Genomic DNA, 111,069 nt, shown 5'->3' with positions numbered 1-111,069 from the left:
GGACGCCCCGGAGCGCTGCAACCAGGCGTTCACGGTGGCCGCGGCGGCCCTGGCGAGCGGGGTGCCCGTCTCCCTCTGGCTGACGGGCGAGGCGTCGTGGTTCGCCCTCCCCGGGCGGGCCGAGGAGTTCACCCTGCCCCACGCGGCCCGGCTCGGCGACCTGCTCGACGCGGTGCTCGCCGCCGGCCGGGTGACGCTGTGCACGCAGTGCGCGGCCCGGCGGGACATCACGGTGGACGACGTGATCGAGGGGGTCCGCATCGCGGGCGCCCCCACCTTCGTCGAGGAGGCCCTCGGCGACGGCGTCCAGGCGCTCGTCTACTGACGCCCACCGGCGGGCCGGCGACCACCGCTCCGGGCCGCCGGCAAGCCCCGCCTGCCCGGCCGATCGACCGGGCAGGCCGGACCCCGGTGAGCCGGATCAGGCGGGCCGGACCGCGGTGAGCCGCTCCTGGCGGAGCCGTTCGAACCAGGTGTCGTCGGTCGGCGGGAGCTGCGCGCCGACCGCCCAGGTCAGCAGCAGGTCGGCCAGGCCGGGGTTGCGCGCCAGCGCCGGACCGTGCAGGTAGGTCCCGACGATCCTCCCGGCATAGCAGCCCTCGGTCCCGTCGCCGTTCCCGGTGCCGACCACCGTGCGGGAGAGCGGGCGCACGCCCGGTCCCAGCCTGGTGACGCCCATGTGGTTCTCGAACCCCGTCAGGGTCGGGACTCCGAGCGCCGGGTCGGCCTCGGCGACGAGCTCGCCGACCGCGCGGGCGGCGCCCCGGCCGCTGGCGATGTCGAGCAGCCCGATGCCGTCCACCGGCTGCCCCTCCTCACCGCCGAACGTGCTGCCCATGATCTGGTAGCCCGCGCAGACCGCCAGCAGGGCGGCGCCCCGGGCGACGGCCCGGTGCAGCCCGCCGTCCCGGCGCAGCCGCTCGGCCGCCAGGATCTGCGGCCGGTCCTCGCCGCCGCCGATCAGGTAGACGTCCCCCTGCTCGGGCACCGGGTCGGCCGAGCGTACGTGGACGGTCTCGACCGCGATCCCGCGGCGCCGGGCCCGCTGCTCCAGGACCAGGACGTTTCCCTGGTCCCCGTAGGTGCTGAGCAGGTCCGGGTAGATCCAGACAAGGCGCAGGACACTGTCAGACGGCACGACCGAACTCCGATCGGATCTGCTGGAAGGCGGTGTAGTTGGCGATCACGTCGACCTTGCCCTGCGGCTGGACCGCGAGCGCGTGCCCGAAGGACTCCGTCAGCTGGAACGGCACCTCGGCCACGTCGAGCCGGAGGGCGAGGTCGAGTCGGCGCTCCCCGGTCACGTAGACCGGCCTGCCGCGCAGCACCCGGTAGTCGACGTCCCACAACCAGGAGGTGTCGCGGCCGTCGGGGCCCTGCGCGTTCACCGAGAGGATCACAGGCAGCGCGGGGTCGAGCACGTCGAACGCCTCCAGCCAGCCCGCCGGGTTCTTGGCCAGCAGCAACCGGGCCTGACGCCCCTCGCGCTCCACCGTGGTGTAGCGGCCGGCCACCGAGGTGACCTCGGCCAGCCGGGGCAGCGCCCGCTGGACGGGGAGGCCGAACGCCTCCGCGGTGGCCAGCGCGACCACCGCGTTGGCCCGGTTGGCCCGGCCGGGCAGCCGGATGTCCAGCGGCCAGCGCTGCCCGCGGGGGTCGACCACCGTGTCGCCGTCGAGGAACCAGCTCGGCGCGGGCCGCCGGAAGGAGCACTCGCGGCACGCCCAGTCGTTCTCCGCCAGCCCGCCGCCCGGCCCCCCCGGGCCCGCCGGGGACCCCGGGGCCGCGGGGACGCTCCCGTCCGCCTGCCGTACTGCCACGCCGGGCGCGTGACCGCCGGGCGGGACGTAGTCCATCCCGCCCCGGTCGAGCGGGCCGCCGCACTCGGGGCAGCACCAGGAGTCCTCCTTCCACGGCTGCCCGACCGAGACCCAGGTCACCCGGGCGGCGGTGGACGCGCCCCAGGCCACCAGCGGGTCGTCCGCGTTGGCGATCACGTGGGTGTTCCTGGCCACCAGCGCGCGGCGCCACTTCTGGGCCAGCAGCCAGATCTCGGCCGCCCGGTCCATCTGGTCGCGGCTGAGGTTCATCAGGACGACCACGCCCGCGCCGGTGGTCTCGATCACCTCGGGAAGGTACTTCTCGTCGACCTCCAGCACGCCGTACGGCGCGTCCTTCGCCGACGAGAGCGCGGACACGTGCCCGGCGGGCATGTTGGCGCCGAAGGCGTTGGTGGCGACGTCGCCGAGCTCCTGCAGGGCGGAGGTGATCAGCCGCGTCGTGGTGGTCTTGCCGTTGGTCGCGCTCACCAGCGCGAGCCTGCGGTCGCGGGCGAGCTTGCGCAGCAGGTCCGGCTCCAGGGCCAGGCCGACCCGGCCGCCGATCACCGATCCGTCGCCGCGTCCGGTCGCCCGGGACAGCGTCGCGGCCGTCCGGCCGAGAGCACTCGCGAGCTGCGCCCGCAGCGGAAGCTGAGTCATGCCGCCGATCCTAGCCGGGGATGGGCGGGGCGGCCGCCTGCGGGAACGCCGCGGAATCCGCGCCCGTCACTCGGTGAAGGCGAGCTCCACCGAGTCGGAGGACTCGGCGTCGAACGGGAGCACGAACCGGTTCGGCCAGGACAGCACGGTCTCCAGCCAGCCCGCCCCCATCGTCTGCGCGACGTGCCGCAGCCGCTCGGCCGGGTCGATCCCGATCGTGACGGTCAGCACGTCCCGCTCCACGCCCTCGTGCTCGTCGTCGCCCAGCAGGACCCGCCAGGCGAGCGCCCGGTTCCGGTCCGCCTCCATGGAGAGGGGGTGGTGCCGGAGCGCCCGCGCGCGGTGGCCGAGCAGCTCCTCGCCTCCCGCGGGGCGGTCGAACAGGGGGTACTCCATGGCCGGCGCGGGACCGCGCGGGTTGGGGGCGGCCTGTCCGTAGGGGAAGAGGCGCTCCACCTCGTGCAGCCAGCGGACCTGCGGGATCACCCAGGTGGGCCCGGGCCGCTCGCCGGGTTTGCGGTCGGCTCCCAGCAGCCGGGCGGCGGTCTCGGCGACCTGCTCGGTGAGCAGGGCCGGGTCGGCGACCGTGCGCAGCGCCCACGCCCGGCGGGCGACGGCGCGCTCCACGGCCGTGGCCAGCAGGCACTCGCGCCGGCGCGCGGGCAGCTCCGCCCAGAGCTCGGCCAGCGCCCGGGGCACGCCCGGAACGGGCCGGTTGACGCAGAAGGCCAGCACCAGCGTGTCGGCCCAGATCCGCAGCCAGGCCCATTCGGGGGCCTCGGCGAGCAGGTCGGCCTCGCGGATCTCGACCAGCGTGCACGCCCGGCCGCTCCTGCACTCCTGCCCGCAGGCCACCGAGCGGCGCCCGCAGATCGGCGGGGTCTGCCCGGGCGCCGGGTGCTCGCGGTCCTCGCCCAGCGGCACCCGGATGCGGAGCGGGCGGTCCATCCCGTCGGCGAAGACCGCCGCCGTACCGGGCTGGAGCGAGACGACCTGCCGGGACTGCTCCTCGCTCAGGTTCATCGCGGCGCCGACCAGCCGGCGGTCGTCCTCGGCGGGGAGCCGGTGGACGACCTTCAGCGCGGTGTTCTTCACCACGTCGGGGACCAGCTTGGTGGGGATCTGCTCGGCGACCACGATGCCCTCGCCGTACGCGCGGATCTCGGCGAGCATGCCGGCCAGCAGTTCGACCGCGTGCGTGCTGGCCCGGCCCGCGCCCCGGTCGCGGAGCAGCCGGTGCGCCTCCTCGATCACGATCACGTGCTGCAGCCCGGAGGTCTTCGACGACCTGGCCCGCATCCGCAGGTGCTCCACGATCCGGATGATCAGCGTGCCCATCAGGAACGCCTTGTCCTCGTCGTTGGCCACGTCCTCGATGGCGAGCACGACGTTGCGCCGGAGCAGGTCGCCGATGTCGGCGGGGTGGCCGCCCTCGAAGAAGCGCCCGGCCGAGCCGACCCGGAGCGAGCGCAGCCGCAGCGCGATGAAGCCCTCGACGTCGGCCTGGACCTCCCGGCCGTAGCCGATCTCCTTGATCACGTCCATCGCGTGCCGCTGCAGCTGCTCCAGGGTCGGCACGGCGGGCTGCACGGCCGCCCCCGGGGCCGCCGCGCCGGTGACCACGTCCCAGCCGTTGGCCTCGTAGACCCGCTGCAGCGCCAGCGACATGATCTGCGGGAACGGCTCCTCGGCGTCGAAGGCGGCCATGAACAGCGCCCGGACCATGTCGATGTGGGCCTGGACCGGGTAGCCGGGCTCCGGCGCGAGCGGGTTCACGCTGAACGGCACGGTGTCGGGGTCCGAGGGGTTGATCACGGTCACCGGGGCGAGGTGCTCGATCCGGCCGCCCATCGCGGCGTACTCGGACTTGGCCGGTTCGATCGCCAGCCAGGGGATGCCCGCGCCGGTGAGCTCCTCCAGCAGGTGGCGGACCGTCTGGGACTTGCCGGAGCCGGTGGCCCCGGTGACGAACGCGTGCCGGTTCAGGGTGGCGAGCGGCACCCGGAACGTGCCCACCGCGCGGTCCTGGCCGTCCACGATCGTGCCGAGGTCGACCGAGGGCTCCCCGGCGGGCGTGTCGGCCTCGCTGGTCACGTCGAAGAAGCCCGCCTCCACCACCCGGACGCCGGGCACCTCCCGGCGGGGCAGCCCGGCCAGCGCGGCGAGCGTCCCGGCGGTGGCGGCGAAGGGCGCGGCGGCGCCGTCGGCGGGGTCCTGCACGGTCGCCGTGAGCGCGTCCGTGAAGCCGCAGGGCGGGGCGGACAGCGCGCTGCGCAGGCGGTAGGGGTGGTGGCCCAGCTCCGCGGAGCCGACCAGCACCGGGGCGATCTGCCGCAGTTCCTCCGGCCCGGCCGCTCCGGCCAGCACCCGCACGTTCCAGAGCCCGGCCTCGCGGAAGGTGTCGAGCTCCTGCATGCGCCGCTCGGCCCGCTCGGCGTCGTAGCGCGAGCGCTCGGAGGCGTCGCCGTACTGCCGCAGCACGTTGAGCTGGGTCCGCAGGTGCGCCACCTCGGCGTCCAGCAGGTCGGTGGGCTCGGCCACCACCAGCCAGGCGAACGGCCGGGACATGAGCGTGACCAGCGTGGACTCGAACAGGGTGGGCCGCTTGACCTCGTCGGCGTCCGCCTCGCGGCGGCCGCCCAGCGGCGGCGCCTGCCGTCCCGGGCAGGTCGTCCAGACGAGGTCGGTCAGGTCGCGCAGCCACTCGTCGCCGATCCGCACGCCGCGGGCGCCGCCGGGGAACAGCAGCGGCTCGGCCTCGGCCGTCCGCCGGTGCTCGGCGGTGACGGCCCGGCGGGGGGCGCGCGGCGGGGTCAGCGGCCCGGCGTTGGTGAGCAGCTCCAGGGGGGCGCCCGCGCCCCGGGAGAGCCAGCCGATCACGAAGGGCCGCCCGCGCTGGGCCGCGGAGAGCGCGGCGGGCAGGACGGTGACGAAGTCCCACTCGGCCGACGAACTGCGCGAAGGCGCCGCGATCGCCTGGATCCGGTACCACGGACCGGCCAGGGTGTGCGGAAGACGGGATACGCTCTGCTGCTGCATGTGGTCTCCACCCGGGGCCCCCGGCTCCGGGCCGGGGGGTCGACGCTTCACCGATCGCTCCGCCGTGCTGGGCGAGGCCTCGCGACAGCACTACGGTCGAACCTCACTCTGACCGGCACCCCGGCATTGACCACTCCATTACCCTGTCCGCACCCTTCGTTGACGCGCCCGCGCGTTTCACTGCCGCCGGCGCCAGTCGAGGCGGGGCGGCGGCGGGCCGAGGTTGGGCGGGGCGTCCTCGAAGGGGTTCGGCTCGCGGTCCGGCTCGCGCGGCCGGTCGTCCCGCGCCGCGAAGGGCTCCAGCAGCCTCTCCCGGATCTCCTCGAACTCCCCCAGCGTCGTCTTGGGGAAGGTGAGGATCGCGGGGTTGGCGTCGGCCAGCCGTACCCGGCGGCCCTGCGCGGTGGCGTCGGTGACGATCACTGACGTGGTGGGGAGCTGCTGGAGCTGGTGGGGCTCGACGAGGAACTCCCGGGAGCGGTGCAGCACCCGCTCGGTGTCGCCCAGCGCCTTGGTCGCCCGCCGCCCCCACTCGGTGGACTCGGTGATGTCCTCCTTCAGGTCCGCGTGGCCGGCGGCGTGCGCGTCCTCCTCCTCGTCGGTCTGGCCGACCGTGGAGGTGTAGCCGCCGTCGAGCCCCGCGCCCGCGGCGCTGATGGTCTCGGTGAGCTGGGCGAGCTCCAGCCGGTGCTCGGTGCCGACGTGCTCGCTGGCCACCCGGGCGTCCTCGGCGTTGCCCAGCCGCATGAACGCCACGGCCGCGTGCCCCCGGCCCAGCCGCTCCCGCACGGTCGGCGTCAGCGACCGGTAGGTCAGCACCAGCCCCGTCCTGGAGGTCTCGCAGGCGTCCATCAGCCGGTCGAGCACGTCGCCGCGGAGCTTGTCCGCCCCCGCGACGATGATCGTGTGGTACCAGGGCCGCTCCGATCCGGGCGACTGGCGCAGGATGTGGGTGAGCGCGGTGGCCACGTAGGTGCCGAGGACCCGGTTGCCGAACACCCCGGCCTGCCGGTCCATGGAGACCACCCGCAGACGCGCGGGCGGGAGCCGTACGGCCTCCGAGCCGAGCGTCTCCAGCTTGCGCAGCTGCGACTCCAGCGCCCAGGCCCGCTCGATCACCACCCGGTCGCTGACCCCGCGGCCGAACAGCGTGCCGATCCGCTCCAGCTGGGTGGCGGTGATCAGGCCCAGGCGCAGGTCCTCGCGGGGGTCGCCAACCTGGGCCAGCGCCCGGAGCGCGGCGGTCACCTGGTTGATCGTGGCCTTGGCGCCGAGGACCTCCAGGACCCGCTCCAGGATCGCGTTGTCGAAGGACAGGTCCCGGGTGGTGCGGTGCTCCTCGCTGACGCTCACCACGTGGGCGAGGACGTCGGCGAAGGCCTCGGGCGCGAGCGTCGCCCCCAGGTCCAGCCGGGGCAGGTCCACCGGGAGCACCCAGACCAGCGGGTCGTCGCCGCCCCGGCGGGCCAGCTCGATCAGGTCCTTGGCGATCGCGCCCTCGGACAGGTCGAGCACGGTCAGGTGGCCGCCGCTGTAGAGGCGGGTCGCGCCGAGCAGGGTGATCAGCGCCGACCAGCCGGGCAGCGTGCCGCCGGCCACGTCGATGCGGTCGATCTCGTCGGGGACGGTCACCGCGTACCAGGTGAGCTGGCGGTCGTAGCGCTCCTTCTTCTCCGCCCACTCGCGGTAGCGGGCGGCGTGCTCCTCCTGGGCGAGGTAGAGCTCCCGGTCGCGCTCCTGCCGCCGCCGGTCCACGGCGGTCCTGCGCTCCTCGATCCGGTAGCGGACCGCCCGGTCGCCCTGGTAGACCGCGTAGGTGCAGAACCCGGCGACGCCCAGGGAGGCCGCCAGCCCGACCGCGGCGAACGACCAGTCCAGCAGCCCGGTGGCGGAGATGGCGACGACGAGGAGGCCGAGCGCGACCATGAACCCACGGACGATCTTCACCGGCCGGTTGAGCAGGTCCTCGTTGAGCCGCTCGCGGCGCATCCATTCGGGGTCGATCTCGAAGGCGGGATCCTCGGCGGGGGACGGGCGCCTGGGGGCCGGACCGGGGTCCGGGTGGAGCAGGGCGTACTGCCAGCCCAGGTAGATCCGGTCCGCCTGGAGCTGCGCATGCTCAGGATGCACGTCCGCCACGGAACCTCCGCCGTCGGGCTCTCGTCCGCCTCCGTGACAGCGTATGAGCTGGACCCGCCGCAGGGGCGGCGTTCAGGTCAATCCGCTGTATTTTCCGCTCGTTCATCGTGACATGTGGGATGAATGAGTCGGACGGTACTGAGATCAGCGATTACCATCCATTGTCATGACGTCTCCCCCCGGCGGCGGTACCCGACGGCGACGCCCCATCGCAGTGCCCGTCACCGCCCTGGTCCTCTCCGCCGGCCTGGGGGTCACCGCCGCCCTCGGCGGCTTCGCCGACGCTCCCAAAGAACCTCCCAAGCAGCTCGGCCCCGGCGCCGTCGTGGATCAGAAACAGTTTCTCACCAAGTTCGTGACGTCGCGGACCGTTTACCAGCCGGACGAGTACGGCCCCGGCGGCAGGCGGTTCCTGGAGGTCGAACTCGAGGTCACGAACAAGGGCGACGAGACCACCGGCACGGGGGCGCCGGGCAAGGACGGCTATTTCTTCGCCAAGGGCCTGCTCGCGATGAGCCCGGCGATCACGCCCGAGGGCGGCCCCATCGTGAACATCGCCGACGAGGGGGTGCCGAGCCGGCAGCTGCACCCTGGCGTGGCCTCCACCGTCGTGCTCCGCTACGAGCTGCCCGAGGGGCAGGAGCCTCCGGAGAAGGTGCGCTTCGACGTGGGGACGTTCGAGTTCCTGGAGCAGTTCACGATCGTCACGGGCAGCTGGATCCTGGAACAGGACGGGGCGGCGGACGACTCCCCGCCGAAGGTCGTGGCACAGGTCACCCTGCCCGTCGAGCGCGGGGAGGAGGGCTGATGAGCTCCGCGCCTCCCACGAGCCAGACGGGCCCTAACCCGGTGGGCCCGAACCCGGTGGGTCCGGCCGACGCGCCCGGCCCGGCCGACGGCCGTCGCCGCCGGCCCCGGCGGCCGGGCCGGATGCGCCGCGCGGGCGCCCTGCTCGCCGGTCTGGCCCTGGCAGCCGCCGCGGTGGCCCTGCAGTCCACCGCCCTGGGCCGCGAGGAGAGCAGTGCCGCGCTGACCTGGACCGGCGGCCTCGGCGAGGAGGTCGTCGCCTCGCGCTTCTCCGCCCGGGTGAAGGGGGTGTACGGCGCGCGCTCGGTGCAGACCACGGACGCCGCCGAGAAGGTGGAGAAGGCCACCACCTCGGGGATCTTCGTCGTCGTAACGCTGGAGGCGACCGCCCACCGGGAGCCGCAGCAGTTCGCGGCCCCGGTGCTGCTGACCGACGACGACAAGCGCTACCAGGCCACCGACAAGGTCGACTCCTCGCTGACCATCGTCAACCCCTACATCCAGCCGGGCTGGTGGACGGAGGGCGTGGCGGTCTTCGAGGTCCCGGTGAACGCGCTGACCGGCGCCCGGTTCGTGCTCCCGCTGAAGAACGGGTTCATCGGGGAGACCTACCAGCCGGAGGTGGAGGTCGACCTGGGCCTGGACGAGGCGGGCACGCAACGCCTGATCGCCGATGCGAAGGACGTCTACCCCTTGACGAGTAAGCAGTGACCGGCACCCCGGCCCCGGAGAACGCGGGCCTCCCGGACTGGTCCGCTCCCGGGCGGGAGGAACCGCCCGCCGAGGCCCCCCGGCGGTCTCACGGCCGCCCCTACGGCGGGTCCCACGGTGCGCCCTACGAGGGCGAGCCCTACCGCGGCGCCCCCTGGCCCGCCTCCGGCGCCTGGCCGGCCCCGCCGGAGACCCACCCCGGGCACCCGGATCCCGCCTTCGGACATCCGGCCCCGCCGGAGACCCACCCCGGGCACCCGACCGCCCCGGATCCCGCCTTCGGACGCTCGGCCCCGCCGGAGACCCATCCCGGGCACCCGGATCCCGCCTTCGGACATCCGGCCGTCCAAGCCCCGCCCGTGACCCCGGCGGCGCCCGTCGGCCCGGCACTGCAGTCGGCCGCCTCGGAACCGCCGCCCGCGGGTCTGCCCTGGATGGCCGCCCCCCGGCAGGTCTTCCCCGACGAGCAGGTCTGGCCGCCCGTGCCCCGGCCCGTGCGCGAGTCACCGGGGTCGTCGACCCAGCCCTTCCCCGCGGTCCCGACGCCACCGCTCCCGCGGCCCGCCTCCGCTCCCGCGCGGGGTGTCCCCGCTCCCGTGACCGCCGCGTCCCCGGTGGCGGCCCCCAACCCGGCCCCCGCGGTCCCTCCGCCCGCCTCCCCGCCGGACGCCTCGAGAACGTCCGGGGAAACCCCCCCGACGGCCGGGGCCGCCGCCCCCGCACCGCGGCGCCGTACGGCGCCGCGGATCGGCGGGCTGCTCGTCGCGGTCGCCCTGGCCGTCGGGATCCCCACCTGGGACGGCTACCACTACTACCGGACCAGGCTTTATCCGGCCCTGCACTTCCACAGCGTGGAACCGGGCGGCAGCAAGACGCTCATGCACGTGGCCTGGCGGGCCCAGGTCGAGTCGGCGGACAGCCTGCCGGGAGGGGGGAAGGCCAAGCCCGGCCGGAAATGGCTCAAGATCACGGTGTTCAGGACCTCCCTGGACACCGAGGGGGTGATCCGGCGCGGTGATCCCACGATCAAGGCCGTGCATCCCGACGGCCGCAGCTGGCAGGTCCTGGTCTCCGACAAAGACCTCCCGCTGGAGGTCAAGGAGCACAAGATCGGCACCGCCTACCGCTACAACGCGGTCAGCGTGGTGCCGCAGGAGGTCGCCGACGAGGTCGAGCTCCACGTCCTTCCCCACCCCGCGCGCCTCCCACTGGAGGAGCAGCCCGTGGAGGATCTCTTCAAACCCGACGAGACGGAGACCGAACCCCAGGACCAGGTCCTGGTGTTCAGGCGGTGAGCGCCTGCCCGGCCTCTCTGCTGCGGGTGGCCGCGACGTCGAACGCGGCCGCCAGCAGGCAGACCGTCAGCACACCGGCGATCAGATCCACGACGAACTCTACCGGGCTGCTGAACAGCAGCCAGAAGAAGGGGAAGTCATTGCCGATCAACGCCCGCACGCCGCGGCCCGCGTAGTCGGCGCCCACCTGGAGGGCGACGTAGCACAGGCAGAACACGCCGAACAGCGGAGCGCCCCCGCGGGCGGCGAGCCTGAAGGCGTTGACCGGCGGGACCCAGCGGTCACGGAACCCGGTCGTCGCACCGCTCATGGTCGTGCGGGTCAGGGCGTGCGTCCGCTCCACCCGGTCGGCGACCGTCTCCAGCCGGGTCCCCCGGACGACCGCGCGCGTGTCCTCGGCGAAGGCGCCGTAGACGAGCGCCGCCACGGCCAGCCAGGCGAGCGGCTCGATCAGCGCGTCCACGAGGAGCGGCCAGAGATCGCCGGCGCCCTCCCAGAACCCCTTCCACCATGGCAGGGTCTTCTCCAGGTCCTCGAACCAGCCCTTTACCGCGGCCACGGCGGCCCGCTCGTCCAACCAGTCCGCCCGTGACGCGGCGAGGGCGAACAGCGCGTTGAGGCCGTAGAAGGCGAGGCCCAGCTCGAAGAAGGCCGTGAGCATGCCGCCGCCCCGCACCCTGCCGTTCATGTGCAGCCAGGCGAACAGCGTCTTGAGGATGTAGGCCGCCACCGCGATCCCGACGGAGATCCGCAGGTCCAGCCCGAGGAGGATGGTGCCCGCCTCGCCCTCGCCTCCGGCGGCCACCCGCCCGAAATCTTCGCTGATCTGCTTCATGCTGTCCAGGGAGATGAACTCCTGGGCGTCCTCCCGGTGGAAGCTCCACGCCAGGTAGATCGTGGCGAAGAGCAGCGTGGTCCGGTTGAGCGCGCCGAACAGGCTCTCGTCCGCGCCCTCGTCCTCCGCCCTGCGCACCCGGATCTCGCGGAGCGCGCCGCGTACCGAGTGCAGCATGCCGACCATGACGACGAGCTCGTTCAGTACGATCAACGTGAAGATCAGCGTCGTGACGACGAGCCGCACCTGCCGGTAGTCGCCGTGCGCCAGCTCGGTGCCCGCCCACATCAGCGCCGCGCGGACCGCCCGCCCGGCGGAGAACCAGAGCACCAGCGAGAGCGCGCAGGCGCCGAAGACCCTGAAGGTGTGCAGGGGCAGCGAGTACGCCGTGAGCCGGGCGGGCGCCCGTCTAGCGGCCTGCGGCGGTGAGGCCGGCGGGGCGGACGGGGACGATGAGGACGCAGCAGACGTTCCGGGCACCCGACGAATCGTAGCGATCCACCGCCCCACGTCACAGCCGAACACCGTTCCCACCCGGCCCCGCTCGAGGAGGCGGGGCGGCGGGGCAGGCGACCGCCGGAAAGGCGAAGGACCGGCGTCCCTGACCGAGGAGGGACGCCGATCCTTCTCACGCGGAGCGGCCTGGACGGCCGCGCGGCTCAGCTCACTGTGCGGCCAGATCTGTGCGGCCAGGTCCGGCCGCACAGGTCTGACCGTGCAGATCTGCGCGGCCGGATCGCTGTGCGGCTCAGACGGCCACGGCCAGCTGGGTGACCTCGCCCAGACGGGCCTGGGCGGGGACGTCCTTGGTGACGCCGCCGCCCGCGATGATGCGGACGGTCCAGTCACCGGGAGCGGCGAAGAAGCGGAAGACGCCCTCCTCCGAGACGACGACCTCGCCGGTGAACTCGCCGGAGTGGTCCAGCAGGCGGGCGTAGGCGGTGCCCGCACCCGTCACGACGCCCTGGATGACGGCCTGGGTCGACAGGTCGATCCCGGCGGGAAGAGCGGCGGTCTGCTCCGGTGCTGCGCAACCCTGGGTGCTCATCGGGCCTCTCCCAACTCGACCGGCACGCCCACAAGCGAGCCGTACTCGGTCCACGATCCGTCGTAGTTCTTGACGTTGGCCTGCTCGAGCAGCTCGTGCAGCACGAACCAGGTGTGCGCCGAGCGCTCGCCGATGCGGCAGTAGGCGATGGTGTCCTTGCTGAAGTCGACGCCGGCGCCCTCGTAGAGGGCCTTGAGCTCCTCGTCGGACTTGAAGGTGCCGTCGTCGTTCGCGGCCTTGGACCACGGGATGCTGCGGGCGGTCGGCACGTGGCCGGCGCGCTGCGCCTGCTCCTGCGGGAGGTGGGCCGGGGCGAGCAGCTTGCCGGTGAACTCGTCGGGCGAGCGCACGTCGACCAGGTTGAGCTTGCCGATCGCGGCGAGCACGTCGTCGCGGAAGGCGCGCAGGTTCTTGTCCTGCTCCTTGGCCTTGTACTGGGTGGCCGCGCGCTGCGGCACCTCGGTGACCAGCTCGCGGGAGTCGAGCTCCCACTTCTTGCGGCCGCCGTCGAGGAGCTTGACGTTCTCGTGGCCGTAGAGCTTGAAGTACCAGTAGGCGTAGGCGGCGAACCAGTTGTTGTTGCCGCCGTAGAGCACCACGGTGTCGTCGTTGGCGATGCCGCGGGCCGACAGCAGCGCCTCGAAGCCCTCGCGGTCCACGAAGTCGCGGCGGACCGGGTCCTGGAGGTCGTCCCTCCAGTCGATCTTCACGGCGCCACGGATGTGGCCCTTGTCGTAGGCGCTGGTGTCCTCGTCGACCTCGACGAGAACGACACCAGGGGTGTCGAGGTTGGCCTCGACCCAGTCGGCGTCCACCAGGGCGGCGGAACGGCTCATTGGGATTCCTCCGGGATTATCTTGCGGCGGGCAGTAGGCGGCGGATGATCAAATACGTCTCGCAGCCGAGGCAGAAGCCGAATGCGGCGTTGAGAAAGGCGGCGAACAGGGCCGCGGCGGTGGCGCCGAGGGCCAGTGGCGCGATCTGCGTTGCGTGTCCGACCAGGGCCGCCAGGGCGAAGGCGAGTCCGACCCGCTGCGCGAAGCGCGGCGGCCGGGCGTCCTCCAGGTCCCTGGGAGGGCTCTTCACAATCCCCTTGAAAACCATCCCGTACGGCGAGGCGCCGACGGCGCCCAGCGCGAACACCGCGGTCTGGGCCGCCAGCAGCCACACGCTGTCCGTGACGAGGACGAGCGCGAGGACGACGGCGGTTGCGGTCGCGGCGAAGCGAAGGGCTCTGGGATCAGCCTGCATCGTGCGATGCTCCTGAAGGGTCGTGCAGATCGGGTGCGGCCGGGGCCGCTTGGGATCGCCCTCAGGAAACGCGACAGAGCGCGGTGGCGACGCGGCAGAAGTCGACCGCGCGCCGCTTCGTCAGCAGCTCTGTCATGGGGTGCATGGCGATGACATTACCCCGGCGTCCCGCTATCTGTCACATCCCTGTCCAGTTTCTGAGACAGGGTGATCCGGAAGGCGATAAGGTGCCCCGCTCACTCACCGATGGCGAGGCCCAGCGCCCCGATGACGTCGGCCTTCCGTGGCTGGCCCGAGGCACGCTTCACCACATACCCCGACCGGTCGAGGATAAGCACGGTGGGGGTGCGCAGGATGTCCAGGGAGCGGACCAGCTCCAGCCGGGACTCGGCGTCGATCTCCACGTGCGCCGTACCGGGCACCATCTCCGCCACCTCGGCGAGGATCCGGCGGGTGGCCCGGCACGGCTGGCAGAAGGCGCTGGAGAACTGCACCAGCGTGGCCCGCTCACCCAGCTCCGCACCGAGGTCGTCCGGAGTCATCCGCTGCACGTCGCCCCTCACCTCGCGCGGCACGCCGCCGCGCCGCCGCAGCGCCACGCCCGCGAGCGCGGCCGCGGCGAGCGTCACCAGCAGCACCGTCAGACCGGTCATCGGGCACGACAACGCCCGCCCGCCGCGGGCCATTCCCGGTCCGGTCCGGCCCGGACCGGGTCGGGTCCGATTCCGGACCGGGCCAGCCTCCGGTCCGGGGCGCGGGAGCCGGTCCGGGGCGCGGGAGCGCGGGTCAGCGGGCCGGGACGACGAGCAGCACCCTGCCGCCGACGGTGGCCAGCTCGAACCTGTCGACGCCGCCCGGCGGGATGGTGACCGAGCCGCGGAAGGGGCCCGACTCCTCGTAGGCGGCCTGGTCGACGGTCCAGCTCCCGGCCGTCTCGCGGTTCCCGGCGGCGTCGACCGCGTCCAGCCGGAACCGGGTGCCCTCGGCGACCCCGGAGACCACCACCTCGACGGCGGTCGCCCCCGCCCCGGGCACGGCGGTCACCCGGGCCCGGACGGCTCCCTTCTTCTCCTCCCTGACCAGCGGCTCCTGCGGAGCGTCCAGCATGATCTGCGGGCCGGCCGACTCGCTGGGCGCGGCCTGCGCGGCCGACTCACTGGGCGCGGCCTGGACGGCCGCGTCCGGGGAGGGTTCGCGCTCCTTGCGGGAGACGTCGCCGTCGCGCGGGGCACTCGCCGCGTCCTCGGATGCGTCCTCCCCGAAGGCTCCGTACTGCGAAGCGCCGGGAGCGGCCGACGGAGCGGAGGCCCCGGAGTCGGGGGCCGAGGCAGCCGACATCTCCGGCGCGGACCGCTCCGCCGCCATCCAGACGGTCCCCCCGACGCCGGCCAGCACGACCGAGGCCGCCACCGCGAGCAGCGTCCGGGCCGTCCGGCGGCGCCGCCTGGTCCGGGCGTCGAGCAGCCGGTCGAGCACCGCACGCGGCGGGCTGGCGACCTGGACCACGTCCTCCTGGGAGACCCTGCCGAGGAACCCGGCGACCCCGGCCAGCTCCTCCGCCTCCGCCCGGCACTCCCCGCACCCGGCGAGATGCGCCTCCACGGCGGCGTGCTCCTCGGGGTCCAGCGCGCCCAGGGCGTACACCCCGAGGGACATCCGCACCTCGTCACAGTTCATCGTCATGGCGCGAGCCCCCGCTCCTCCAGCGCCAGCTTGAGCGCGCGCAGCGCGTAGTACGTGCGCGACTTCACCGTCCCGGCGGGGATGCCGAGCGCCTCGGCCGCCTCCTTGACCGACTTCCCCTGGTAGTAGACCTCGGTGAGCACCTCGCGGTGCTCGGGCCGGAGCGCGGCCAGCGCCTCGGCGACCGCCCAGGACTCCACGGCCCGCTCCAGCTCGTCCTCGGCGGGCACCACGGCCAGCGCCTCGTCGCCCGTCTCCGGCGGGCGGGCCCGGCGCGCCCGGTGCTGGTCGAAGACGAGGTTGCGGGCCACCGTGAACAGCCACGCGCGGATCGAGCGCCCGCCGAGCGCGTCGGGATGGCGCCAGGCCCGCAGCAGGGTCTCCTGCACGACGTCCTCCGCTCTCCCCGGGTCGCCCGTCAGTCTCAGCACGTAGCCGTACAGCGGCCCGCCGTGCTCGTCGAAGAGCGCTCTGACGAGCTGCTCGTCGGCGGTTCCGGCGTGGCTCACACCCTCACGACGTACGGCGGGCCGGATCGGTTCAGCCACGGTCACCCGCCCCGGTCGGCGGCGGCCCGGCACAATCATCCGCCCCGGTCACCGGCGACAGCCCGGCCCAGCCGTCCGACCGGGTCGGCGGCGGCCCGGCCGTCACCGGACACCCGCGACGGCCACGGCCACCGCGACGGCGGTGCCGCCACGGGCGGGGACGGGGGCCGCGGCCCGGCACGGGCCGCTCAGTCTTGCAGCGGGACGTCCGACGCCTCCGCCGTGATCCGCAGCCCTCCGGCCACGGGCGTCACCTCGGTGAACTTCAGGCCGAAGGGCAGGTTGCCGATCGGGACCTCGTAGCGGAGGAACCGCTCGGGGTCGGGCACCGTGATGCCGCCGCCCAGGGTGACCTTCTCCGGGATGAGCCGCAGGCCCTTCTCGGTCAGCTCGATCTTCATCCTGGCCTTCGCGGGCACCTTCCGCCCGAGGAAGGTGATCTCTCCGCCGACGTCGAGGCCGGAGGGGGAGACGTCGACCTGCATCCCCTTGGGCGCCCGCTGGTTCAGCGTCGCCTCCGGGACCACCACGGTGCCCACCACGCGCTCGGCGCGCACCTCCACCTGGTCCGCGCGGAGCACCAGGTCGGACAGGGGGGCGGTCACGCCGTACAGGACGGCGTCCACGCCGGACAGCCGGACGCCCGCGGCGTTCAGCGCGCCGACCTTCACCTCGACCTCGTCGTAGCGTCCGGCCACGGCCTGGGTCAGGAACGGCACGCCGTGGACGGTCACCTCCGGCGGGGCCGCCAGGTCGTAGCGCGCGGTGGCCCGCGTGGCGATCTCCTTCTCCACCCCGGCGACCGCGACCCTGTCCAGGATCGCGAGGAGAACGAGCAGCAGGATCAGAAAAGCGAGCAGCTTGCGCATCCGACTTCCCGTCGTTCGTTTCCGTGTCCGTTCCCGGATCCGGCCAGATTGCCACCGCGGCGCGTTCCCCGGCAATCTCACCCGAAACGTGAGCCCGGCTCTGTCACGTTTCCGCGGCAGGGCCGTGTCCCCGGCACCCCGGGACCATGCCGGCCGTGCGCCCGGAACCCGCCGGGCCGCACCCCGGGACCGCGCCGGCCGTACGCCCGGAACGCATCGGACCGTGCCCGGGGACCGTGTGCCGCCCGGGCCTCGCGTCAGCCGCCGGCAAAGGGCGGCAGCACCTCGACCGTCGCGTCGTCCGGGAGCACGATCGTCTCGTGCGCCCGGGCGCCCACCGGGTTCCCGTCCACCAGGAAGGACGACCGGCGCACCACGACGGCCAGCGCCTCCCTCCCCGCTGTGACCTTCACCACCAGCTCCGCCAGGTCCGCGGCCTCGAAGGACTCCTCCGCGACGCCCGCCGCGTCCTTCGCCGCCGCCCAGTAGCGGATCCTGCCCCTGGCCATCCGACGACCACCCCTTCCGGCATACGCTCGGTCAACATCTGATTACGGCGAATCCACCGGGGAAACACGTGTTCATCAGGTGGACGTCCGCTGGACGCCCGACCCTTCTCGGATATCCTCGCCTACTACGGGACCTGGGCGACGTAGCCCCCGGGTCCCTACGTGTTTTCGTACGGCTACCGCCGGCAAGACGCGGGAAGGAGGCGATCGTGGACGAGCCGGCCGAGCGCGCCCCGCACGAGAGCCTGCCAATGAGCCCGGCGAAGGAGTGCACGTGAGCAACCTCCTGCTTCTTACCAATGCCCTGCAGCCGTCGGCCGAGGTGCTTCCGGCCCTGGGTCTGCTGCTGCACTCGGTCCGGGTCGCGCCCGCCGAGGCGTCCGCGCTGCTCGACGCGGCGCCCGCCGACGCCGTGCTGGTGGACGCGCGCCGCGAGCTGGTCCAGGCCAAGAGCCTGTGCCGGCTGCTGCGCACCACCGGCCTCGACTGCCCCCTCCTGGTGATCGTCACCGAGGGCGGCCTGGCCGCGATGACCGCCGAGTGGGGAGCCGACGACGTCATCCTCGACAGCGCCGGGCCCGCCGAGGTCGAGGCCCGCCTCCGGATGGCCGTGGGCCGGATGAACCTGTCCGCCGCCGAGGAGGTCCCGGACGAGATCCGCAGCGGCGACCTCTCGATCGACGAGGCCACCTACACCGCCCGGCTCCGCGGCCGGGCGCTGGACCTGACCTTCAAGGAGTTCGAGCTCCTGAAGTACCTCGCGCAGCATCCCGGCCGGGTCTTCACCCGGGCCCAGCTGCTCCAGGAGGTCTGGGGCTACGACTACTTCGGCGGCACCCGGACCGTGGACGTCCACGTCCGGCGGCTGCGCGCCAAGCTCGGCGCCGAGTACGAATCGCTGATCGGAACGGTCCGCAACGTCGGCTACCGGTTCGTCCCCGAGCGCGGCGGCGAGGCCGCCGAGGAGCGCGAGCCGGCCCACCACTGAGCCGGCGGTCCCCGCCGCGGCCCCTGCCGCCGAGCCGGTCCCTGCCGCGGACCTCAACCGTCGAGCCGGTCCCCGCTACGGACCTCCGCCGCGGAGTCCGCGAGGCCCGCCGTACCACCCCGCCCGCCGTACCACCCGTCCCGTACGACCCGGCCGCCGGAGGCGGACGCGGGAAGGGGCCCGCCGGACGGTCCGGCGGGCCCCTTCTCTCGTTCGGGCCGTCGCGCTCCCCTACGGCAGGACCGTGATGTGGTTCGGGGTCGGCGGCGCGATCACCGGGTTCGCCGCGAAGTAGGCGGCGAACGCGTCGATGTCGAGCGGGCCGCTCCACACGTCGGTGCCCTGCGTGAAGGCGGCGAAGGCGTCACCGCCGCCGACGAGGAAGTTGTTGGCGGCGACCCGGATCGTCTGGGTGTCCGTCACGGCGACCCCGTCGATCTTGATGTCGGAGACCTTCGAGCCCCACGCCGCGCTCGCGCTGTAGGAGTAGGTCAGGTTCGACGACGGCTGCAGGATCTTGGTGAAGGCCTGGTTGTTGGGGCCGCCGGGGAACTGCTGCTCCAGGAGCGTCTTGAGCTGGGCGCCGGTGAGGGTGACCACCTGCAGGAGGTTGTTGAACGGCTGGACCGTGAAGGCCTCGCCGTAGGTCACGACGCCGTCGCCCTCGCCCGCGGGGGAGCTCGGGTAGGTGAGGCTCGCCCGGACGCCGCCCGGGTTCATCAGCGCGATCTGGGCGTTGCCGCCGGTCCTCGCGGCGGCCAGCTGGCCGTCGGCGATGAGGTTGCCCAGCGGGGACTCGCCGGAGGGCGCGGCCGTGTTCGTGATGTCCGCGGTGATCTTCCCGATCGGCTTGTTCGCGACCGTGGCGACGCGGTCCTTCCAGGTCTGGACGAACGCGGAGATCTCCGGGTCGGGGGTGACCGTCCGGGTCACGACCTGGTTGTCGGCGGCCACGGAGGAGCGGACCACGTCACGGGTGCGGACGTCGACCCGGAAGTCGACCTTGGTGATCACCCGGCCGAACGAGCCGCCCTGGCTGTAGAGGCGCTGGTTGCCCTTCGGGTCGGCGACCGTGCACAGGTACGCCTGGTGCGAGTGGCCGCTGAGGATCATGTCGATCTCGGCGTCCACCTGGGTGGCGATGCGGTTGCCCGCGCCGGGCTGGGCGCTGCACGCGTCGGGCGACTGGCCCGCGGTGACCTGGTCGCCCTCGTGCACCAGCACGACCTGCGCCTTGACGCCGACCAGCTTGAGCAGCCTGGAGGCGACGTTCGCGGCCTTGACCTCGTCGACGAACTCCAGGTCCTTGATGCCCTCGGCGGTGACGATGTTCGGGGTGGTCTTGGTGACCAGGCCGATGAAGCCGATCGGCACGCCGTTCATCCAGCGGATGGAGACGGGGGGCAGCGCCGGGACGCCGTACTGCCGCAGCAGGCTGCGGAGCGAGGAGCCGTTCCCGCCGAGCGCGGCGAGCGCGTCCTTCTCGGCGCCGGTGCCGCCCCGCTTGAGGATCACGTTGGCGCCGATGTAGTCGTACTCGGCGCCCTTCCAGGTGCCGGCGGGCGAGCAGCCGTCCACCGGGTGGCAGCCGCCCTTCATGATGCGCCGGAGCTCGGCGTAGCCCTCGTCGAACTCGTGGTTGCCCACCGCCGAGGTGGTGACGCCCACCTTGCCGAGGAACTCGACCGACGGCTCGTCGTGGAAGGCCGCGGAGATCAGCGGGGTGGCGCCGATCAGGTCGCCCTGGGCGACCTTCAGCGTGTTCTTGTCGGTGAGCTGCTTGAGGTGGGTGGCCGCGTAGGCCGCGCCGCCGGCGTCGACCGTGGCGCCGGTCTCGTCGACCATCCGGCCCGAGGACCCGGTCGGGGGCTCCAGGTGGCCGTGGAAGTCGTTGAGGGACAGGAGGCGGACCGGCACCGTCTTGGCGGGCTTGTTGCCCGCCTCGGCCGGTCCCGTCACGAGCACGAGGCCGGCGGAGGCGAGGACGCCGGCCATGGCCAACCGCTGGAAGGAACGGGACATCATGAAACACGACACTAGAGCCGTTATCTATGCATCGAATGTCCGCAAGGTAACGATTCATCTGGCCGGGAGATGGCGTCTTTTGCCAGTCCCCGGCGATCTCGGTGGCCCGGAGGGGTTCTAGAGTCCAGGACATGGACGTGCGTGTGGAACACCGGGAACGACTCGACGAGCGGGAGGTGGCCGCCGTGCTCGCGCTGGTCGCGGCCGCCACGGAGGCCGACGGGGTCCGCCCCCTCAACGAGCACGCGATGCTGCAACTGCGCCGCGGCGGCGGCGAGCACGCGGAGGCCGCGCTCCTGTACGCCGGAGGCGACCTCGCGGGCTACGCGCACGTGGACCTGTCGGACCCCGCCGAGGGCCCGAGCGCCGAGCTGGTGATCCATCCGGCCTTCCGGCGGCGGGGCCACGGCAGCCTCCTGTTCCGGTGCGTCCAGGACCGGGACCGGAACAGGAAGGCGGTCCGGGTCTGGGCGCACGGCGGCCACCCGGGGGCGGAGGCGCTGGCGAGGTCGCTGGGCCTGGTGAAGGTCCGGTCGCTGTGGCAGATGCGGCGCCCGCTCTCCGGCCCGCACGCGGCCCCCCTCCCCGGTTTCACGCTCCCCGACGGCGTAAGGCTGCGCACCTTCGACCCGGCGGCCGACGGCGAGGCCTGGGTGGCGCTGAACGCCCTGGCGTTCGCCCACCACCCGGAGCAGGGTTCCTGGACGCTGGACGACCTGAGGCTGCGTGAGCAGGAGCCGTGGTTCGACCCGGCGGGCTTCTTCCTCGCGGTGCGCGGCGAGCGGCTGGCGGGCTTCCACTGGACGAAGGTGCACGACACCGGCGGCGGACGGGGCGACGAGCCGATCGGCGAGGTCTACGTGGTCGGGGTGGACCCGGCCGAGCAGGGCGCCGGGCTGGGCCGGTCGCTGACCCTGGCGGGCCTGGAGCACCTGCGCTCGCGCGGCCTGGCCGAGGTGCTGCTCTACGTCGACGAGGACAACGCCTGGGCGGTCCGCCTCTACCAGGGGCTGGGCTTCACCCGCTGGGACACCGACGTGATGTACCGGAGGTGACCGGCCTCGGAGGGGGCCCGGAAAGCGGAGGGGTCGCGGGAAGCGGAGCGGGCCCGGGAAACGGAGCGGGCCCGGCATGAGAAGGCGCCGGCCGCCCGGGGTCTCCCCCGGGCGGCCGGCGCCCCGCTCACCGGACGGCTACTCGACCATCCAGTGCAGCGCGTAGTACGACAGCGCGGCCACCAGCGCGGCGGCCGGGATCGTGAGGATCCAGGCGGTCACGATGTTGCCCGCCACGCCCCAGCGCACGGCCGACAGGCGCTTGGTCGCGCCCACGCCCATGATGGCGCTGGTGATGGTGTGGGTGGTGGAGATCGGCGCGCCGAAGCCGATCGCCGCGCCGTACAGGACGGTCGAGGCGGCCGCCTCGGCCGCGAACCCCTGCGGGGGGTCCAGGGCGATGATCCGGCGGCCGAGGGTGCGCATGATCCGCCAGCCCCCCGCGTAGGTGCCCAGCGAGATCGCCGTGGCGGCGGCCAGGATGACCCACTGCGGGATCGGGTCGTTCTCCTGGACGTGGCCGCCGACCACGAGCGCCAGGAAGATCACACCCATGGTCTTCTGCGCGTCCTGCAGGCCGTGGCCGAGGGCCATGGCCGCCGCCGAGAGCGTCTGGGCGTGCCGGAAGCCGCGGTTGGCCCTGCCCGGGTGGGCCCGCCGGAAGGCCCACAGGATCCCGATCATGATGGCGCCGGCCAGCGTGAAGCCGACCAGCGGGGAGAGGATCATCGGGATGACGACCTTGTCCACCACCCCGTCCCAGTGGATGACGCTGGTCGAGGCGAGCGCCGAACCGATCAGTCCGCCGATCAGCGCGTGGCTGCTGGAGGAGGGCAACCCGAAGTACCAGGTGACCATGTTCCAGGTGATCGCGCCGATCAGCCCGGCGCACACGATCACCAGGCCGTGTGACCCCTGGGGGGCGTCGATGATGCCCTTGCCGACGGTCGACGCCACCTGGGTGCCGAGGTGGGCGCCCAGGAAGTTCATCGCCGCGGCCATGAACAGTGCGGCCCTCGGAGTCAGCGCGCGGGTCGAGACCGAGGTCGCGATCGCGTTCGCGGCGTCGTGGAAGCCGTTGGTGTAGTCGAAGATCAGCGCCACGACCACCACCCCGATGACCAGGGCGAGCGAGAGGTCCACTTAGCTTTCCTTGACCGCGATCGACTCGATCGTGTTCGCCACGTGCTCGAAGGCGTCGGCGGCGCCCTCCAGCTGGTCGATGACTTCCTTCATCTTCATGACGGTGAGCGCGTCGTACTCACCGCTGAAGAGCTTGGCCAGCAGGCGGCGGTAGACCTGGTCGGCCTGGTTCTCCAGGCGGTTGACCTCGATCCAGTACTCGTTCAGGTTGCGCATCGAGCGCAGCCGCGGCATGGCCTCGGCGGTCAGCTCGGCGGCGCGCTCCAGGACCTCGACCTGCCCGACGACCTCCTTGGGAAGGTGGTCGATCTGGTAGAGGACGATGAGGTCCGCGGCGGCCTCCATGAAGTCCATCACGTCGTCCAGGTTGGCCGCGAGACGGTAGATGTCCTCGCGGTCGAAGGGCGTGATGAAGCTCTCGTTGAGGCGGTTCATGATCGCGTGGGTGCGCTCGTCACCCGCGTGCTCACACGCGCGCATCTTCTCGGCCAGGGCCTCCCTGTCCGATCCTTCACTAATGATCTCTACCAGCAGCCGGGACGCTGTGACGAGGTTGTTCGCCGAGTCGGCGAACAAGTCGTAGTAGCTGTCCTCACTAGGTGTGAGACGCAGGCGCACGTCGATCTCCAGATGTGCGGGGATGGTCCGCAGAGAAGAGTAAGGGTTACCAGCGGAAATGCGAACTTCACCCGCTAGAGGCCCACTCTTCTCCCTGTCGCTACCCCCTGTATGCGCAGCGACACGCGGATCGGTGAGCTTTGGCGGCATCTTTCCGCCGACCGTTTTGCTGGTCTTTGACCATCTTATGGCGAATACTGATAGCACATGGGGGCCCGCGACGTATGGCGAGAGCGCCCGTTTCGTCTGCTCTGGTGGAGTCTGACCGCTTCGGTGGCCTCGGACCACGTCTTCCCCATCGCCGTGGTGACCGCACTCCTCGCCGGCGACCCGGACGGCTCGGCCGTCGGAGTGGTGCTCGCCGGGCGCCTGGTGGCCCTGGTGGCCTTCGCCGTCTTCGGCGGCGTCTGGGCCGACCGGCTGCCCCGCAAGTCCGTGATGGCGGTCTCCCAGTGCGTCCTGCTGCTGATCGTCGCCGCCGTGGCCCTCTGGCCCTCCCCCGCGCCCGCCGTGCTCGGCACCGCCGTCTTCCTCGCCGGCGGCACCGAGGCCTTCTTCCGGCCCGCCTTCCAGGCCTGCCTCGCCTCCGTGCTCCCGACGGGCCTGCACCGCACCGGCGTCGGCCTGACCAGCGCGTCCTGGCGGATCGGCGCCGTCACCGGTTCCGTCGTCGGCGCCCTGACGGTCACCGTCCTGGGCCCGCGGGCGGCGCTCTGGTTCGCGGTGGCGGGCTTCGCGGCCAGCGCCCTGCTGCTCCGCCGGGTCCACGAACCCCCCGCCGCCCACGAGCTCCGGCTCCCGGTCTCCGTCGAGATCCGCGAAGGCGTCGCCGAGGTCTCCCGCCGCCCCTGGATGGCCGTTGTGATCTCCGTCACGGCACTGCACCAGACCTTCATCGTGGCCCCCGCCCAGGTGCTGCTCCCGGTCACCACCGCGTCGCCGTACCGGTCCCCGCTGGACGGGATGTACGGCCTCACCCTGGCGGCGCTCTCGCTCGGCGGCCTGATCGGCGCGGTCGCCGCCATGCGCCTGTCGCCCCGGCGCCCCGGCCTCGTCGCCATGGCCGGGCTCCTGCCGTACGGCCTCGTGCCCCTGGCCCTGATGGAGCCGATCGTGCCGGGCTGGGTGTTCGCCTGCTACCTGCTGGCCGGGATCGGCCTGGAGATCTCCGCCATCGAGTGGATCATCGGCATGCTGCGCACCGTCCGGTCCGACCGGCAGGCCCGCGTGGCCTCCCTGGAGTGGATGGCGGCACTGAGCATGAGCCCGTTCGGCCTGGCGCTGGCGGTGCCGCTCTCGGAGTCGCTGGGCCCCGACCTCTTCCTGACCGTCAGCGCCGCCACCGCCCTCCTGCCGCTCCTCGCCCTGCTCGTCCCGGGGCTGCCCCTCTTCGACGGCGAGCGCGGCTCCGGCGGAGGCCGGCGCGGCCCTGGCGGCGAACCCGCCCCCGGCGGCGGGCCCGATCCGGACGGCGAGGCCGGCGTCAGATCCGGGTCCGGTGGAAGTTCAGGTGGGAGCGGCTCGGAGTCGGGCCCCGCTGGCCCTGGTAGCGGGAACCGTACTTCTCGGAACCGTAGGGATGCATCGCCGGCGAGCTGAGCCGGAACATGCACAACTGGCCGATCTTCATCCCCGGCCAGAGCTTGATCGGCAGCGTCGCGACATTGGACAGCTCCAGCGTCACGTGCCCGCTGAACCCCGGGTCGATGAAACCGGCCGTGGAGTGCGTGAGCAGGCCGAGCCTGCCCAGGGAGCTCTTGCCCTCCAGACGGGAGGCGATGTCGTCCGGCAGGGTGATGACCTCGTAGGTGCTGGCCAGGACGAACTCCCCCGGGTGCAGGATGAACGGTTCGTCCCCCTCGGGCTCGACCATGCGGGTCAGGTCGGACTGCTCCGCCGCGGGGTCGATGTGCGGGTAGCGGTGGTTCTCGAAGACCCTGAAGTAACGGTCCAGCCGCACGTCGACGCTGGACGGCTGGACCATCTCCGGCTGGAAGGGATCGAGTCCGACCCGTCCGGACTCGATCTCGGCGAGGATGTCACGATCGGAAAGCAGCACGTGAGGCAACCTACCAACGCTCGCCCGGTCCGGATAAGCCGAGAAACTCGGGCCCGTGGAGGGTCCAGAGTGGCCGGAGTTTCCGCTACAGTGGTTGGCGCGGCACGCCGCTGCGGGTGTAGTTCAATGGCAGAACATCAGCTTCCCAAGCTGACAGCGCGGGTTCGATTCCCGTCACCCGCTCCAAGAGTGAAGGCCCAGGTCAGGAAACAATTCCAGACCCGGGCCTTGATCGTTCCTGAGCCGCTTCGGCACCGTGCGAGGCCGAACGCCGCTCCGGTGAAATCAGCTCGCCTCCTGCAGCGGCTGGAACTGGACGCTCAGCCGCATTTCCAGAGCCTCCGCCAGCCGCTCCAGCATCGGGATGGTGGGCATCGTCCCGCCCGCCTCGAACCGCGCCACCGCCGGCTGCTTCAGCCCTGTACGCTCGGCCAGATCGGCCTGGGTCAGCCCGAGCTGCTCACGCCGCAACCGCACCGCCTCACCCAGCTCGAACCGGATCCTGGCCGCCTCGTATGCCGCTCCCGCACCAGGGCGGCTCATGATCTCGGCCTTCTTGTCCGCCCAGGCCCTGCGCTCTCCCATGCCGCTCACTCCTCATCCGCGGTGTGGGCCTCGGCGATGCACCGCCGCATGGCCCGCCACGCACGCTCGATCTCGGCGGACTCCCTCATCCGCTGCTTACGGAACACCGTCAGCATGATGATCCGCCTCCCCGGAGCGATCCAGTAGGTGATCCGTACCGCCTCCCGGTGCAGATGGAACCGCAGTTCTCGCAGCTTGCCGCGAAGTTGCCGGGTGTAGGGCTCGTCGAGCAGGACACCACGCTCGGCCAGCAGATCGACGTAGAACGCCGCAGTCTCCTGGTCCTCCTGATCAAGCGTGTCGAACCACTCATCGACCTCCGGCTCCAGCTCCACCTCTCCCCAGTTCATAACACGGACGTTATAGCGAGAGCAAGAACCTCGTCCCGAGAACGTGAAACCGGGCTTCTCCAGCGATCAGCCCTATCCCTGGAAGCATCTGTGATCACGAATGTGATCGCCGTGCCATTAGCGTGCCATTAGACAGGGTGACGAGAGGTCAACCACGGTCACTCACGACCGGCCGAACGCCCAGCCCAGGCCTCCTCCGAGGCATGATCGACGCACTTCCCAAGCTGACAGCGCGGGTTCGATTCCCGTCACCCGCTCCAAAATCTCTCAAGCGAGTACGGCTGGCAGCAGCCTGAACGCCGGAATGTGCCGGGGCCGGATCAGAGCGAAGTCTCGGCGATCGAGCGTCGCGATCTGCGTGACATCCAACCGCTCAGCGATGGCGACGACAGACACATCCGCCGGATCAAGACGCGCGTCCCTGTAGAACCGGACGAGTTCGGCCATACGCCGCACGTCAGCAGGGCAGAGATCGACCAACTCGAACTCTTCCGTCACTAGGTCAAGGAACTGGGCGTGTACGGCCGCCCCATGTGCTTGTTGATCGTCCAACCGGCTTCGATGAGAACCGTCGAGGGCAGCAGCAGCGGCCCCTCCAGTTCCTCCAAGAGACGTACACATGAGGCGTGGTGCTTGTCATCTCGGTCGACGACGGCGATCAGAGGGCCGGTGTCCAGAAGCGTGGCGGTCACACCGACCGATTGAACCGCTCTGTCAGAAGATCTTCGACCCGTTCCGACAGATCGCCTTCGCCAGACGCACCGATCCCAGCGATCGACAGTCTGCGATGCCGGACCGGTTCAGATGTCGCTTCGGCAGCCTCCGCCAGCTCGGGATCAGCACTCACCAACCGCAGAAGACGACGCGCCTGGGTCGGCGATAGCCGATCCACCAGGTGATGAAGCTCCTCATGCGCATGTCCGGCGCTCATGGGTACGAGTCTACGACGGTGGTCCCGCCATCCGCAGTAGACGCCTAGGCAGGGCCCTCATCACACGCCAGATCCGTGCCAGAACCGGCGGGGAACCATGATCACTCACGAGGGCTCGCGATCAACCGGCCCACGCCGACCTGCACCCCTTTTTTCGCAGTTCAGCAGGGGGTCGGTAACCGGTCCCCAAGCTGACAGCGCGGGTTCGATTCCCGTCACCCGCTCCACGCACCGAGGCCCGGGTCAGGAAGAGATTCCCGACCCGGGCATTGATCGTTCCTGGAGCCTGCGAGCCGCCTCCCCGGAAGTTCACCGCCGGCATGGTGAAGCCGGGGATCTCTCCGCCTCTCCTCTGTAAGCTCATGGCCAGCGGGAGGAGCCGCCACATGACCACGCAGCCACAGGACTTCCCCGCTTCCATCCCACCGGCGCCGGAGAAGAACCTGCGTGCCATCCGCGCCGCTCTGGTCACGTCTCAAGACCGCGAAGCATTCGACGCCGGGCTCGGAGCCGTACTCGACGAAGTCCGGGTCAGCCTGGATCTCAGCATGCTGAACGCCTTCGTCCACCGCTGGTGGATCTCCGCGTGCGACTCGGCGAAGGACCCCGAAGGACGCCGCCGGATGCACGCCAGGGCCGAGCAGATCATCGCCGGCGAGCCATCCCGCCGGGGCAGACCGTGGCGTGAGGTTCTGACGGAGCGCGGAATCGAGTTGTAGGTGTACCAGGTCCTGCTCGGCCCGATCGCCGAGGAACGGACCACCGAACTCCCCGAGGAAGCCCTGCGTCCGCTCGCGGAACCGCTCGTCCTCCTGGAGATCGCGCCGTGGAGCGGACGACCGTACAATCCCGCCGACCCCAAGGCGAACATGCTCACCCACGCCTTCGGCGAACGGGGTCTCGCGACGTACATCGCGCTGGGCGAACAACGCGAGGTCTACCTCATCCGAATCGAATGGCCGTAACGGCTTCACATCCGGGCTCGACCACCCCGCTCCCACCTCACAGGGTGAGCTTGCTCCGAACATCCTCTGCGGGAAACCCGGCGCCTCCGGCGGGGCGCTGGGGCGCCGAGGAGGTCGGCGGGCGAGTGCGTCACCGGACCGTCACGAACGGGGAAGTGACGCCCGCATCCTGTTCACGGCCCGCAACACCTCGTCACGGTTCTTGGCCGACTTCAACCATTTCGGAAGTCGAGCCAGCATGCTCATCGAACCCGGCACCGCGCGTCGTTCCCTCAACCGGGCCGCGACGTAGGACTCCAGCAGATCAAGGTGCCGAACGTTGTAGGCCCACAGGACATGGCCGCGACAGTCGGCCTGCAGCCACAGCGGAAGCCGGAAGAAGGGGTCGACCGGCCCGCCCGTCAGGGACACCGAGGTGAACTCGTCCTTGGACGATCCGCATGCCCCGCACCGGAGCCGCCGGCGGACCCCCAGCGCCCCGGAGCCGGTCTTCGGCGCATGTTCAGGGCCACCGAGATTCCCCAGCACAACCGCACAACCATCGCAAGCGGGACAACGCACCAGGACGTCGTCCGCGAACCGGTCCACCCGAACGAGCGGATCCCGGAACCGGTCGCCGATCCTCACACTGCCGGCACTCACCCGATCATCATGCCGGAACACCGGATCGCCGTGCCATCAGCGTGCCGGCACACAGGGTGACGAGGACCGGCCGAGTGGTCGGAAATCTCGCTTCCACCGGTGTCACCGAGGAGGCGAGCCTGGCCGTGGTCGGCGCCGAGGGCGACGGCCATGGTTTCCGTGGCGCCATGGGAATGCGTCACGGACCGCGAACAGGGACTTCCCCGGCCGGCGGATCAGTCGGCCGTTCTCCCCCGGCCCGTGCCGGTCACGACACGTCAGGACGGACCGGGAAAACGAAATCCACGCCCGGCGTGTAGCCCAGTGCGCTGCTCAGCTTCTCGACCGCACCGGGATCATCACTTCTGACATAGAGGCTCTCCTGGTCAGCCGGGTCGGGATCGAACCCGCACAGCCGATCAGGGCAGTAGGAGGCCCGGACCTTCGCCGCGAAGGCACCGTCCTCGTAATAGATCTTCTCGGCGTCCACCGCCTGGAGGATCTTCTCGACGACGGCCTCCCTGTCCTTCGCCGTCGCCACACGTGCTCCCTCCTTCTCCACTTCGAGAAGAGTGGAACCCTGGACGGTCAGCACGATCTGCACGTCCGCCTTGCCCGCCCAGAAGTTGACGGGCGCGCGCACCAGCTCACGTGCGATTCCGGCGGCCCGGACGCCGGTTCCGCCGTGGGCGCGGCTCGACCGCCGGCCGTTCGGCGGTGATCGTCCTCGCCATGACGCCGGCGTGCTCGCGGGCCGGGCGGACGGCTCGGCGGAGCCTAGACTTGGGCCATGCCGATCGCCCTGAGCCTGCTCGACGGTGTGCGGTGGCGGGGGCGGCCGGTGGTCGGCGACAGGGCTCAGGCGCTGCTCGCCGCCCTCGCGCTCACCTGCCGGACCGTGAACGCGGACCGGCTCGTGGCGGAGGTGTGGGGGGACGACGAACCGGCCAATCCGGCGAAGGCGCTGCAGGTCCTGGTCTCCCGGACCAGGTCGGTCGTGGGACCGGAGGCGCTGGTCACGGAAGGTGGCGGCTACCGGCTCGGAGTTCCGCCCGACCGGGTCGACGCCGCCCTGCTGCACGGTCTGGCGGACCGGGCGCGGGCGCTGCTCGCCGAGGATCCGGCCGCGGCGGCCGCGGCGGCGGAGGAGGCGCTCGCGCTGGGCGCCGGAACGCTGCCCCCCGAGGGGGACGGCCCGCTGGCCGAGGTGCGCCGCCGCGCGGAGCGCGACCTGGCGTCCGCGCGGATCGTGCTCGCCCGGGCCCGGAGCCGGGGCGGCGATCACGGCTCCGCCCTGCCCGGACTCGAGGAGGCCGTGCGCGTCCGTCCCGAGGACGAGGGGCTGCTCGCCGACCTCCTGCGCAGCGAGGCGGCGGTGCGCGGGACGGGCGCCGCGCTGGACCGCTTCGAGCGCTACCGGTCGGATCTGCGCGACCGGATCGGTGCCGACGCCGGACCGGAGCTGCGGCGGATCCACCGCGAGCTGCTGGCGCTCGACAGCCCCGTGCGCGCCGGCGTGCGGTTCGACACGACCCCGCTGCTCGGCCGCGACGACGACCTCCGGCGGGTGCGGGCGCTGCTCGGCGCGTCCCGGGTGGTCTCGATCCTCGGCCCGGGCGGGCTCGGCAAGACCCGCCTCGCGCATGCCGTCGCCCGCGAGGCACCGCAGCCCGTGGTGCACTTCGTCGAGCTGGTCGGCGTGACCGCGCCCGAGGACCTGGTCGGCGAGGTCGGGTCGGCGCTCGGCGTCCGCGACTCGGTGACCGGACGCCGCGCGCTCACCCCGCGGCAGCTCTCCGACGTCCGCGCCCGGATCGCCCGGCAGCTCGACCTGGCCCCCGCCCTGCTGGTGCTCGACAACTGCGAGCATCTGGTGGAGGCGGTCGCCGACCTGGTCGCCTATCTGGCCGCGACCACGCGGGAGCTGCGCGTCCTCACCACGACCCGCGCGCCGCTGGCGATCGCCGCCGAGCGCGTCTATCCGCTCCCCCAGCTGGGGACCGGTGACGCCGTCGAGCTGTTCCGCGACCGCGCGACCGCGGCCCGGCCCGGCGTGCGCCTCGGCGAGGACGACGTGCGTGCCGTCGTGACCCGCCTGGACGGCCTGCCGCTCGCGATCGAACTGGCCGCCGCGAAGGTGCGGGTGATGTCGCCGGCGGAGATCGCCCGCCGGCTGGAGGACAGGTTCGCGCTGCTGCGCGGCGGTGACCGGAGCGCCCCCTCGCGGCACCAGACGCTGCTTGCGGTGATCGACTGGTCCTGGAACCTGCTCGGCGGGCCCGAGCGCCGAGCCCTGCGCCGCCTCTCGGCCTTCCCGGACGGCTTCGCCCTCGACGCGGCGGAGGAGGTGCTCGGCGACGGCGCCCTCGGCGGCGTCACCGAGCTCGTGGAGCAGTCCCTGCTCACCGTCGTGGAGACGGCCGACGGCGTCCGGTACCGCATGCTGGAGACGGTGCGCGAGTTCGGCCGGATGCGGCTGGAGGAGGCCGGCGAGGCCGACGGGGCGCGGGCCGCCGTGCGCGCGTGGGCCGTCGGCTACGCCGACCGGCACGGCGTCCGGCTGTACTCGCCGGAGCAGATCGACGCGATGGACCGGCTGCGGGCGGAGGAGACGAACCTCGGCGACATCCTGCGCGAGGTCCTCGCCGATTCCGATCCGGAAGCGGTGGTGGTGCTGTTCGCCGCGCTGGGCGGCTACTGGACGATCCGCGGGGACCATCCGCGCAGCATCGTCCTCACCCCGGCCGTCGTCGCCGCCCTGACCGGCTGGACGCCGCCGCCCCGGCTCCTCGACCGGACCCGGGTGGTCCTGAGCATCGCGCTGTTCAACACCGTCGTCTTCTCCTTCGAGGAGGCCGAGACGCTCGCGCGGATGCTGTCAGGGCTGGGCTCCGACTCGGCGAATCCGGCCGTCCGGGCGCTGGTGACGGTGATGCTCACCATGATGGCGGACCCCGGTGCGGGTATCGAAGGGCTGACCTGCGATCCCGACCCTCTGGTCCGCGGGATCGCGCTGCATTTCCTGAGCCACGGCCGGGAGAACGCCGGTGACCCGGCCGGTGCGATCGAGGCGACCCTGACCGCCCTCGAGCTCACCGACGAGGACGGCGGTCCCTGGAGCCGGGCGGCCCTGCACACCCAGCTGGCCGGCCTGTACGCGAACTCCGGCGACTTCGCCCCCGCCGCCGGGCACGCCGCCGAGGCGCTCCCGGTGCTCGAACGCCTCGGCGCGGTGGAGGACGCCGTCCAGATCCGCGCCGCCCTCGCCATGGCGGCGCTCGCCGAGGGCCGCCGCGACGAGGCCGCGCGGATGATCGACGACCTGGAGGCGCTCGCCTCCCGGAGCACCCACGGCGAGGTCCTGTCGGTCGCCGTGGCCAGAGCCCAGCTGGCCCTCGTCGACGGCGACATCGCCGAAGGGCTGCGACGGCACCGCGAGGCCGCCGAGCTGCTCCGGGACCTGCGCGTCCCGCACGCTCCGAACGGTTTCACACCCTGGGCCGTCGTGGGCGAGGTCTTCGCGCTCTCGGCGTTCGCGCAGTACGGCGAGGGCGACGACGGCGCGGACCTGTTCGAGTCGCTGCGGACCAAGGCCCTGATCGTGCTCGGCCCGGACCACGCGTTCAGGGACTACCCGGTGGTGGGGATGGTGCTCGCCGGACTGGGCGTCTGGGGCCTGCTGAAGGAGGCGGTGCCCGCCGGGGACGCGGTCCGGCTGCTGGTGCTCGCCGACCGGTTCGCCTACAACCGGTTCACCCCGACGATGCAGTGGCCGGTGCTGTCCGCGCACGCCGAGCGCCTCGCCCCCGGCGTCATGTCCCGGATCGGGGCCGAGTACGGCGAGCGGCGCGGCCCCGACCTGCTGACCGAGGCCCGCGCCGTACTGGAGCGGGTGCTCTGACGCCGGCCGCGGCCTGCGGTCACATCTTGCGGGAGTACGAGCGGACCGCCAGCGGGGCGAAGACCGCGATGACGACCACGCAGCCGATGACCGCCCAGCCGACCTCGGCCGTCACGGCCCCGTCGTTGAACAGGTCGCGCACCGCGGAGACGACGTGCGAGACCGGGTTGACCTTCACGAACGCCTGCAGCCAGCCGGGCAGCGTCTCGGCGGGGACGAAGGCGTTGGACAGGAACGTGAGCGGGAACATGATCATCATTGAGATGCCCTGGACGCTCTGCGCCGAGCGCGCCACCGTGCCCAGCCAGGTGAAGATCCATGCCAGCGACCAGCCCGCGAACACGGTGAGGGCGACGCCGCCGACGCAGCCGAGCACGCCGCCGCCGGGGCGGTAGCCGATGGCCAGGCCGGTGACGAGCGTCAGCACCGACGCGATGCCGTACCGGATCAGGTCGGCGACCATCGGGCCGGCCAGGGGGGCGATCCGGGCGATCGGCAGGGACTTGAACCTGTCGAAGACCCCCTTGTCCATGTCCTCGCGCAACTGCACGCCCGTCGCCATGCAGACGGTGAGGGCCGTCTGGGCGAGGATGCCGGGGATCAGCACCGGGAGGTAGTCCGCCACGCTGCCGGAGATCGCGCCGCCGAAGATGAACGCGAACATCGCGGTGAACAGCAGGGGCTGGATGAGGACGTCGAAGAACTGCTCGGGCTTGCGGCGCATCTTCTTCAGGGCGCGCCACGCCATCGCCATGGTCTGGACCCAGGTCTCCCGGAACGAGTTGCGGGGCGTGGTGCCGGTGACCGCGGCGGACGGGTCGATGCGCCGGGGGGCGGGGGCGGTCGGGGTCAACGGGCTCGCCGGGGTCGTCGGGGTCGTCGGGGTCGTCGGGGTCGTCGGGGTCGTCGGGGTCACAGTGCTCGGGGTGGTCATCGGGCCGCCTCCATCCGGGATTCGTCGTCCGTCCGGGATTCGTCGTCCGTCCGGGATTCGTCGTCCGTCCCGGGTTCGTCGTCGGCGCCGTGGCCGGTCAGCGCCAGGAAGACCTCGTCCAGCGTCGGCTTGGCCACGCTGACCGAGGAGATGCCGAGGCCCGCCTCCCGCAGGCCGATCAGGACGTCCGCGGCCCGGTCCGGGTCGGGGAGGGGGACGTTCATGCGTCCTGACTCCGGGGTCAGGACCGGGTCCTCGCCCAGCAGCCGCCGGACGACGTCCGCGGCCAGGGCTGTGTCGGAGCCGTCCGCGAGGCGGAGTTGCAGGGTCGAGTCGCCGACCTGGGTCTTCAGGGCGTCGGGGGTGTCCTCGGCGACCTTTCGGCCCCGGTCGATCACGGCCACGCGGTCGGCCAGCTGGTCGGCCTCGTCCAGGTACTGGGTGGTGAGGAGGATGGTGGAGCCGTCGGTGACCAGCTCGCGGATGGTGTCCCACATCTGGCCCCGGGTCCTCGGGTCGAGACCTGTCGTGGGCTCGTCCAGGAAGATCAGGGGCGGGCGGGTGATCAGGCTCGACGCGAGGTCCAGGCGGCGGCGCATGCCGCCGCTGAACTGGGACAGGGGACGGTCGGCCGCCTCCTGCAGGCCGAAGCGTTCGAGCAGGTCACCGGCGACCGTCCTGGCCCGGGCACCGGCCAGGCCCTGCAGGCGGGCGAACAGCCAGAGGTTCTCCCGGGCGGTCAGGTCCTCGTCCACCGAGGCGTACTGGCCGGTGACGCCCACCAGCTGCCGGATGCGGTGGGGGTCCCGGCGGACGTCGACGCCGAAGATCTCCGCGCGGCCGCCGTCGATCGGGAGCAGGGTGGCGAGCATCCGGAGCGTGGTGGTCTTGCCCGCTCCGTTGGGGCCCAGGACCCCGAAGATCTCGCCCTGCCGTACGTGGAGGTCGACTCCGTCCACGGCCCGGACGTCTCCGAAGACCTTGACCAGGCCGTCGGCCCGGACGGCGCTGAGGCCCTTGACCAGGTCGTCGGCCCGGACGGCGCTGGGGTCCGCCATGACGCGTCTCCTCTCTCCGCCGGGTATCTCCCGGCGTCCGAGGAGAGCCTCCACGCCATCGGCTTCGTCACGGCTTCACACCGGTTTCGCCCCCGGGCCCGCCGGTTTCACCGGCTCCGGTGCCCCTCTCCGCCGCGGCGCCCCGTCCGGATCCGGGACGGGCCGGGGGCCGTTCCCGCTATCGCGGGGTCAGCACGCAGAACTCGTTGCCGTCGGGATCGGCCATGACCACCCGGTCGGTCCCGCCCCGACCGGCGCCGACGCGCGTCGCCCCCAGGGCGACGAGACGGTCGACCTCCGTTTCCCGGTCGCCACCGGCGGGTGGAGCGAGGTCGAAGTGCAGCCGGTTCTTACCGGTCTTCGGCATCAGCGGCGGACCGCCCCAAGTGATCTTCGGACCGCCGTACGGCGAGCGGATCGCGGTCTCCTGGTCCTGGTCCCAGACCAACGGCCAGCCCAGCGCCTCGCTCCAGAAGTATCCGACCTCCTGCGAACCGTCGCACGCGAGCGCTCCGACGAATCCGCAGTCGGCGAGGAAGGCGTTGCCCGGCCCGATGACGCAGAACTCGTTGCCTTCGGGGTCCGCGAGCACGACATGCCCCTCCTCCGGACGCTGGCCGATGTCGATGTGCCGGGCGCCGAGCCCGAGCGACCTCGCCACCGTCCGCCGCTGGTCCTCCGGGGACGTGCTCGTCAGGTCGAAGTGCATCCGGTTCTGGCCGGCCTTCCGCTCCCGGGTCGGCAGGAACCGGATCCGGAACCCGGTGTCGTCGACCGGCAGGAGCGCGACGCCGTCCCGGAGGCCGCCCGCCGTCTCCCAGCCCAGAACACCGGCCCAGAACCGCGCGAGACGGAGTGGATCGTACGCGTCGACACAGAGTGCGACGAGGTGGCAGGTCAATTCCGCTCCGATCTCCGATCCATCGGTCCAGGGTCACGCGGGGCCCGCCCTCCCCGCCCGCGGAGGAACGGCAGGCGCCCGGCATCCGTCACGCGAGGAGGGGCTGCACCCGGTCATGTCGACCCGCGTCATCCGTACCGCGCACGGAGGCCCGGTTCAGGCACCACCCGCGACGGCCCGGTTTCAGACACCATCGGCGATGGCCCGGGCCAGTGCGCCGCTCCCCTCCGGGGACACCGGCTCGGCCAGGAAGACGGGCGCCTGGGCCATGAACCTCGGCTCGTCGCCGCGGTGCTCGTCGGCGGCGTGGACGGTGAAGGGATGCACCAGGTACATGTCGCCCGGCCGGCCCGTCGCGTAGGCCAGCGGGCGGTGGGAACTGGCCGCGTCCACCAGCGGCCCGGCCTCGAACGGGTCGAGCACGCGGCCCGCCAGCACCGCGGCCGCGTCCCGGTGCGACCCGACGCGGATGCGGGTCGGCGCGTCGTCGGGACCGACGTCCGACAGCAGGGTCAGCAGCAGCATCGTCTCCGGGCTCCCGCTGCACAGGTAGGTGCCGTCCGGCTGGGCGGCGTTGGCGTCGATGTGCCATCCCCGGTCGTCGGCGGGATCCAGACGCGGGAACCGCACCGGCACCATGCCGAGCGCGCCGCGAGGCCCCCAGCCGCCCGGCCCGCAGATCTCGTCCAGTGCCCCGGCGAGCCGCGCACTGCCCATGATCTCCCCGAAAGGCCCTTCGCCGGTGAGGTCCGAGGCCCACACCACCGGCTCTTTCCAGCCGGCGGGGTCCTGCGGTGACAGGCCGATCTGCTGCCACAGCAGTGCCCTGGCGGCGTCGGCGACCTCGCGGGGAGCGGCGGCCTCCAGCTTGACGAACCCGTCGGCGACGAACCGATCGATATCGACGATAGCCATACCCGACACGCTAACGACCGCGTCCACCCGTTTTTCCGCGAAGGCGCCACCCGGACCGGCCGGCCCGAGTCCCCCCGATCGGGCGGTCGGGGTCACCCGATGTCACCCGGGCCGGGCAGCCGATGCCACCCGATCGGCCGGCCGGCGCCGCCCGGACCGGGCAGCCGGGTCACCGATCCCGGCCACCCGCCCGGCGCCGGCGGGCGTTCACCCCAGGAACCTCGCGACCGTCGCCACGAACCGGTCGGCGTCGTCGAGCCACGGGAAGTGGCCCGCCTCCGGTTGCACGACGAACTCGGCGTCCGGGAACAGCCCGGCGAACTCGGCCGCGACTCCTGGAGGCGTGTTCAGGTCGACCTCTCCGGCGAGCAGCAGCACCGGCGCGCCGAACGCGGCGAGCGCCGTGCGCGTGGCGTCCGGGTCGTACGCGCCCTCGGCGCCGAAGACCGCCGCCGCCTCCCTGTTCCGGCGGCCGTCCTGGGCCGCCTGGTGGGCCTGCGCCGCCGCGTCCCACCGCCCGTGGAAGAAGGGATCGATCGCCTTGCGGTCCGCTTCGGTGGCGTCCCCGGCCATGACGGCCTCGAGGGCCGCGAAGGCGGGCCCGAACCAGGGCTCGTCCCCGCGGAGCCGCGCGACCTCGAGCCGTGACTCCCCGGTGGCGGCGATGCCGACGGCGAAGGTGCTCGGAGTGATCAGAGCGAGCCTGCCGACGCGTTCAGGATGCCGGGCGGCGTACAGCACCGCGAGGTTCGCGCCGGCGGAGTGCGCGAGCAGGTCCAGCCGGTCGAGGCCGAGGTGTGCGCGCAGGGCCTCGACGTCGCCGACCAGCCGGTCGCAGCGGTAGGAGGCGGCGTCCTCCGGCGTCGCGGACCGGCCGGTGCCCCGGGGGTCCATCATGATCAGCCGGCGGTGCGCGGACAGGCCGCCGAGCTCGCCGAGGTAGGCGGAGTCCTGCATCGGGCCGCCCGGCAGGCAGATCACCGGGGCGCCCTCTCCGAACACGTGGTAGGCGAGATCGGTTCCGTCATATGCGGAGAAGACAGGCATGGCGAAGATCCTCTCAGCGCCGCGGTTCCACCACAACGAGGCCGACGACGCCCGGGAGGCGGCGGCCGGCCGCAGTGGATTCTGTACCGCTACAGAAAAATCTCTTGACCGGTACAGAAGAAGCGTTTACTTTACCGGTATAGAGAAATCGGGAGAAGAGGGGAACCACCGTGGAGATGCCCGCCGCCTTCGTCCTCGCCGTCAACGGCGTCACCCACGAGTACGCCAGCGCCCTTCCCGGTGCGCCGGTCGTCCCGCACGTCGAGCGCCCGCGGCGCGTCCGGAGGGTCCGCAAGGCCCTGGCCGACGGCCTGGTCCACGCCGCCCGGGTGATCGCGCCGACCTGACCCGCCTCCCCGCCTGTTAGCCTGGCGATGTCAATGGCCACCGGCGCCCCGCACCGCGGCCGGCGCCGGTCCCGGCCGGCGGTCGCACTCGCGGCCGCCGGTGGCGAACGGCAACCGATCGGGCTGAATCGGCGGTGACATGGCGCCACGGGTGACGTTGCAGACGATCGCCGACCACCTCGGCGTGAGCCGGATGACGGTGTCGAACGCGTTCTCCAAGCCGGACCAGCTCTCCGCCGCACTGCGCGAGCGGATCCTCTCCGCCGCGCGGGAACTCGGTTACGTCGGTCCGGACCCGGCGGCGCGGGCCCTGGCCAAGGGCACCACCGGCGCCGTCGGGGTCCTGCTGACCTCGTCGCTGCGCTTCGCCTTCACCGACCTGGTCGCCACCGGCTTCCTCGGCGCGATCGCCGAGGAGCTCGGGCCGACCGGCCTGGCCATCACCCTGCTGACCTCGTCCGACCGCGGCGACGTCATCCCGGCGCGGGACGTCGCGATGGACGGCGCGCTGGTCTACTCCTGCGATCCGACGTCGACGGCGGTCGAATACCTCTTCCGCCGCCGGCTGCCCCTGGTCTACGTCGACCAGGATCCCGTCGACGGCGTCTCCAGCGTCAACGTGGACGACCGGTCCGGCGCCCGTGCCGCCGCCCGGCACCTCGTCGACCTGGGCCACCGGGAGATCGGGCTGCTGATGTCCGGCCTGCACGGCCCGCACGGGATCGTCACCCCCGAGGACGTCGCGATCGACGGGCACGCGTCGAAGCAGCGGCTGCTCGGCTGGCTCGACGCGCTCGGCGCCGCGGGCGTCAGACCGCTGATCGCCCGGCAGACCGGGATCACCCTGGAGCAGGCGAAGACGGGCGCCCGGCTGCTGCTGGACCGCCCGGACCGTCCCACCGCGATCCTCTGCTTCTCCGACGCGGTCGCCTACGGCGTCCTCCAGGTCGCCGCCGACCTGGGCATCCGCGTCCCGGAGGAGCTGTCGGTGGCCGGTTTCGACGACAACCCGCTGGCCGTACAGGTCCGGCCGACGCTGACCACCGTGCGCCAGGACGTCGAGGCGAAGGGCCGGGCCGCGGCCGCCGCGCTCACCGCGGCGATCGCGGCGGCCCGGACCGGCGAACCCGCCACGCCGCAGCGCGTCCTGCTCCCCACCGAACTGGTCGTGCGGGACAGCACCGCCCCTCCCCCGGCCTGACCACCGCTCGCTCGCGGCCGGTCCGCCGCCCGAAAGGCCGTCACGCGACCGGTCAGGATCGGAGAAGCCTCCGGCCGCACCGGTTGAGTAGCGTTGCGGGCATGGATCTCAAGCTCTCCCACACCTTCGTCCAGGTCCACGACCAGGACCAGGCCCTGGCCTTCTACCGCGACGTCCTCGGCTTCGAGGTGCGCGCCGACATGCCGTTCGACGAGTACCGCTGGCTGGCCGTCGGCCCGGCCTCCCAGCCCGGCCTCGAGATCGTGCTGGAGGTGCCGGAGATGGGACGGGGGCCCGCGGACGGGGAGGCGCTCCGGGCGTTGCTGGCCAAGGGCTCGCTGTCCACCCTCATCTTCCTCACCGACGACTGCGACACCACGTTCGAGAAGATCCGGGCATCGGGCGCCGAGGTGCTGCAGGAACCGATCGACCAGCCCTACGGCGTCCGCGACTGCGCCTTCCGCGACCCCTCCGGAAACGCGGTGCGCTTCTCCCAGCGGCTCGGCGGCTGACCCCGCCTCCCGCGCCCGGCGCCGGACGGCCTGCGCCGGACGGGAGAACGGGCTGACGGCGCCGGGCACGGGAGACGGTGCCGGGTCACGGGCTGACGGCGAGGAACAGGTAGCAGGCGAGCAAGGCGAGGTGGACCCCGCCCTGCAGCAGGGTCGCCCGTCCGGGGACCACGGTGAGGGTCCCCACCGCGACCGTGAGGCCCAGCAGGACCATGTGCGTGGCGTCGAGACCGAGCAGCAGCGGCCCGTCGAGCCAGAACGACGCGACGGCGATGGTCGGGATGGTCAGCCCGATGCTGGCCATCGCCGAGCCCAGCGCGAGGTTGAGGCTGATCTGGACCCGGTCCCTGCGGGCGGCCCGCACCGCGGCGATGGTCTCGGGCAGCAGCACCAGCAGCGCGATCACGACGCCCACCACCGCCTGCGGCAGCCGCGCGGCCGTGACCGCCGACTCGATCACCGGGGACTCCACCTTCGCCAGCCCGACGACGGCGACGAGGGCGACCATCAGCAGGCCGAGACTCGCCACGGCCTGCCGGGTCGTGGGCGGGGCGGCGTGCTGGTGGTCGGCGATGAGCGAGCCGTCGGCCGCGACCGGCAGGAAGTAGTCGCGGTGCCGGATCGTCTGCGTGACCACGAACAATCCGTACAGCCCGAGCGAGGCCACCGCGGCGAAGCCCAGCTGGGGCGCCGAGAAGACCGGTCCCGGCGTGCTCGTGGTGAACCTCGGCAGCACCAGGCTCAGCGCGGCGAGCGTCGCCACGGTGGCGAGCGCGCCGCCCGTGCCCTCGGCGTTGAACACCGCCACCTTCCGGCGCACCGCCGCGACCAGCAGCGAGAGGCCGACGATGCCGTTGCAGGTGATCATCACCGCGGCGAAGACGGTGTCCCGGGCCAGGGAGGACGTCTCCGGGCCGCCGGACGCCATCAGGCTGACGATCAGCGCCACCTCGATCACCGTCACCGCCACCGCCAGGATGAGCGAGCCGAACGGCTCCCCCACCCGGTGCGCGATCACTTCGGCGTGGTGCACGGCCGCCAGCACCCCGCCCGCCAGGAAGACCCCGGTGACCACCGCCCCGAGAACCGACAGGCCCCGGCCCCAGGTGAAGGCCAGGGTCACGACGGCGAACAGCGGGACGACGACGGTCCAGTCGACGGCGGGCAGGCGGATCATGCGCCTTATCCTTCCCGGCCGGATGCGGTCCATGACGGATGCGCCCGCCCGGAAGGCCCCGGCCAGACCGGTTCTCCATAATTCCCGCCGCAAGCCGGTGACCTTGGCAAAGTTATTGGAGATAAATAGGGAAAAGGCGCGCACCCAGCTGACAAGTGCGTCAAAATTTCCTTACCGGGTCTGTTCACTGCGCTTGAAGCCGAGGTCCCGATGCGCAAGATGCTGCCGCGCATGAGCGCGGAATCCCTGCCCCAGAGCCTCGACGAGCTGCCCGTGGACGCCAAGGACTTCCTCCAGCTCGTCTCGGTGGATTTCACCGGGACTTATCACGTCTACCTGGCGGCGAAAGACGAACGCATCAAGATGACCCGGCTCTCCATGAGCCTGCTCTCCGCGCCCTTCGCCGCGGCGGTGGCGCTCGCGAGCGCGAAGGTCGTCAACCCGCTCGCGCTCACCTCCTGGGCCACCGTGCCGTGGTACCTGTTCGCGACCGTCACCGCCTTCGGGCTGCTGAGCGTGGTGCCCTTCCTCCGGCTGATCGAGGCGGTGAACGCCCACATGCGCACCGCGCGGGCGATCAACAACTTCCGGCTGCTGTACGTCGTGCAGCTGAAGGACCACTTCTCCGGCCTCGGCTGGTCCCCCAACCTGCCGGTCGACCCGCGCTACCCGGAGACCTACGCCCCCCTGGCCTGGCCGGGCATCAACGTGATGATGCTGGCCCTGGTCAACTCCGCCTACATCGCGGTCGGCGCACTCGGCCTGGCCGGGGCCGAACCCACCCCGACCCTGCTGGTGCTGATCATCATGCTGCTCGCGCTGGTCCACTACCTCGTCTACTACGTGCGCTCCAACGTCTCCCGCCAGCGCCGGCTCCCGCAGAACCCCTTCCATTTCCCCAACGTGGAGACCTGATGGCAGACCTCCTCCGATTCGCGTCTTGTGGGGAGACCTGGCTGTGGCTGATGCGCCACGTATGGAACGAGGGCGGGCCCGCCGAGGACGACCGGGGCCCGATCATCGAAGCGCCGGCCGTGCTGTTCGAGATCGCCGAGCTCGGCTGGGACGACCCGGTCCTGAGGTCGCACGGCGACCCCGGGAAGATCACCCTGTACTCCAGCAAGTTCAGCGAGGTCACGGTGGTGCCGCCGTTCAAGTACAGCTACGGCGGCAGGATCCGCGGCCTGCAGGGCGTGGACCAGCTCGGCTGGGTCACCGGGCTGCTGCGCGCGCGGCCGTACAGCAAGAGCGGGTGGATCTCGCTGACCGTGCCGGGCGAGCGGCCGGACGCCGTGCCCTGCCTGACCAGCCTGGCCTTCCGGATCCGGGAGGGGCGGCTGGCGATGACCGCGACGTTCCGGTCGCAGAACGCGCTCACCTGCTACCTGAACTACGTGCCCCTGCGTAGTATCCAGAACGAGGTCGCCGACGACCTCGGGGTGGGTCGTGGGTCAATGAGGGTCTTCGTCGACGTTCCTCACATCTATGTCGCCGACGCGGCGGCGGTCGAGGAGATCCTCGGGCGTTCGGAGCGCGATGGGCTCGGCGAGGGAGAGGCGTTACCAGGTCCTGCTGGTCGATCTGGACGGGACCGTGGTCGACTACGCCCGGACGGAGGACTGCGCACTCCGTGAGGTCCACCGCCGCTTCTTCCGCGGCGGCCCGGCCGGTCCGAGCGGCCTGCCGGACCTGCGGGACCTGCCGGCGTTCCTGCGTGCCTTCCACGCGGCCAACCAACCCCTCTGGGCCGCCTACCGCGAGCGCCGGATGGACCTGTCCGAGCTGCGCCTGGAGCGCTGGGCCCGGCTGGGCGCCGGTCCCGGGGTGGCCGCCGCGTTCGAGGAGGCCCTCGGCCGCGGGACCGTGCTGTTCCCGGAGGCGTACGGTGCCCTGCGGCGGCTGTCGCGGCGCTTCCGGCTGGCGCTGGTGACCGACGGCATCGCCCGCGTCCAGCGGGTCAAGCTCCGCCGTACCCGGATCCACCGGTTCTTCGAGCACGTGGTGATCGCGCCCGAGGTGGGTCTGCGCAAACCCGACGGCGCGCTGCTGCACCACGCGCTCTCCCTGCTGGAGGCCAAGCCCGACGAGGCTCTGATGGTCGGCGACTCCCCGGTGAGCGACGGCGGCTGCGCGCGGGAGGCGGGGGTGGACTTCTGCTGGGTCGACCGGACCGGCGCCGCACCCGTCCCGGGCGTCCCGGTGCGCCTGACCGTCCCGCACCTCGCCGCCTTGTGAATCTCGCCCCCTCCCGTGCCTCGCCATCCTGCGGACCCCGGCGCCCCCCGGACCCCGCCATCCTGCGGACCCCGGCGCCTTCCGGACCTCGCTGCCCTGCGGACCCCGGCGCCTTCCGGACCGTGATACCCGCTGAAACCACGGGGCCCGTGACATCGCCGGGCCCTCCCGTACGTCCGCCATGCGGATGCCGGGTGTCCGGTCACGCGAGACAAGGCATTTGATGCCCTTTCCGTCCGATAAGCCCACTACCTACCAGTATGGTGTGCGGGTGAACGGGACGAAGACCTACCGGATCGTGCTGGTCGCCGCGGGTCTGGCGGGGCTGCTCTGCACCTGGCTGGCGGCGGCCGATCCGCTCAATCCGCCGGTCTACTTCACCGTGCAGAGCAACATCATGCTGGTGGCCTACCACGTCTGGCAGCTGTCGGGCCGGGGCCTGCCGTCGGCGTTCCTCAAGGGCGCGGCGACCCTGTTCATCTCCATCACCGGCCTGGTCGCCCACTTCATCCTGACCCACGGCGCGAGCCCCCTGGGGCTGCTCCCCGACGGCCGGGGGAACGACGTCCAGGACATGGGCAACCTGCTGCTGCACTACGTGACACCGATCATGGCCTTCGCCGACTGGCTGCTCTTCGACCGCGCCCTGCGCCCCAGGTGGACCAAGCCGCTCGTGTGGCTGGCCTACCCGGCCGCCTACCTCGTCTTCGCGCTGACCCGCGGCGCCCTACTCGCGCCGGGCACCGAGCGGCGCTACCCGTACCCCTTCCTCGACGTGGACCGGCTCGGCTACGACGGCGTCGCGCTCCAGGCGGTCTTCCTCACGGCCGGCTTCGCCGTCCTGGGCTACGTCCTCGTCGCCCTGCACCGCCTGGCCTCCCGCACGGCGGCGCCCCGACTCCCCGAGGAGACCGGCGCACTGCCGTGACGCCGCTGCCCGGCCGCCTCAGATCCCCACGACGCGCAGGCGCTCCTGCCCGATGACCGTGATGTCCTCGACGTCGGAGGTCAGCACGGTCACCGGCCCGGGCGACCGGAGCGCGGTGGCGCACACCATCGCGTCAATGGCGTGCTTGTGCCCGTGCAGGCCGGCGGAGGCGAGCAGACGGGACGCCTCACGTGCGATCTCCCCGGTGACAGGCTCGACGATCAACCTGGAGACGGTCCATTCGTAGCGGGCACGGTTCAGCCGGGGGTGCGACACCTCAACGAGGCTGGCGGCGCTGACGATGACACGGACGTCCTTCGTCTTGGCCGCCGCCAGCCACTCGGTCATCTCCACGTCCTGAATGATCGCCTTGGACAGGCCCTCACAGTCGAGGACGAGCGATCCCGGCATCACGCGGCCGAGGTGCGGTCGTCATCCCGCGCACCGGGATCCGTCTGCAGGAGAGCGCCCTTGACCTCGACTCTGGCGGGATCCACGGGACCGTGCTGGGTTTCGGCCGCGGCGATGAGCTCACTCAGGTCGTCCCGCTCGACCTGCCGCATGAGCGCCTCGGAGACGTAAGCCGAGAAACTGCCCTTGCCGATCCGTTCCTGCACAGTCTCGGCGAGGTGCTCGGGGATTGTGACGCTGAATTTCTTGGTTCCACCACTCATGCTACCGACGGTAGCATTAGTCCTACCCATAAGGCGATAAAGTCATCTCGATCATCTGGTGACCCGCCTTCGGACCACGGCCTCGTCGCCCCACCCCGCCTGGCCTCCCGTACGGCGACGCCCCGGATCCCGTGAAAGACCCGGGGCGCCGGAGCGGGCTCAGCGGAAGCGGCGCAGGCGGAGGCTGTTGCTGACCACGAAGACCGAGGAGAACGCCATCGCGGCGCCGGCGATCATCGGGGTGAGCAGGCCGAGCGCGGCCAGCGGCAGTGCGGCCACGTTGTAGGCGAAGGCCCAGAACAGGTTTCCCTTGATCGTGGCCAGGGTCCGGCGCGACAGGCGGATCGCGTCCGCGGCCACCCGCAGGTCGCCCCGGACCAGGGTCAGGTCGGAGGCCTCGATCGCCACGTCGGTGCCGGTGCCCATCGCCATGCCGAGGTCGGCCTGGGCCAGCGCCGCGGCGTCGTTGACACCGTCGCCGACCATGGCGACCGTGCGGCCCTCGGCCTGGAGCCGCTTGACCACGTCCACCTTGTCGGCGGGGAGCACCTCGGCGATCACCTCGTCGATGCCGACCTCGGCGGCGACCCGGCGGGCCGCCGTCCCGTGGTCGCCGGTGAGCAGGACCGGGCGCAGGCCCAGCTCGCGCAGGACGGCGACCGCCTCGGCCGAGGTGGGCTTGACCGCGTCGGCGACGGTGAGCACCGCGCGGGCCCGCCCGTCCCAGCCGACCGCGACCGCGGTCTCGCCCCGCTCCTGCGCCTCCTCCATCCGCCGTGCCAGGTCGGCGGGCAGGTGCTGGGACCACTCGGCCAGCAGCTGCGGGCGGCCGACGAGCACGGCGTGGCCGTCCACGACGCCCTGCACGCCCAGGCCCTCCACGTTGGCGAAGTCCTCGACCTTCGCGGTGGACTCCGCGGCGCGGGCGATCGCCTGGGCGATCGGGTGCTCGGAGGCGGACTCCAGGGCGCCGGCCAGCCGCAGGACCTCCTCGCGGCTCTCCCCCTCCGCGGTGAGGACGCCGGACAGGGTCATCTTCCCCGTGGTCACGGTGCCGGTCTTGTCCAGGACGACGGTGTCGATCCGCCGGGTGGACTCCAGCACCTCGGGGCCCTTGATCAGGATGCCGAGCTGGGCGCCCCGGCCGGTGCCGACCATCAGCGCGGTCGGGGTGGCCAGGCCCAGCGCGCACGGGCAGGCGATGATGAGCACCGCGACCGCAGCGGTGAAGGCGGCGGCCGTGCCGGTGCCGGTGCCCAGCCAGAAACCCAGGGTGGCCAGCGAGAGGGCGATCACGATCGGCACGAAGACCCCGGAGATCCGGTCGGCCAGCCGCTGCACCTGCGCCTTGCCGTTCTGCGCATCCTCCACCAGCCGCGCCATCCGGGCGAGCTGGGTCTCGGAGCCGACCCGGGTGGCCCGGACCACGAGCCGTCCGCCGGCGTTCACGGTCGCGCCGACCACGGCGTCGCCGGGGCGGACCTCCACCGGCACCGGCTCGCCGGTCAGCATCGAGGCGTCCACCGCCGAGGAGCCCTCCTCGACCACGCCGTCGGTGGCGATCTTCTCGCCGGGCCGTACCAGGAAGAGGTCGCCGACCGCCAGCCGCTCGGCCGGGACTCGCTCGCCCGAGGCGAGCGTGACCTCCTTGGCGCCCATCTCCAGCAGCGCGTGGAGCGCGGCGCCCGCCCGCCGCTTGGAGCGGGCCTCGAAGTAGCGGCCGGCCAGGATGAAGGCGATCACTCCGGCGGCGGCCTCGAAGTAGATGTTGCCCGACCCGTCGCCCCTGGCCAGGGTGAACTCGAAGCCGTGCCGCATGCCCGGCATGCCGGCCGTGCCGAAGAACAGGGCCCAGAGCGACCAGCCGAAGGCGGCGAGCGTGCCGAGGGAGACGAGGGTGTCCATGGTCGCCGCGCCGTGGCGCAGGTTGGTCCAGGCCGCCCGGTGGAACGGCCAGCCGCCGTAGAGCACGACGGGTCCGGCCAGCGCCAGCGAGAGCCACTGCCAGTTGTCGAACTGCAGCGCCGGGACCATCGCCATCGCGACGACCGGGACGGAGAGCACGGCCGAGGTGACCAGCCGCTGGCGGAGCGGCGCGAGCTCGTCGCGCTCCCCCTCCCCCGGCTCCTCCCGTACGGCGGGCAGCTCGGCGGTGTAGCCGGCCTTCTCCACCTCGGCGACCAGGTCCTCGGGGCTGACGCTCCCGGCGTAGACGACCTTCGCCTTCTCGGTGGCGTAGTTGACCGTGGCGCTCACGCCGTCCAGCTTGTTGAGCTTGCGCTCGATCCGGTTCGCGCAGGAGGCGCACGTCATACCGCCGATGGCGAGCTCGATCTCGCCGCCGCCGGCGGGCGGCCTGGTGGTGGTCGTGGACATGGCCTCTCCTCTTGCTCGTCGATCCATCGTGCGCGGCTCGGAGCCGCAGGCGGTAATCGGGGTGTCCGCCGCCCCTCCCATCCGGAGAACACTTAACCCCCGGGGGGTGTTCCTCGGTCAGTGGCCGTGTCCGTCGGCGCCGTGAGACGCCTCGGGCGACGGGGTGGCGTCCCCGTCTTCGTCCCCGTCCCGGCCCTTGCCGCCGTCCTTCGCACCGCCGTCCTTCGCACCGCCGCCGTCCCCACCCTCGGGCCCGTCACCGGACCGGTCCGCCTCGGGCCCGTCACCGGACCGGTCCGCCCCGGGTCCGCCACCGGACCGGTCGCCGTCGTCTCCGGCCGGCGGCGGCGTGCCCGCGGTGACCGCGGTGAACTCTGCGGTCCGGACCTCGCCGCCGTGCTTGAAGTCGAGGAACAGGCGGTAGGCCCCCGCGCTGGGCACCTCGGCGTGGAAGGTGATGCCGGGCCCGGCCGCGGTCCTCCCGTCGCCGGGCTCGCCTCCCGGGTGGACGTGCAGGTAGGCCAGGTCTCCGTCGCGCAGCGCGACGAGGTGGCCGTAGGCGCCCAGGTAGGGCTCCAGGTCCATGACCGGCTCGCCGTCCCTGCTCACCGAGAGCGTCAGCCCGCTCGACCGGCCGGGGACCAGGTCGCCGGCGAGGGTGACCGTGTAGCCGTCCACGGTCGCGGTGCGCACGGGCTCGCCGAGGAGCTCGGGCCGGTAGTCGCCGGGGGCCGACAGGTCGGTGCCGAGCGTCATGCCCTCCGCGCCCTCGGGGGCGAAGTCGGCGAACGCACGGTATTCCCCCGGTTCGGGGAGGGTCAGCGGGACCGACCAGGTGCCGTCGGCCTCCCGGACGGGGTGGAGGTGCTGGAAGCCGGTCAGGTCCCGGCGGACCACGATGAAGTGCAGTTCCTTCTCATGCTGCGGGGTGAACCGGGTCACCGGGCGGCCGTCGGGGCCGGTCACCGAGAAGCGGAAGTCCGTCTTCTCGCCCGGCTCGACCACGTCGGTCCTCGGCACCAGCGTGTATCCGCCCGCCGACACCTGGAGCCCGCCGGGCAGCCCGGGCGCCCCTGCGGTCCCGGTGGATCCGACCTGCTTCTCCGCTCCCGCGTGCGCGTCGCCCGCGTGGCCCGCGCCGCCGGAGGCTCCGGCCGCCACGTGCCCGGCCGGCGCACCGCCGGTCTCCCCGACCGGCCCGGCGAGCCTTCCGGCGCCGAACGCGCCGCCGAAGACGGCGGCCAGCCCGAGCACGTACGCCCCCACCTTGGTCGCGCCGTTCATCTCTCCCCCTCTCCGAATACCCCTATGGGGTATCTCTGCAGCCTCAGGATGCCACAAGGGATCACGAAAGACAACCCAGGGGGGGTATATTCGACTTCGGCGATGTCAGCGGACGAACGGCGCCAGCAGACCGGGGACCGACTCCTCCGCGAAGGCCAGGCCCTCCGCGACGGAGACGTCCACGACCTCGTACGACCCTCCGCCCGCCGCCGTCGTCGCCGCCAGGGTGATCAGGCCTGCCCGGCGCTGGAAGGGCGACCGGCCGACCGTCCAGCCGATGATCGAGGTACGGCGCAGCGCCACGGTCCTGCGCCGGGCGGTGCCGTACCGCGTGACGAGGTAGGGGCCGTGGAGACCGTGGCCCAGGTTGCGGTAGGCGTCGAGGGCCAGGAGCAGGGCGGCGGGGAGCAGGGCGGGACCGGCCAGCCAGAGGAGGCCGGGGACCCAGCTCAGCCAGGCGGCGAGCCCGCCCAGGACCGCGGAGACGACCATCGGCGGCCAGAGCGCCCGGACGACCCTGCGGCGGAGCGCGGCACGGGGGTGGGCGGCCAGCGGCGCCAGGGTGGGCGACGCCTTCCCGGACACCTCTCCGACCGCCTCCACGGGCGGCTCCACGGGCGTCGGTGCAGGCGCCTCCACGGGCGGCTCCGTGGACGCCTTCTCCACAGGTGCCGCTGCGGGCGTCGCAGCGGCGAGCACGGCCCCGGCGACCCGGTGCGCCTCGGCGCGCGGGGCGGGCGGCAGCAGGACGACCGACTCGTCCTCGCCGAGGCCGGTGGCCACGGCCTTCAGCCTGGCTCCGCCACCCCAGCGCAGCGGCAGCGGCTCGGCCAGCTCGACCCCGTACAGCCGGCGCTCCTCCAGCGTCACGGACCGGGTGGTCAGCAGGCCGCGCCGGATCGAGAACGCGCGGTCGGGCTCGCGGGTCAGCCGGAAGTTCCACCACGACTCCACGTACAGCAGCAGGGCGCCGGACAGGCCGATGGAGAGCACGATCGCGACTGCGACGGCCGTGACCACGAACGGGTCCGTCGCGGTGACGCGGCTCCAGAGGTAGCCGAGGAAGCCGACCTCGGCCGGATCGACTCCGAAGGCGTCCAGCACCCGGAAGAACACCCCGAACGGGGCCAGGCCGATCAGCAGCGACCAGCTGCTCAGCAGGGCGTAGCGGATCCAGGCGGGACGCAGCTCCGCGATGACGGAGTCCGCCGGATCCGTACGGCCCAGCAGCTCCACCCGGAGCAGGCGGGCGGCGGCGCGGGACACCCCGTCGATGACGAGCCCCTTCCCGTCGTCCGTCCGGCCCGTGCCGATCGTGACCGTGGCCAGGCCGAAGAACCTCCGCAGCGGGTCGGCCTCGAGGTCGACGCTGCGCACCCGGTCGCGCGGGACCGAGCGACGCCTCCGGAAGACGAGTCCGGAGCGGAACTCCACCCGCTCGGCGGTGACCCGGTACCGGGTGGTCGCGTAGCGGACGAGACCGGCCACCGCGATCGCGGCGAAGACCACGAGGATCACGCCGAGCGTGACGGCCGCCTGGAGGCCGAGCCCGTCACGGGCGAACGGCAGCGTCGTCGCGACGGGCGCCGCCGGCCCGAGCGACCTGGCCAGGGTGAACCGGAGCAGCCGCGGGTCGAGCCGCGACCACCGCGCCCTGGACCCCTCGTCCCCGGCGTCGGTGCCCCCGCTGTTCTCCGCGCTCTCCGCGGCTACGGCGTGCTCGGCGTGTCCGGCGTTCTCCGCGGCTACGGCGTGCTCGGTGTTCCGGGCGTTCCCGGTGCCGTCGGCGGCCTCGGCGACCCCGGCGGCCGCGGTGGTTCCGGCACCGGCGGCGTACTCGTCCCGGCTCATGCGGCGTCCTCCGGAACGGCCTGGGTGCGGGCGGTGAGGCGCTCGGCGAGCTCGGCGGCGAGGACCCGGTCGATCCCGTTGATCTTGATCGCCCCAGCGGCCGAGGCCGTGGTCACGATCACCCCGGCCAGACCGAAGATCTGCTGGATCGGGCCCCTGACCGTGTCCACGGTCTGGATCCGGGACATCGGGGCGACCCGCCACTTGTGCCAGATCCATCCGGAGGCGGTGTAGACCGCGTCATCCGTGATCTCCCAGCGGTGCACGCGATGGCGCACCCGGGGCATCACCAGCGTGTAGACCAGGCCGGGCACGGCGAGGACCAGGGCCGGGAGCAGCAGCCAGAACCGGGCAGGCGGGATCAGCAGGCCGAGGAGGAGCAGGACCAGCACGGGCGGGGCGACCAGCACCAGCGCCTGGCCGGTCCACCAGCCGATCGCGCGGCCGTCCACCGGGTGGCGCGGAGGACGGAGACCGGACGGCGGCTCCCCGCCCGCGGGCGGGCCGGGCGGGGAGCCGGGCCCGGAAGCCGCCGACCAGGAGGCGGGCCCGGGGGCGGGCGAGGAGACGGGCGAGGAGATGGGCCGGGGACCGGGCTCGGGGGGCGTCATCGTTCCTTCCTGGTCGCGATGTCGAAGGTCGTGACGAGTTCGCGCGCGTAGGCGTCGAAGTCGAGATCGGGATGAGCCGCCAGCTGGATGAACACGCCGTCGACCGCCTGCTTGACCGTGACGGCCATCACCCGGGTGGAGAACTCACGGAACTCCCCCGCGAGCTGCCCGAACCGCAGGATCTCCTCGACGGACGACACCTCCGGCTCGTTGGCGCTCATGTCGAGCCTCGGCCTGCCGTCGGTATGGCGGAAGGCCGACCAGATGTCCGACAGAGCGATCATGTGAGCCCGGTGGGTCCGGTAGAACTCGACGGTCGACTCGATGTAGGCGCCGAGCATGGCCGCGGCGGTGGTCTGGGCCTCGACCCGCGGGCGGGTGAAGGCGTCGCCGAGGGTGAACGCCTCGTCGACCACCTGCTGGATCAGCTCGTCTTTGCCCTTGAAGTGGTAGGAGATCACGCCCTTGCTGATCCCGGCCCGCTTGGCGATCAGCGCCAGCGACGCCTGCGCGTAACCCACCTCGGCGATCACCTCGATCGCACAGGCGACGATCTGCGCCCGCCGGGCCGTCTCGATGAAGGAACGCCCTTCCTGGCCGACTGGCTCATTTTCTGACCGCATGGTCAAAAAATAGCACATGCGGTCATATCATCGGCTCGCCCGCGGGCCGGTCAGTCCGGCAGCCGCCTGACCCGCTCGGACGCGGGGTCGTAGAGCGGCTCGGCGGCCACGGACGCGTCCGCCCAGGTCCCGGTGACGCCCACCTGGACCCGGTCCCCCGGGACCAGGTGGGTGGGCAGGTAGGCGTAGGCGATCGAGCGGTCCACCCGGTGGCCGTACCCGCCGCTCGTCACGCGGGAGGCCGGCTCGCCGCCGATCCGGACCGGCTCCCCGCCCAGGCAGACCTGCCGGGGGTCGTCGAGGACCAGGCAGCGCAGCCGCCGCGCGGGTCCGGCGTCCCGCAGCAGGGCCTCGCGGCCGAGGAAGTCCTTGTCCCGCGCGACCGCGAAGCCCAGGCCCGCCTCCAGCGGGGTGGTCTCCGGGGTGATGTCCAGGCCCCAGACCCGGTAGCCCTTCTCCAGGCGCATCGAGTCGATCGCCCGGTACCCGCCGGGACGCAGGCCGTACGGCGCGCCGGCCCGCATCAGCGCGTCCCAGAGCGTGAGGCCGTACTCCGACGGGCAGTACAGCTCCCAGCCGAACTCGCCCACGAACGTGACCCGCTGGGCCAGCACCGGGACGTTCCCCACGCTGATCTCCCGAGCCCACAGGTAGCCGAAGGCCAGGTCGTCGGGGCTAAGCGCGCCGAGGACGTCCAGCGCGCGCGGGCCCCACAGGCAGTAGCAGGCGTGGGCGGAGGTGACGTCGCGCACCTCCAGCCCGTGCCCGCGCAGCCAGGCGGCGTCGTGCACGCCGAAGGCGGTCCCGGTGACCAGGCGGAAGCGGCCGGCGGCCAGGCGGGTGACGGTCAGGTCGGCCTCGATGCCGCCGCGGGCGTTGAGCAGCTGGGTGTAGACGACCGAGCCGACGGGCCGGTCCAGCTCCCCGGCGCAGGCCCGCTGGAGCCGTTCCAGCGCGTCGGGACCGGAGACCTCCAGCTTGGCGAACGACGTCTGGTCGAACAGCCCGGCCGCGTCCCGCGTGGCCAGGCACTCGGCGCGCACGGCCGGCGACCAGATCCGCCCGGCCCACCCCTCCGGCCGGGTCCCCCTCCCCCGGACCCCGGGGACGCTCCCCGCGCCGCCCGACCCGGCGCGATCCGCACCGCCCGCTCCGGTGCCGCCGCGCTCCGCGTCGCCCTCCGGCGACCCGTCCCCGGCGTTCGACTCGAACCAGTTGACCCGCTCCCAGCCCGCCTTCTCGCCGAACGCGGCGCCCAGCTCCGCGTGCCGTACCCAGGCGGGGGAGCGGCGCAGCGGCCGGGCGGCGGTGCGCTCCTCGCCCGGGTAGACGATGTCGTAGTACGTCGAGTAGGCGTCCAGGGCCCTGGACCGCGCCCAGGCGGCCGACCGGGCGTGGCCGCCGAAGCGGCGCAGGTCCATGCCGAACAGGTCGTACTCGGGCGTGCCGTCCGTGATCCACTCGGCCATGACCTTGCCCACGCCGCCCGCCGCGGCCAGCCCGTGCACGCAGAACCCGGCCGCCGCCCACAGGCCGCGCACCGGGGTCGGGCCGAGCAGGAACTCGCCGTCCGGCGTGAACGCCTCGGGCCCGTGCACCACCTTCACGATCTCCGTACGGCCCAGCGCCGGGACCCTCCGGACCGCCGACTCCCACGACTCCTGGAACTTCGGCAGGTCGGCGGGGAACAGCGTCCGGGGCTCGGCCAGGGGCGCGGGCGTGTCCCAGACCTCGGGGGTGCGGATGTACCCCCCGACGAGGATCCCCCCGGCCTCCTCCCGGAAGTACACGATGTTGTCCGGGTCCCGGACCGTGGGAATGGAGGAGGAGACCCCGAAAGGCTCGGTGACGACGTACTGGTGCTTGATCGGCACGACCGGGATGTCCACCCCCGCCAGCCGCCCCAGCCGCCCGCTGGCCGCCCCGGCGGCGATGACGACCGTCCCGGTCCGGACGGACCACTCCTCGGTCCCGGCACCCGCCCCCGTCTCCGCCTCCGCGTCCGCCCCGGCACCGGCGCCGGTCCGCGCACCGGCAGCGGTCCCCGCGCTCACGTCCGTCTCCGCACCCGCACCCGTTCCCGCACCCGCGCCCGGCCGCGCGGCCCGGGCCAGCCGTACCCCGGTGACCTCGCCGTCCTCGATGTCGAAACCGGTCACCTCGGTCCCGGTGAGGATGCGCGCGCCCAGCTTCTCCGCCCCGGCGGCCAGTGCCCGGGCCAGCAGCGCCGGGTCGAGCCAGCCGTCACCCGGCAGCCAGAGCGCGGCCCGCACGTCCGCCGTCTCCAGCAGCGGCAGCCGCTCCCCCGCCTCCGCCCCGGACAGCACCGCGACGTCCAGCCCGTAGGTCTCCGCGGCCCCGGCCAGGCGCAGCGACTCCTCCACCCGCTCCGGCGTGGTCGCCAGCCGGAGCCCGCCCACCCCGCGCCAGCCGGGGTCCAGCCCGGTGAGCTCGGCCAGCTCGGGATAGAGGCCGGCCGAATACATGATCATCTTCGTCTGGGTGACCGTCGAGCGGAGCTGGCCCACGAAACCGGCCGAGTGCCAGGTGGTCCCCTCGGTGAGCCCGTGCCGCTCCACCAGGAGGACCTCGGTCCAGCCGAGCCGCGCCAGGTGGTAGGCCACGCTGCAACCGGCCACGCCGCCGCCGATCACGACGGCCCTCGCGGAGTCGGGATGTCTCATGTCCGGAACCCCCTGTGACTGGCCCTGTAACGACTCGTCCGCAGAATCGGATCAATGGTCTGAAGGTAGGCCAAAGGAGTGCGGCATGCCAGACGCTCTCGCGCGCGTCCGCGAATGGGCGGGACAACCCGTCACCGAGACGCCGCTGGCGGGCGGCCTCAGCCACCGCGTCGCCCGGGTGGACGCCGCCGACGGGCGGCGCTGGCTGCTGCGGGTCCTCGACCCCCGGGTCTCGGCCGCAGGCCTCGGCATCCCGCTCGACGACGAGATCGCCAACACCCTCCGGGCGGCCGAGGCCGGGGTCGGCCCGCGGGTCCTGCACCGCATGCCCGGCGCCCTGCTGCTGGAGTACCTCGACGGCGTCACGCTGGACGCGCGGGCCGTACGGGCCCTGCCCGGACCGATCGCGGCCGCCTGCCGCCGCCTGCACGCCGGGCCCCCGTTCGTCGGCGGCTTCTCGGTCTTCCGCAAGCTGGAGGAGTTCCTCGCCCTGTGCCGCAGGCACGGCCTGCGCACCCCCGGCGGCTACGAGGACGCGCTCCCGGCCGTCGCCGAGATCGAGCACGCGCTGGCCGCGCGCCCGTTGCCGGCCGTGCCCTGCCACAACGACCTGCTCCCGGCGAACTTCATCCTCTGCGACGGCGAGGTGCGGATCGTCGACTACCAGCTCTCCGGGAACGGCGACCCGGCTTTCGAACTGGGTGACATCGCGGCCGAGGCGGAGTACGACCCGGACCTCACCCGCCGGCTGGCCCGGGAGTACTTCGGCGAGGACAGCCCGCGGCTCGCCGCCCGGGTCCGGCTCAACCTGATCATGTCGAACGTCACCTGGACCCTCTGGTTCTCCGTGCACCACGGGCTGCTGCGCGAGCAGGCCGCCGCCGCCGGCTTCGACTACGAGGCCGAGGCGGCCGGGAAGTTCGCGCGGGCCGTACGGGACCTCGCCGACCCGGGATTCGGACGGCTGATCGACGACGTCCGGGGCGCGGGCCCCGGATCCCCCCACCCCCCGCACGACGCAAGGAGGCCCGAATGACCGAGCCGGCCCCGGTGGACGAGGACGCGAGACGACTCGCCGAACTCGGCTACAAGCAGGAGCTCTCCAGGACCTGGAGCGGTTTCTCCAACTTCGCCATCTCCTTCTCGATCATCTCCATCCTCGCCGGCTGCTTCACCACCTTCGGCCAGGCCTGGAACAACGGCGGCCCGGTCGCCATCTCCTGGGGCTGGCCGCTGATCTCGGTCTTCATCCTGATCATCGGCCTGTGCATGTCCGAGCTGGTCTCGGCCTACCCGACCGCCGGCGGCATCTACTGGTGGGCGGCGAAGATGGGCCGGCCGGTGCACGGCTGGTTCACCGGGTGGTTCAACCTCATCGGCCTGATCGCGGTCACCGCCTCGGTCGACTACGGCTGCGCGACGTTCATGAACATCACGGTCAACCGGTTCGCGCCGGGGTTCGAGGTCTCGCTCGGCAACACCTTCATCCTGTTCGCGGTCGTCCTGGTGCTGCACGCGCTGATCAACGTCTACAGCCACCGGCTGATCTCGGTGCTGCAGAACGTCTCGGTGTGGTGGCACGTGTTCGGCGCCGCCGCCGTCGTGCTGATCCTGGTCTTCGGGCCCGACTCGCACCAGTCGATGTCGTTCGTCTTCACCGAGACGATCAACAACTCCGGTTTCTCCGACACGTCCTACTGGTTCTACGTGCTCCCGCTCGGCTTCCTGCTGACCCAGTACACGATCACCGGCTTCGACGCGTGCGCGCACGTGTCGGAGGAGACCCAGGGCGCGTCCACGGCCGCCGCCCGGGGTCTGTGGCAGTCGATCTTCTACTCGGCGATCGGCGGCTGGATCGTGCTGCTCGCCTTCCTGTTCGCGGCCACCGACGTGCAGGCGGTCAACGAGGCGGGCGGCTTCGTGGGCGCCATCTTCGACTCGGCGCTCCCCGGCAACCTGGCCACCGCGATCTTCGCGATCTCCACCGTCGGCCAGTTCTTCTGCGGCATGAGCTGCGTGACCTCGATGTCCCGGATGACCTACGCCTTCTCGCGGGACGGCGCGATCCCCGGCTGGCGGCTCTGGTCGAGGGTCGACGCCAACCGGACCCCGGTCAACGCGATCGTCTTCGGCTGCGTGCTGGCCCTGGCCCTCACCCTGCCCGCGCTCTACGAGGCCCCGAACGGCCTGCCGCTCGCGTTCTACGCGGTCGTCTCGGTCGCGGTCATCGGGCTCTACCTCGCGTTCCTGATCCCGATCTGGCTCCGGCTGCGGATGGGCGACCGCTTCGAGCCCGGCCCGTGGACGCTGGGACGCAGGTACAGGGTGATGTGCTGGATCGCGATCGTCGAGATCGCGGTCGTCTCGGTCTACTTCGTCATGCCGCTGGTCCCGGAGGCGGTGCCGTTCAGCGAGGACTTCACCTGGACCGCGGTGAACTACGCGCCCATCGTGGTGGGCGTCATGGTCCTGAGCGTGGGGCTGTGGTGGGCGCTGTCGGCCCGGCACTGGTTCACCGGGCCGCGCCGTACGGTCGACGACGACGCCGCCACCGGCGAGCCCGAGCCCGTCCCCTGATCCGGCCCGGGCGCTCCGGGCCCGCCGGGTCCCTCCCCCGGCCCGCCGGACCCGGAGCGCCCCGGCCCCTCCCACCGCGGGGTCAGCGCGCCTCGAAGGCCGCCGCCACCGCGTCGCGGACGCCGTCCATGGCGGTCGCGACGCCCTCGTTGGCCAGCGAGGTCATCTCCACCTCCGGCATGCCGCAGGGCACCGCCCAGTTCCACGGGGTCAGGTCGCCGTCGACGTTGAGGGCGAACCCGTGGCTGGTGACGCCCCGGCTCTGGCGCATGCCGATCGAGACGATCTTCCGTCCGGTCGCGCGCGTCCAGACGCCGGTGAGCAGTTCGGAGCCGGGCGGGGTGTCCCGCCGCTCGGCCGGGACCCCCAGGGCGTCCAGCGCGCCGACGAGCCGGAGCTCGACCTCGCGCACGTAGTCGACGATCCCCTCCCCCTCGCCGAGCTTGACGATGAGGTAGCCGACCAGCTGGCCGGGGCCGTGGTAGGTGAGCTGGCCGCCGCGCCCGGTGCTCAGGACGGGGATGCCGCGGGACGGGTCGGGCAGGTGCTGCTCCGGTGTGCGCCTGCCGACGGTGTAGACGGGATGGTGGCTGAGCAGCCAGAGCGTGTCCGGCCGCTCGTCGCGCTGCCGCTCGCCGACCAGCTCGGCCATCCGGTCCATGGCCTTCTCGTAGTCGACCAGGTCGTCCTGGATCAGTGACAGGGGGCGTCGCCTCATGCCCCGAGTCTATTCAGCGCCCGTAGACGGTCTCCGGCGCCTTCGGCATGAGGATCCACAGGGCCACGTAGGCGATCCAGAGCGGCCCCGGGATGAGCGAGAGCACCAGCCAGAGCACCCGGACGAGCGTGGGCGGCAGGCCGAGGCTGTCGGCGATCCCGCCGCAGACGCCAGCGATGATCTTGTGCTTTCTCGAACGGTGCATGGTCTCTCCCCGGTTCGTCGGTCTTCATCTGTCAGAACGAGCGACGGAGAGACCCCCGTTCCCCGGACGTCCCTGAGAAAACCCTGACAGGGTCGGCGGTCCCGGCACCGCCGGACATCCATGACACTTCGGCCCCGCGTCGACCGGATTCTGTAACTATTCGCGCAACTCCGCGTCAGCTCCTCTATGCGTTGGCGATTGATCACGGTACGTTCCGCTCTAGTACGGAATGGGGACCCCCCAAGCACACTCCCGAGGAGCGTTATGCGCTTGAAATTCCGACGCGGAGCGGCCCGTGGCCTCACAGTGGCCACCATGGCCACGGCCCTCGCCCTTCCCCTCGCCCTCACCACTCCGGCGAGCGCGTCCACGGTCGACGTCCCCGACGTCCTCGCCACCGCCATGACCTACCAGGTCAAGGGCAAGAACGTGCAGAAGCACCTGCAGAAGTTCCAGGAGATCGCCACCGCCAACGGCGGCAACCGCGCCGCGGGCAGCCCCGGCTACGACGCCTCCCTCGCCTACGTGCAGGACAAGCTGCGCCGCGCCGGTTACACGACCTCGACCACCGACGTCGAGTTCCCGCTCAGCTGGGAGGAGTTCTCCCCCGCGGTCCTGCAGCAGACCGCCCCCGAGGCCAAGACCTACACGGTCGGCACCGACTTCGTGACCGTGCACTCCTCCGCCGGCGGGGACGTCACGGCGGAGGTCCAGGTGGTCGACGCGGTCATCCCGACCCCGGAGACCCCCAACACCTCCACCGCGGGCTGCGAGGACGCCGACTTCGACGGCTTCGTCCCCGGCCGGATCGCGCTGCTCCAGCGCGGCACCTGCCCGTTCGTCGACAAGGCCACCAACGCCAAGGAGGCGGGCGCGGCCGGTGTGATCTTCTTCAACGAGGGCCAGCCGGGCCGTACCGACCCGCTGGAGTTCGACATCGTCGAGTGGCGCTTCGGCTTCCCGATCGTGATGGCGAGCACCGCGGTCGGCCTCGACCTGGCCGACAGCCCCGGCACCACCGTGCGCCTGAAGGTCGACGCCGCCACCACGGTGGGCAGGACCAAGAACCTCATCGCCGACTCGCGGTGGGGCAAGAAGGGCGAGATCGTCATGGTCGGCGCCCACCTGGACGGCGTGCCCGAGGGCGCCGGCATCAACGACAACGGCTCCGGCAGCGCCGCCATCCTGGAGACCGCGCTGAAGCTGGCCAAGGTGCCCACCAAGCACAAGCTGCGCTTCGCCTTCTGGGGCGCCGAGGAGCTCGGCCTGCTCGGCTCCGAGCAGTACGTCGCGGGCCTGTCCCAGGCGGAGAAGGACAAGATCCGGCTCTACCTGAACTTCGACATGGTCGCCTCCCCGAACGACGTCACCTTCCTCTACGACGGTGACGACTCCGACGCCGAGGGCGCGGGCGCGGGCCCGGCGGGCTCCGCCGAGATCGAGAAGCTCTTCGAGAAGTACTACGCCAAGCGCCGCCTGGGCTTCGAGGGCACCGACTTCGACGGCCGCTCCGACTACGGCCCGTTCATCGCCAACGGCATCCCCTCCGGCGGCATCTTCACCGGCGCCGAAGGCATCAAGACCGAGGAGCAGGCGGCGAAGTTCGGCGGCACCGCCGGCGCGCCGTACGACCCCTGCTACCACGCGGCCTGCGACGGCATCACCAACATCAACGCCGCCGCGCTGGAGCGCAACTCCAAGGCCATCGCCTACGCGACCACCTTCTACGCCTACGACCTGTCCACCATCCCCGACCGGAACGCCGCCGCCCGGGCGAAGTCGGCCGCCGCTCCCGCCGCCCACGCGCACGCGCACGGCAAGGACGGCAAGCACGCCGAGCCCGCCAAGTAGCCCGACCCGGTAACCCACTCAGTGGCCCGCCGGAGCGGTCCCCGGCCGGCGCCGGGGCCGTGAACCGGCCCGGGTGACCGGCCGGGGTCGTCGACCGGCCGGGGCGGGACGCGCCGCGCCCCGCGAAGCGCACCACCATGCTGTACGGCGCGCACCCCCACCCAGGGGTGCGCGCCGCTCGGGGGAACCCTTCCACCTCCGACCCGAGGAGCACGATGCGCACCCTGCGAACCATCGGCAGGTCCATCGGGATGGCGGCGATCCTGGCCGTCCCGCTGGCACTCACCCCCCTGATGATCCCCACCGCGTCGGCGGCCGCCCCGCCCGACATCCCCCTCGCGGCCGTGAAGGCCCACCTGTCCCAGTTCCAGTCCATCGCCACCGCCAACGGCGGCAACCGCGCCCACGGCCGTCCCGGCTACCGGGCCTCGGCCGACTACGTCAAGGGCCTGCTGGACGGCGCCGGGTTCACCACCACCCTGCAGTCGTTCACCTACGGCGGCGCGACCGGCTACAACGTCATCGCCGACTGGCCGGGCGGCGACCCGAACGACGTCCTCATGGTCGGCGCGCACCTCGACAGCGTGACCTCGGGCCCCGGCATCAACGACAACGGCTCCGGCAGCGCCGCCATCCTGGAGACCGCCCTGGAGGTGGCCCGCCGGGGCCTCACCCCGGCCAAGCACCTGCGCTTCGCCTGGTGGGGCGCCGAGGAGCTGGGCCTGCGCGGCTCGCAGTACTACGTGAACAACCTCCCGTCCGCCGAGCGCGCGAAGATCAAGGGCTATCTGAACTTCGACATGGTCGGCTCGCCCAACGCCGGCTACTTCGTCTACGACGGCGACAACTCCGACGGCACCGGCTCGGGCCCCGGCCCGGCGGGCTCCGCCCAGCTGGAGCGGACGCTCCAGGACTACTTCGCCTCGATCGGCGTGCCGACCCGTGGCACCGACTTCGACGGCCGCTCCGACTACGGCCCGTTCATCGCCGTCGGCATCCCGGCCGGGGGCACGTTCACCGGCGCGGAGGGCACCAAGACCAGCGCCCAGGCCACCCTGTGGGGCGGTACGGCGGGGCGCGCGTTCGACCCCTGCTACCACCGGTCCTGCGACACGACCGCCAACATCAGCGACACCGCGCTGGACCGCAACGCCGACGCGATCGCCTACGCCGTGTGGACGATCGCCACGGCCGTCCCGCCGCAGGCCGTCTGGCAGGACACGTTCGAGACGGCGACCGGCTGGACGGCGAACCCGTCCGGCACCGACACCGCCACCTCCGGCCAGTGGGAGCGCGGTGACCCGGCGGCCACCTCCTCCAGCGGGACCAAGCAGCTCGGCACCACGGTCAGCGGCGTCAACGACCTGGTCACCGGCCGCCTGGCGGGTTCCTCGGCCGGCGCCTACGACATCGACGGCGGCGTCACGAGCATCCGCTCACCGGAGATCGCCCTGCCGGCGGACGGGGCGCTCAGGCTCCGCTTCTCCTGGTACCTGGCGCACGGCTCCAACTCCTCCAGCGCCGACTACCTGAGGGTGAAGGTCGTCGGCCCGTCCGGGACGACCCAGGTGTTCCAGCAGCTCGGCGCGGCCACCGACCGCGACGGCGCCTGGAGCTCCGCGGAGGCCGACGTCTCGGCCTTCGCCGGGCAGACCGTGCGGATCCTCGTCGAGGCGGCCGACGCCTCGGGAGCCTCCCTGGTGGAGGCCGGGGTGGACGACGTGTCGATCGTCCGGCCGTAGGGGATCCCGCCGGTGTGCGACACCGTCGCCGGGTGGCGGGGCGAAGACCGCCCGCGCCGTCCGGCGGCCGTCGCGCACCGGCGGGCAGCACCGAGCCGCGGTCAGTCGCCGCGGCCCTCGTCGCCGGTCCCGCCGGTCGCAGCCTCCCCGCCGCCGTTCCCGGACCGCTCCTCGTCCCGCCCCTCTTCGGCGACGGACTCCAACAGAGGGTCATTATCGGCAGTCTTGGGCTGGTTCTCCTCTGGCATCGTCATAATCCCCACATGCCCTAATTGCCGGATATAACACCAAATAGCCCATACGTTAAGGTTCGCCCCTCCCGCTTCCGGGCAGCCTCCAGACGAGGAGGGGCGGGACCCTCCGGCGACCTTCCGGCGGCCCTCCGGCGACCGGCCGGCGTGCCGGGCGCGGGTCCGCCCCGGCGGGACATCGTCCCCCTCATCGGGAAGACAGACCCTCTCCAACGGCGAGGAGAAGACCATGACCCAGCCACAGCAACCGGAGCTCCGCAGATCCGGCGGGGCGCCGACCAACGATGAGAACCTCGACGTCATGCCCGAGACGCCCAGCGGCACCGCGGCCTCCGGAGGCCGTCCGCACGGCACGGACAAGGGCAACAAGGGCGGCGGGGAGGGCGGCGGGGTGCCACCGGACCAGCGGCCGCCGTACCCTGCGTGACCGTGCGCCGCGAGCCGGTGCCCACCTGAGGGGTGGGCACCGGCTCGCGCGTTAAATATCCCTGTTTGTCCGTTTCGTGAGGGGTAGGAAATCCGGCAAGCGCGAGCAGAGGAGGACCCATGAGCAAGACGGTGGCCGATGTGATGACGGCCGATCCGGCGACCCTCGATGCGAGCCAGCCCGTATCCGTCGCGGCTCAGCTGATGGTCAGCGAGGACACCGGCGCGGTGATCCTCACCGACGACGGCCATGTCAGCGGGATCGTGACCGACCGCGACATCGCCGTCCGCGTCGTGGCCCAGGACAAGGGCCCCGACACCCCGGTCCGCGAGGCGTGCAGCGAGGAGCTCACGACGGTCGGGCCCGACACCAGCATCGAGCAGGTCGTGCAGCTGATGCGCGACAAGGCGGTGCGGCGGGTGCCCGTGGTCGAGAACGACCACGCCGTCGGCATCGTGAGCATCGGGGACCTGGCGATCGACCGCGACTCCGACTCGGCTCTGGCCGACATCTCCGCGGCGAAGGGGAACCGCTGACGACGCGTCGGCCGGGGCCGCCGCCCGGCGGCCCCGGCCGTGCCGTACCCGGCGGGGTGGACGTGCCGTGCCGTACCGGCGAGGTGGGCGCGCCGTGCCGTACCCGGCGGCGTGGACGTGCCGGCCGCCCGCACGATCCGGGCATGAGGCGGGCGTACGGGGGAACCGTCGATCAGCACGGGGAGACGAGGTGAACGCCATGGTGTCGCGACCACCCACCATCACCAGCCTGTCGGAGCTGACGGCACTGCTGGACGAGCGACGGGGTCTGTTCATCCGGTGGTCCAGGGACCTGGAGAGGGACGAGGCCAGCGGGTGCAGCCGGGACTCCCTCACCGGGGCCGCGCTGCCGGGCCTGTCCGCCAATCCCCTGGACGTCGAGGACTGGTGGGGGAACCGACCGGTCCGGCTGTGGGCGGCCCGCCGCCTGCACGACTACTCCCACCTGCGCCGCGAACGGGGACCCGGGGTCAGGGCGTGGGTCCTGTCCGGCCGGGAGGTGGGCCGGGGGCCCGACAACGAGCCCCTCATCGAGTGCCACGAGGCCGTGGCCACCGTCGACGACGCCGTCATGGAGGAGGCCGAGCAGCTGATCGGCAGCCAGGGCGCCGACGCGTGGGGGCCCCTCGACCGGGAGTCCGGCTCACGCGCCGGCTGACCCCGGCCCCGTTCCGGCCCACGGTCCCATCCGGTCCCATCCGGTCCCGCCCGTCCCACTCCGGCCCCCGGTTCCACCCGGCCCCACTCCGCTCCCCGATCCCGGCCGAGTCGGGCCGAGCCGAGTCAAGCCGAGGGGACCGAGCCGGGCGGGACCGAGCGGAGCGGGACGGGGCCCTCAGCCTTATGGCCGAGTCACGGCCGCCCCATGCCTCCGCTAACCTCGCCTAGGTCACGCAGGCGCGGCAGGGAAGGCATCCACGTTGATCGGCTGGTTCGAAGCGGTGGTCCTCGGACTCCTTCAGGGACTGACGGAGTTCCTGCCCATCTCCTCCAGCGCCCACATCCGGGTCGTCTCCGCCTTCCTCGGCTGGCCGGATCCGGGCGCCGCCTTCACCGCGGTGATCCAGCTCGGCACCGAGGCCGCGGTGCTCATCTACTTCCGCAAGGAGATCTGGGAGATCATCTCCACCTGGACCCGGGCCCTGTGGACGCCCGCGCTGCGCGCGCACCACGCCGCCCGCATGGGCTGGTACGTGATCGTCGGCACGCTCCCGATCCTCGTCCTGGGCCTGCTGTTCGAGGAGAAGATCGACACGATCTTCCGGGACCTGCGCCTGATCGGCACCACGCTGATCGTCTTCGGCCTGATCCTCTGGCTCGCCGACCGGAAGGCCCGCGACAAGCTCACGCTGGAGCGGCACCTCAGCTTCACCCACTCCGTCGTCTACGGCCTCGCCCAGTCCCTCGCCCTGATCCCGGGCGTCTCCCGCTCCGGCGGCACGATCACCGCGGGACTGCTGCTCGACTACCGCCGCGAGGAGGCCGCGAAGTACTCCTTCCTGCTGGCCATCCCCGCCGTGCTGGGCGCGGGCGTGCTGAAGCTGTTCGACATCGGCGAGGAGCAGGCGCCCGCCTGGGGGCCGACCATCCTGGCGACCGTGATCTCGTTCGCGGTCGGCTACGCGGCGGTCTCCTGGTTCCTGAAGTACATCAGCACCCACCGCTTCACCGGCTTCGTGATCTACCGGGTGGTCCTCGGCGTGGTGATCATCGCCCTGGTGAGCTTCGGCGTCCTGGACCCCTCCGCGGGCCAGGGGTGACCCGGGCGGGACCGGTCCCCGCCCGGAGCCCGTCATGGTCGGTGACAGTAACGGCACAGTGATCAGAAATGCCTGACATGTCCGGCCGCGCCGGGCAAGATTGCCGGTGATGAACAGGCAGCCGCCTCCGGACCCCGGCGTCCCGCCGCACCGCATCGGGGTCTACACCCCGGTCCGCCGCCTCGGCGAGGGCGGCATGGGCATCGTCCACCTGGCGCGCGATCCCGCGGGCCGGCAGGTGGCGCTCAAGGTCATGCGTCCTCAGCTCGCCGCGCAGGAGGAGTTCCGCCGGCGCTTCCGCAAGGAGGCGGAGGCCGCGCAGAAGGTCGCGCGTTTCTGCACGGCGGCGGTGCTCGACGTGGGCATGGAGGACGGTCGGGCCTATCTCGTCACCGAGTACGTCGAGGGCCCGGACCTCGCGACCGTCATCGAGGAGCAGGGGCCCGTCACCGGGTCCAACCTGGACGCCCTGGCCGTCGGGGTGGCCACGGCCCTGTCGGCCATCCACCGGGCGGGAGTCGTCCACCGGGATCTCAAGCCGTCGAACATCCTGCTCAGCCCGGTCGGGCCGCGCGTCATCGACTTCGGCATCGCTCAGCTCGCGGAGACGGCGAGCGGGGACACCGGCGTGGTGATCGGCACCCCTTCGTACATGTCCCCCGAGCAGGTCAACGGCGAGCGTGTCACGGCGGCGGCCGACATCTTCGCGTGGGGCTGCGTGGTCGCCTACGCCGCCACCGGCCGCCCCCCGTTCGGCGGCGGGGCCGCTCCGTCGGTCCTCTACCGGGTCGCCCACCACGCACCGCACCTCGACGGGCTCGACGAACGGCTGCGCCCCCTCGTCGAGCGGGCGCTCGACAAGGACCCCGCCCGCCGGCCCACCGCCCAGCAGCTCATCGACCGGCTCCTCGGCCAGGAGGAGGTGGCGGCCGAGACCGCGACCAAGGCGGTCAGCGACAGCTGGACCCCGGCCCGGCCCCGGGTCCCCACCCGGATCGCGTCCGGCGACGGCTCTCCGGCCGACGGCTCCCGGAGCCGGTGGACGGTGCCGGTGCTCGCCGCGGTCACCGCGCTCGCGGTCGCGGCGGCCGTGCTCTCCTTCGTCCTCCGGCCGGACGCGGGCGGGCGGGAGCCGTCCGGGAACGGCCTGCCGGTCGGCCGGGACCTCCGGATCGACGGGATCCCCCTGCACGTCGAGATCGCCTCGCTCACCCGCAAGGGGCAGGGAGTGACCCTGCAGTGGTCGGTCCGCAACACCGGCACCGACGACTGGAACCCGTGGATCGCGTTCGGGTCGCAGTCGGCGACGGCCCCGTTCTACTACAACAGCACCGCGGGCGTGATGCTGGTGGACCCCTCCAGCGGCAGGAAGTACGGTCCCACGATCGACGGGGACACCTGCTCGTGCAGCCCCACCACGGGGACCCTCGCGCCGGGGGACACCGAGTCGTACTACTCCGTCTTCACCGGGGTGCCCGAGTCCGCGGAGGAGCTGGGCGTCCAGATCCCCAGTGTCGGGCTGTTCGCGAACGTGCCGATCTCCTCGTAGCGCTCCTCGTTCCGGCCGGCCGGATCCGGCGGGTTGAATGGGGGTCGTGACGGCGAACGGACAGGACCACAGCGGACGGCCGCCGGACGGACCGGGCCGCAGCAGACGGACCGGGGACAGGCCGGGCCGCAGCAGACGGGCCACGGACGGACCGGGCCACGGCAGACGGGCCGCCGACGGGCCGGGGAGCACCGGGCGCCTGCGCTCCGAGTGGTCGGGCCTGCCCGTCCGGCACGCCCTGCCCGAGCTGCTCGCCGCCCTGGACGCATGCGGCACCGCCGTGCTCGTCGCGCCTCCCGGCACCGGCAAGACCACCCTCGTCCCGCTCGCCCTCGCCGGGCTCCTCGACGGCTCGGCCCGCGGCAGGGTGGTCGTGGCCGAGCCGCGCCGGATGGCGGTGCGGGCCGCGGCCCGGCGCATGGCCTGGCTGCTGGGCTCGGAGGTCGGCGCCGAGGTGGGCTTCTCGGTCAGGGGCGAGCGCCGGGCCGGACCGGGCACCGTCGTCGAGGTCGTCACCACCGGCGTCCTCCTCCAGCGCCTCCAGCGCGATCCCGAGCTGGACGGCGTGCACACGGTCCTGCTCGACGAGTGCCACGAGCGCCACCTGGACGCCGACACCGCCCTCGCCTTCCTCCTCGACGTCCGCGCGACCCTCCGCCCCGACCTGTGGATCCTCGCCGCCTCGGCCACCGCCGACGCCGGCCCCTGGGCCCGCCTGCTCGCCACCGGAACCCCCGGTGACACCGCGTCCTCCACGGATCGGGGGATCACCGCCGGCCTCTCCACCGGACCGGGAACCGCACCCGGCCCCGGCACGCCGGAGCCCGCGGCGCCGATCGTCCGCGCCTCCGGCACCATGCACCCCGTCACCCCGGTCTGGGCCCCGCCCACCCGGCCCGTCACCCCGCCCCACGGCCTGCGCGTCGACCCCGCCTTCCTGGCCCACGTCGCCGACGTCGTGCGGCGGGCGCTCGCCGAGCACGGCGGGGACGTGCTCTGCTTCCTGCCGGGGGTCGGCGAGATCGGCCGCGTCGCCGGAATGCTCGCCGACCTCGAGCGCTCCGGCGGTCCGGAGGGAGACGGCCGTGCGGGCCGTCTCGGCGAACCGCAGGGCGGCGGCCGCACGGACCGCCCCGGCGAACCGCAGGGCGGGCGCCCGGCCCGCCCCGGCGGGCTGCGGATCCTCCAGGTCCACGGCCAGGCCCCGGCCCGCGTCCAGGACGAGGTCCTCTCCCCCGACCCCGGCGGCGCCCGGCGGGTGGTCCTGGCGACCTCTGTCGCCGAGTCGAGCCTCACCGTGCCCGGCGTCCGGATCGTGGTCGACTCCGGCCTGGCCCGCGAGCCCCGCACCGACCACGCCCGCGGCCTGGGCTCCCTCACCACGGTCCGCGTCTCCCGCGCCTCCGCCGACCAGCGCGCCGGACGGGCGGGCCGGGAGGGCCCCGGCGTCGTCTACCGGTGCTGGTCCCCGGCCGAGCACGACCGGCTTCCCGAGCACGGCCGCCCCGAGATCGCCCTCGCCGACCTGACCGGTTTCGCCCTCCAGGCCGCCTGCTGGGGCGACCCGGCCGCGCAGGGCCTGGCCCTGCTCGACCCGCCGCCGCCCGCCGCGCTGGAGGCCGCACACCGTACGTTGCGCGCCCTCGGCGCCCTCGTGACCCCGGGCACCGCAGACGGCGCGGACGACGCGGGAGCGAAGGGCGCTCCTACCCTCTCCAGGGCCCGGGTCACCGGCCGAGGCCGCCGGATGGCCGCGGCCGGCGTCCACCCGCGCCTGGCCAGAGCCCTCGTCGACGCCGGCGGACGGGCCGCCGAGGTCGTCGCGCTGCTGTCGGAGCAGCTCCCCCGCGACGCGGGTGACGACCTGGTCGCGGTCTGGCGTACGGCCCGCCGAGGCGGCGACGGGTTCTCCGCCCGCTGGCGTCAGGAGGCCGGGCGCCTGGCCCGTGCCGTACCGGGGGAGAGCCGTCACGGAAGCGGAGCCGGTGCGGGAGGCGCGGGCACGACCCCGGAGCGGACACGACGGGAACCCCCGGGCGCCGGAGGCCGGACCGAAGAGCGGGCCGGGGAGCGGAGCGATGACGCGATCGCCGGGCTGGTGGTGGCGCTGGCCTACCCGGAACGGGTGGCCAGGCGGCGGGGCGGGGCCTACCTGATGGCCTCGGGGACCGCCGCGGAGCTGCCCGCGGGCTCCCGGCTCGGCTCCGCGGAGTGGCTCGCGGTCGCGGTCGCGGACCGGCCCGCGGGCTCGGCGGCGGCCCGGATCAGGCAGGCCGTCGTGATCGACGAGGAGACCGCGAGATCGGCCGCCGCCCCCCTGTACTCCGTCGCGGACGAGGTCGCCTGGCGCGTCCCGCCGGGAGAGCGGCGGGGGGACGTCACGGCCCGCCGGGTCGAGCGCCTCGGCGCCGTCGAACTCTCCTCGGTCCCCCTCCGCGACGCCGACGTCCGGCCCGCCCTGCTGGACGGCCTGCGCGCCGAGGGCCCGTCGATCCTGCGCTGGACCCCCGAGGCCGCCGCCCTGCGCGAGCGCCTGGCGTTCTGCCGGCGCGCGCTCGGCGACCCCTGGCCGGCCGTGGACGACGCCGCCCTGGTCGAGGCCGCCGACCTCTGGCTGGAGCCCGAGCTGTCCCGCGCCCGCCGCCGCGCCGACCTGGAGCGCCTCGACGCGGCCGCGGCCCTGCGCCGGCTGGTCCCGTGGAGCGCCCGCCTGGACGAGACGGCCCCCGAGCGGATCGAGGTGCCGAGCGGGTCGCGGATCAGGATCGACTACTCCGGCGAGCGGCCGGTCCTCGCCGCCAAGCTGCAGGAGCTGTTCGGCTGGGACGACGCCCCGCGGATCGCCGGGGTGCCCCTGGTCGTGCACCTGCTCTCCCCGGCGGGCCGCCCGGCCGCGGTCACCTCGGACCTGGCGTCCTTCTGGCGCGAGGGCTACCGCGCGGTCCGCGCCGAGCTGCGGGGCCGCTACCCCCGGCACCCCTGGCCCGAGGACCCCCTGTCCGCCGTCGCCACCCGCCGCGCCAACCCGCGCCGCTGAGCCCGCCCCCGGACCGTCAGGCGCTCCCGGACCGTCAGACGGTCCCAGGCCGTCAGACGGTCCCAGGCCGTCAGACGGTCCCAGGCCGTCAGACGGGCAGGCGGTCCCGGGTGGGGACGATGTCCTCGAACCGGGTGACGGGCATGTCCCTGGAGCGGATGGTGCCGCCGAGGGCCGCGGCGAGGGCCACGGCGGCCTGGTAGAGGCGTTCCAGCTCCGGGTCGTCCGGGCCGTCGGGGCGGAGCTCCAGGTCGACCAGGTGGTCGGTGCCGTCCGTCCAGCCGGGCTCCGGATGGCTGTAGTGCACCTGGAGGCGCTCGTCCTTGCCGCCGACCCGGCACAGGCCCAGGTCGTGGTCGTGCTCGACGGCCCGCTCGCCGAGGACCGGGCGCACCAGGTGGGCCACCTCCTCGCAGTCGAGCGCGGCGCGCCCGCCCAGGTTCACCTCGACGTCCACCTGGTCGTCGTGCTCCTCCGGCGGGTACAGCGCCCCGCCCATCCGGCTGGCCAGGCCGTTCAGCAGGAAGGTCCCCGCGGTCCGGTGCCCGCCGCCGCAGGCGATGATCGCCCCGCGCCGGTCCGCGGGCACGCGCGCCCTGGCGGCGAGGCCCTCGGTGAGCTCGGCCCAGCGGACCCGGGTCCCCCGCACGACGAACCAGTCCCCCGACGACGTCAGGTCGGGGTCGTACTGGCGGAGCAGGCCCTCCAACCGGGCCGGCTCCGGGGGCCGGTAGGTGAGCAGGGCGGGATGACGTCGTAGCTGGCGTGCCGTGCGATCGAGGAACCACATGCCTCCCAGTGTGCGGGGGCGCACTTGGGACTCACTTGCAGGCCCGTGCCCGGCCGGGGAGGCCGCCCGCCGCACCGCTCGCGCACCCCGCCCGCCGTACGGCTCGCGCACCGCCACCCCTCGCACCGCTCGCCCACCGTACGGCTTGCGCGCACCGCCGCCCCATGGGCTATCGTAGTGATATCACTTCGATAGACCCCCGATAGCAGAGGTGGGATTCATGGAACGACGTGCATTCCGGGTCAACGGCTTCATCGTCCTGCTCGGCCTGCTGGTGCTGGGCGCGGTGCTGGCGGCGGTCGTGGTGTCGGCCGGGTGGACCGACTCGATCGTGGCGCTGCTCGGCACCGTGGGCCCGTGGGGCCTCGCCGCGCTCGTCCTGCTCAGCGGGTTCACCGTGGTCAACCCCAACGAGGCGAAGGTCGTGCAGTTCCTCGGCCGCTACGTCGGCACGGTGAAGGAGACGGGATTCCAGTGGGTCCTGCCGTTCACCACCAAGCAGCACGTCACCCTGAGGGTGCGCAACTTCGAGACGGCCAAGCTCAAGGTCAACGACGCCGACGGCAACCCGGTCGAGATCGCCGCGGTCGTCGTCTACAAGGTCACCGACACCGCCAAGGCCGCCTTCTCCGTCGACGACTACGAGGAGTACGTCGCGATCCAGTCCGAGGCGGCCGTCCGCCACCTCGCCACCAGCCACCCCTACGACGCCCACGAGGAGGGCCGGACCAGCCTGCGCGACGGCGCCGAGGTCGCCGGGGAGCTCACCGCCGAACTGCGCGAGCGCACCGAGCTCGCCGGTGTCGAGGTCCTGGAGGCGCGGATCACCCATCTCGCCTATGCTCCGGAGATCGCCCAGGCGATGCTGGTCCGCCAGCAGGCCGCCCAGGTCGTCGCGGCCCGCACGCACATCGTGGCCGGCGCCGTGGGCATGGTCCGGCTGGCGCTGGACAGGCTGGCCGAGGAGGGCGTGGTGGATCTGGACGAGGAGCGGAAGGCGCAGATGGTCTCCAACCTCCTGGTCGTCCTGTGCGGCGACCGGGCGACCCAGCCGGTGGTCAACGCCGGCAGTCTCTACTCCTGACCATGCCGGAGCGCAAGAAGCTCCTGCTCCGGCTCGATCCGGCCGTCTACGAGGCGATCGCCAGGTGGGCGGCCGACGACCTGCGCAGCATCAACGCCCAAATCGAGTACGCCCTGCGCCGGGCGCTCAAGGAGGCGGGCCGCGAGCCGCGCAGGTCGCCGGAGGACGACAAGTCACCCGATTGAGACATAGGGCGCTTCCCCTCGGAGTGCCCGCAGGACCACACTCGGTATATGTCGTGGGTGGGGAGATCCGCAGCGGAGATCGCGGAGGCCGTGCGGCAGGGAAAGGCCACGGCTCCGCGGGTCGTCGAAGAGCACCTCGGCGCGATCGCCGAACGCGACGGGCGCATCGGGGCGTTCCGCACGGTCCGCGCCGAGGCCGCGCTCGCCGAGGCGCACGCCGTACAGGAGCGCGAGGACCTCGCGGAGCTGCCGCTCGCCGGGGTGCCCGTGGCGGTCAAGGACAACGTCGCGGTCCGCGGTGAGGCGCTCCGCAACGGCTCGGCCGCCACCTCCGGCGCCCCCGAGCCCGAGGACCACCCCGTGGTGGCCAGGCTCCGCGCGGCGGGCGCGGTGGTCGTCGGGATCACCAACGTGCCGGAGCTCTGCCTGGCCGGGTTCTCCGACAGCGTGTACGGCACGGCGCGCAACCCCTGGGACCCCGCCCGCACCCCCGGCGGTTCGTCCGGCGGGAGCGCCGCGGCCGTGGCGGCGGGGATGGTCCCGCTGGCCCACGGCAACGACGGGCTCGGCTCGCTGCGCATCCCGGCCGCCTGCTGCGGCCTCGTCACGATCAAGCCCGGCCACGGGCTGGTCCCGCCGCCGGAGCACGACTGGCACGCCATGTCGGAGAACGGCCCGCTCGCCACGACGGTGACCGACCTGGCCCTCGCCCTCGCCGTGATGGCCGGCGACATGTCCCTGGCCACGCCGGACCGGATCGAGTCCCTGCGGGTGGGGGAGACGATCGACGACTATCCGGGCGGGCTGCTCCCGTCCGAGCCGGTGCGGCTCCGGGTCGCCGTCGCGCCGCTGCCGCTCCCGCCGGGGTTCGCGGTGGACGAGGAGTTCCAGCGGGCGGTGACCGACGCCGCGCGCACCCTCGGCGAGGCCGGGCACACGGTCGTGGAGCACGGCACCCGGCTGCCCGTCTGGCTCGGCTCCGCCGCGGTGGCCGCCTGGTTCGCGTGCGCCCGCGAGGACGTCGCGGGCCTCGACCGCCGCAGGCTGGAACGGCGCACCAAGGCCCTGGCCCGCGCGGGGAGGCTCCTCGCCCGGTTCGGCCTGGACGGGTCCAGGGGTCGCGACCGATGGCGGGCCCACGGCGCCGACCAGTGGTTCGGCAACGCCGACGTGCTCGTCACCCCGGCGCTCGCCGCGGTCCCGCCGCCCGCCGCCCGCTGGGGCGAGCGCGGCCTGCTGGCCAACGTCCGCGTCAACCTGGCCTACGCCCCCGCCACCGCCCCCTGGAACCTGGCCGGCTGGCCCGCCATGACCGTCCCGTACGGCAGGCACTCCACCGGCGTGCCCATCGGCGTCCAGCTCGTCGCCGCCCCCGGCGGCGAGGCCCAGCTGCTCACCCTGGCGGCCCGGATCGAGGCCGCCCGCCCCTGGCCCCGCCACGCCCCGCCCCTCTGAACGGGCAGGACGCGGCGGGAAAGGGTCAGACGCCCGTCGGGTGCCAGACCGTCTTGGTCTCCAGGAAGGCCGTCATCCGGCGGACGCCGGGGTCGGCCGACCAGTCCGGGTCGGACGGGCGGAGCACCCGCTTGAGGTTCTCCGCCGCGGCCTGCTCGCACGTCACCGCCAGCTCCGCGTCGGCCACGCCGGTGAGGTCGATCGCGTTGACGTCCATGTGCGCGGCCAGCCACGGGGCGAGCTCCTTCACCGAGCCGGTGAGGACGTTCACCACGCCGCCGGGCAGGTCCGAGGTGGCGAGCACCTCGGCCAGCGTGATCGCCGGGAGCGGCGCCCGCTCGCTGGCGACCACCACGCACGTGTTGCCGGTGACGATCACCGGGGCGATCACCGAGACCAGCCCCAGCAGCGGCTCGTCCGGCGCGACCACCGCGACCACGCCGGTCGGCTCCGGCGAGGAGAGGTTGAAGTACGGCCCGGCGACCGGGTTGGCCGCCCCCGCCACTGAGGTGATCTTGTCCGACCACCCTGCGTACCAGACCAGCCGGTCGACCGCCGCGTCCACGGCCTCGCCGGGCCGCCCGGCGCCGGTGTCGGCCAGCTCCGCGGCGAACTGCGCCCGGCGGCCCTCCAGCATCTCGGCGATCCGGTAGAGGATCTGCCCCCGGTTGTAGGCCGTCGCGCCCGACCAGCCGCCGAAGGCCTTGCGGGCCGCGACGACCGCGTCGCGGGCGTCCTTGCGGGAGGCCTTCGAGGCGTTGGCCAGGAACTCGCCCTCAGAGGAGGCCACGGGGTAGGACCTTCCGCTCTCCGACCGCGGGAACGCCCCGCCGATGTACAGCTTGTACGTCTTGCGCACGGCCAGCCGGGCGGACTCCCGCGAGTTCCCGCGCTCGCCGGACGCCGGCTCGCCGGACGCCGACTCTCTGGACGCCGCCCCAACGGACGCCGACTCACCCGAGTCCGCGACGCCGATCCTCCCCGCGCCGGACTTCCCGGCGCCCGGCTTCCCCGCCCGGCCCGGCGCGCCGGATCGGCGCCCGTCCGGCGCCTCGTCCGCCCGCGCCCTGCCCGGCTGGTCCCTGCCCGGCAGGTCCTTGCCCGGCTGCTCCGCCTCAGTCATTTCCGCGCCCTCTCCACGTGCTCTGCTGCTGTGCCAGCCGTACCGGCACGAAGACCTGGCCGCAGCGGCTCACCCCGCACCGGTGGGCGAACCAGCCCCGCAGCGCCGGGCGACCGGCGCGGGCGAAACCGTGGCCCCGGGTGCTCTGGGACCGGCGGGCCCTGGAGCCGCCGGGCCCCGACCTCCGGTATTCACACATCGAGATACGCCTCCAGCCCGTGCCGTCCGCCCTCCCGGCCGTAGCCGGACTCCTTGTAGCCGCCGAACGGCGAGGTGGGGTCGAACTTGTTGAAGGTGTTGGCCCACACCACGCCCGCGCGGAGCCGGTCGGCCATCCACAGGATGCGCGAGCCCTTCTCCGTCCAGACGCCGGCCGACAGGCCGTACGGGGTGTTGTTGGCCTTCTCCACGGCCTCGGCCGGGGTGCGGAAGGTCAGCATGGCCAGGACTGGGCCGAAGACCTCGTCGCGGGCGATCCGGTGCGACTGGGCGACCCCGGTGAAGATCGTCGGCGGGAACCAGAAGCCCCGGCCGGGGAGCTCGCACGCCGGGGACCAGCGCTCGGCGCCCTCGGCCTCGCCGATGTCCGACAGCTCGCGGACCCGGGCGAGCTGCTCCGCGGAGTTGATCGCGCCGATGTCGGTGTTCTTGTCCAGCGGGTCGCCGAGCCGGAGCCTGCTCAGGCGGCGCTTGAGCGCCTCCAGCAGCTCGTCCGCGACCGACTCCTGGACCAGCAGCCGGGAGCCCGCGCAGCAGACGTGGCCCTGGTTGAAGAAGATGCCGTCGACGATGCCCTCGACGGCCTGGTCGATCGCGGCGTCGTCGAAGACGATGTTGGCGGCCTTGCCGCCCAGCTCCAGGGTGACCTTCTTGCCGGAGCCCGCGACGCTGCGCGCGATCAGGCGGCCGACCTCGGTGGAACCGGTGAAGGCGACCTTGTTCACGTCCGGGTGGTTCACCACGGCCGCGCCGGTCTCCCCCGCGCCGGTGACGATGTTCACCACGCCGGGCGGGAGGTCGGCCTGCCGGCAGATCTCCGCGAAGAGCAGGGCGGTCAGCGGCGTCGTCTCGGCGGGCTTGAGCACCACCGTGTTGCCGCAGGCCAGCGCCGGGGCGACCTTCCAGGCCAGCATGAGCAGCGGGAAGTTCCACGGGATGACCTGGCCGGCCACGCCCAGCGGCTTCGGGTCCGGGCCGTAGCCGGCGTGGCCGAGCTTGTCGGCCCAGCCCGCGTAGTAGAAGAAGTGCGCGGCGACCAGCGGCAGGTCCACGTCGCGCGCCTCGCGGATCGGCTTGCCGTTGTCCAGCGTCTCCAGCACCGCCAGCTCGCGCGAGCGCTCCTGGATGATGCGGGCGATCCGGAACAGGTACTTGGCCCGCTCGGAGCCGGGCATCGCCGACCAGGTGCCGAACGCCCTGCGCGCGGCCCGGACGGCGCGGTCCACGTCGGCCTCGGAGGCCGCGGCCACCTCGGCCAGGGTCTCCTCGGTCGCGGGGTTGATCGTCTTGAAGGCGGCGCCCGCCCCGTCGGTGAACTCGCCGTCGATGAACAGGCCGTAGGACGACTTGACGTCGACGACGTCGCGGGACTCGGGTGCCGGTGCGTACTCGAACATCGCCTCAGTCCAGGGTGAAGTAGTCGGGGCCCGCGTACCGGCCGGTCGCCATCTTCTGGCGCTGCATCAGCAGGTCGTTGAGCAGGGTGGAGGCGCCCAGGCGGAACCAGTCGGGATCCAGCCAGCCCTCGCCGACGGTCTCGTTGACCAGGACGAGCATCTTGATCGCGTCCTTGGTCGTCCGGATGCCGCCCGCGGGCTTCACCCCGACCTTGCGGCCGGTCGCCGCCAGGAAGTCCCGGACCGCCTCCAGCATGATCAGCGTCACCGGGAGCGTCGCGGCGGGCTGGACCTTGCCCGTGGAGGTCTTGATGAAGTCGGCGCCGGCCAGCATCGCCAGCCAGGACGCACGCCGTACGTTGTCGTAGGTCGCGAGCTCGCCGGTCTCCAGGATCACCTTGAGGTGCGCGTCGTGCTCGCCTCCGGGGCGGGCGCAGGCGGCCTTGATCGCGGCGATCTCCTCGAAGACCTTCGAGTAGCCGCCCGACAAGAACGCGCCCCGGTCGATGACCATGTCGATCTCGTCGGCGCCGGCGGCCACCGCGAGCGCGGTGTCGGCGACCTTGACGTCCAGCGACGAGCGCCCGCTCGGGAACGCGGTGGCGACGCTGGCCACCTTCACGCCGGAGCCCGCGAGCGCGTCCACCGCCAGGGCGACCAGGTCGGGATAGACGCAGACCGCGGCCACCTTGGGCACGGACGGGTCGCTCGGATCGGGGTGGACGGCCTTGGCGCACATCGCGCGGACCTTGCCGGGCGTGTCCGCGCCCTCCAGGGTCGTCAGGTCCACCATGCGGATGGCCAGGTCGATCGCCTCCGCCTTGGCGGTCGTCTTGATCGACCGGGTACCGAGCATCGCGGCTCGCTGGTCCGCGCCCACCCGGTCGACACCGGGCAGGCCGTGCAGGAAGGCTCGCAGCGTGGCGTCGGACGAGGCCACGTCAGCGAGCGGAGTAGTCATGGTTGACACCACTCCAGCATGCCGACTCGTGTGTTCAGTTCCAAACTGGACATGGCCGAGACCGGTAACGGGTTTTCGTGAACATTCGCCGAGTTCAGCGACGGAACGGACCGCACACGGTCACGGCGCGCCCGGGATGCCCGCGGGAGCGGCGGGTCCCTCCGGCTGCTCCCGCCCGGCGGCCCTAGGCCCGTCCTAGGCGTCCGGGCGGACGTCCTAGGCCGTGGGTGAGGCGATCTCCGCCCCTAGATAAGGCATCCGTCCGATGTGGGACCGGGGGCCTTAGGGCGAATCTTGAGTGTGTAAGGAAATCGCACCGCTTCAAGGAGGAGCCCGACATGGGTCCCGAGATTCACTTCCAGGTAATGATCACCCGCAACGCCGAGCTCCGCGAGGAGGCGGCCGCGCACCGCCGGGCGCGCGAGGTCCAGGCCGCCCGCAAGGTCCGCTCCGAGGGCGGTCTCCGCCGGGGGCTGCGCTTCTTCGGCAAGACCAGCGCCGCATGAGGTCCGTACGAGAGCCCGGCCGCACGCCTCTGCCCGGCCGGGCATCTCTGCCTCCGTAGGGGTTCTTCCGCCGCAGGCCCTTCGCGCCCGCACCCGCGGACGCGCCCCTTCCGCTGAGGCAGCCGCGCCTACGAACGTGCCCCTTCCGCCGCAGGCCGTCCGGGCCCGCGGAGGTGTCTCCGCCACCGCGGGCGCCCCGCCGACGGGGCGCACGCGGTTTCCCGGTGGGCGGTCCTCCGCTTCACCCGGTCCTCCGGTCAGAGCGGCCCTCCGGTTAAACGGAGGAATCACGACAGAAGACATGACATGCTGGAAAACATGATGGGTCGGGCGGTGAGCCCCGTCTTCGTGGGGCGGGAGTCGGAGCTCGCGGATCTGGCCGAGGCCTTCGAGCAGGCGCGGAAGAAGAACGCCGCCGCGGTGCTGCTCGGCGGCGAGGCGGGGGTCGGCAAGAGCCGCCTGGTCACGTGCTTCGCCGAACGGGCCGCGCTCGACGGCGCGCGGGTGCTGGCCGGCGGCTGCGTGGAGCTGTCCACCGAGGGCCTCGCCTACGCGCCCTTCACCGCCGCGATCCGCCAGCTGGTCCGCGAGCGGGGAGCCGACGAGGTGGCGGCGCTGCTGCCGGACGGCGCGGCCCGCGACCTGGCCCGGCTGCTGCCCGAGTTCGGCGAGCCCGGCGGCGACACCGAGAGCGAGACCGCGCGGGCCCGGCTCTTCGAGCAGATCCTGACCCTGATGGAGCGACTGGCCGAGCAGCGCCCCGTCGTCCTCGTCATAGAGGACATCCACTGGGCCGACCGGTCCAGCCGCGACCTGATCGCCTTCCTCAGCCGCAACCTGCGCACCGCGCCGGTCCTGATGGTCCTCACCTACCGCTCCGACGACCTGCACCGCCAGCATCCGCTCCGGCCGGTGCTCGCCGAGCTCGGCCGGGTGGACGGGGTCCTGCGGATGGACCTGCCCCGGCTCACCCAGGACGAGGTGGCCGCGCAGATGGCGGGCATCCTCGGCACGGTCCCGGAGTTCGCCCGGGTCGGCGAGGTCTACCGGCGCAGCGAGGGCATCCCGCTGTTCGTCGAGGCGCTGACGGAGTGCGGCGACGGCTGCTCCTTCCCCGACTCCCTGCACGACCTGATCATCGGTTCGGTCGAGCGGCTGCCGGACGAGACCCAGCGCGTGCTGCGCGTCGCCGCCGCGGGCGGCATCCGGGTCGGCCACGATCTGCTCGCCGCCGTCAGCGGCCTGTCCGACCTGGAGCTGGAGGACGCGATCCGGCCCGCCGTCGCGGCCAACGTGATCCAGGTCGCCGACGGCCGCGCGTACGCCTTCCGGCACGCGCTCATCCGCGAGGCCGTGCACGACGAGCTGCTGCCCGGCGAGCACGTACGGCTGCACGCCCGCTTCGCCGAGGAGATCGAGCGGGACCGCGCGCTGGTCCCGCCGGGCCGCGCCGCCATCGAGATCGCCCATCACTGGTACTCCGCCCGCGACGACCTGTGGGCCCTCGTCTCGGCCTGGGAGGCCGCGCAGAAGGCCGCGCGGACCTTCGCCTACAACGAGAAGGTGCAGTTGCTGGAGCGGGTCCTCGCGCTGTGGAGCAAGGTCCCCGACGCCTCGGCGCGGATCGGCGCGGACCACACCACGGTCCTGGAGCAGGCCTCGGAGGCCGCCTACGCCTGCGGGGAGCTCGACCGCGGCACGAAGTTCGTCAAGGCCGCCCTGGCCGAGCTGGACGAGAAGACGGAGCCCGAGCGGGTGGCCGAGCTGGTCGTACGGCTCTCGCAGTTCAAGCTGGCCAAGCGGAAGCCGGGAGCGCTCGCCGACCTCCGCTACGCCGAGCGGCTGGTGCCCGGGCCGGGCCTGGCCCGCGCCCACGTGCTGGCCAGGCTCGGCTCCTACCTGATGTTCCGCAGCGAGGTGGACGAGGGGACCGCGCTCACCGAGGAGGCGCTGGCCATCTCCCGCGCCCACGGCGACGAGTGCCTGGAGGCCGACCTGCTGCTCAACCTGGGGGTGGGCCACTCGATCGCGGGCCGGCTCCATCTCCTGGTCGAGGCCAACGAGACCGCCATGGAGATCGGCAGACGCCTCGGCTCGGGCCGGATCGTGCTGCGCGCCCTGGCCAACAGCGTGGACGCGCTCAACAACCTGGGCCGCTCGGCCGAGGCCGTCGAGCTCGCGCTGGAGGGCGAGAGGCTGGCCCGCAAGTACGGCCGCTACCGCGCCCACGGTGCCTTCATCGCCAACAACCGGGCCGAGGTGCTGGAGGCGCTGGGCCGCTTCGACGAGGCGGCCGAGCTGGCCGAGCGGGAGCTCGCCAGGGATCCCTCCACCCGCGACCGGCACCACCTGAACCGGACCCGCGCGGCGGTGGCCGCCGCGCGCGGTGAGACCGAGGTGCTCAGGGCCGTCCTGGCCGAGCTGGCGCTCTCCCCCGAGCAGGCGGAGTTCACCCAGGAGGCGGTGGTCAACGCCTGTCTGGCGATGCGGCTGCACCTGCTGGAGGGCGAGCCGGCGACCGCCCTCGACGTGGCCGAGAAGGTCACCCTGGAGGCCCGCATCCTGAGCAAGCCCGAACTCGGCTGGCGGCTGGTCGCCCAGATCGCCGTGGTGTGCGACGCCGCCAGCCTCATCGCGCCCGAGCGGGCGGCGGCGCTGCGCGACCGGATCGAGGCGACCGCCGCCGCGATGACCGTGGACGGCCCGGTCGCCGAGGCCTACCGGTTCTGCCTCACCGGCGACCACGACGCCGCCGCCTCCGCCTGGGAGCGGCTGGACCGGCCGTTCCTGCGCGCCTCGTCGCTGCTCCAGGCGGCACGCGCCGCCGCCGCGGCGGGCGACCGCGAGGGCGCCGCCGTACGGCTCCGCGCGGCCCATCCGGTCGCGGAGGCGCTGTCGGCCCGGCCGCTGATCGCCGAGATCGAGTCCCTGGCCCGCCGGGTCGGCACCGCGCTCGCACCGGAGGCCCGGCAGGCGGCGGAGGGGACCGCGGAAGCCGTCTCGCTCACCCCGCGCGAGCAGGAGGTGCTCCGGCTCGTCGCACAGGGCCGCTCCAACCGGGACATCGCCGCGGAGCTGTTCATCTCGGCCAAGACGGTGAGCGTGCACGTCTCGAACATCCTGGGCAAGCTCGGCGTCTCGACCCGCGGCGAGGCCGCGGCGGCCGCCCACCGCCTGGCCCTGATCGGCTGAGGCGCCGCGGCGCCGTCCGCGCACGGACGGGACACGGGAACGGCCTGCGCACGACCAGGGCGCAGGAACGACCAGGACGCGGACGGGTCGCGGTCAGGACGCGGTCCGGGAGTCCTCCCCGCGGATCTCCTCCAGCGAGAGGCGCATCGCGTCGGCGGCACGGGTGAACCAGTCGGCCAGCACGGCGACCTCGTCGGGCGAGTAGTCGGCGAACAGCTCGGAGAGCCGGTCGTAGAAGGGCTGGTAGACCACGGCGACCCGGGCCGCGGCGGACGCGTCCGCGACGATCCGCACCCGTCTGCGGTCCGCGGGATCGGCCTGACGTCGGGCGTAACCGGCCCGTTCGAGGCGGTTGACGACCCCGGTGATCGCGCCGGTGGTCAGGTTGGCCTTCTCCGCCAGGTCCCCTGCGGTCGGGGGCTCGTCTCCGAAGTCCCAGATGTGAGCCAGACACGTGAGATCGGTGACGTTCAGACCCAGCCGCTGGGCGATGTCGTTCTGCCCGACGATGCTCAGCGCGATGAGCCGGTCCATGCCGGCCAGCGCCTGGGTGCTCGACGCCTCGGGGCGGGGCTTGCCTTCCACGACCACTCTCCTTAGCATCTAATATATTTAGTACGTAAGATAAATCTTTCTCCACTCTACGCCGGAGATCGAAGCCTCGCCAAGGAGAGCCATGAGCGGAATGCACGGCGACTACGACCTGGGCCACACGGTCGCGGGCTGGACCGGGTGCGGTGTCGCCCTCGCCGGAGCCGCGACCATCGGGGTGTCCGTGTGCGCGGCGTGGCTCCCCGGCGTCTGGCTGGGGGCGGGGACCCTCGCGGCCGCCGGACTGATCACGTGGGCGCTGCACCTGATGGGCTGGGGCAAGCCCAGCGGACCCCGGCCGGCGGACCAGTGGGACTGGAGGCTGCGGGACCCGATGACGGCCCACGCCGACTGCCTCGCCTGCCGCCTGGCCGGAGGACCGCTGGGGGCCGCCCGTCGGCGCGTCCCCCAGCCGGTGACCATGCCGATCAGGTGAGCACCGGCTCGACCAGCAGGAGCACGCCGAAGACCGCGAAGGCGGCGGCGGCGCCGTACCGGATGACCTTCTCCGGCAGGTTCTTGCCGAGCAGGCGGCCGACCACGATGGCCAGCGCGTCGGCGGCGACCATGCCGACCGTCGAGCCGATCCAGGTGCCGACCCAGTCGTGCTGGGTGGCCAGGGTGATGGTGGCGAGCATGGTCTTGTCGCCGAGTTCGGCCAGGAAGAACGCCACGGTCACCGCGATGATCGCCGACCGGGTGGTGCGCTTGGCCTTGGCCGCCTCGTCCTCGGTCAGCTCGTCGCCGCGGAGCGTCCACAGGGCGAAGCCGAGGAAGGCGATGCCCGCCACGATCGTGATGGCGGTGGTGGGCAGGAACTCGCCGACCAGCCCGCCGAGGCCGACGCTGACGAGGTGGACCACCGCGGTGGCCAGGGTGATGCCGGCCAGGACCGGCCACGGCTTGAACCGGGTGGCGAAGGTCATCGCCATGAGCTGGCTCTTGTCGCCGAGCTCGGCGACGAAGATCACAGCGAGACTGATCCAGAACGCTTCCAACGGGGTCGCCCTTCACGCGCATGCGACCGGGCCGGAAGGGGGCACCCGGGGAGTCTCGGGCGCGCTTCGGCCCGGCGGCATGAATTTCGGTATGCCTGCCAGGCCGAAGGTCTCGTCCGCCTGTGCCTGCCAGGCCCGCGCGACCGGGCGCCCTGGGGCGCCAGCATGTCGATCACGCGATTGGGACTACTCCCCTTCGGGTGTTTCCACCCGACCCTAACACCCGGCGCCCGGGACTCATTCCGCTACAGGCGTGTGCCGGCCATCACAGGCTCGTTGACGAGCGTCACCCCGAACTTCTCCCGCACGCCGTCACGGACCTCCCTGGCCAGGGCGAGCAGGTCCTCGGTGGTCGCCGCCAGCTCCGGATTGGTCAGGGCGAGGGTGTGCTTGGTGGAGATCGCGGCCGGGCCGCGCCGGTACCCCTTGGGGAAGCCTGCGTTCTCGATCAGCCAGGCCGCGGGGACCTTCACGGCCCCGCCGGGCACGTCCCAGCGGGGGAAGCCGGGCGCGCGCAGCTCCAGCTCGGCCGCCTCGTCCGCGGTCAGCACCGGGTTGGTGAAGAACGAGCCCGCGCTCCGGGTGTCCGGGTCGGCGGGGTCGAGGACCATGCCCTTGCCCGCGCGCAGCGTCAGGACCGCCTGCCGTACCTCCGCCAGCGGCGCCCGCTCGCCGAGGCCGACGCCCAGCCGGGCGGCGAGCTCCTTGTAGGCGATCGGGGCGGACAGGCCGCCGTTCCCGGCGTCCCGCGGGAGCGCGTAGGTGACCGCGAGCACGAGGTGCCGTCCGGGCTCCTGCTTGAAGGCGCTGTGCCGGTAGGCGAATCCGCACTCGGCCGCGGTCAGGTCCCGCACCTCGCCCGCCACCCGGTCGTAGACCCGGACCGCGGTTATCGTCTGCGAGACGTCCTGCCCGTAGGCTCCGACGTTCTGGATCGGGGTGGAGCCGACCAGCCCGGGGATGCCCGACAGGCACTCGATCCCCGGTCTCCCCTCGGCCACGGCCCGCTCGACCAGCGCGTCCCAGTCCTCCCCGGCCTGCGCGGTGATCCTGTCCCCGCCGTTCCAGCCGGCGTCACCGGCACCGGAGTCCCCGTTCCCACCGTTCCGGCCGTCACCGCCTGCGCCCGAGTCCTCGCTCCCGCTCCCGCCGTTCCGGCCGGTCTCTGCGGCACCGGAGTCCCCGTTCCCGGCGACCTCGATCCCCCGCGACGCGACGCGCACGACCAGGCCGTCGAACCCCTCGTCGGCCACGACCAGGTTGCTGCCACCGCCGAGCACGAGCACCGGCTCACCCGCCCGGTCCGCCTCCGCGACCAGCCCGACGAGCTCCTCCGCCGACCTCGCCTCCACGAACGCCCGAGCCGGTCCGCCCAGCCCCAACGTCGTGTACGGCGCCAGCCGTACCCCTGCAACCCGCTCAGCCATGCCCCATCCCCAGCAGACCCGACAAAATTCGCGACCAGCCTATGTGCCCTCGAACGTCCCGGACACAGGCAGACTCGAACACGGACGGCCCCGGACACGGACGGCCCCGGGTACGGACCGGGTACGGGTACGGGTACGGACCGGGTACGGCCCCGAACACGGACCGGGTACGGACCGGGTACGGACCGGCTCGAATGCGGACCGGCTCGTACACGGAGTAGGCGCGGATACGGACCGAAGCAGGATGCGGGCACCGACCGGGCCGGACGCAGGTCGGGCGCGGACGGGCACGGGCCTTCAGGCTTCCGGCCACCGCGGGCGGGCGCGCTCCGCAACGCTCCCGCCCCAAGCTCCCGGAGCGGTCAGGTGGCCGCGCCGTCGCGCCGGGACGGCCCGGGAGAACCCGCGGGATCCTCGTCCTGGCCCTGCGGCATGGTCTCGTCCAGCCGCGACACCGACAGGCTCCCGTCCCAGAGGCGCTGCGAGGAGACCGCCCGTTCGGGGTTGCCCTCCAGCTCGTTGCCGCCCTCCCGGCCGACGAGCTCGGACCCCTCGGGCACCTGCTCCGGCGCCGCCTCCTCGTCGGCGAGCAGCTTGGCACCGGACGGGTCCGCCCTCTCGGGGGAGCCGCCCCGCCTCGCGGTCTCGGCGGCCTCCTGCACCGGCCGGTCATGGACCCGCTCGCCGGCCCGCTCCTCGGCCCGCTCACTGACATGACGTGGTGTTTCACTCATGCCCAGACGCTACCCACGGACCGGGGGAAGATTCTCGCCCCGATCCGCAGCAACCCCGGCCTCCGGCGATCCGTCAGGAGAGCTGGACCACCGCACGGGCCTTGGAGAGCACCCGCGAGCCGTCGCACCTGGCGGTCAGGGCTACCACCACGCGCTTGTCCTCGAGCTTCTCCTCGACCACGCCGCTCACCGTGATGACGGCGCCCTTCTCGTCGTCCGGGACGACCACCATGGACGAGAACCGCACGCCGTAGTCGACGACCGCGGCCGGGTCCCCCGCCCAGTCGGTGACGAAGCGCCCCCCCTGGGCCATGGTGAACATGCCGTGGGCGATGACGTCGGGCAGCCCCACGGTCTTGGCGAAGCGCTCGTTCCAGTGGATGGGGTTGAAGTCGCCCGAGGCGCCGGCGTACATCACCAGGCTCGCGCGGCGGACCGGATAGTCCGCGGCCGGGATCTCCTGGCCCACCTCGATGTCGTCGTACTTGACCGTCGCGGCCATCAGCCCGCTCCTCCACGCTCGACGATGGTGTTGTAGGTCGTGCAGACGGGCTCGCCCCCGACGGTCGTCACATCGCTTCGCACGGTGATGAACTCGTTGCGGCCGACGCTGCGGATGTCGGTCACGGTCGAGACGCTGACCAGCTCGTCACCGGCGTAGATGGGCCGCTGGTACTGGAAGCGCTGCTCGCCGTGGACGACCATCGCGAAGTTCAGGCCGAGCTCGGGGTCGGCCAAGATCGCCCCTCCGGCCAGGCTGAACACGATGGGGAAGGTCGGCGGGGCCACGACGTCCGGATGACCGGCGGCCCGCGCGGCCTCCCTGTCCCGGTAGATCGGGTTGTTGTCCCCGATCGCCGTCGCGAACTCTTTGATCTTCACGCGACTGACCTCGTAGGGCGAGGAGGGCGCGGACGCCCGCCCGACGAAATCACGGTTCAGAGCCATCGTGCTCCTTTACGGAATCCGAGCCGGTGAGGCCGACATTAACAGAACAACGTTCGGGAGAGCGGTCTCCCGACGGCCACCAGGAAACCGTAGCCCGGCCGGGGACCCGTCCGGGTGTGGAGCACGGTCAACACCCGGACGGGAAAGCTGTCCGGAAACGACAAACCGGCGCCCCAGGAGAGGACGCCGGTCGTCGAATGAATATGTGAATGCCGCAGAACTGTAGATCTGCAGAAGCGCTCATCCTCCGCCACGAGGCGGAGGGCCGCGCGGAGACTAACGGGTCTCGCGGTGCGCCTGGTGCGTCTTGCAGTTGGGGCAGTACTTCTTGAGCTCAAGCCGGTCCGGGTCGTTACGCCGGTTCTTCCGCGTGATGTAGTTGCGGTGCTTGCACTCCTGGCAGGCCAGCGTGATCTTGGGCCTAACGTCGGTGGCAGCCACGTGGGAGTGCCTTTCTACGTTCGGGACTGGGACAACCCACGCCAGGGCTCCTTCTAGGGAAGGGAGCCCGGGAGGGTAGTAGCGGAGGCCGGACTTGAACCGGCGACACAACGATTATGAGCCGTTTGCTCTGCCTGACTGAGCTACTCCGCCTTGAGGCCGACGAAATCGACCGGCCTCCGCAAGGATACCCGACTCGCGGAGCGACCGCGTACCTGTGCAGGTCGGAACCACTATCAGGGACTTGCCCCGATATGTCCGCCCACGCGTCGGGAACCTTGAGCATTTCCAGGTGGCTGCATCGAGTCCACCCAAGCCAAAAGCCCCAACCATAAGGCCAGGGCGTTCAGGCTGTGGAGCCCCCAAACGGAATCGAACCGTTGACCTTCTCCTTACCATGGAGACGCTCTGCCGACTGAGCTATAGGGGCCTGTCCGTTGTCGCTCTCGCGCTGCGGACAGGTGTAACCATACACGCCCGGCGCACGCGATGTGAAATCAGATCGCGCGCCCCGTTCCGGTACGGTCCCGCCTGAGCCGGGCACCGCAAGCCCGGCCGCGCACGAAGGAGGACGCATGACGCACATCGAGTTCGGCACCCCGCCGACGCTGCCCCCGACCAACGGCTACAGCCACGTCGCGAGCGTTGCACCGGGCAGCCGGCTCGTCTGGACCTCGGGTCAGGTCCCGATCGCCGCGGACGGCACACCTGCCGCCGCCGGTGACTGGGAGGCCCAGACCCGCCTGGTCATGCAGAACGTCGGTGCCGCCCTCGAGGCGGCCGGAGCGGCCTGGGAGCACGTGTTCAAGCTGACGATCTTCGTTGTCGACACCTCGGCGCTGCCCGTCGTGCGGGCCGTACGCGACGAGTTCATCGATCTGGAGCGGCCGCCCACGAGCTCGCTCGTCCAGGTCGCGGGCCTGTTCCGACCTGACATCCTGATCGAGATCGAGGCGGTCGCCGCGGTCCCGGTCGGCCCCCTGTCTCCCTGATGATGAGGAGAGCCCGGGCCGGGGCCCGCCCGCTCTCCTACCGATTTCCCGCCGATGAGGAGGACCAGTGCAGGACCAGCGCAGGCAGGCGATCCGGGCCCTCGACGAGAGCGACCGCCCCCACCTTTACTGGCACGGGGTCGACGCCGCCGGCCACGTGTGGCTGTTCGAGACGGTCCTCGACGACGGAGGCGAGTACTGGCCGGTCAGGCACGCCGAACTCGGCGCCGACGGCCTCGCCCGCCAGTACTCGTGGCACCGCATGGAGGACGAGCACGGCTTCCTGGCCGAAGGACCGCTCTACCCGGACGACTTCGGGCTGAACCCGCTGACCGCCGAGGAGTTCGCCACCCTGTGGGCCGCGCTCAGCCGGTGACGGGCGCCACGCGCACTCCCCTTGACCTCGACTTTGGTCGAGGTATCAGGCTGGTCCCATGAACACGACAGCACTCGACGAGCGGACGCGTGAAACCGAGATCGAGGCGATCAAGCAGGTGGTCGCCGCGGTCGAGCACTCCCAGCGGAACGAGCTCCCGGACGCGTTCGCCGACCTCTTCCGGCCAGACGCGATCTGGACCACGGGCCACGGCAGGCGTCTCTTCGGCCGCGAGGAGATCGCGGAGTTCACCCGCCGGGTGCTCCCCGGCGCGATGAAGGACATGACGCCCGTCTACGAGGTGGTGCACGTGCTGTTCATCCGCCCCGACGTCGCCGCGGTCAAGGTGCGCCAGCGGTATCTGACCCTCGACGGCCGACCCGTCGGGGACGAGGGGAGCCCGCTGTACGTCATGTCCAAGGAGGACGGCCACTGGCGCCTGACCGCCTGCCAGAACACCCAGGTGCTCGACTCCTGACCGACGACCACGGGGTATCACCCCGGGACGGGGTCGTGGCGTCGGCCGGTCGCCCGGGACCGCATGTCCCGGGAAAGCAAAAGAGGCCCCGGAGGGCCTCTGAGCTGCCAGTTTGGCTGGTGGCAGGTGCAGGACTTGAACCTGCGTAGGCTGAGCCGACGGTTTTACAGACCGCTCCCTTTGACCACTCGGGCAACCTGCCGCATCATCCGCTCGAGGCGGCGACATGAAGAAGAATAGCGGACTTCCGGACGTGACGTGACATCGGCGGCGGCTCCCGCCGTCGGCCTGTCGCGCCGGAGTCCGCGGACCCGCACCCACGGTCCGACCACGGCGTCCGCGGGCCCGGGACCCGGTCGGCGGACCCGTGCCGGGCGGCCTCCTCCACCTGCCCCTGATCCCCTTCCCGCGCATTGCCCCCGCGCTCCACCGCCCGGACCGGCTCGCTGCCGGAACGGGCACCATGATGTCGACGATCACCTTCATCATGGGCTGACAGGCAAAGCGCTAGGGTCGTCGAGAGAGCTAGAGAGGACAGTCGACGCATGGCCGACAGCAGTTTCGACATCGTCAGCAAGATCGACCATCAGGAGGCCGACAACGCGCTGAACCAGACGGTCAAGGAGATCGGGCACCGGTTCGACTTCAAGGGCACCGGCGCGAGCATCGCGTGGTCCGGCGGCCAGAAGGCCGTCGAGATCAAGGCCAACAGCGAGGAGCGCGCCAACGCCGTCCTTGACGTGTTCAAGGAGAAGCTGATCAAGCGAGGCCTGTCTCTCAAGATCCTTGACGCGGGCGAGCCCAAGTTGTCCGGCAAGGACTACCGACTCGTGGTCACCCTCAAGGAGGGCATCGACCAGGAGAACGCCAAGAAGATCTCGAAGATCATCCGGGACGAGGGCCCCAAGGGTGTCAAGGCGCAGATCCAGGGTGAAGAACTGCGGGTGAGCTCCAAGAAGCGGGACGAGCTCCAGGAGGTCATCGCCCTCCTCAAGGGCAAGGACTTGGACCTCGCCCTCCAGTTCACGAACTACCGTTAACCAGGCGGGCGATCAACGCTTTGACCTGGGGTTCGTGATCCTCGCCCTTGATCAGGGCACATCCAGGGCACACGGCCGGGGCCGGAGATCTCCCAAGCCCCGGCCGCTCCCCGCTCGAAGCAGCCCGGTCGTCCGGCGCCACGAGAACTTCCCCAGAACTACAGGAAGACCTCGATCTCGTAATCCTGCTCATCCTGCGGAAGCCGGCACCCGGATCCGGCGGACGACGCCTACGCGGCCAGGCCGGCGAAGATGACGGCGAGTGTCCGTTCCTGCAGCTCCATGTCCCAGCCGCCCTGCAGGGCACCTTGGCAGACGCTCACCAGCAGCGCCATCACCTCGGGCCGGCCGACATCACCGCGTACCGTGCCCGCGGCCTGCGCCTGGCGCAACAGCTCGCCCACCGCCTCGCCCAGCTGACCCACCGCCCCCGGAACGCTGACACCGGCCAGGTCGACCACCGTGCGCTTGGCCGCCGCCTGCTCGACCAGCCGGCGGAAGAAGACGTGCAGGCCGTCCGCCCCGCCGAGCGCGGCCGCCTCCTCCGCCAGCCGCGCCAGCAGGCGTTTCAGGATCGCCGCCAGCAGGTCGTCCTTGGTCGGGAAGTGCCGGAAGACCGTGCCGATCGCCACGCCGGCCAGCCGAGCCACCTCCTCGGTGGACGCCGACGTGCCGCGGTGCGCGAACACCTCCTCGGCCGCATCGAGGATGCGTTCCCGATTTCGCTGCGCGTCCGCCCGCACGCCGACCCCCTTGGAAAATGAGTCTCGACTCATTATCTTAAGTCGAGTCGCCACTCACCTTATCCCGGAGGCAGGCATGACCCCACGCGAGGTCTTCGACCGCATGCGCGAGCACTGGATCGCCAACGTGACCGTCTTCGACGACGAATCGCTCACCGAGGACGTCGTCCTGGAAATGCCGTTCGCCGCACCCGGACGGCCCAGCCGGGTCGAAGGCCGGGCCGCGGTCCTGGCCTTCATCCGCGCCGGGCACGCCGACCTGCCCTTCCGCTTCGACGACTGCCGTGCGCTGGCCGTACACGACACCACCGACCCCCACACCATCGTCGTCGAGTACGAGCTGGCCGCGACGATGACCGCGACGGGAGTGTCCGCCACGGCCCCGTTCGTCGGCGTGCTGACCGTCCGAGAGGGACGGATCGCCCGCTGGCGGGAGTACCAGAATCCACTCGCGGTCGCCTCCGCGCTGCAGACCGCGGCATCCTGAGCGCCGGCGCCCGCAGACGACCGCGTCGGAGCCGCCGTCGACGCGATTGGAGGCGGCTTCACGATGCCTTACACCACGATGGCGGTCACCGCGGCGCGAACCGGCGCTCTCCGGCGGTGACGTCATGGCCGCCCGCATGCGAAACGCCCTCACACTCTTGCGGCCGCTTCGAGGTGCCGACGGGATCGAGGTCCGGCCACACCACACGGTGCTCCACAACTCGATCCACCGCGTCGACGATGACCTCATGGTCAACCTGCACGCCTACGGCACCCGAGCCCCCGACGTCCCGGTCGTCTACCTGACCCGCACCGAGGCCGACGACGCCGCGGCGATCTACCTCGGCAGCTTCGAACGCGTCCGGGGTGGCGCCGAGCAGCCCGGTCTGCAGCAGGTACCGGTCATGCCGGCAGATCGACAGCGCTGATCACGGAGCAGCCGAAGGTCTCCGAGAGCACCTCGCGCTGATGGTCCGTCAACGGGTTGAGGAAGACGACCGCCTCCGCCCCGGTCCTTTCGCAAGCCGACGCGATCTCTCGCACTTTGCCCCCGCTCACCAGCGTGCGGGACGAGTAGGGGCGGTCCATCGTCCTCACGCCGCCGTCGGAGACGCCCCGGCGCTGCACGGAGCGGCCCACCACCCGGGCGCCGAGAGTCTCGACCGCAGCGGCCAGTTCGTCCATGAGCACGGTGTACCGCTTCTGCTCGGCGGAGAAGTACCCGACGAGAAGAGCGTCCTTGCCGGCCAGGACCACGGGCGGGAGAGGCGGCGTTCTTCCCGCAGTCCGGGTCTTCCGCGGACGACGGTCCCGTTGCAGACGCCGATGCGGCTTCACGACCAGCACGCTACCGAGCAGACGATCGATGTTCAGCCTGTCGGGCCAGGCATCAACGTGGATCGAGGCTCCGATCAAGACGCTGAGAAGCCCGCCCCGCCTGATCGGTCGACCGGCCGTCAGCCGGTGGCGAGCGAGTCCAGCACGTCCTGGGGTGCCGCGCCGAGGCGCTCCCGCTGGGGGAAGCGCCCCACCGGGATGCGGGCCACCTCTTCGGCCGTGGCGTAGTCGATCACGGAGACGACGTCCTGGTTGCTGAGGGAGACGAAGCAGTGCTGGCCGTCCACGCTGGTGGCGGTCCAGTACGGCAGGCTGTCGGCGGCGTAGTGCCGGTATCCGGCCACGGACAGCGAGGGCCGGTCGACGATCGCCACGTAGTCGTCGATCGTGCCCGCCATGCAGAGCTTCCGCTCGTCCCCGGAGAGCGCCATGCCGTGGTGGGCGGAGTTCTGCGGGTAGGCGTCCGGGGACATGGCCCGGGCCCTGTCGCTGAACGGCATGGTGACCGTGCGGACGGTCCTCCCGGCGTTCAGGTCGTACTCGATAAACCCGTTGAGGTAGGACAGCTGGGCGTACATGTACCTGTTGTCGGCGGTGAACACCGAGGGCCGCACGCCGTAGGCGAACCGGTGGGTCCGCAGGACGCGGTGCGTCCGGGCGTCGACCACCGTCACCCGCTTGTCCCCCTTGAGCAGGTTCATCGCCCTGGGCAGCGAGGTGACGCCGATGCTCTGGTTGTACAGCAGCGTCCCGTCCGGAGAGTAGTCGTTGCCGTGCGGATAGGTCCCGGTCGGGAAGGAGGCGACGGGCCGCCCGTCGGCCGTGTCCAGGACCACCGCCTTGGCGGCGGTCAGCGCGGAGACGACGAACCGGGTGCCGTCCGGGGAGAGCGCGGCGTGGTCGGCCTTGAACCCCTCGATCTTGTGGCGCCACAGGATCGTGCGGGCCCTGACGTCGAAGGCGACGACGTCGGCGAGGTTGCCGCGGGAGACGTAGAGCGTCCGGCCGTCCGGCGAGAGCGCCATGTCGTCGACGAACTTCCGGTAGCCCTGCGCGGCGTTGACCGCCTCGTATCCCGCCCTCTCCACCGGGTTCATCGCCGCGAGCCGCTCCTCCAGGTCGGGGATCGCGTCGAGCGAGCCCAGGTTCTGGAAGGTACGGCCGTCGATGAAGCTGACCGTGCCCGCCTGGGCGTTGCCGACCAGCAGCACGTCCCGCAACGGCTCGGTGCGCGCCGTGCCCCAGGCCGCGTTCGTGCCGGCGAGGGTGACGGCGGCGGCGCTCAGTGATACGGCCAGCCGGCGCAGAGTCCTGTGGAGAGCGCTGCGGGAACGAACCATCTCCGATCCTTTCGACGGCCCCCGACACCCGACATGATCGGCAATTCTGTGTGATGCGCATCACACTTCCTAGGCACCCGGAGCCAAACTCCGGCCGTCGGGCTGTCATCCCGCGACAAGCCGGACTCCCCTGAGGAGTTCCCGCGCTTTCCCGGAGCCGGGAGAACCGACGCCGTGGCCGACTCGTGACACAACCTTTCGCGGCCCGGCCGCATCTATCCGGGTGACGAAAGGAGTCCTCGATGGGCCCGATCTCCCCCTCACGCGCGCTCGCCGCGCTCACCCTCGCCGCCGCAGCGGCCACGACCACGATCACCGCCCCGGCGCAGGCGAACACGGGAGCCGCCTCCGCCACCCGCTCCGCCCCGGCCTCGACGGCCGCGACGGCCTCCACCGACGCCGACGCCGTACGGTATGCCTGGCTGAAGAGCTGCACGAAGAAGGACGTCGCGGTCCCCTGCGGCGCATGGACGCTGAGCCTGCGCAGCGGGAGGACCATCCGGCTGCCCGACGCCCGGGTCCACCCGGCGTACGCCGGCGGCAAGAGCGACATGAGCGCCGGAGCCCTTTTCACGGTCAGCGGTGACGGCCGCGTCGTGAACTACTTCAGGGGCGACCGGCTCGTGGTCCGGGACGTGTCGCGCGGGAAGGTCCGCCCCCTGCCGGGCAGGGCTGCCTCCCTGCCCAGAGGGCTGGACATGAGCGAGGTGGACGTCGCGCTCTCCCCCGACGGCTCGATCGTCGCGGTCGACTACCTCGACACCGCCGCGAGACTGCCCACCCTGATCGCCGATGTGGAGAGCGGCAGGGTCACCGAGTTGCCGCCGGACGGCACCGTGCTGGGTTTCAGCCCGGACGGCCGGCACCTGCTCACCAGCCGGTTCACCGACGACAACACCACCGAGTTCACGGTCTTCGACACCGGCGGGCGCAGGACCGCGAGCCAGGTGGTCCCGCAGATCGTCTCCAACAACTCGCCGGTCGCCCTGGCCGACGACGCCACCACGGTGGCGCTGATCGTCACCGGCGCCTCGGGCGCCTCGCGGCTGCGCACCTACGACCTGGCCTCCGACACCGTCTCCGACGCGGTCGCGCTCGGCATCCCCAAGAGAGAGACCCCGCAGCGGCTCTTCTGGGACCCGGCCGGGGCGCTGACGCTCTGGACCTCGCGCGGGGACGCGGAGGGCGACATCACCTCCGCCGTGCAGCGGACGGTCGGCGCGGCGACCGGCGCCACCCGCAGGCTGGACTCCTTCAAGATCAAGTCCGGTCTCTGGACGTGGTGGTTGCCGGGCGAGTGAGCTCGGTTATCTTCCCTTTCATGGGGAAAATCCACGACAGGATCGACGACCGGCTGCGCGCGTTCATCGGAGCGCAGCCGGTCTACTTCGTCGCGACCGCTCCTGAGCAGGGCGGTCACGTCAACGTCTCCCCCAAGGGATACTCCGACACCTTCACCGTCATCGACGACTCCACGGTGGCCTACCTCGATCTCGACGGCAGCGGCGTGGAGACCATCGCCCACCTCCGCCAGAACGGCCGCATCACGATCATGTTCTGCGCCTTCTCCGGCCCGCCCAACATCGTGCGCCTGTACGGCACGGGCCGCGTCGTCGTGCCGGAGGACCCCGGCTTCCCCGAACTGCTCGCGAGGTTCGGCCCGCACCCGGGGGTGAGATCGATCATCGTCGTCGACTGCGACCGCATCGCCGACTCCTGCGGCTTCTCCGTCCCCTTCATGTCCTACGACCAGGACCGCACGCTGCTGGACGAATGGGCCCAGCGCAAGGACTCCAAGGCCAAGCGCGCCTACCGGGCCAGGAACAACCGCGAGAGCATCGACGGCATCCCCGGCCTCTCGCCCGGGGAGACCGACCCCGCCGTCCTGCACTCCTAGGACCGCCGGTACGGGTCCCGGTATCGGCCCCGCTACGGGGCCGCCTCAGCCGACTCCCGGTACAGGCGCTCGCGGACTCCCGGTACGGCGCTCAGCGGCGGTAGCCCGCCATGCGCTCCAGGCGGGCGACCCGCTCGGCGGTGGGCGGATGGGTGGAGAACATCCGGCCGATCCCCGCGCCCCGGAAGGGATTGGCGATCATGAGGTGCGAGGTCGAGGCGAGGCGGCCGTTCTCCGGGAGCGGGAGCCGCCTCGCGCCCATCTCGATCTTCCGCAGCGCCGAGGCGAGAGCCAGCGGGTCACCGGTCAGCCGGGCGCCCGACTCGTCCGCCTGGTACTCCCGGGAGCGGGAGATCGCCATCTGGATCATGCCGGCCGCCACCGGGCCGAGCACCATCATCAGCAGCACACCGAGGAAGCCCGGTCCCTCGTCGTCGTCCCCGCCACCGAAGAACATGCCGACGTAGCCGAGATAAGTGATCATCGTGGCGAGCGCTCCGGCCACCGAGGAGATCAGGATGTCCCGGTTGTAGACGTGCGACAGCTCGTGGCCGATGACCCCGCGCAGCTCGCGCTCGTCGAGGAGCTGCGTGATGCCATAGGTCACGCAGACCGCGGCGTTGCGCGGGTTGCGTCCGGTGGCGAAGGCGTTGGGCTGCATGGTCGGGGAGACGTAGAGCCTCGGCATGGGCTGGCGGGCCTCGGTGGAGAGCTCGCGCACGATCCGGTAGAGGAGCGGCTGCTCGACCTCGCCCACCGGCCGGGCGCGCATCGCGGACAGGGCGATCCGGTCGGAGAGGAAGTAGGAGACGCCGTTGCCCAGCAGGGCGATCACGAGCGCGATCTGCACGCCGACGCCGCCTCCCAGCCACGCCCCCACCGCGATGATCACCGCGGACAGCGCACCCAGAAGGATCGCGGTGCGCAGGCCGTTGTGCCGCACGACGTCTCCTCCCGGTCGATGCTGGTTCCTGCAGTGACGTTGACGCTGGTTCTGCAGTGACAACGTCTCCGGCCCGGCCCAGCGTTCCCCGGGACGCTCAGCGCGAGGCGATCAGGAACCCCGGCACCAGGTCGAGCACCGCCTGCGGAGCCGCCGAGAAGGCCACCGCGGCGATGCCGGACAGGGCGATCGCCACGCCCACGGGCAGCCATCCGGCGGCTGAGCCGGGTCCTCCGCGAGCCGCACCGGACGCCGCGCGGGTCGCACCCGGTGCCCCGGCGGCGGCATCCTCGGCGACGACGCCCCCGGTGACGTTATCGGCGGTCCCGCCGGCGGCCGGTGCGCGTGCCGAGGCCGGGGCCGGAACCCGGACCGGGACCGGAACCGGAACCGGAACCGGGGTGAGGATCCGGGCGGCCCAGGTGGCGTAGTAGTAGAGACCGATCACGGTGTTGACCGCCATCACGGCGACCAGCCACGCCCCGCCACCGCCGACGATCTCCCGGAACACCACGATCTTGGCGAACAGCCCGGCCAGCCCCGGCGGCAGACCTGCCAGGCAGATCAGGAAGAACACCAGCGACAGGCCTGCCGCGGGACTGCGGAAGGCCAGCCCCCGGTAGCCGTCGATCCCCTCCTGCCCGTCCCGCCTCGACACGAGCATGACCACGGCGAACGCTCCCAGGTTCATCGCGGCGTAGAACACCAGGTAGGCGATCGAGGCGTTCGCCGCCTCACGGGTCTGGACGCCGAGGGGCGCGAGGATGTAGCCGGACTGGGCCACCGACGACCAGGCGAGCAGGCGGACCGCGTGGCGCTGCCGGAGGGCCAGGAGGTTTCCGGCGGTCATGGTCAGCGCCGCCACGATCGCGATGATCGGAGCCCAGAGCGCCGCCTGGGCGGGCAGGGCCGCGACCAGGATGAGGATCAGACCCGCGAACCCCGCGGCCTTGGAGACCACCGAGAGCAGCGCGGCGACCGGGACCGGCGCCCCCTGGTAGACGTCCGCGGCCCAGGCGTGGAACGGCACCGCCGCGACCTTGAAGGCGAATCCCGCCAGGACCAGCACCATGGCCACGGTCAGCACGGGTGGCAGGTCGTGGGAGATCTGCAGCGAGGAGGCGTAGGCCTGGCTCTCCGCCGGCGGAACGGGATCCACGCCGGACCACGGTGTGTACTGCCGCAGGTCCTGCGCCAGCCGGTCGAGGTGAACGGTCCCGGTCACACCGTAGAGCAGGGAGACGCCGAAGAGCATCACCGCCGTGGAGACCACCGAGACGAGGAAGAGCTTGACCGCCGCCTCCGAGGCGCGGCCGTCGTAGCGTCTCAGCGCGGTGAGCGCGAAGACCGGCAGGGACACCAGCTCCAGGGCCACCACCAGCGTGATCAGGTCGCGGGCCGCGGGCAGGACCACCGCGCCGGTCAGCACGCAGAGCAGCAGGAAGTGCCACTCCCCGGCGGGGACGTCGGCTCCGGAAGAGATCTCCGCCATCGACAGCAGCACCACCACGATCCCGGCCGCCAGCGCGAGCCCCGCGAAGACGAGCGTGAAGCCGTCCACCACGAACGAGCACGAGGGACCCGCCGCGATGGCGGGCAGGTCTCCCGCCGGAGGTCCGCCGCCCATCGCCCCGGAGGGGATGAGACCGGGCCGTGAGGGCCCCGCCATGCCTTCGGGCACGCAGAAGGTCCGCAGCGGGGCACCGGTGCGCAGAGCCTGCGCCACGACCGCGCCCAGTGCTCCAAACACCCCGGCCAGCGTCACCCCGCCCAGCAGCGGCCGGGAGTACGGTCTGCGGGGCAGGAAGGCGTCCAGGAGCAGCACGAGACCGGCGGCCACCGCGAGGATCAGCGGCGGCGCGATCGCGTAGAGGTCGATCGACTGGATCACGGGGCCCCCACGAAGGTTCGGACCACCGGGTCGGTGATGAGCAGCAGTGCCTTCGGCCAGAGGCCGAACAGCAGGATCAGTCCGACCAGGGGCGCCCACGCGGCCACCTCGTAGGCCCTGACGTCCCGGAGTCCTCCCCCGCCTCCAGGTCCGGTCCCTCCGCCTCCAGGTCCGGCCCTTCCGCCGGTGCGCACGCTCGCCGTTCCGGTGTCCACGGCGTCGGCGCTCACCCTGCCGGCGCTTTCCGGCACGGCTTCACCGGGGCGGGTAACGGCTTCCGCCGCGGTGTCACCGGGGCCGGCAACGGCTTCCGCCGCGGTGTCACCGGGGCTGACGCCGGCTTTCACGCCGGCGAGCAGCGGGGCGTGGACGGTCTCGGTGGGGCGGCCGTGTGTGACGCGGGAGAGCATGACCAGGAAGTAGGCGGCGGTCAGCACGGTGCCGAGGCCACCGACGGCCATGAAGGTCAGGAAGAGCGGGCGGGACAGGCCTGGGGCGGGGTCGAAGGCGCCGAGGAGGGCGAGCATCTCCCCCCAGAAGCCGGCCAGGCCGGGCAGCCCGAGGGAGGCGACGCAGGCGAAGGTCAGCACGGACCCGAGGTGCGGCAGCCGTACCAGCATGCCTCCGCCGAGCGTCGGCATGTCGGCGGTGCCGTACCGCTCCTTGACGGCCCCGGCGACGAAGAACAGCAGACCGGTGATCAAACCGTGTGCGATGTTGCCGAACAGCGCGGCGTTGACCCCGACCGGGGTGAGCGTGGCGAAGCCGAGCAGCACGAAGCCCATGTGGCCGATCGAGGAGTAGGCGATCATCCGCTTGAGGTCGCGCTGGGCCAGGCACGCGAGCGAGCCGTAGACGATGCCGACCACCGCGAGGGCGCCGAGCCAGGGGGCGACGGCGGCGGCCCCGTCGGGCAGGACCGGGATCGCGATGCGGGCGAAGCCGTAGGTGCCCATCTTGAGCAGCACGCCGGCGAGCAGCACGGAACCGACCGTGGGCGCCTCGGTGTGGGCGTCCGGCAGCCAGGTGTGCAGCGGCCACATCGGGGTCTTGACCGCCAGCCCGATGCCGATCGCCAGGAAGGCGATGATCTGCACGGCCCGGGACATCCCGGTGCCCTGCGCCCCCCCGAGGGCGACCATGTCCAGGGTGCCGGTCTGCGCCCAGACGAGCAGCAGGCCGACCAGGAGCGCGACCGAGCCGAGCAGCGTGTAGAGGATGAACTTGGTCGCCGCCGCGCGCCGGGCCCGGCCGCCCCAGACGGCGATCACGAAGTACATCGGGATGAGGACGATCTCGAAGAAGACGAAGAAGAGCAGCAGGTCGAGCGCGAGGAACGTGCCGATCATGCCGACTTCGAGGACCAGCAGGGTGAACACCAGGGCCCGGGGGCGGTTGCCGCCCGGCCGGGGCCGCAGCAGCTGCCCGGGGCCGTCGGAGCGGCCCCAGCACAGGTAGACGAAGCAGAGGAAGGTCAGCAGCGTGGTCAGCACGACCAGCGGGAGCGAGATCCCGTCGACGCCGAGGTGGAACCGGAGGTCCAGCCCGGGGATCCAGGCGAGGTCCGTCGTGAACTGCACCCGTGCGGGATCTGCGTGGTCGAACCCCGCCGCCAGCACCACCGCCAGCAGGAACGTGATCCCGGAGACGGCCAGCCCGTGCAGTCTCAGCAGCCGTCCCCTGGCCGGCGCGTCCACCGGGAGCGGCGCCAGCAGCACGGCGGACCCGGCGAGCGGCACCGCGAGAAGCGCGATCGGCAACCAGTTCATCGGCACGTCACCTCCCGGCGGATCGGGAGCGGCCACACCCGGTGGATCGGGAACAGCCCCGCCCGGGAGGTCAGGGGCGGCCGCACCCGGGGGACCCGGAGCAGCCGCACCCGAGGGATCAGGAGCCGGCCCGCCGTGCCCGTGTCCCGTGACAGGAGGGAACTCATCCGAACACCACCGCCCCGACCGCGATGAGCAGCACGCCCGCGAGCAGGCCCGTCAGGTAGAGCTGCAGGTTGCCGTTCTGCGCCGACCGCATCAGGCCGGACAGCCCCAGAGCCGCCCGGCCGGAACCGCGCACAGCGCCGTCCACCGCCCGGTCGTCGGTGCGGACGACCAGCCCGGCGAGGGCGAGGACCGGGGCGACGAACAGCGTCCGGTAGGCGGAGTCGACGTAGAAGGCCCGCTCGCAGAGGAGTCGGAAGGGACCGAGCATGCGGGCGGGGTCGCTCCGCGGGTCGCTCCGCCACATCGCGTAGACCGCTCCGGCGCCCAGCAGCGCCACCGCGACGCTCAGCGCGGCGGTGCCCCAGTGCACGCCGGCGGCACCGGCGAAGCCCAGCAGCAGGGCGGGCACCGCGAGCACCAGGATCGGCCGGCGCATGGTGGCCGGAGCCTCGTGGACGTCGATCACGTGGGCCGTGCCGGGGGCCGGTTCCGGAAGGGCGACCGCGGGACGCTCGCCGAAGAAGGTGCGCAGCCAGGCGCGGGTGGCGTAGGCGCCGGTCACCGCGACCGTGGCCAGGGCGCTGCCGTACAGCAGCAGGGCGGCGGCGTCCGTGAGCGGCCCGGGTGAGACGGCCCGCTCGACCGCGATCAGGATCTCGTCCTTGCTGAAGAACCCGCTGGTCGGCGGGAGGCCCATCAGGGCGGCGAAACCGATCGTCATCGCCGCGAAGGTGACGGGCAGCTCCCGGCGCAGGCCCCCCATCGCGCTCATCAGGTTGGAGCCGACCGCGTGGATGACCGCTCCGGCGCAGAGAAAGAGCAGGGCCTTGAAGGCGCCGTGGGTGATCAGGTGGAAGACCGCGGCGCCGTCGGAGCCCGCGGCCAGCGCCGCCGCCATGTAGGCGAGCTGGCTGATCGTGGAGTAGGCCAGGACCCGTTTGAGGTCGTCCTGGGCGAGGGCCGCGAGAGCGGCGCCGAGCATGCCGAGAGCGGCCAGGACGGCGAGGACGTTCAGGGTGAGGTCCGCGAGGACGAAGAGCGTGTGGAGCCGGACGACGACGAAGATCCCGGCGGCGACCATGGTGGCCGCGTGGATGAGCGCGCTGATGGGGGTGGGACCGGCCATCGCGTCGGGAAGCCAGGTGTGCAGCGGGGCCTGGGCGCTCTTGCCCGCCACCCCGGCGAGGATCAGTAGCGTCGCGACGGTCAGCGTGCTGACGGGCATCGACGTTCCTGCGGCCGTCGCGCCGACGGGTGAGATGTTCGTGGCCGCGGCGAGGATGTCGTCGATCCTGAAACTGCCGGCGGCCGTGCCGAGCACGAAGACGCCGAACAGGAAGCCGACGTCGCCTATGCGGGTGACCAGGAACGCCTTGACCGCCGCCCGGGAGTTGGCGCGGTCCTCCCACCAGTGGCCGATCAGCAGGTAGGAGCAGAGGCCCATGACCTCCCAGCCGACGTAGAGGACGAGGAGGTCGGCGGCGTAGACGACCAGCAGCATCGCGGCGGTGAACAGGCTGATGAACGCGCTGTAGGACGGGTAGCGGCGGTCGCCGCGCAGATAGCCGATCGAGTAGACCTGCACGGCGAGCGCGACGACGGTGACCAGGACCGCGATGGCCGTGGACAGGCCGTCCAGCTGGAGGCCGAGTGAGATCGGCACCGATCCCGTGTCCACGACGGTGAGCGTCCCGGTGACGGAGGGGACGTCGGATGCGTCCGCGAAGGGGAACGGCGCTCCCCCCTCGTGGCCGAACCGCGTCCAGTGGGTGTAGGCCAGCCAGGCCGCGAGGGCGGTGGAGGCGGCGGTGGGGACGACGGCGATCCAGGCGGCCCGGCGGTTCGCGGCCGTGTCGGCGGGTCCGCCCCGGGCGTGTCCCGGCCAGCGCGACCCCAGCAGCGCCACGGCCGCGGACAGGAACGGCAGTGCGACGGCGAGCGCGGCGAGGGCGATCACGGCGTCACCGTCCCGGGAGTCGTGCCGTCGCGGCCCGGCGCGCCGGCATCGGCGCCGGGGACGGTGACGGGAGAGGTGCCGGAGGCGAGGGACCCGGGGCGGGGCGCCCCGGCCGAGGAGGTGTCGGGCGCGGGACCGTCCCCGGAGTCGTCGTCCGGGCCGGAGGCATCGCCCGGGCCGGAGGCGCCGGGTTCGGCCAGGGCGCGCAGGCGGTCGAGGTCGACGGTCCGGCGGTTGCGGTAGAGCGCGAGGATGATGGCGAGGCCGAGGCCGACCTCGGCGGCGGCGATCACGATGACGAAGAGCGTGAGGACCTGGCCGCCGTGGAGCCGGTCGCGCAGCCAGACGTCGAAGGCGACCAGGTTGAGGTTGACCGCGTTGAGCATGAGCTCGACGGACATCAGGACGAGGATGGTGTTGCGGCGGGCGAGCACGCCGTACACGCCGATGGAGAACAGCAGCGCCGAGACGACCGCCGGGTAGACGACGTGCACGTCACTCCCTCCCGCGGATGTCGGTGCGGGAGATGACGATGGCGCCGATCAGGGCGGCCAGCAGCAGGACCGAGAGCGCTTCGAAGGGGAGCACCCAGGTGCGGAAGATGCTGGAACCGAGCTCGCCCGCCGAGCCGCGGCCCGGCTCCAGGGGGGCGTAGGCCGCATGGAAGCCGTCGACGACCACGGTGACCAGGACTGCGGCCGTCGCGAGGGCGACGACCGCGGCGGCGACCCGGTTGCCGCTGTCGAGGTCGGCGGCCCTCCCGATCGGGGCGCGGGTGAGCATGATGCCGAACAGGAGCAGGACGACGACGGCCCCGACGTAGATCAGCACCTGGACCCACGCCACGAACTCGGCCGTCAGGACCAGGTAGCACCCGGCGAGCGCGCCGAAGCAGACGACCAGCCAGAGCGCGGCGTGGACGAGCTGCCGGGTGGTCACGACCAGCAGCGCCGAACCGACGGCCAGCACCCCCAGGAGGAGGAAGACGATCTCCTGCCCGGTCGGCGACAGGTAGGACGGCACCGCTTCGGTCATGACTCCTCCTCACCGCCGCCCGGGTCCGTGGTGGAAGCATCCCCCGATCCGCCCTTCGCCGGAGGCCCGCCGCTCCCGCCTGTGGACGGATCGCCGCCGGACGGCCCGCCTGTGGACGAACCTCCCGGCGGCCGCTCCCCGGGCGGGCCGCCTGTGGACGAACCTCCTGCGGACGGACCGCTCGGCGGAACGTCCTTCTTCGGGAGCGCCCCCGGCGGTCTGATCGCCCGGACGCTGGCATGCCCGGCCGACGTCCTGCGGACCGGCCGCTCCGGCCCGGCAGCCCTTCCTGACTGCTCCTGCGCTCCGGGGGTCCGTCGCTCCCGTGCTCCCGGTTCCGGGGGTCCCTCCGACGCACCGGGCTCCTCCGGTCGCCCCGCGGGCTGCGGCCGCGCGGACCGCTCGGGCCGTGCGGGCGCCCCCGGTCGCTCCGCCTTCTCGTCCGCTCGCCCGGAACCCTCGTCCGCTCGCCCGGAACCCTCGTCCGCCCGCCCCGAATCGGCCTCCGCCGGACCGGCCGCGGAGGACTCGGCTGGAGGCCGGGGCCGGGCGGTCGCGGCGGACCGGGCCGGGGCCGCGGGACGGGCGGGGCGGGGCGGGCGGGAGGCCGCCGCGAGCTCCTTGGGCGGGTCGGCGTTGGGCTCGTGGGCGGGGGGCGGGGGGACGGTCTGCACCCAGGCGGCCAGCCGGTCCCGCTCGTGGACGAGGTTGCGGATGTCGCCGTCGGCGTACTCGAACTCCGGGGACCAGAACAGCGCGTCGAAGGGGCAGACCTCGATGCAGATCCCGCAGTACATGCAGAGGGAGAAGTCGATGGCGAAGCGGTCGAGCACGTTGCGGGCGCGCGGGCGCCCGCCCTCGGGCGCGGGCAGGGTCTCCTTGTGGGAGTCGATGTAGATGCACCAGTCGGGGCACTCGCGCGCGCAGAGCATGCACACCGTGCAGTTCTCCTCGACGAGCGCGATCACCCCCCGGCTCCGCGCCGGCAGATCCGGCCTGACCTCGGGGTACTGCTGTGTCACCGACCGGCTCAGCATGTGCCGGAGGGTGACGGACAGCCCCTTCACCAGTCCTACTCCCGGTATTCGCGCCACTTGGACATCATGACGCACCGAGGGTCCCGCGGGAATGCGACGGCCCCGCAGAAGACGCAGAAGACCGCGAAAGACACGGAAGACCGCGGAAGTCTGCGGAAGTCCGCGGAAGACCTCGTCCACAACTCCCACCGGTTATCCACAGCCGTTGTCCACAGACTGTGTGTTCGAGTTATCGGGTCCTGAGGGAGATCAACCGGGAGAGGGACTGCGAGCGCCCCCGGATGTACGTATTGTTCCGGCCATGTCCCAGCAGTACGGCTCCGCCTGGCACCCGTCGCAGAAACCCGCCCCGTCCACCACCGGATTGAGCGTGGTGTGGGCGCTGGTACCCCTGTTCACCTGCGGCATCGGCACCCCGTTCATCATGGGGCACGCCGCCCGGCGGCTCCGGAGCGCCCCGCTCGTCCTCGCCACCGCGGTCTACGCCCTCGGGATCGCGGTGTTCGTCATCGGAGCGGGGATCTACGGGGACTCCGATCTGATCCCCGTCTGGCTGGACGCCCTGATGATGGTCGGCCTGTTCGGCTCGTGGTTCGGCGGGCTCGGCCACGCGCTGATCATCCGCGGCTCGGTCTTCCGGGAGCGGCCCTCCTTCTCCGGGGCGCCCTACCACCCCCCGGCCGCCCCCGCGCCGCACCCGCGCACCGTGGGCCCAGCGGCCCCAGTGGCCCCGCCGTACGACCGGCCCGCCCACCCGCAGCACACCGCGCCCACCGTGGCCCCGCCGTACGACCGGCCCGCCTACCCGCAGCACACCGCGCCGCCGCTCCACCACGGCCCCGGCCCCGGGCCGTACACGCCGGTCCCGCCGCCCGGTCCGCGGCACGCGCAGCACACGCTGTACAGCCCGCAGTCCTCGGACGCGAACGTGAACAGGACCTTCGCGCGGTCCGACCGGTCCGCCGAGTGGATCGGGCCGTACCGGGTGATCGACACCCTGGGCCGGGGCGGGCAGGGGACGGTCCACCTCGCGCTCAGCCCGCAGGGGCAGAAGGTGGCGATCAAGGTCCTGCACGAGCGGTTCACCGGCAACCAGGCGGCCCGGGACCGGTTCCTGCGGGAGGTGGAGGCGACGCGCCGGGTGGCGACCTTCTCCACCGCCCGGGTGCTGGACGTGAACATCAACGACGACCAGGCCTACGTCGTCAGCGAGTACGTGGACGGGATGTCGCTGGAGCAGCTCGTCCGCGACCAGGGGCCGCGCGGCGAGGACGGGCTGACCCGGCTCGCCCTGGCCACCGCGGGCGCGCTGGCCGCGATCCACAAGGCGGGCGTGGTGCACCGGGACTTCAAGCCGGCCAACGTGCTGATCGGCGCCGACGGCCCCCGAGTGATCGACTTCGGTATCGCCCGCGCCCTCGACCAGGTCACGGTGACCTCCAGCGTCATGGGCACCCCCGCCTACATGTCCCCCGAGCAGCTCGCCGGCGGGCACGTCGGCCCGGAGACCGACGTCTTCAGCTGGGCGTCCACGATGATCTACGCCGCCTCCGGCCGCACCGCCTTCGGCTCGGACACCATCCCCGCGATCCTCAACCGGGTGATCAACCACCAGCCGGACCTGTCGGTCCTGCCCGCCTCCCTGCGCCCGCTGGCCACCGCCTGCCTGGAGAAGAACCCCGCCAACCGGCCCACCGCCGCCGACATCATGCTGCGCATCGTGCAGTGACCGTGCAGCGACCGCCCCGCCCGCGGTCCCCGGGCGGGGCGGTCACCCGGCCGCGACCCCGACGACGGCGTGGTCCCCCGGCTCCAGCCGTACCCCGACGGGCGGGGCGGTCATCCGGCCGCGACCCTGACGACCCCGGTGAGCAGGAGCTGGACCAGCGCCAGCGGCACCAGGCCGGTCCAGGCGAGCCGCTGCAGCTGGTCCTCGCGCAGCCGGGGGTAGCTCACCCGGACCCAGATCACCACGAACACCAGGGCGAACACCTTCAGCAGCATCCACACCGGGCCGGGCAGCAGCGGGCCGTGCCAGCCGCCCAGGAAGAGCACGCTCGTGAGCGCCGAGAGCACGATGATCCCGGCGTACTCGGCCAGCATGAACAGGGCGAACCGGATGCCGGTGTACTCCGTCATCGGGCCCATGATGATCTCCGACTCGGCGATCGGCATGTCGAACGGCGGGCGGCGCAGCTCGGCGAGTCCCGCGACGAAGAACACCACGCCGCCGACCGCCTGCCAGGGCAGCCACCACCACTGCCAGGCCTCCACGATGCCCGGCAGGGAGAGCGTGCCCGCCGCCATCGCGACGCTGGACGCGGCCAGCACCAGCGGCAGCTCGTAGGACATCAGCTGCGCGGCCGAGCGCATCCCGCCCATCAGGGAGTACTTGTTCCCCGACGACCAGCCGGCCATGATCGAGCCGAGCACGCCGATCCCCATCACGGCCAGCACGAAGAACAGCCCGGCGTCCAGGTCCACCCCGACCAGACCGGGCCCGACCGGGATCACGACCATCACCACGAGGTACGGCACCAGCGCCACGGCCGGGGCCACGGCGAAGACCCGGCGGTCGGCGGCGGCCGGGATCACGTCCTCCTTCTGCAGGAACTTCACCCCGTCGGCGATCAGCTGGGCCCAGCCGTGGAAGCCCCCGGCGTACATCGGCCCGAGCCGGGCCTGCATGTGCGCCATGACCTTGTGCTCCATCTGCCCGGCGACCAGCGGGAGCACGAGGAAGACCGCGACGATCGCGACCAGCCGGACGACGGCGTCGAGCACCTCGCTGAGCATCACGCCTCCGTCTCGGAACGCCCCTCGGCCCCGCCGTCGCGCGCCCAGTCCGCGGGCACGCCGGGCGGGAGGGTCTTGCGGCGGCTCGGGGAGCCGTGATCGGACTCGCCCGGTTCCTTCGCCCCCGGCCAGGCCTTGGCGACCCGCGAGGCCAGCACGAAGTCCTTGCGCAGCGGGAAGCCCTCGAAGCCGTCCGGCAGCAGCAGCGGGACGAGGTTCGGGTGTCCCTCGAAGACCACGCCGAACATCTCGAAGGTCTCGCGCTCGTGCCAGTTCGCGCCCCGGAACACACCGGTCGCGGTGGGCAGCCGGGGGTCCTCGCGCGGCACCCGGGTGCGCAGCAGCAGGCGCGAGCGGGCGTCCGGGTCGTAGACGCAGGCGACGACCGCGAAGCCCTCCGGCGGCTCGTCGACGCCGGTCAGCCAGTCGAGGAACACGTGGCCTCCGTCGCGGGCCGCCTCCAGCAGGCCGGTCCAGTCGCCGGGCTCGACGTCCGCCGTGGTCTCGCCGAACGACTCCGATACCCGGACGCGGGAGCCGTACCGCTCCTCGATCGCGGAGAGGTCCGCCCGCCCGCTCACCCGCGCCCGCCCTCGGGGGCGTAGCGGTCGCCCAGGTGCTCGGCGGCGATCTTCTCCTGGAGCTTCATGATGCCGTGCAGCAGCGCCTCCGGCCGGGGCGGGCAGCCGGGGACGTAGACGTCCACCGGGATGATCTGGTCGACGCCCTTGGTCACGCAGTAGGAGTCCCAGTAGGGGCCGCCGGTGTTGGAGCAGGCGCCGAAGGAGATGACGTACTTGGGGTCGGGCATCTGTTCGTACAGCCGCTTGACGGCCGGGGCCATCTTGTCGGTGACGGTGCCGGAGACGATCATCAGGTCGGCCTGCCGGGGGCCGTTGGCGAACGGGATCACCCCGAACCTGATGAAGTCGTGCCGGCTCATCGAGGTGGCGATGAACTCGATCGCGCAGCAGGCGAGACCGAAGTTGAACGCCCAGAGCGAGTAGCGCCTCCCCCAGTTGAGGACGAAGCGCATGGGCTTGGGGGCCAGTCGCGAGACCGGCCCCACCGCCGGCCGTACGGTGGGCATCGGGAGATCCGCCATGGGTCCATTCTCCTCCCGCGGGTCACGTCCAGGCGAGCACCCTCTTGCGCCAGGCGTACAGGATGCCGAGCGCGATGAAGCCGAGGAAGACCAGCATCTCCACCAGCGTGGTCATGCCGAAGCCGGGTGCGGCGAAGACCGTCGCCCAGGGGAAGAGGAAGACCGCGTCCACCGCGAAGACCACGTACAGGTAGGTGAAGACGTAGTAGCGCACCTGGGACTGGGCCCAGTCCCCGCCGACGGGGTCGACGCCGCACTCGTAGGTGGTCAGCTTCTCGGCCGTCGGCCGGTGCGGGCGGAGCAGCCGGTTGGCCAGGAGCCCGCCGGCGAAGATCGCCACCCCGATCGCGAGCAGCGCGAAGACCACCGCGTAGGAACCGAAGTAGCCGTCCAACGGACCTCCTCTCGGGGACCCGTCCCAGGGAGGTCGCGGGTCCCGGCCGCTAACGGATCCGACATGCATCGTCACCGAGTGGAGCGGTTAAACCTGAATCAGCCAAAGCCTGCTTACCGGTCGTACCAAGAAAAGGTAAACGACGCCATTCCCGCCCTACGGTGACATCCATGCACAGAATGCGATTCGTCGGCGGGGTGGCGCTACTCACAGTAGCCATGATCGGCTGCGGCTCCACCGCGACCTCCCTCGCGGCGGACGGCCTGATCCCCTCTGAGCCCACGCTCGTCGAGTACGCGGACCCCTCCCGGGTCGAGGGCCTGACCACGGCCACCATCACCGACGGTGACTCCGGTGAACGCAGCGTGCACATCGTCTACCCGGTCCTGGCCGACGCGCCCGGCCTCACCGAACGGCTCCGCGCCGTGGTGACCGAGCGGCTCGACCGGTTCACCGCGACCGCCGTCCGCCCGGTCGGCCGGGATGGGAGCGCCCGCCCCGAGCTCAACGTGGACTGGCTGCTGCCCGCCGCGACCGAGCAGGTCGTCGGGGTGCGGCTGGGCGTCGGCGAGCTCACCCAGTCCGGCTGGCGCGAGTCCAGGACCACCGTCTGGTACGACCGGGTGGAGAGGCGGGCCGTGGACTCCGCCGGCCTGCTCTCCGGCGGTCCCGCGCTGGCCTCGCTGGCCGGCCTGGTCAGGACGGAGCTGGCCGGCCGGGGGCCCGGCGTGGACGCCTCGGCCGTCCGGGCGGACGCGCGGCTCTTCGACTCCGTCGGCTTCAACCGGCACGGCGACCTCGTCGTGGAGTTCGACGACTACCAGGTGGCCGCCGGTTCGCTCGGCCGGGTGGCGGTCGCCGTGCCGGCGGGCAGGACCGAGGGCCTGCTCTCCCCCACCGGCCTGCGGGCCCGGGCCGCGGCCGTGCGCGCCGGGCGGCTGCCGGTCTCGACGCTCACCGCCGAGTCCATCAAGGCGTCCATCAAGGCGGCGGCCGCCGGCAAGCCCCCGGCGCGGAGCACCCGGGCGGGCACGGTGGACTGCGCGGCGGTCAGGTGCGTCGCGCTGACCTTCGACGACGGGCCCGGCCCGGCCACCGGCGAGCTGCTGGACGCCCTGGCCGCCCGCGGCGCCAGGGCCACCTTCTTCGTCACCGGCTCGAACGCGGTCGCCCGCCCCGACCTGCTCGGCCGGATGAGCCGGGAGGGGCACCTGGTGGCCAACCACACCTGGTCCCACCGCGACCTCGCCTCGCTGCCCCCGGGCAGGGCCGCCCACCAGCTGACCCGGGCCCAGGAGGCGATCGGCCAGGCGATCGGCCAGGCCCCCACCCTGGTGCGCCCGCCGTACGGCTCGGCCGGCGCCGGGGTCGCCGAGGCCGCGCGCGGGCTGGGCCTGGCGGTGGTCGGCTGGGACGTCGACGCGCTGGACGCGCGCGACCGCGACCCGCGGGCCGTCGCGCGCCGGGTCGCCGCCGGAGTGCGGCCGGGGTCGATCGTGCTGATGCACGACGTCCACCGCCCGGCCGTCGAGGCGGTCCCCGAGATCCTGCGGCGGCTCTCGGCGGAGGGCTACGCCTTCGTCACCGTGCCCGAGCTGTTCGGCTCCGCGGGGATGCGCCCGGGCCAGACGTACCGCTCCGGCCCGGCCGCCCCGACCGCCCCGCCTACTCCAGCCGCCCCGGCCGCCTCCGCACGGTCATAGCCGGCGGCTATGACCCCATAGCCGGAAGAGATGGGGACCCCGCCCGGGAAGGACATATAGTTGGCGATCGTGACCCCTACTGTCCTCTTCGGCCGCCTGCACGTTGACCTGTGCCGGCTCGCCGCCGGGCTGTGTCGGGACGACCGTTCGCGATCGTGATCCGCGCGGCCTCCCCCCGAGCCGCGGGCGCGACGCCCGAGCCCCCCACGCTCCACCACCGCGGCACGCCGGGGACTGCGACATGCGTCACACTCCCACGCCGTGCGGAACGCGAAAGACTACGCGTGACCCCCGAGGGATCTAGCATGGAAGTAAACATGGTGGCAACAGCAACGGCGCCCTTCGCGTCGAGGAGGACTGAGCTGTGACCAAGCAGGTTCAGCAACTCGACCGCGTGATCATCCGCTTCGCCGGCGACTCCGGCGACGGCATGCAGCTGACGGGTGATCGCTTCACCGCGGGCACGGCGGAGTTCGGCAACGACCTGTCGACGCTCCCCAACTTCCCCGCCGAGATCCGCGCCCCCGCAGGGACCCTGCCCGGCGTTTCGAGCTTCCAGCTGCACTTCGCCGACCACGACATCCTCACCCCGGGTGACGCGCCGAACGTCCTGGTCGCGATGAACCCGGCGGCGCTCAAGGCCAACCTCGGCGACCTGCCGCGCGGGGCCGACATCATCGCCAACACCGACGAGTTCACCAAGCGCAACCTGCAGAAGGTGGGCTACGCCGCCAGCCCGCTGGAGGACGACTCGCTCGCCGAGTGGCGCGTCCACCCGGTGCCGCTGACCTCGCTGACGGTCAAGGCCCTGGAGGGCTTCGACCTGTCGAAGAAGGACGCCGAGCGCTCCAAGAACATGTTCGCCCTGGGCCTGCTCAGCTGGCTCTACCACCGGCCGACCGAGGCGACGATCTCGTTCCTGGAGAACAAGTTCGCCAAGAAGCCCGAGATCGCCAAGGCCAACATCGCGGCCTTCCAGGCGGGCTGGAACTACGGCGAGACCACCGAGTCCTTCTCGGTCTCCTACGAGGTCAAGCCGGCCCCGCTGGCCCCCGGCGTCTACCGCAACATCTCCGGAAACCAGGCGCTCGCCTACGGCCTGATCGCCGCCTCCGTGCGGTCGGGGCTCCCGCTCTTCCTCGGGTCCTACCCGATCACGCCGGCCAGCGACATCCTGCACGAGCTCTCCCGGCACAAGCACTTCGGCATCCGCACCTTCCAGGCCGAGGACGAGATCGCGGGCGTCGGCGCGGCGCTCGGCGCGGCCTTCGGCGGCGCGCTGGGCGTCACCACGACCTCCGGTCCGGGCGTGGCGCTGAAGGCCGAGACGGTCGGCCTGGCCGTCATGACCGAGCTGCCGCTGATCGTGGTGGACGTGCAGCGCTCGGGCCCGTCGACCGGCATGCCGACCAAGACCGAGCAGACCGACCTGCTGATGGCGATGTACGGCCGCAACGGCGAGTCGCCGCTGCCGGTCGTCGCGCCGATGTCGCCGAGCGACTGCTTCGACGCGGCCGTCGAGGCCGCCCGCCTCGCGGTGAAGTACCGCACGCCGGTCATGCTGCTCTCCGACGGCTACCTCGCCAACGGCTCGGAGCCGTGGCGGGTGCCGGCCGCGGCCGACCTGCCGGACATCTCCACCGCGTTCGCCGCCGCGCCGGCCGAGGGCGAGGAGTTCCTGCCCTACCTGCGCGACCCCGAGACCCTCGCCCGGCCGTGGGCCGTCCCGGGCACCGCGGGCCTGGAGCACCGGATCGGCGGCATCGAGAAGGCCGACCGCACCGGCAACATCTCCTACGACCCCGACAACCACGACCGCATGGTCCGGATCCGGCAGGCCAAGATCGACGGGATCGCCAAGGACATCCCGCCGCTGGAGGTGGACGACCCCCACGGTCCCGACGGCGGGACACGGGTGCTGGTGCTGGGCTGGGGCTCCACCTACGGCCCGATCGCCGCGGCCGTACGGCGCATCCGCAAGTCCGGGGGGAAGGTGGCGCAGGCGCACCTGCGGCACCTCAGCCCGCTGCCCGCCAACACCGGCGAGGTGCTGAAGTCCTACGACAAGGTGCTGCTCCCGGAGATCAACCTCGGCCAGCTCGCGATGCTGCTCCGCGCCCGCTTCCTGGTCGACATCATCAGCTACAACCGCGTGCGGGGGCTCCCGTTCAAGGCCGAGGAGCTGGCCGACGTGATCCAGGATGTGATCGACAGTGAGTGAGCTTCTGAGCGGCCCCGGCCTCAACGGCAGGGGCCTGGCGCTGGTCCCCAAGTCCGACGCCAAGCAGTCCATGAAGGAGTACAAGTCCGACCAGGAGGTCCGGTGGTGCCCGGGCTGCGGCGACTACGCCATCCTGGCCGCCGTCCAGTCCTTCGTCCCGGAGCTCGGCCTCAAGCGCGAGAACATGGTGTTCGTCTCGGGCATCGGCTGCTCCTCCCGGTTCCCGTACTACATGAACACCTACGGGTTCCACTCGATCCACGGCCGCGCGCCCGCGATCGCCACCGGTCTGGCCGCCTCCCGGCCCGACCTGAGCGTCTGGGTGATCACCGGTGACGGCGACTCGCTCTCCATCGGCGGCAACCACCTGATCCACGCGCTGCGCCGCAACGTCAACCTCAACATCCTGCTGTTCAACAACAGGATCTACGGTCTGACCAAGGGCCAGTACTCCCCGACCTCCGAGGTCGGCAAGATCACGAAGTCCACCCCGATGGGCTCGCTGGACAAGCCGTTCAACCCGATCTCGCTGGCGATCGGCGCCGAGGCCTCCTTCGTGGCCAGGACCATCGACTCCGACCGCAAGCACCTGCAGTCGGTGCTGCGCGAGGCCGCCGAGCACAAGGGCACCTCGCTGGTGGAGATCTACCAGAACTGCAACATCTTCAACGACGGCGCCTTCGACCAGCTGAAGGACCCGGAGCAGCGCGACGACATCACGCTGCGCCTGGAGCACGGGCAGCCCATCGCCAGCGCCTCCAAGGCCGTACGGCGGGCGGCCGACGGCGGCATCGAGGTCGTGCCCCGGGCGGAGGTGGCCGAGAGCGAGATCCTCGTCCACGACGCCCACCGCGCCGACCCGTCGCTGGCCTTCGCGCTCTCCCGGCTGGACGAGCCTGCCTTCGAGCACGTCCCGATCGGCGTCTTCCGCAGTGTCGACCGCCCCTCCTACGACGAGCTGATGTCCACGCAGCTGGAGGAGGCCGTCGCGCAGCGCGGTCCCGGCGGCCTGGACGACCTGCTCCTGTCGGGGGACACCTGGCGCATCGGATAGCGCGCCGTACGGCGCGGGACCGAGGCGCCGTTACGCACCTGAACCGAGAGGGCCCTGCGCGGAGACTCCGCGCAGGGCCCTCTTCTCTCGTCCGGCCGCATGCCCGGCCGCGCCGGGCGTGCGGCGCGTCACTCAGCGGGCGCCAGCACCAGGCTCCACATGGTGGCCCGCACGCTCGCCGAGTCCGCCGTGACCGTGACCCCGTCCCGGACGCCGGCCGGGACCTGCGCGCCGCCGTCGGTCAGCAGGCTGGTGATCCGGCCGCTGCCGGTGCCGGCCTGGGTGGAACG

111 protein-coding genes, 4 tRNA genes and 1 pseudogene (1 of these 116 only partly in view) are annotated in these 111,069 nt (G+C 72.5%); 47 read left to right on the top strand and 69 right to left on the bottom strand.

Annotated elements, in window-relative coordinates; genetic code table 11:
* Positions 1-325: the 3' portion of a DsrE family protein gene (locus IEZ07_RS05885; protein ID WP_191893852.1), read on the top strand. The gene continues 38 nt to the left of window position 1, outside the view; the window shows 325 of its 363 coding nt (coding positions 39-363); its start codon lies beyond the left edge, outside the window; it ends in the stop codon at positions 323-325.
* A 96-nt stretch (positions 326-421) separates the two neighbouring features.
* On the opposite strand, the gene IEZ07_RS05880 is transcribed toward IEZ07_RS05885, so the two are convergent.
* The 4 genes from IEZ07_RS05880 to IEZ07_RS05865 all read right to left on the bottom strand — a co-directional run bounded on the left by IEZ07_RS05880 (position 422) and on the right by IEZ07_RS05865 (position 7,649).
* Complete coding sequence (locus IEZ07_RS05880; RefSeq protein ID WP_068896419.1) at positions 422-1,138, bottom strand: type 1 glutamine amidotransferase; 717 nt, start codon at positions 1,136-1,138, stop codon at positions 422-424.
* Positions 1,128-2,480 (bottom strand): MurT ligase domain-containing protein, encoded by a 1,353-nt coding sequence (locus tag IEZ07_RS05875; protein ID WP_191893851.1) that lies wholly within the window; start codon positions 2,478-2,480, stop codon positions 1,128-1,130. Before IEZ07_RS05875 ends, IEZ07_RS05880 begins: the two co-directional genes overlap by 11 nt.
* Positions 2,481-2,546: 66 nt before the next feature.
* Positions 2,547-5,519 (bottom strand): ATP-binding protein, encoded by a 2,973-nt coding sequence (locus IEZ07_RS05870; RefSeq protein ID WP_191893850.1) that lies wholly within the window; start codon positions 5,517-5,519, stop codon positions 2,547-2,549.
* 177 nt (positions 5,520-5,696) lie between these two features.
* Positions 5,697-7,649, bottom strand: coding sequence for a hypothetical protein (locus IEZ07_RS05865; protein ID WP_239319619.1), 1,953 nt, complete (start codon positions 7,647-7,649; stop codon positions 5,697-5,699).
* Between the two features lie 175 nt (positions 7,650-7,824).
* On the opposite strand from IEZ07_RS05865, the gene IEZ07_RS05860 reads away from it, so the two are divergent.
* From IEZ07_RS05860 to IEZ07_RS05850, 3 genes are read left to right on the top strand one after another with little or no spacing between them, the layout of a single operon-like run.
* Positions 7,825-8,466 carry a hypothetical protein gene (locus tag IEZ07_RS05860; RefSeq protein ID WP_191893848.1) on the top strand — a complete coding sequence of 214 codons (642 nt, stop codon included), beginning with the start codon at positions 7,825-7,827 and terminating at the stop codon, positions 8,464-8,466.
* A complete protein-coding gene (locus IEZ07_RS05855; protein WP_191893847.1) occupies positions 8,466-9,176 on the top strand; it encodes a hypothetical protein in 711 nt (236 codons plus the stop codon). Before IEZ07_RS05860 ends, IEZ07_RS05855 begins: the two co-directional genes overlap by 1 nt.
* Positions 9,173-10,471 carry a hypothetical protein gene (locus tag IEZ07_RS05850; protein WP_191893846.1) on the top strand — a complete coding sequence of 433 codons (1,299 nt, stop codon included), beginning with the start codon at positions 9,173-9,175 and terminating at the stop codon, positions 10,469-10,471. The genes IEZ07_RS05855 and IEZ07_RS05850 overlap by 4 nt, the downstream gene beginning before the upstream one ends.
* Here the strand turns inward: IEZ07_RS05850 and IEZ07_RS05845 are convergent.
* From IEZ07_RS05845 to IEZ07_RS05805, 10 genes are all read right to left on the bottom strand, one after another.
* Complete coding sequence (locus tag IEZ07_RS05845; protein WP_191893845.1) at positions 10,461-11,786, bottom strand: hypothetical protein; 1,326 nt, start codon at positions 11,784-11,786, stop codon at positions 10,461-10,463. The genes IEZ07_RS05850 and IEZ07_RS05845 overlap by 11 nt on opposite strands.
* A 268-nt stretch (positions 11,787-12,054) precedes the next feature.
* A complete protein-coding gene (locus IEZ07_RS05840; protein WP_068896404.1) occupies positions 12,055-12,354 on the bottom strand; it encodes a DUF1416 domain-containing protein in 300 nt (99 codons plus the stop codon).
* Positions 12,351-13,190, bottom strand: a complete 840-nt coding sequence (locus IEZ07_RS05835; RefSeq protein ID WP_068896402.1) for a sulfurtransferase — start codon at positions 13,188-13,190, stop codon at positions 12,351-12,353. Before IEZ07_RS05835 ends, IEZ07_RS05840 begins: the two co-directional genes overlap by 4 nt.
* 16 nt (positions 13,191-13,206) lie before the next feature.
* On the bottom strand, positions 13,207-13,605 hold the full coding sequence (locus IEZ07_RS05830) for a DUF4395 domain-containing protein (RefSeq protein ID WP_191893844.1): 399 nt from the start codon (positions 13,603-13,605) through the stop codon (positions 13,207-13,209).
* A 61-nt stretch (positions 13,606-13,666) separates the two neighbouring features.
* Entirely contained in the window at positions 13,667-13,741 is a 75-nt protein-coding gene (locus tag IEZ07_RS36255; protein ID WP_369690507.1) for an Ms5788A family Cys-rich leader peptide, read from the bottom strand.
* Positions 13,742-13,841: 100 nt separating this feature from the next.
* Positions 13,842-14,258 (bottom strand): TlpA family protein disulfide reductase, encoded by a 417-nt coding sequence (locus IEZ07_RS05825; protein ID WP_191893843.1) that lies wholly within the window; start codon positions 14,256-14,258, stop codon positions 13,842-13,844.
* A 133-nt stretch (positions 14,259-14,391) separates the two neighbouring features.
* Positions 14,392-15,288, bottom strand: a complete 897-nt coding sequence (locus IEZ07_RS35470) for a zf-HC2 domain-containing protein (protein ID WP_239319621.1) — start codon at positions 15,286-15,288, stop codon at positions 14,392-14,394.
* On the bottom strand, positions 15,285-15,797 hold the full coding sequence (locus tag IEZ07_RS05815; RefSeq protein WP_068896393.1) for a sigma-70 family RNA polymerase sigma factor: 513 nt from the start codon (positions 15,795-15,797) through the stop codon (positions 15,285-15,287). Before IEZ07_RS05815 ends, IEZ07_RS35470 begins: the two co-directional genes overlap by 4 nt.
* A 227-nt stretch (positions 15,798-16,024) precedes the next feature.
* Positions 16,025-16,705 carry an LmeA family phospholipid-binding protein gene (locus IEZ07_RS05810; protein ID WP_191893842.1) on the bottom strand — a complete coding sequence of 227 codons (681 nt, stop codon included), beginning with the start codon at positions 16,703-16,705 and terminating at the stop codon, positions 16,025-16,027.
* Positions 16,706-16,962: 257 nt separating this feature from the next.
* Positions 16,963-17,214, bottom strand: a complete 252-nt coding sequence (locus tag IEZ07_RS05805) for a MoaD/ThiS family protein (protein WP_191893841.1) — start codon at positions 17,212-17,214, stop codon at positions 16,963-16,965.
* 274 nt (positions 17,215-17,488) lie between these two features.
* Here IEZ07_RS05805 and IEZ07_RS05800 point away from each other — a divergent pair, with 274 nt between their 5' ends.
* Positions 17,489-18,202: a winged helix-turn-helix domain-containing protein gene (locus IEZ07_RS05800; RefSeq protein WP_191893840.1), complete on the top strand. Its 714-nt coding sequence runs from the start codon at positions 17,489-17,491 to the stop codon at positions 18,200-18,202.
* A gap of 231 nt (positions 18,203-18,433) precedes the next feature.
* On the opposite strand, the gene IEZ07_RS05795 is transcribed toward IEZ07_RS05800, so the two are convergent.
* Positions 18,434-20,227, bottom strand: a complete 1,794-nt coding sequence (locus IEZ07_RS05795; protein ID WP_191893839.1) for a bifunctional metallophosphatase/5'-nucleotidase — start codon at positions 20,225-20,227, stop codon at positions 18,434-18,436.
* A gap of 131 nt (positions 20,228-20,358) precedes the next feature.
* Here IEZ07_RS05795 and mshD point away from each other — a divergent pair, with 131 nt between their 5' ends.
* Positions 20,359-21,282: a mycothiol synthase gene (gene mshD / locus IEZ07_RS05790; protein WP_191893838.1), complete on the top strand. Its 924-nt coding sequence runs from the start codon at positions 20,359-20,361 to the stop codon at positions 21,280-21,282.
* Between the two features lie 138 nt (positions 21,283-21,420).
* On the opposite strand, the gene IEZ07_RS05785 is transcribed toward mshD, so the two are convergent.
* Positions 21,421-22,425 carry an inorganic phosphate transporter gene (locus tag IEZ07_RS05785; protein WP_191893837.1) on the bottom strand — a complete coding sequence of 335 codons (1,005 nt, stop codon included), beginning with the start codon at positions 22,423-22,425 and terminating at the stop codon, positions 21,421-21,423.
* Positions 22,426-23,043, bottom strand: coding sequence for a DUF47 domain-containing protein (locus IEZ07_RS05780; protein ID WP_068896381.1), 618 nt, complete (start codon positions 23,041-23,043; stop codon positions 22,426-22,428).
* 273 nt (positions 23,044-23,316) lie between these two features.
* Here IEZ07_RS05780 and IEZ07_RS05775 point away from each other — a divergent pair, with 273 nt between their 5' ends.
* A complete protein-coding gene (locus tag IEZ07_RS05775; RefSeq protein ID WP_191893836.1) occupies positions 23,317-24,642 on the top strand; it encodes an MFS transporter in 1,326 nt (441 codons plus the stop codon).
* On the opposite strand, the gene dcd is transcribed toward IEZ07_RS05775, so the two are convergent.
* Positions 24,527-25,102, bottom strand: a complete 576-nt coding sequence (dcd, locus tag IEZ07_RS05770) for a dCTP deaminase (RefSeq protein WP_068896379.1) — start codon at positions 25,100-25,102, stop codon at positions 24,527-24,529. The genes IEZ07_RS05775 and dcd overlap by 116 nt on opposite strands.
* 112 nt (positions 25,103-25,214) lie before the next feature.
* On the opposite strand from dcd, the gene IEZ07_RS05765 reads away from it, so the two are divergent.
* A tRNA-Gly gene (locus IEZ07_RS05765) sits at positions 25,215-25,288 on the top strand.
* 99 nt (positions 25,289-25,387) lie between these two features.
* Here IEZ07_RS05765 and IEZ07_RS05760 read toward each other — a convergent pair.
* The 5 genes from IEZ07_RS05760 to IEZ07_RS05740 all read right to left on the bottom strand — a co-directional run bounded on the left by IEZ07_RS05760 (position 25,388) and on the right by IEZ07_RS05740 (position 26,968).
* On the bottom strand, positions 25,388-25,687 hold the full coding sequence (locus tag IEZ07_RS05760; RefSeq protein ID WP_191893835.1) for a helix-turn-helix domain-containing protein: 300 nt from the start codon (positions 25,685-25,687) through the stop codon (positions 25,388-25,390).
* Between the two features lie 5 nt (positions 25,688-25,692).
* Positions 25,693-26,037 (bottom strand): type II toxin-antitoxin system RelE/ParE family toxin, encoded by a 345-nt coding sequence (locus IEZ07_RS05755; RefSeq protein WP_191893834.1) that lies wholly within the window; start codon positions 26,035-26,037, stop codon positions 25,693-25,695.
* Between the two features lie 267 nt (positions 26,038-26,304).
* Positions 26,305-26,535, bottom strand: a complete 231-nt coding sequence (locus tag IEZ07_RS05750) for a PIN domain-containing protein (protein ID WP_204054291.1) — start codon at positions 26,533-26,535, stop codon at positions 26,305-26,307.
* Complete coding sequence (locus IEZ07_RS05745; RefSeq protein ID WP_191894113.1) at positions 26,535-26,729, bottom strand: PIN domain-containing protein; 195 nt, start codon at positions 26,727-26,729, stop codon at positions 26,535-26,537. The genes IEZ07_RS05750 and IEZ07_RS05745 overlap by 1 nt, the downstream gene beginning before the upstream one ends.
* Positions 26,726-26,968, bottom strand: coding sequence for a hypothetical protein (locus tag IEZ07_RS05740; RefSeq protein ID WP_191893832.1), 243 nt, complete (start codon positions 26,966-26,968; stop codon positions 26,726-26,728). The genes IEZ07_RS05745 and IEZ07_RS05740 overlap by 4 nt, the downstream gene beginning before the upstream one ends.
* 386 nt (positions 26,969-27,354) lie before the next feature.
* On the opposite strand from IEZ07_RS05740, the gene IEZ07_RS05735 reads away from it, so the two are divergent.
* Entirely contained in the window at positions 27,355-27,687 is a 333-nt protein-coding gene (locus IEZ07_RS05735; RefSeq protein WP_191893831.1) for a DUF6247 family protein, read from the top strand.
* A complete protein-coding gene (locus IEZ07_RS05730) occupies positions 27,688-27,933 on the top strand; it encodes a hypothetical protein (RefSeq protein ID WP_191893830.1) in 246 nt (81 codons plus the stop codon).
* Between the two features lie 141 nt (positions 27,934-28,074).
* Here IEZ07_RS05730 and IEZ07_RS05725 read toward each other — a convergent pair whose 3' ends face one another.
* Positions 28,075-28,575, bottom strand: coding sequence for a hypothetical protein (locus IEZ07_RS05725; RefSeq protein WP_204054292.1), 501 nt, complete (start codon positions 28,573-28,575; stop codon positions 28,075-28,077).
* Between the two features lie 247 nt (positions 28,576-28,822).
* The gene (locus tag IEZ07_RS05720; protein ID WP_191893829.1) at positions 28,823-29,197 is read right to left on the bottom strand and encodes a hypothetical protein; all 375 of its coding nucleotides are present in this window, start codon (positions 29,195-29,197) and stop codon (positions 28,823-28,825) included.
* A gap of 147 nt (positions 29,198-29,344) precedes the next feature.
* Here IEZ07_RS05720 and IEZ07_RS05715 point away from each other — a divergent pair, with 147 nt between their 5' ends.
* Positions 29,345-32,455, top strand: coding sequence for an ATP-binding protein (locus tag IEZ07_RS05715; RefSeq protein WP_191893828.1), 3,111 nt, complete (start codon positions 29,345-29,347; stop codon positions 32,453-32,455).
* A 19-nt stretch (positions 32,456-32,474) separates the two neighbouring features.
* Here IEZ07_RS05715 and IEZ07_RS05710 read toward each other — a convergent pair whose 3' ends face one another.
* The 5 genes from IEZ07_RS05710 to IEZ07_RS05690 form a co-directional block, all read right to left on the bottom strand.
* On the bottom strand, positions 32,475-33,389 hold the full coding sequence (locus IEZ07_RS05710) for an ABC transporter permease (RefSeq protein WP_191893827.1): 915 nt from the start codon (positions 33,387-33,389) through the stop codon (positions 32,475-32,477).
* Positions 33,386-34,447, bottom strand: coding sequence for an ATP-binding cassette domain-containing protein (locus IEZ07_RS05705; RefSeq protein WP_191893826.1), 1,062 nt, complete (start codon positions 34,445-34,447; stop codon positions 33,386-33,388). The genes IEZ07_RS05710 and IEZ07_RS05705 overlap by 4 nt, the downstream gene beginning before the upstream one ends.
* Before the next feature lie 178 nt (positions 34,448-34,625).
* Entirely contained in the window at positions 34,626-35,348 is a 723-nt protein-coding gene (locus IEZ07_RS05700; protein ID WP_191893825.1) for a VOC family protein, read from the bottom strand.
* Positions 35,349-35,531: 183 nt separating this feature from the next.
* Complete coding sequence (locus IEZ07_RS05695) at positions 35,532-36,263, bottom strand: phytanoyl-CoA dioxygenase family protein (RefSeq protein WP_191893824.1); 732 nt, start codon at positions 36,261-36,263, stop codon at positions 35,532-35,534.
* 207 nt (positions 36,264-36,470) lie between these two features.
* Complete coding sequence (locus IEZ07_RS05690) at positions 36,471-37,310, bottom strand: alpha/beta fold hydrolase (protein WP_191893823.1); 840 nt, start codon at positions 37,308-37,310, stop codon at positions 36,471-36,473.
* 170 nt (positions 37,311-37,480) lie between these two features.
* On the opposite strand from IEZ07_RS05690, the gene IEZ07_RS05685 reads away from it, so the two are divergent.
* The 3 genes from IEZ07_RS05685 (at position 37,481) to IEZ07_RS05675 (ending at position 39,370) form a co-directional block, all read left to right on the top strand.
* The gene (locus IEZ07_RS05685; RefSeq protein ID WP_191893822.1) at positions 37,481-37,657 is read left to right on the top strand and encodes a hypothetical protein; all 177 of its coding nucleotides are present in this window, start codon (positions 37,481-37,483) and stop codon (positions 37,655-37,657) included.
* Between the two features lie 151 nt (positions 37,658-37,808).
* On the top strand, positions 37,809-38,858 hold the full coding sequence (locus IEZ07_RS05680; protein ID WP_204054293.1) for a LacI family DNA-binding transcriptional regulator: 1,050 nt from the start codon (positions 37,809-37,811) through the stop codon (positions 38,856-38,858).
* A gap of 101 nt (positions 38,859-38,959) precedes the next feature.
* Positions 38,960-39,370, top strand: a complete 411-nt coding sequence (locus IEZ07_RS05675; protein ID WP_191893820.1) for a VOC family protein — start codon at positions 38,960-38,962, stop codon at positions 39,368-39,370.
* 85 nt (positions 39,371-39,455) lie between these two features.
* Here IEZ07_RS05675 and IEZ07_RS05670 read toward each other — a convergent pair whose 3' ends face one another.
* The gene (locus IEZ07_RS05670) at positions 39,456-40,547 is read right to left on the bottom strand and encodes a calcium:cation antiporter (protein ID WP_191893819.1); all 1,092 of its coding nucleotides are present in this window, start codon (positions 40,545-40,547) and stop codon (positions 39,456-39,458) included.
* Positions 40,548-40,778: 231 nt separating this feature from the next.
* On the opposite strand from IEZ07_RS05670, the gene IEZ07_RS05665 reads away from it, so the two are divergent.
* The 4 genes from IEZ07_RS05665 (at position 40,779) to IEZ07_RS05650 (ending at position 43,710) form a co-directional block, all read left to right on the top strand.
* The gene (locus IEZ07_RS05665) at positions 40,779-41,462 is read left to right on the top strand and encodes a hypothetical protein (RefSeq protein ID WP_153054160.1); all 684 of its coding nucleotides are present in this window, start codon (positions 40,779-40,781) and stop codon (positions 41,460-41,462) included.
* Positions 41,463-41,512: 50 nt separating this feature from the next.
* The gene (locus IEZ07_RS05660) at positions 41,513-42,181 is read left to right on the top strand and encodes a thymidylate synthase (protein ID WP_191893818.1); all 669 of its coding nucleotides are present in this window, start codon (positions 41,513-41,515) and stop codon (positions 42,179-42,181) included.
* The gene (locus IEZ07_RS05655) at positions 42,141-42,782 is read left to right on the top strand and encodes an HAD-IA family hydrolase (protein ID WP_191893817.1); all 642 of its coding nucleotides are present in this window, start codon (positions 42,141-42,143) and stop codon (positions 42,780-42,782) included. Before IEZ07_RS05660 ends, IEZ07_RS05655 begins: the two co-directional genes overlap by 41 nt.
* Positions 42,783-43,053: 271 nt before the next feature.
* Positions 43,054-43,710, top strand: coding sequence for a Pr6Pr family membrane protein (locus IEZ07_RS05650; protein ID WP_191893816.1), 657 nt, complete (start codon positions 43,054-43,056; stop codon positions 43,708-43,710).
* Between the two features lie 18 nt (positions 43,711-43,728).
* Here the strand turns inward: IEZ07_RS05650 and IEZ07_RS05645 are convergent, their stop codons facing one another.
* From IEZ07_RS05645 to IEZ07_RS05610, 8 genes are all read right to left on the bottom strand, one after another.
* Positions 43,729-44,121: a type II toxin-antitoxin system VapC family toxin gene (locus tag IEZ07_RS05645; RefSeq protein WP_191894090.1), complete on the bottom strand. Its 393-nt coding sequence runs from the start codon at positions 44,119-44,121 to the stop codon at positions 43,729-43,731.
* Positions 44,121-44,384, bottom strand: coding sequence for a ribbon-helix-helix domain-containing protein (locus IEZ07_RS05640; RefSeq protein ID WP_191893815.1), 264 nt, complete (start codon positions 44,382-44,384; stop codon positions 44,121-44,123). Before IEZ07_RS05640 ends, IEZ07_RS05645 begins: the two co-directional genes overlap by 1 nt.
* Before the next feature lie 159 nt (positions 44,385-44,543).
* Positions 44,544-46,760 carry a heavy metal translocating P-type ATPase gene (locus IEZ07_RS05635; protein ID WP_191893814.1) on the bottom strand — a complete coding sequence of 739 codons (2,217 nt, stop codon included), beginning with the start codon at positions 46,758-46,760 and terminating at the stop codon, positions 44,544-44,546.
* 117 nt (positions 46,761-46,877) lie between these two features.
* A complete protein-coding gene (locus IEZ07_RS05630) occupies positions 46,878-48,044 on the bottom strand; it encodes a DUF8832 domain-containing protein (protein ID WP_307729007.1) in 1,167 nt (388 codons plus the stop codon).
* 105 nt (positions 48,045-48,149) lie between these two features.
* Entirely contained in the window at positions 48,150-49,895 is a 1,746-nt protein-coding gene (locus IEZ07_RS05625) for a PH domain-containing protein (RefSeq protein WP_191893813.1), read from the bottom strand.
* Positions 49,892-50,506: a PH domain-containing protein gene (locus IEZ07_RS05620; protein ID WP_191893812.1), complete on the bottom strand. Its 615-nt coding sequence runs from the start codon at positions 50,504-50,506 to the stop codon at positions 49,892-49,894. Before IEZ07_RS05620 ends, IEZ07_RS05625 begins: the two co-directional genes overlap by 4 nt.
* Positions 50,503-51,129 carry a TetR/AcrR family transcriptional regulator gene (locus tag IEZ07_RS05615; protein WP_191893811.1) on the bottom strand — a complete coding sequence of 209 codons (627 nt, stop codon included), beginning with the start codon at positions 51,127-51,129 and terminating at the stop codon, positions 50,503-50,505. Before IEZ07_RS05615 ends, IEZ07_RS05620 begins: the two co-directional genes overlap by 4 nt.
* Before the next feature lie 50 nt (positions 51,130-51,179).
* The gene (locus IEZ07_RS05610; protein ID WP_191893810.1) at positions 51,180-53,813 is read right to left on the bottom strand and encodes a GcvT family protein; all 2,634 of its coding nucleotides are present in this window, start codon (positions 53,811-53,813) and stop codon (positions 51,180-51,182) included.
* 85 nt (positions 53,814-53,898) lie between these two features.
* Here IEZ07_RS05610 and IEZ07_RS05605 point away from each other — a divergent pair, with 85 nt between their 5' ends.
* A complete protein-coding gene (locus tag IEZ07_RS05605) occupies positions 53,899-54,849 on the top strand; it encodes a phosphotransferase (RefSeq protein ID WP_191893809.1) in 951 nt (316 codons plus the stop codon).
* Complete coding sequence (locus IEZ07_RS05600) at positions 54,846-56,390, top strand: amino acid permease (protein ID WP_191893808.1); 1,545 nt, start codon at positions 54,846-54,848, stop codon at positions 56,388-56,390. Before IEZ07_RS05605 ends, IEZ07_RS05600 begins: the two co-directional genes overlap by 4 nt.
* Before the next feature lie 82 nt (positions 56,391-56,472).
* Here IEZ07_RS05600 and lipB read toward each other — a convergent pair whose 3' ends face one another.
* Together lipB and IEZ07_RS05590 are read right to left on the bottom strand one after the other, a co-directional pair.
* Positions 56,473-57,108, bottom strand: coding sequence for a lipoyl(octanoyl) transferase LipB (lipB, locus tag IEZ07_RS05595; RefSeq protein WP_191893807.1), 636 nt, complete (start codon positions 57,106-57,108; stop codon positions 56,473-56,475).
* Positions 57,109-57,121: 13 nt separating this feature from the next.
* Positions 57,122-57,313 carry a PspC domain-containing protein gene (locus IEZ07_RS05590; RefSeq protein WP_068896325.1) on the bottom strand — a complete coding sequence of 64 codons (192 nt, stop codon included), beginning with the start codon at positions 57,311-57,313 and terminating at the stop codon, positions 57,122-57,124.
* 315 nt (positions 57,314-57,628) lie between these two features.
* Here IEZ07_RS05590 and IEZ07_RS05585 point away from each other — a divergent pair, with 315 nt between their 5' ends.
* The 8 genes from IEZ07_RS05585 to IEZ07_RS05545 all read left to right on the top strand — a co-directional run bounded on the left by IEZ07_RS05585 (position 57,629) and on the right by IEZ07_RS05545 (position 68,466).
* Positions 57,629-59,164 carry a M28 family peptidase gene (locus IEZ07_RS05585; protein WP_239319625.1) on the top strand — a complete coding sequence of 512 codons (1,536 nt, stop codon included), beginning with the start codon at positions 57,629-57,631 and terminating at the stop codon, positions 59,162-59,164.
* Between the two features lie 215 nt (positions 59,165-59,379).
* Positions 59,380-60,906: a M28 family metallopeptidase gene (locus tag IEZ07_RS05580; RefSeq protein ID WP_191893805.1), complete on the top strand. Its 1,527-nt coding sequence runs from the start codon at positions 59,380-59,382 to the stop codon at positions 60,904-60,906.
* 480 nt (positions 60,907-61,386) lie between these two features.
* Positions 61,387-61,584, top strand: coding sequence for a hypothetical protein (locus IEZ07_RS05575; RefSeq protein WP_068896321.1), 198 nt, complete (start codon positions 61,387-61,389; stop codon positions 61,582-61,584).
* 119 nt (positions 61,585-61,703) lie between these two features.
* Positions 61,704-62,120 carry a CBS domain-containing protein gene (locus IEZ07_RS05570; protein ID WP_068896319.1) on the top strand — a complete coding sequence of 139 codons (417 nt, stop codon included), beginning with the start codon at positions 61,704-61,706 and terminating at the stop codon, positions 62,118-62,120.
* Between the two features lie 199 nt (positions 62,121-62,319).
* Positions 62,320-62,778: a DUF6098 family protein gene (locus IEZ07_RS05565; RefSeq protein ID WP_191894089.1), complete on the top strand. Its 459-nt coding sequence runs from the start codon at positions 62,320-62,322 to the stop codon at positions 62,776-62,778.
* 262 nt (positions 62,779-63,040) lie between these two features.
* Entirely contained in the window at positions 63,041-63,880 is an 840-nt protein-coding gene (locus IEZ07_RS05560; RefSeq protein WP_196466474.1) for an undecaprenyl-diphosphate phosphatase, read from the top strand.
* A 109-nt stretch (positions 63,881-63,989) separates the two neighbouring features.
* A complete protein-coding gene (locus tag IEZ07_RS05555; RefSeq protein WP_191893804.1) occupies positions 63,990-65,429 on the top strand; it encodes a serine/threonine-protein kinase in 1,440 nt (479 codons plus the stop codon).
* 199 nt (positions 65,430-65,628) lie between these two features.
* Positions 65,629-68,466 (top strand): ATP-dependent RNA helicase, encoded by a 2,838-nt coding sequence (locus IEZ07_RS05545; protein WP_239319659.1) that lies wholly within the window; start codon positions 65,629-65,631, stop codon positions 68,464-68,466.
* An 88-nt stretch (positions 68,467-68,554) separates the two neighbouring features.
* Here IEZ07_RS05545 and IEZ07_RS05540 read toward each other — a convergent pair whose 3' ends face one another.
* Positions 68,555-69,256: a hypothetical protein gene (locus IEZ07_RS05540; RefSeq protein ID WP_068896307.1), complete on the bottom strand. Its 702-nt coding sequence runs from the start codon at positions 69,254-69,256 to the stop codon at positions 68,555-68,557.
* Positions 69,257-69,476: 220 nt separating this feature from the next.
* On the opposite strand from IEZ07_RS05540, the gene IEZ07_RS05535 reads away from it, so the two are divergent.
* Genes IEZ07_RS05535 through IEZ07_RS05525 form a run of 3 tightly spaced genes read left to right on the top strand, consistent with a single transcriptional unit; the run spans position 69,477 to position 71,980 of the window.
* On the top strand, positions 69,477-70,340 hold the full coding sequence (locus tag IEZ07_RS05535; protein ID WP_191893803.1) for an SPFH domain-containing protein: 864 nt from the start codon (positions 69,477-69,479) through the stop codon (positions 70,338-70,340).
* 2 nt (positions 70,341-70,342) lie between these two features.
* Entirely contained in the window at positions 70,343-70,525 is a 183-nt protein-coding gene (locus tag IEZ07_RS05530) for a type II toxin-antitoxin system antitoxin (RefSeq protein WP_068896303.1), read from the top strand.
* 48 nt (positions 70,526-70,573) lie between these two features.
* A complete protein-coding gene (locus IEZ07_RS05525; protein ID WP_191893802.1) occupies positions 70,574-71,980 on the top strand; it encodes an amidase in 1,407 nt (468 codons plus the stop codon).
* A 25-nt stretch (positions 71,981-72,005) separates the two neighbouring features.
* Here the strand turns inward: IEZ07_RS05525 and IEZ07_RS05520 are convergent, their stop codons facing one another.
* The 3 genes from IEZ07_RS05520 to deoC form a co-directional block, all read right to left on the bottom strand.
* Positions 72,006-72,845, bottom strand: coding sequence for an aldehyde dehydrogenase family protein (locus tag IEZ07_RS05520; protein ID WP_191894088.1), 840 nt, complete (start codon positions 72,843-72,845; stop codon positions 72,006-72,008).
* 449 nt (positions 72,846-73,294) lie between these two features.
* Positions 73,295-74,719: an aldehyde dehydrogenase family protein gene (locus IEZ07_RS05515; RefSeq protein ID WP_068896300.1), complete on the bottom strand. Its 1,425-nt coding sequence runs from the start codon at positions 74,717-74,719 to the stop codon at positions 73,295-73,297.
* Between the two features lie 4 nt (positions 74,720-74,723).
* A complete protein-coding gene (gene deoC / locus IEZ07_RS05510) occupies positions 74,724-75,680 on the bottom strand; it encodes a deoxyribose-phosphate aldolase (RefSeq protein ID WP_191893801.1) in 957 nt (318 codons plus the stop codon).
* 338 nt (positions 75,681-76,018) lie between these two features.
* Between deoC and IEZ07_RS05505 the strand changes: the two genes are divergently transcribed.
* Both IEZ07_RS05505 and IEZ07_RS05500 read left to right on the top strand, forming a co-directional pair.
* Positions 76,019-76,186, top strand: a complete 168-nt coding sequence (locus IEZ07_RS05505; RefSeq protein WP_191893800.1) for a hypothetical protein — start codon at positions 76,019-76,021, stop codon at positions 76,184-76,186.
* A gap of 306 nt (positions 76,187-76,492) precedes the next feature.
* A complete protein-coding gene (locus IEZ07_RS05500; RefSeq protein ID WP_191893799.1) occupies positions 76,493-79,378 on the top strand; it encodes a helix-turn-helix transcriptional regulator in 2,886 nt (961 codons plus the stop codon).
* A gap of 93 nt (positions 79,379-79,471) precedes the next feature.
* On the opposite strand, the gene IEZ07_RS05495 is transcribed toward IEZ07_RS05500, so the two are convergent.
* Positions 79,472-79,963 carry a MarR family winged helix-turn-helix transcriptional regulator gene (locus IEZ07_RS05495; protein ID WP_191893798.1) on the bottom strand — a complete coding sequence of 164 codons (492 nt, stop codon included), beginning with the start codon at positions 79,961-79,963 and terminating at the stop codon, positions 79,472-79,474.
* 91 nt (positions 79,964-80,054) lie between these two features.
* On the opposite strand from IEZ07_RS05495, the gene IEZ07_RS05490 reads away from it, so the two are divergent.
* Complete coding sequence (locus IEZ07_RS05490) at positions 80,055-80,405, top strand: HGxxPAAW family protein (RefSeq protein ID WP_204054297.1); 351 nt, start codon at positions 80,055-80,057, stop codon at positions 80,403-80,405.
* On the opposite strand, the gene IEZ07_RS05485 is transcribed toward IEZ07_RS05490, so the two are convergent.
* From IEZ07_RS05485 to IEZ07_RS05450, 8 genes are all read right to left on the bottom strand, one after another.
* Positions 80,398-80,967, bottom strand: a complete 570-nt coding sequence (locus tag IEZ07_RS05485) for a TMEM165/GDT1 family protein (protein ID WP_191893797.1) — start codon at positions 80,965-80,967, stop codon at positions 80,398-80,400. The genes IEZ07_RS05490 and IEZ07_RS05485 overlap by 8 nt on opposite strands.
* A 245-nt stretch (positions 80,968-81,212) precedes the next feature.
* Positions 81,213-82,394: a UDP-N-acetylmuramate dehydrogenase gene (locus IEZ07_RS05480; RefSeq protein ID WP_191893796.1), complete on the bottom strand. Its 1,182-nt coding sequence runs from the start codon at positions 82,392-82,394 to the stop codon at positions 81,213-81,215.
* 362 nt (positions 82,395-82,756) lie between these two features.
* Positions 82,757-83,128, bottom strand: coding sequence for a hypothetical protein (locus IEZ07_RS05475; protein WP_191893795.1), 372 nt, complete (start codon positions 83,126-83,128; stop codon positions 82,757-82,759).
* A 73-nt stretch (positions 83,129-83,201) separates the two neighbouring features.
* A complete protein-coding gene (locus IEZ07_RS05470) occupies positions 83,202-83,630 on the bottom strand; it encodes a MaoC family dehydratase (RefSeq protein ID WP_068896284.1) in 429 nt (142 codons plus the stop codon).
* Positions 83,630-84,076 (bottom strand): MaoC family dehydratase N-terminal domain-containing protein, encoded by a 447-nt coding sequence (locus IEZ07_RS05465; protein ID WP_068896282.1) that lies wholly within the window; start codon positions 84,074-84,076, stop codon positions 83,630-83,632. Before IEZ07_RS05465 ends, IEZ07_RS05470 begins: the two co-directional genes overlap by 1 nt.
* 276 nt (positions 84,077-84,352) lie before the next feature.
* A complete protein-coding gene (gene rpmG, locus IEZ07_RS05460) occupies positions 84,353-84,517 on the bottom strand; it encodes a 50S ribosomal protein L33 (RefSeq protein ID WP_030921771.1) in 165 nt (54 codons plus the stop codon).
* 79 nt (positions 84,518-84,596) lie between these two features.
* Positions 84,597-84,670: transfer RNA gene (locus IEZ07_RS05455), tRNA-Met, on the bottom strand.
* 201 nt (positions 84,671-84,871) lie between these two features.
* Positions 84,872-84,947, bottom strand: a tRNA-Thr gene (locus IEZ07_RS05450).
* Between the two features lie 145 nt (positions 84,948-85,092).
* Between IEZ07_RS05450 and IEZ07_RS05445 the strand changes: the two genes are divergently transcribed.
* The 3 genes from IEZ07_RS05445 (at position 85,093) to IEZ07_RS05435 (ending at position 86,363) form a co-directional block, all read left to right on the top strand.
* Positions 85,093-85,509: a RidA family protein gene (locus IEZ07_RS05445; protein WP_191893794.1), complete on the top strand. Its 417-nt coding sequence runs from the start codon at positions 85,093-85,095 to the stop codon at positions 85,507-85,509.
* A 67-nt stretch (positions 85,510-85,576) separates the two neighbouring features.
* Positions 85,577-85,885, top strand: a complete 309-nt coding sequence (locus IEZ07_RS05440; RefSeq protein ID WP_191893793.1) for a hypothetical protein — start codon at positions 85,577-85,579, stop codon at positions 85,883-85,885.
* Positions 85,886-85,943: 58 nt separating this feature from the next.
* Positions 85,944-86,363 (top strand): SgcJ/EcaC family oxidoreductase, encoded by a 420-nt coding sequence (locus tag IEZ07_RS05435; protein ID WP_191893792.1) that lies wholly within the window; start codon positions 85,944-85,946, stop codon positions 86,361-86,363.
* 117 nt (positions 86,364-86,480) lie between these two features.
* Here the strand turns inward: IEZ07_RS05435 and IEZ07_RS05430 are convergent.
* Positions 86,481-86,565 (bottom strand) — tRNA-Tyr (locus IEZ07_RS05430).
* Between the two features lie 343 nt (positions 86,566-86,908).
* On the opposite strand from IEZ07_RS05430, the gene IEZ07_RS05425 reads away from it, so the two are divergent.
* The gene (locus IEZ07_RS05425; protein ID WP_191893791.1) at positions 86,909-87,403 is read left to right on the top strand and encodes a YajQ family cyclic di-GMP-binding protein; all 495 of its coding nucleotides are present in this window, start codon (positions 86,909-86,911) and stop codon (positions 87,401-87,403) included.
* Between the two features lie 230 nt (positions 87,404-87,633).
* On the opposite strand, the gene IEZ07_RS05420 is transcribed toward IEZ07_RS05425, so the two are convergent.
* Positions 87,634-88,179, bottom strand: a complete 546-nt coding sequence (locus tag IEZ07_RS05420) for an SbtR family transcriptional regulator (protein WP_191893790.1) — start codon at positions 88,177-88,179, stop codon at positions 87,634-87,636.
* Between the two features lie 43 nt (positions 88,180-88,222).
* Between IEZ07_RS05420 and IEZ07_RS05415 the strand changes: the two genes are divergently transcribed.
* Complete coding sequence (locus IEZ07_RS05415; RefSeq protein WP_191893789.1) at positions 88,223-88,633, top strand: nuclear transport factor 2 family protein; 411 nt, start codon at positions 88,223-88,225, stop codon at positions 88,631-88,633.
* A gap of 157 nt (positions 88,634-88,790) precedes the next feature.
* Positions 88,791-89,060 (top strand): hypothetical protein, encoded by a 270-nt coding sequence (locus IEZ07_RS05410; RefSeq protein ID WP_191893788.1) that lies wholly within the window; start codon positions 88,791-88,793, stop codon positions 89,058-89,060.
* Here IEZ07_RS05410 and IEZ07_RS05405 read toward each other — a convergent pair.
* Together IEZ07_RS05405 and IEZ07_RS05400 are read right to left on the bottom strand one after the other, a co-directional pair.
* A complete protein-coding gene (locus IEZ07_RS05405; RefSeq protein WP_239319628.1) occupies positions 89,035-89,547 on the bottom strand; it encodes an HflX-like GTP-binding protein in 513 nt (170 codons plus the stop codon). The two genes, IEZ07_RS05410 and IEZ07_RS05405, sit on opposite strands and share 26 nt — an antisense overlap.
* A 41-nt stretch (positions 89,548-89,588) precedes the next feature.
* Positions 89,589-90,809: a YncE family protein gene (locus IEZ07_RS05400; RefSeq protein ID WP_191893787.1), complete on the bottom strand. Its 1,221-nt coding sequence runs from the start codon at positions 90,807-90,809 to the stop codon at positions 89,589-89,591.
* Positions 90,810-91,051: 242 nt separating this feature from the next.
* Here IEZ07_RS05400 and IEZ07_RS05395 point away from each other — a divergent pair, with 242 nt between their 5' ends.
* Both IEZ07_RS05395 and IEZ07_RS05390 read left to right on the top strand, forming a co-directional pair.
* The gene (locus tag IEZ07_RS05395; protein ID WP_191893786.1) at positions 91,052-92,110 is read left to right on the top strand and encodes a TolB-like translocation protein; all 1,059 of its coding nucleotides are present in this window, start codon (positions 91,052-91,054) and stop codon (positions 92,108-92,110) included.
* A gap of 20 nt (positions 92,111-92,130) precedes the next feature.
* Entirely contained in the window at positions 92,131-92,706 is a 576-nt protein-coding gene (locus IEZ07_RS05390) for a pyridoxamine 5'-phosphate oxidase family protein (protein WP_191893785.1), read from the top strand.
* A gap of 91 nt (positions 92,707-92,797) precedes the next feature.
* On the opposite strand, the gene htpX is transcribed toward IEZ07_RS05390, so the two are convergent.
* The 7 genes and pseudogenes from htpX to IEZ07_RS05355 all read right to left on the bottom strand — a co-directional run bounded on the left by htpX (position 92,798) and on the right by IEZ07_RS05355 (position 101,563).
* Positions 92,798-93,649 carry a zinc metalloprotease HtpX gene (htpX, locus tag IEZ07_RS05385; RefSeq protein ID WP_191893784.1) on the bottom strand — a complete coding sequence of 284 codons (852 nt, stop codon included), beginning with the start codon at positions 93,647-93,649 and terminating at the stop codon, positions 92,798-92,800.
* Positions 93,650-93,746: 97 nt separating this feature from the next.
* On the bottom strand, positions 93,747-95,540 hold the full coding sequence (locus tag IEZ07_RS05380; protein WP_191893783.1) for an NADH-quinone oxidoreductase subunit N: 1,794 nt from the start codon (positions 95,538-95,540) through the stop codon (positions 93,747-93,749).
* On the bottom strand, positions 95,537-97,309 hold the full coding sequence (locus tag IEZ07_RS05375; protein ID WP_191893782.1) for a complex I subunit 4 family protein: 1,773 nt from the start codon (positions 97,307-97,309) through the stop codon (positions 95,537-95,539). Before IEZ07_RS05375 ends, IEZ07_RS05380 begins: the two co-directional genes overlap by 4 nt.
* A gap of 163 nt (positions 97,310-97,472) precedes the next feature.
* Complete coding sequence (locus IEZ07_RS05370; protein ID WP_191893781.1) at positions 97,473-99,434, bottom strand: NADH-quinone oxidoreductase subunit 5 family protein; 1,962 nt, start codon at positions 99,432-99,434, stop codon at positions 97,473-97,475.
* Between the two features lie 212 nt (positions 99,435-99,646).
* Positions 99,647-99,928: pseudogene (nuoK, locus tag IEZ07_RS05365) on the bottom strand (NADH-quinone oxidoreductase subunit NuoK); the annotation flags it as partial.
* 1 nt (position 99,929) lies between these two features.
* Positions 99,930-100,469, bottom strand: coding sequence for an NADH-quinone oxidoreductase subunit J family protein (locus tag IEZ07_RS05360; RefSeq protein ID WP_068896251.1), 540 nt, complete (start codon positions 100,467-100,469; stop codon positions 99,930-99,932).
* The gene (locus IEZ07_RS05355) at positions 100,466-101,563 is read right to left on the bottom strand and encodes a 4Fe-4S binding protein (RefSeq protein ID WP_191893780.1); all 1,098 of its coding nucleotides are present in this window, start codon (positions 101,561-101,563) and stop codon (positions 100,466-100,468) included. Before IEZ07_RS05355 ends, IEZ07_RS05360 begins: the two co-directional genes overlap by 4 nt.
* A 244-nt stretch (positions 101,564-101,807) precedes the next feature.
* On the opposite strand from IEZ07_RS05355, the gene IEZ07_RS05350 reads away from it, so the two are divergent.
* Positions 101,808-103,235 carry a serine/threonine-protein kinase gene (locus IEZ07_RS05350; protein ID WP_191893779.1) on the top strand — a complete coding sequence of 476 codons (1,428 nt, stop codon included), beginning with the start codon at positions 101,808-101,810 and terminating at the stop codon, positions 103,233-103,235.
* Positions 103,236-103,345: 110 nt separating this feature from the next.
* Here IEZ07_RS05350 and nuoH read toward each other — a convergent pair whose 3' ends face one another.
* From nuoH to IEZ07_RS05330, 4 genes are read right to left on the bottom strand one after another with little or no spacing between them, the layout of a single operon-like run.
* Complete coding sequence (gene nuoH, locus IEZ07_RS05345; RefSeq protein ID WP_191893778.1) at positions 103,346-104,302, bottom strand: NADH-quinone oxidoreductase subunit NuoH; 957 nt, start codon at positions 104,300-104,302, stop codon at positions 103,346-103,348.
* Complete coding sequence (locus tag IEZ07_RS05340; RefSeq protein WP_191893777.1) at positions 104,302-104,883, bottom strand: NADH-quinone oxidoreductase subunit C; 582 nt, start codon at positions 104,881-104,883, stop codon at positions 104,302-104,304. Before IEZ07_RS05340 ends, nuoH begins: the two co-directional genes overlap by 1 nt.
* Positions 104,880-105,407, bottom strand: a complete 528-nt coding sequence (locus IEZ07_RS05335) for an NADH-quinone oxidoreductase subunit B (RefSeq protein ID WP_068896243.1) — start codon at positions 105,405-105,407, stop codon at positions 104,880-104,882. Before IEZ07_RS05335 ends, IEZ07_RS05340 begins: the two co-directional genes overlap by 4 nt.
* A 22-nt stretch (positions 105,408-105,429) precedes the next feature.
* Complete coding sequence (locus tag IEZ07_RS05330) at positions 105,430-105,801, bottom strand: NADH-quinone oxidoreductase subunit A (protein ID WP_191893776.1); 372 nt, start codon at positions 105,799-105,801, stop codon at positions 105,430-105,432.
* Between the two features lie 170 nt (positions 105,802-105,971).
* Here IEZ07_RS05330 and IEZ07_RS05325 point away from each other — a divergent pair, with 170 nt between their 5' ends.
* The 4 genes from IEZ07_RS05325 (at position 105,972) to IEZ07_RS05315 (ending at position 110,779) form a co-directional block, all read left to right on the top strand.
* Positions 105,972-107,504, top strand: coding sequence for a polysaccharide deacetylase family protein (locus tag IEZ07_RS05325; RefSeq protein WP_191893775.1), 1,533 nt, complete (start codon positions 105,972-105,974; stop codon positions 107,502-107,504).
* Positions 107,505-107,573: 69 nt separating this feature from the next.
* On the top strand, positions 107,574-107,663 hold the full coding sequence (locus tag IEZ07_RS36250) for a putative leader peptide (RefSeq protein WP_369690506.1): 90 nt from the start codon (positions 107,574-107,576) through the stop codon (positions 107,661-107,663).
* A gap of 205 nt (positions 107,664-107,868) precedes the next feature.
* Positions 107,869-109,725 (top strand): 2-oxoacid:acceptor oxidoreductase subunit alpha, encoded by a 1,857-nt coding sequence (locus IEZ07_RS05320; RefSeq protein WP_068896237.1) that lies wholly within the window; start codon positions 107,869-107,871, stop codon positions 109,723-109,725.
* Complete coding sequence (locus tag IEZ07_RS05315) at positions 109,718-110,779, top strand: 2-oxoacid:ferredoxin oxidoreductase subunit beta (protein WP_191893774.1); 1,062 nt, start codon at positions 109,718-109,720, stop codon at positions 110,777-110,779. Before IEZ07_RS05320 ends, IEZ07_RS05315 begins: the two co-directional genes overlap by 8 nt.
* The last annotated feature ends 290 nt before the right edge of the window (positions 110,780-111,069 follow it).

The sequence above is a fragment of the Planomonospora parontospora genome, assembly GCA_014647935.1.
Taxonomy (GTDB): Bacteria; Actinomycetota; Actinomycetes; order Streptosporangiales; family Streptosporangiaceae; genus Planomonospora; species Planomonospora parontospora.
This window is presented reverse-complemented; position numbering and strand designations above follow the sequence as displayed.

Bases quoted from the DNA above. Each gene is read 5' to 3' on its own strand.
- IEZ07_RS05875 (WP_191893851.1), bottom strand. From the start codon at position 2,480: ATGACTCAGCTTCCGCTGCGGGCGCAGCTCGCGAGTGCTCTCGGCCGG.
- IEZ07_RS05870 (WP_191893850.1), bottom strand. From the start codon at position 5,519: ATGCAGCAGCAGAGCGTATCCCGTCTTCCGCACACCCTGGCCGGTCCG.
- IEZ07_RS05860 (WP_191893848.1), top strand. From the start codon at position 7,825: ATGACGTCTCCCCCCGGCGGCGGTACCCGACGGCGACGCCCCATCGCA.
- IEZ07_RS05855 (WP_191893847.1), top strand. From the start codon at position 8,466: ATGAGCTCCGCGCCTCCCACGAGCCAGACGGGCCCTAACCCGGTGGGC.
- IEZ07_RS05840 (WP_068896404.1), bottom strand. From the start codon at position 12,354: ATGAGCACCCAGGGTTGCGCAGCACCGGAGCAGACCGCCGCTCTTCCC.
- IEZ07_RS05835 (WP_068896402.1), bottom strand. From the start codon at position 13,190: ATGAGCCGTTCCGCCGCCCTGGTGGACGCCGACTGGGTCGAGGCCAAC.
- IEZ07_RS05830 (WP_191893844.1), bottom strand. From the start codon at position 13,605: ATGCAGGCTGATCCCAGAGCCCTTCGCTTCGCCGCGACCGCAACCGCC.
- IEZ07_RS05825 (WP_191893843.1), bottom strand. From the start codon at position 14,258: ATGACCGGTCTGACGGTGCTGCTGGTGACGCTCGCCGCGGCCGCGCTC.
- IEZ07_RS35470 (WP_239319621.1), bottom strand. From the start codon at position 15,288: ATGACGATGAACTGTGACGAGGTGCGGATGTCCCTCGGGGTGTACGCC.
- IEZ07_RS05810 (WP_191893842.1), bottom strand. From the start codon at position 16,705: ATGCGCAAGCTGCTCGCTTTTCTGATCCTGCTGCTCGTTCTCCTCGCG.
- IEZ07_RS05805 (WP_191893841.1), bottom strand. From the start codon at position 17,214: ATGGCCAGGGGCAGGATCCGCTACTGGGCGGCGGCGAAGGACGCGGCG.
- IEZ07_RS05795 (WP_191893839.1), bottom strand. From the start codon at position 20,227: ATGATGTCCCGTTCCTTCCAGCGGTTGGCCATGGCCGGCGTCCTCGCC.
- mshD (WP_191893838.1), top strand. From the start codon at position 20,359: ATGGACGTGCGTGTGGAACACCGGGAACGACTCGACGAGCGGGAGGTG.
- IEZ07_RS05760 (WP_191893835.1), bottom strand. From the start codon at position 25,687: ATGGGAGAGCGCAGGGCCTGGGCGGACAAGAAGGCCGAGATCATGAGC.
- IEZ07_RS05755 (WP_191893834.1), bottom strand. From the start codon at position 26,037: ATGAACTGGGGAGAGGTGGAGCTGGAGCCGGAGGTCGATGAGTGGTTC.
- IEZ07_RS05740 (WP_191893832.1), bottom strand. From the start codon at position 26,968: ATGAGCGCCGGACATGCGCATGAGGAGCTTCATCACCTGGTGGATCGG.
- IEZ07_RS05735 (WP_191893831.1), top strand. From the start codon at position 27,355: ATGACCACGCAGCCACAGGACTTCCCCGCTTCCATCCCACCGGCGCCG.
- IEZ07_RS05715 (WP_191893828.1), top strand. From the start codon at position 29,345: ATGCCGATCGCCCTGAGCCTGCTCGACGGTGTGCGGTGGCGGGGGCGG.
- IEZ07_RS05710 (WP_191893827.1), bottom strand. From the start codon at position 33,389: ATGACCACCCCGAGCACTGTGACCCCGACGACCCCGACGACCCCGACG.
- IEZ07_RS05705 (WP_191893826.1), bottom strand. From the start codon at position 34,447: ATGGCGGACCCCAGCGCCGTCCGGGCCGACGACCTGGTCAAGGGCCTC.
- IEZ07_RS05695 (WP_191893824.1), bottom strand. From the start codon at position 36,263: ATGGCTATCGTCGATATCGATCGGTTCGTCGCCGACGGGTTCGTCAAG.
- IEZ07_RS05690 (WP_191893823.1), bottom strand. From the start codon at position 37,310: ATGCCTGTCTTCTCCGCATATGACGGAACCGATCTCGCCTACCACGTG.
- IEZ07_RS05675 (WP_191893820.1), top strand. From the start codon at position 38,960: ATGGATCTCAAGCTCTCCCACACCTTCGTCCAGGTCCACGACCAGGAC.
- IEZ07_RS05670 (WP_191893819.1), bottom strand. From the start codon at position 40,547: ATGATCCGCCTGCCCGCCGTCGACTGGACCGTCGTCGTCCCGCTGTTC.
- IEZ07_RS05665 (WP_153054160.1), top strand. From the start codon at position 40,779: ATGAGCGCGGAATCCCTGCCCCAGAGCCTCGACGAGCTGCCCGTGGAC.
- IEZ07_RS05660 (WP_191893818.1), top strand. From the start codon at position 41,513: ATGCGCCACGTATGGAACGAGGGCGGGCCCGCCGAGGACGACCGGGGC.
- IEZ07_RS05645 (WP_191894090.1), bottom strand. From the start codon at position 44,121: ATGCCGGGATCGCTCGTCCTCGACTGTGAGGGCCTGTCCAAGGCGATC.
- IEZ07_RS05640 (WP_191893815.1), bottom strand. From the start codon at position 44,384: ATGAGTGGTGGAACCAAGAAATTCAGCGTCACAATCCCCGAGCACCTC.
- IEZ07_RS05635 (WP_191893814.1), bottom strand. From the start codon at position 46,760: ATGTCCACGACCACCACCAGGCCGCCCGCCGGCGGCGGCGAGATCGAG.
- IEZ07_RS05630 (WP_307729007.1), bottom strand. From the start codon at position 48,044: ATGAACGGCGCGACCAAGGTGGGGGCGTACGTGCTCGGGCTGGCCGCC.
- IEZ07_RS05625 (WP_191893813.1), bottom strand. From the start codon at position 49,895: ATGAGCCGGGACGAGTACGCCGCCGGTGCCGGAACCACCGCGGCCGCC.
- IEZ07_RS05620 (WP_191893812.1), bottom strand. From the start codon at position 50,506: ATGACGCCCCCCGAGCCCGGTCCCCGGCCCATCTCCTCGCCCGTCTCC.
- IEZ07_RS05615 (WP_191893811.1), bottom strand. From the start codon at position 51,129: ATGCGGTCAGAAAATGAGCCAGTCGGCCAGGAAGGGCGTTCCTTCATC.
- IEZ07_RS05610 (WP_191893810.1), bottom strand. From the start codon at position 53,813: ATGAGACATCCCGACTCCGCGAGGGCCGTCGTGATCGGCGGCGGCGTG.
- IEZ07_RS05605 (WP_191893809.1), top strand. From the start codon at position 53,899: ATGCCAGACGCTCTCGCGCGCGTCCGCGAATGGGCGGGACAACCCGTC.
- IEZ07_RS05600 (WP_191893808.1), top strand. From the start codon at position 54,846: ATGACCGAGCCGGCCCCGGTGGACGAGGACGCGAGACGACTCGCCGAA.
- lipB (WP_191893807.1), bottom strand. From the start codon at position 57,108: ATGAGGCGACGCCCCCTGTCACTGATCCAGGACGACCTGGTCGACTAC.
- IEZ07_RS05590 (WP_068896325.1), bottom strand. From the start codon at position 57,313: ATGCACCGTTCGAGAAAGCACAAGATCATCGCTGGCGTCTGCGGCGGG.
- IEZ07_RS05585 (WP_239319625.1), top strand. From the start codon at position 57,629: ATGGCCACGGCCCTCGCCCTTCCCCTCGCCCTCACCACTCCGGCGAGC.
- IEZ07_RS05580 (WP_191893805.1), top strand. From the start codon at position 59,380: ATGCGCACCCTGCGAACCATCGGCAGGTCCATCGGGATGGCGGCGATC.
- IEZ07_RS05575 (WP_068896321.1), top strand. From the start codon at position 61,387: ATGACCCAGCCACAGCAACCGGAGCTCCGCAGATCCGGCGGGGCGCCG.
- IEZ07_RS05570 (WP_068896319.1), top strand. From the start codon at position 61,704: ATGAGCAAGACGGTGGCCGATGTGATGACGGCCGATCCGGCGACCCTC.
- IEZ07_RS05565 (WP_191894089.1), top strand. From the start codon at position 62,320: ATGGTGTCGCGACCACCCACCATCACCAGCCTGTCGGAGCTGACGGCA.
- IEZ07_RS05555 (WP_191893804.1), top strand. From the start codon at position 63,990: ATGAACAGGCAGCCGCCTCCGGACCCCGGCGTCCCGCCGCACCGCATC.
- IEZ07_RS05540 (WP_068896307.1), bottom strand. From the start codon at position 69,256: ATGTGGTTCCTCGATCGCACGGCACGCCAGCTACGACGTCATCCCGCC.
- IEZ07_RS05535 (WP_191893803.1), top strand. From the start codon at position 69,477: ATGGAACGACGTGCATTCCGGGTCAACGGCTTCATCGTCCTGCTCGGC.
- IEZ07_RS05530 (WP_068896303.1), top strand. From the start codon at position 70,343: ATGCCGGAGCGCAAGAAGCTCCTGCTCCGGCTCGATCCGGCCGTCTAC.
- IEZ07_RS05525 (WP_191893802.1), top strand. From the start codon at position 70,574: ATGTCGTGGGTGGGGAGATCCGCAGCGGAGATCGCGGAGGCCGTGCGG.
- IEZ07_RS05515 (WP_068896300.1), bottom strand. From the start codon at position 74,719: ATGTTCGAGTACGCACCGGCACCCGAGTCCCGCGACGTCGTCGACGTC.
- deoC (WP_191893801.1), bottom strand. From the start codon at position 75,680: ATGACTACTCCGCTCGCTGACGTGGCCTCGTCCGACGCCACGCTGCGA.
- IEZ07_RS05505 (WP_191893800.1), top strand. From the start codon at position 76,019: ATGGGTCCCGAGATTCACTTCCAGGTAATGATCACCCGCAACGCCGAG.
- IEZ07_RS05500 (WP_191893799.1), top strand. From the start codon at position 76,493: ATGCTGGAAAACATGATGGGTCGGGCGGTGAGCCCCGTCTTCGTGGGG.
- IEZ07_RS05490 (WP_204054297.1), top strand. From the start codon at position 80,055: ATGAGCGGAATGCACGGCGACTACGACCTGGGCCACACGGTCGCGGGC.
- IEZ07_RS05480 (WP_191893796.1), bottom strand. From the start codon at position 82,394: ATGGCTGAGCGGGTTGCAGGGGTACGGCTGGCGCCGTACACGACGTTG.
- IEZ07_RS05475 (WP_191893795.1), bottom strand. From the start codon at position 83,128: ATGAGTGAAACACCACGTCATGTCAGTGAGCGGGCCGAGGAGCGGGCC.
- IEZ07_RS05470 (WP_068896284.1), bottom strand. From the start codon at position 83,630: ATGGCCGCGACGGTCAAGTACGACGACATCGAGGTGGGCCAGGAGATC.
- IEZ07_RS05465 (WP_068896282.1), bottom strand. From the start codon at position 84,076: ATGGCTCTGAACCGTGATTTCGTCGGGCGGGCGTCCGCGCCCTCCTCG.
- IEZ07_RS05445 (WP_191893794.1), top strand. From the start codon at position 85,093: ATGACGCACATCGAGTTCGGCACCCCGCCGACGCTGCCCCCGACCAAC.
- IEZ07_RS05435 (WP_191893792.1), top strand. From the start codon at position 85,944: ATGAACACGACAGCACTCGACGAGCGGACGCGTGAAACCGAGATCGAG.
- IEZ07_RS05425 (WP_191893791.1), top strand. From the start codon at position 86,909: ATGGCCGACAGCAGTTTCGACATCGTCAGCAAGATCGACCATCAGGAG.
- IEZ07_RS05420 (WP_191893790.1), bottom strand. From the start codon at position 88,179: ATGAGTCGAGACTCATTTTCCAAGGGGGTCGGCGTGCGGGCGGACGCG.
- IEZ07_RS05415 (WP_191893789.1), top strand. From the start codon at position 88,223: ATGACCCCACGCGAGGTCTTCGACCGCATGCGCGAGCACTGGATCGCC.
- IEZ07_RS05400 (WP_191893787.1), bottom strand. From the start codon at position 90,809: ATGGTTCGTTCCCGCAGCGCTCTCCACAGGACTCTGCGCCGGCTGGCC.
- IEZ07_RS05395 (WP_191893786.1), top strand. From the start codon at position 91,052: ATGGGCCCGATCTCCCCCTCACGCGCGCTCGCCGCGCTCACCCTCGCC.
- IEZ07_RS05390 (WP_191893785.1), top strand. From the start codon at position 92,131: ATGGGGAAAATCCACGACAGGATCGACGACCGGCTGCGCGCGTTCATC.
- IEZ07_RS05375 (WP_191893782.1), bottom strand. From the start codon at position 97,309: ATGAACTGGTTGCCGATCGCGCTTCTCGCGGTGCCGCTCGCCGGGTCC.
- IEZ07_RS05360 (WP_068896251.1), bottom strand. From the start codon at position 100,469: ATGACCGAAGCGGTGCCGTCCTACCTGTCGCCGACCGGGCAGGAGATC.
- IEZ07_RS05350 (WP_191893779.1), top strand. From the start codon at position 101,808: ATGTCCCAGCAGTACGGCTCCGCCTGGCACCCGTCGCAGAAACCCGCC.
- nuoH (WP_191893778.1), bottom strand. From the start codon at position 104,302: ATGCTCAGCGAGGTGCTCGACGCCGTCGTCCGGCTGGTCGCGATCGTC.
- IEZ07_RS05335 (WP_068896243.1), bottom strand. From the start codon at position 105,407: ATGGCGGATCTCCCGATGCCCACCGTACGGCCGGCGGTGGGGCCGGTC.
- IEZ07_RS05325 (WP_191893775.1), top strand. From the start codon at position 105,972: ATGCACAGAATGCGATTCGTCGGCGGGGTGGCGCTACTCACAGTAGCC.